The sequence below is a fragment of the Streptomyces sp. NBC_00846 genome, from assembly GCF_045207325.1.
Classification (GTDB): Bacteria; Actinomycetota; Actinomycetes; order Streptomycetales; family Streptomycetaceae; genus Streptomyces.
Window position 1 is genome coordinate 6375386 of sequence record NZ_CP108846.1, and the last position, 114554, is coordinate 6489939.

The 114554-nt window shown below is 68.9% G+C and carries 98 protein-coding genes and 12 pseudogenes (2 of these 110 running past the window's edge); 67 read left to right on the forward strand and 43 right to left on the reverse strand.

Annotated features, from left to right (window positions below; all coding sequences use genetic code 11):
* Positions 1–58, forward strand: a pseudogene (locus OG936_RS29340) (SDR family oxidoreductase) (its annotated part extends 260 nt beyond the left edge of the window); the annotation flags it as partial.
* 83 nt (positions 59–141) lie between these two features.
* On the opposite strand, the gene OG936_RS29345 reads toward OG936_RS29340, so the two are convergent.
* A complete protein-coding gene (locus tag OG936_RS29345; RefSeq protein ID WP_406498764.1) occupies positions 142–1389 on the reverse strand; it encodes an MFS transporter in 1248 nt (415 codons plus the stop codon).
* A gap of 397 nt (positions 1390–1786) precedes the next feature.
* Here OG936_RS29345 and OG936_RS29350 point away from each other — a divergent pair, with 397 nt between their 5' ends.
* The gene (locus OG936_RS29350) at positions 1787–2194 is read left to right on the forward strand and encodes a nuclear transport factor 2 family protein (protein WP_406498766.1); all 408 of its coding nucleotides are present in this window, start codon (positions 1787–1789) and stop codon (positions 2192–2194) included.
* A gap of 118 nt (positions 2195–2312) precedes the next feature.
* Here OG936_RS29350 and OG936_RS29355 read toward each other — a convergent pair whose 3' ends face one another.
* From OG936_RS29355 to OG936_RS29385, 7 genes are all read right to left on the reverse strand, one after another.
* Positions 2313–3452: a zinc-binding dehydrogenase gene (locus tag OG936_RS29355; RefSeq protein ID WP_406498767.1), complete on the reverse strand. Its 1140-nt coding sequence runs from the start codon at positions 3450–3452 to the stop codon at positions 2313–2315.
* Positions 3449–3751: a putative quinol monooxygenase gene (locus OG936_RS29360; protein WP_406498769.1), complete on the reverse strand. Its 303-nt coding sequence runs from the start codon at positions 3749–3751 to the stop codon at positions 3449–3451. Before OG936_RS29360 ends, OG936_RS29355 begins: the two co-directional genes overlap by 4 nt.
* 6 nt (positions 3752–3757) lie before the next feature.
* Entirely contained in the window at positions 3758–4417 is a 660-nt protein-coding gene (locus tag OG936_RS29365) for a glycerol-3-phosphate responsive antiterminator (protein ID WP_383754474.1), read from the reverse strand.
* Between the two features lie 43 nt (positions 4418–4460).
* Positions 4461–6014, reverse strand: coding sequence for an FAD-binding oxidoreductase (locus tag OG936_RS29370; RefSeq protein WP_406498771.1), 1554 nt, complete (start codon positions 6012–6014; stop codon positions 4461–4463).
* Complete coding sequence (locus OG936_RS29375) at positions 6011–7684, reverse strand: FAD-dependent oxidoreductase (RefSeq protein WP_406498773.1); 1674 nt, start codon at positions 7682–7684, stop codon at positions 6011–6013. The genes OG936_RS29370 and OG936_RS29375 overlap by 4 nt, the downstream gene beginning before the upstream one ends.
* A gap of 75 nt (positions 7685–7759) precedes the next feature.
* Positions 7760–9331 carry an FGGY family carbohydrate kinase gene (locus tag OG936_RS29380; RefSeq protein ID WP_406498775.1) on the reverse strand — a complete coding sequence of 524 codons (1572 nt, stop codon included), beginning with the start codon at positions 9329–9331 and terminating at the stop codon, positions 7760–7762.
* 91 nt (positions 9332–9422) lie between these two features.
* Complete coding sequence (locus OG936_RS29385; protein ID WP_406498777.1) at positions 9423–10874, reverse strand: MFS transporter; 1452 nt, start codon at positions 10872–10874, stop codon at positions 9423–9425.
* 696 nt (positions 10875–11570) lie between these two features.
* Between OG936_RS29385 and OG936_RS29390 the strand changes: the two genes are divergently transcribed.
* A complete protein-coding gene (locus tag OG936_RS29390) occupies positions 11571–12092 on the forward strand; it encodes an RICIN domain-containing protein (RefSeq protein WP_406498779.1) in 522 nt (173 codons plus the stop codon).
* 452 nt (positions 12093–12544) lie between these two features.
* Here OG936_RS29390 and OG936_RS29395 read toward each other — a convergent pair whose 3' ends face one another.
* Positions 12545–12979: a VOC family protein gene (locus OG936_RS29395; RefSeq protein WP_406498780.1), complete on the reverse strand. Its 435-nt coding sequence runs from the start codon at positions 12977–12979 to the stop codon at positions 12545–12547.
* Positions 12980–13255: 276 nt separating this feature from the next.
* Here OG936_RS29395 and OG936_RS29400 point away from each other — a divergent pair, with 276 nt between their 5' ends.
* The gene (locus OG936_RS29400) at positions 13256–13480 is read left to right on the forward strand and encodes an LPXTG cell wall anchor domain-containing protein (RefSeq protein ID WP_406498782.1); all 225 of its coding nucleotides are present in this window, start codon (positions 13256–13258) and stop codon (positions 13478–13480) included.
* A 124-nt stretch (positions 13481–13604) separates the two neighbouring features.
* Here OG936_RS29400 and OG936_RS29405 read toward each other — a convergent pair whose 3' ends face one another.
* Positions 13605–15158, reverse strand: a complete 1554-nt coding sequence (locus OG936_RS29405) for a peptidoglycan-binding protein (RefSeq protein WP_406498783.1) — start codon at positions 15156–15158, stop codon at positions 13605–13607.
* A gap of 327 nt (positions 15159–15485) precedes the next feature.
* Positions 15486–17903: an endonuclease/exonuclease/phosphatase family protein gene (locus OG936_RS29410; protein WP_406498785.1), complete on the reverse strand. Its 2418-nt coding sequence runs from the start codon at positions 17901–17903 to the stop codon at positions 15486–15488.
* A 212-nt stretch (positions 17904–18115) separates the two neighbouring features.
* Here OG936_RS29410 and OG936_RS29415 point away from each other — a divergent pair, with 212 nt between their 5' ends.
* On the forward strand, positions 18116–18937 hold the full coding sequence (locus OG936_RS29415; RefSeq protein WP_406500655.1) for an ArsR/SmtB family transcription factor: 822 nt from the start codon (positions 18116–18118) through the stop codon (positions 18935–18937).
* 84 nt (positions 18938–19021) lie between these two features.
* On the opposite strand, the gene OG936_RS29420 is transcribed toward OG936_RS29415, so the two are convergent.
* Both OG936_RS29420 and OG936_RS29425 read right to left on the reverse strand, forming a co-directional pair.
* The gene (locus OG936_RS29420) at positions 19022–19390 is read right to left on the reverse strand and encodes a nuclear transport factor 2 family protein (protein ID WP_406498787.1); all 369 of its coding nucleotides are present in this window, start codon (positions 19388–19390) and stop codon (positions 19022–19024) included.
* A gap of 262 nt (positions 19391–19652) precedes the next feature.
* Positions 19653–20105, reverse strand: a complete 453-nt coding sequence (locus tag OG936_RS29425) for a DUF5709 domain-containing protein (RefSeq protein ID WP_406498789.1) — start codon at positions 20103–20105, stop codon at positions 19653–19655.
* Between the two features lie 257 nt (positions 20106–20362).
* On the opposite strand from OG936_RS29425, the gene OG936_RS29430 reads away from it, so the two are divergent.
* Positions 20363–20593 (forward strand): DUF6296 family protein, encoded by a 231-nt coding sequence (locus OG936_RS29430; protein ID WP_266749599.1) that lies wholly within the window; start codon positions 20363–20365, stop codon positions 20591–20593.
* Between the two features lie 144 nt (positions 20594–20737).
* Here OG936_RS29430 and OG936_RS29435 read toward each other — a convergent pair whose 3' ends face one another.
* Together OG936_RS29435 and OG936_RS29440 are read right to left on the reverse strand one after the other, a co-directional pair.
* The gene (locus tag OG936_RS29435) at positions 20738–21163 is read right to left on the reverse strand and encodes a cold-shock protein (RefSeq protein ID WP_266749600.1); all 426 of its coding nucleotides are present in this window, start codon (positions 21161–21163) and stop codon (positions 20738–20740) included.
* 114 nt (positions 21164–21277) lie between these two features.
* A complete protein-coding gene (locus tag OG936_RS29440) occupies positions 21278–22153 on the reverse strand; it encodes a DMT family transporter (protein WP_406498792.1) in 876 nt (291 codons plus the stop codon).
* A 144-nt stretch (positions 22154–22297) separates the two neighbouring features.
* Between OG936_RS29440 and OG936_RS29445 the strand changes: the two genes are divergently transcribed.
* The gene (locus OG936_RS29445) at positions 22298–23473 is read left to right on the forward strand and encodes a winged helix DNA-binding domain-containing protein (RefSeq protein ID WP_406498794.1); all 1176 of its coding nucleotides are present in this window, start codon (positions 22298–22300) and stop codon (positions 23471–23473) included.
* A gap of 73 nt (positions 23474–23546) precedes the next feature.
* Here OG936_RS29445 and OG936_RS29450 read toward each other — a convergent pair whose 3' ends face one another.
* Positions 23547–24389 carry a response regulator transcription factor gene (locus tag OG936_RS29450; RefSeq protein ID WP_383754509.1) on the reverse strand — a complete coding sequence of 281 codons (843 nt, stop codon included), beginning with the start codon at positions 24387–24389 and terminating at the stop codon, positions 23547–23549.
* Between the two features lie 146 nt (positions 24390–24535).
* On the opposite strand from OG936_RS29450, the gene OG936_RS29455 reads away from it, so the two are divergent.
* Positions 24536–26212, forward strand: a complete 1677-nt coding sequence (locus tag OG936_RS29455; RefSeq protein WP_406498796.1) for an AMP-binding protein — start codon at positions 24536–24538, stop codon at positions 26210–26212.
* Positions 26209–27900, forward strand: a complete 1692-nt coding sequence (locus tag OG936_RS29460) for an AMP-binding protein (RefSeq protein WP_406498798.1) — start codon at positions 26209–26211, stop codon at positions 27898–27900. Before OG936_RS29455 ends, OG936_RS29460 begins: the two co-directional genes overlap by 4 nt.
* Positions 27901–27922: 22 nt before the next feature.
* Here the strand turns inward: OG936_RS29460 and OG936_RS29465 are convergent, their stop codons facing one another.
* The 3 genes from OG936_RS29465 to OG936_RS29475 all read right to left on the reverse strand — a co-directional run bounded on the left by OG936_RS29465 (position 27923) and on the right by OG936_RS29475 (position 29565).
* Positions 27923–28144, reverse strand: a complete 222-nt coding sequence (locus OG936_RS29465; protein WP_266749610.1) for a hypothetical protein — start codon at positions 28142–28144, stop codon at positions 27923–27925.
* Between the two features lie 75 nt (positions 28145–28219).
* Positions 28220–28774 (reverse strand): GNAT family N-acetyltransferase, encoded by a 555-nt coding sequence (locus tag OG936_RS29470; RefSeq protein ID WP_406498800.1) that lies wholly within the window; start codon positions 28772–28774, stop codon positions 28220–28222.
* A gap of 35 nt (positions 28775–28809) precedes the next feature.
* A complete protein-coding gene (locus OG936_RS29475; RefSeq protein ID WP_406500657.1) occupies positions 28810–29565 on the reverse strand; it encodes a hypothetical protein in 756 nt (251 codons plus the stop codon).
* Positions 29566–29918: 353 nt separating this feature from the next.
* On the opposite strand from OG936_RS29475, the gene gcl reads away from it, so the two are divergent.
* Positions 29919–31703 carry a glyoxylate carboligase gene (gene gcl / locus OG936_RS29480; protein ID WP_406498802.1) on the forward strand — a complete coding sequence of 595 codons (1785 nt, stop codon included), beginning with the start codon at positions 29919–29921 and terminating at the stop codon, positions 31701–31703.
* Positions 31704–32097: 394 nt separating this feature from the next.
* Here the strand turns inward: gcl and OG936_RS29485 are convergent, their stop codons facing one another.
* The 3 genes from OG936_RS29485 to OG936_RS29495 form a co-directional block, all read right to left on the reverse strand.
* The gene (locus OG936_RS29485; protein WP_406498804.1) at positions 32098–33555 is read right to left on the reverse strand and encodes a catalase; all 1458 of its coding nucleotides are present in this window, start codon (positions 33553–33555) and stop codon (positions 32098–32100) included.
* A gap of 214 nt (positions 33556–33769) precedes the next feature.
* Positions 33770–34669, reverse strand: coding sequence for a 2-hydroxy-3-oxopropionate reductase (locus OG936_RS29490; RefSeq protein ID WP_406498805.1), 900 nt, complete (start codon positions 34667–34669; stop codon positions 33770–33772).
* A 47-nt stretch (positions 34670–34716) separates the two neighbouring features.
* Positions 34717–35556, reverse strand: a complete 840-nt coding sequence (locus OG936_RS29495) for a TIM barrel protein (RefSeq protein ID WP_406498807.1) — start codon at positions 35554–35556, stop codon at positions 34717–34719.
* 316 nt (positions 35557–35872) lie between these two features.
* On the opposite strand from OG936_RS29495, the gene OG936_RS29500 reads away from it, so the two are divergent.
* From OG936_RS29500 to OG936_RS29530, 7 genes are all read left to right on the forward strand, one after another.
* Positions 35873–37075: a lactonase family protein gene (locus tag OG936_RS29500; protein WP_406498809.1), complete on the forward strand. Its 1203-nt coding sequence runs from the start codon at positions 35873–35875 to the stop codon at positions 37073–37075.
* A 98-nt stretch (positions 37076–37173) separates the two neighbouring features.
* Positions 37174–37425, forward strand: a complete 252-nt coding sequence (locus OG936_RS29505; RefSeq protein WP_406498811.1) for a hypothetical protein — start codon at positions 37174–37176, stop codon at positions 37423–37425.
* 53 nt (positions 37426–37478) lie between these two features.
* Positions 37479–37799, forward strand: coding sequence for a helix-turn-helix domain-containing protein (locus OG936_RS29510; protein ID WP_383754685.1), 321 nt, complete (start codon positions 37479–37481; stop codon positions 37797–37799).
* Between the two features lie 191 nt (positions 37800–37990).
* Positions 37991–38512, forward strand: a complete 522-nt coding sequence (gene uraD / locus OG936_RS29515) for a 2-oxo-4-hydroxy-4-carboxy-5-ureidoimidazoline decarboxylase (RefSeq protein ID WP_406498812.1) — start codon at positions 37991–37993, stop codon at positions 38510–38512.
* Between the two features lie 5 nt (positions 38513–38517).
* Positions 38518–38910, forward strand: a complete 393-nt coding sequence (gene uraH, locus OG936_RS29520) for a hydroxyisourate hydrolase (RefSeq protein ID WP_406498814.1) — start codon at positions 38518–38520, stop codon at positions 38908–38910.
* Positions 38911–38915: 5 nt separating this feature from the next.
* Positions 38916–39872 carry a factor-independent urate hydroxylase gene (pucL, locus tag OG936_RS29525; protein ID WP_406498816.1) on the forward strand — a complete coding sequence of 319 codons (957 nt, stop codon included), beginning with the start codon at positions 38916–38918 and terminating at the stop codon, positions 39870–39872.
* A gap of 211 nt (positions 39873–40083) precedes the next feature.
* Positions 40084–41481, forward strand: coding sequence for an 8-oxoguanine deaminase (locus OG936_RS29530; protein WP_406498818.1), 1398 nt, complete (start codon positions 40084–40086; stop codon positions 41479–41481).
* Positions 41482–41757: 276 nt separating this feature from the next.
* Here OG936_RS29530 and OG936_RS29535 read toward each other — a convergent pair whose 3' ends face one another.
* A complete protein-coding gene (locus OG936_RS29535) occupies positions 41758–42351 on the reverse strand; it encodes a TetR/AcrR family transcriptional regulator (protein ID WP_406498820.1) in 594 nt (197 codons plus the stop codon).
* 102 nt (positions 42352–42453) lie between these two features.
* Here OG936_RS29535 and OG936_RS29540 point away from each other — a divergent pair, with 102 nt between their 5' ends.
* Both OG936_RS29540 and OG936_RS29545 read left to right on the forward strand, forming a co-directional pair.
* Complete coding sequence (locus tag OG936_RS29540; protein ID WP_406498822.1) at positions 42454–43788, forward strand: amidohydrolase family protein; 1335 nt, start codon at positions 42454–42456, stop codon at positions 43786–43788.
* Positions 43785–45212, forward strand: a complete 1428-nt coding sequence (locus OG936_RS29545) for an APC family permease (RefSeq protein WP_406498824.1) — start codon at positions 43785–43787, stop codon at positions 45210–45212. The genes OG936_RS29540 and OG936_RS29545 overlap by 4 nt, the downstream gene beginning before the upstream one ends.
* A 332-nt stretch (positions 45213–45544) precedes the next feature.
* On the opposite strand, the gene OG936_RS29550 is transcribed toward OG936_RS29545, so the two are convergent.
* Positions 45545–46345, reverse strand: coding sequence for a chitosanase (locus tag OG936_RS29550; protein WP_406500659.1), 801 nt, complete (start codon positions 46343–46345; stop codon positions 45545–45547).
* 109 nt (positions 46346–46454) lie between these two features.
* On the opposite strand from OG936_RS29550, the gene OG936_RS29555 reads away from it, so the two are divergent.
* Positions 46455–47138 carry an alpha/beta fold hydrolase gene (locus OG936_RS29555; protein WP_406498826.1) on the forward strand — a complete coding sequence of 228 codons (684 nt, stop codon included), beginning with the start codon at positions 46455–46457 and terminating at the stop codon, positions 47136–47138.
* 59 nt (positions 47139–47197) lie between these two features.
* Here the strand turns inward: OG936_RS29555 and OG936_RS29560 are convergent, their stop codons facing one another.
* Together OG936_RS29560 and OG936_RS29565 are read right to left on the reverse strand one after the other, a co-directional pair.
* Positions 47198–47818: a TIGR03086 family metal-binding protein gene (locus OG936_RS29560; protein ID WP_406498828.1), complete on the reverse strand. Its 621-nt coding sequence runs from the start codon at positions 47816–47818 to the stop codon at positions 47198–47200.
* Between the two features lie 37 nt (positions 47819–47855).
* Entirely contained in the window at positions 47856–48917 is a 1062-nt protein-coding gene (locus OG936_RS29565) for an amidohydrolase family protein (protein WP_406498830.1), read from the reverse strand.
* Positions 48918–49068: 151 nt separating this feature from the next.
* Here OG936_RS29565 and OG936_RS29570 point away from each other — a divergent pair.
* Positions 49069–49656 (forward strand): annotated as a pseudogene (locus tag OG936_RS29570) (fibronectin type III domain-containing protein); the annotation flags it as partial.
* A gap of 64 nt (positions 49657–49720) precedes the next feature.
* Positions 49721–50161: a hypothetical protein gene (locus OG936_RS29575; protein ID WP_406500789.1), complete on the forward strand. Its 441-nt coding sequence runs from the start codon at positions 49721–49723 to the stop codon at positions 50159–50161.
* A 202-nt stretch (positions 50162–50363) separates the two neighbouring features.
* Here OG936_RS29575 and OG936_RS29580 read toward each other — a convergent pair whose 3' ends face one another.
* On the reverse strand, positions 50364–50567 hold the full coding sequence (locus tag OG936_RS29580) for a DUF397 domain-containing protein (protein WP_406498832.1): 204 nt from the start codon (positions 50565–50567) through the stop codon (positions 50364–50366).
* Positions 50564–51400, reverse strand: coding sequence for a helix-turn-helix domain-containing protein (locus OG936_RS29585; protein ID WP_406498833.1), 837 nt, complete (start codon positions 51398–51400; stop codon positions 50564–50566). The genes OG936_RS29580 and OG936_RS29585 overlap by 4 nt, the downstream gene beginning before the upstream one ends.
* Before the next feature lie 533 nt (positions 51401–51933).
* Between OG936_RS29585 and OG936_RS29590 the strand changes: the two genes are divergently transcribed.
* Positions 51934–55404: a DEAD/DEAH box helicase gene (locus OG936_RS29590; protein WP_406498834.1), complete on the forward strand. Its 3471-nt coding sequence runs from the start codon at positions 51934–51936 to the stop codon at positions 55402–55404.
* Positions 55405–55701: 297 nt separating this feature from the next.
* On the opposite strand, the gene aceB is transcribed toward OG936_RS29590, so the two are convergent.
* Together aceB and OG936_RS29600 are read right to left on the reverse strand one after the other, a co-directional pair.
* Entirely contained in the window at positions 55702–57321 is a 1620-nt protein-coding gene (gene aceB, locus OG936_RS29595) for a malate synthase A (RefSeq protein ID WP_406498836.1), read from the reverse strand.
* 235 nt (positions 57322–57556) lie between these two features.
* Positions 57557–58189, reverse strand: coding sequence for an NTP transferase domain-containing protein (locus tag OG936_RS29600; RefSeq protein WP_406498838.1), 633 nt, complete (start codon positions 58187–58189; stop codon positions 57557–57559).
* 266 nt (positions 58190–58455) lie between these two features.
* On the opposite strand from OG936_RS29600, the gene OG936_RS29605 reads away from it, so the two are divergent.
* Positions 58456–58770 (forward strand): DUF5955 family protein, encoded by a 315-nt coding sequence (locus OG936_RS29605; protein ID WP_406498840.1) that lies wholly within the window; start codon positions 58456–58458, stop codon positions 58768–58770.
* A gap of 90 nt (positions 58771–58860) precedes the next feature.
* On the opposite strand, the gene OG936_RS29610 is transcribed toward OG936_RS29605, so the two are convergent.
* On the reverse strand, positions 58861–59661 hold the full coding sequence (locus OG936_RS29610) for an IclR family transcriptional regulator (RefSeq protein ID WP_406498841.1): 801 nt from the start codon (positions 59659–59661) through the stop codon (positions 58861–58863).
* Between the two features lie 361 nt (positions 59662–60022).
* On the opposite strand from OG936_RS29610, the gene allB reads away from it, so the two are divergent.
* The 7 genes and pseudogenes from allB (at position 60023) to OG936_RS29645 (ending at position 64283) form a co-directional block, all read left to right on the forward strand.
* Positions 60023–61366 carry an allantoinase AllB gene (allB, locus tag OG936_RS29615; protein ID WP_406498843.1) on the forward strand — a complete coding sequence of 448 codons (1344 nt, stop codon included), beginning with the start codon at positions 60023–60025 and terminating at the stop codon, positions 61364–61366.
* Positions 61367–61429: 63 nt separating this feature from the next.
* Positions 61430–61546 (forward strand): annotated as a pseudogene (locus OG936_RS29620) (allantoicase); the annotation flags it as partial.
* 70 nt (positions 61547–61616) lie between these two features.
* On the forward strand, positions 61617–61949 hold the full coding sequence (locus OG936_RS29625) for a putative quinol monooxygenase (protein ID WP_406498844.1): 333 nt from the start codon (positions 61617–61619) through the stop codon (positions 61947–61949).
* A gap of 159 nt (positions 61950–62108) precedes the next feature.
* Positions 62109–62386, forward strand: a pseudogene (locus OG936_RS29630) (histidine kinase); the annotation flags it as partial.
* A 59-nt stretch (positions 62387–62445) separates the two neighbouring features.
* On the forward strand, positions 62446–62583 hold the full coding sequence (locus OG936_RS29635; protein WP_406498845.1) for a hypothetical protein: 138 nt from the start codon (positions 62446–62448) through the stop codon (positions 62581–62583).
* Positions 62584–62638: 55 nt separating this feature from the next.
* Positions 62639–63829: a cytochrome P450 gene (locus OG936_RS29640; RefSeq protein WP_406498847.1), complete on the forward strand. Its 1191-nt coding sequence runs from the start codon at positions 62639–62641 to the stop codon at positions 63827–63829.
* Between the two features lie 31 nt (positions 63830–63860).
* Positions 63861–64283, forward strand: coding sequence for a PaaI family thioesterase (locus tag OG936_RS29645; RefSeq protein WP_406498848.1), 423 nt, complete (start codon positions 63861–63863; stop codon positions 64281–64283).
* Positions 64284–64304: 21 nt separating this feature from the next.
* On the opposite strand, the gene OG936_RS29650 is transcribed toward OG936_RS29645, so the two are convergent.
* Complete coding sequence (locus tag OG936_RS29650; protein WP_406498850.1) at positions 64305–65357, reverse strand: Gfo/Idh/MocA family oxidoreductase; 1053 nt, start codon at positions 65355–65357, stop codon at positions 64305–64307.
* A gap of 137 nt (positions 65358–65494) precedes the next feature.
* Between OG936_RS29650 and OG936_RS29655 the strand changes: the two genes are divergently transcribed.
* The 7 genes and pseudogenes from OG936_RS29655 to OG936_RS29685 all read left to right on the forward strand — a co-directional run bounded on the left by OG936_RS29655 (position 65495) and on the right by OG936_RS29685 (position 71490).
* Positions 65495–66253: a GntR family transcriptional regulator gene (locus OG936_RS29655; protein WP_406498852.1), complete on the forward strand. Its 759-nt coding sequence runs from the start codon at positions 65495–65497 to the stop codon at positions 66251–66253.
* 153 nt (positions 66254–66406) lie between these two features.
* Positions 66407–66505 (forward strand): annotated as a pseudogene (locus OG936_RS29660) (sugar ABC transporter substrate-binding protein); the annotation flags it as partial.
* Between the two features lie 197 nt (positions 66506–66702).
* Complete coding sequence (locus tag OG936_RS29665; protein WP_406498854.1) at positions 66703–67686, forward strand: sugar ABC transporter substrate-binding protein; 984 nt, start codon at positions 66703–66705, stop codon at positions 67684–67686.
* Positions 67683–68735, forward strand: a complete 1053-nt coding sequence (locus OG936_RS29670) for an ABC transporter permease (protein ID WP_383754613.1) — start codon at positions 67683–67685, stop codon at positions 68733–68735. The genes OG936_RS29665 and OG936_RS29670 overlap by 4 nt, the downstream gene beginning before the upstream one ends.
* Positions 68732–69592: an ATP-binding cassette domain-containing protein gene (locus tag OG936_RS29675; RefSeq protein WP_406498856.1), complete on the forward strand. Its 861-nt coding sequence runs from the start codon at positions 68732–68734 to the stop codon at positions 69590–69592. Before OG936_RS29670 ends, OG936_RS29675 begins: the two co-directional genes overlap by 4 nt.
* Before the next feature lie 129 nt (positions 69593–69721).
* On the forward strand, positions 69722–70885 hold the full coding sequence (locus OG936_RS29680) for an ROK family glucokinase (protein ID WP_406498858.1): 1164 nt from the start codon (positions 69722–69724) through the stop codon (positions 70883–70885).
* Between the two features lie 14 nt (positions 70886–70899).
* Positions 70900–71490: a hypothetical protein gene (locus OG936_RS29685; RefSeq protein ID WP_383754619.1), complete on the forward strand. Its 591-nt coding sequence runs from the start codon at positions 70900–70902 to the stop codon at positions 71488–71490.
* A 560-nt stretch (positions 71491–72050) separates the two neighbouring features.
* Here the strand turns inward: OG936_RS29685 and OG936_RS29690 are convergent.
* Positions 72051–72611, reverse strand: a complete 561-nt coding sequence (locus tag OG936_RS29690) for a hypothetical protein (RefSeq protein ID WP_406498860.1) — start codon at positions 72609–72611, stop codon at positions 72051–72053.
* 9 nt (positions 72612–72620) lie between these two features.
* On the opposite strand from OG936_RS29690, the gene OG936_RS29695 reads away from it, so the two are divergent.
* The 5 genes and pseudogenes from OG936_RS29695 (at position 72621) to OG936_RS29715 (ending at position 79236) form a co-directional block, all read left to right on the forward strand.
* Positions 72621–73448 (forward strand): NADP-dependent oxidoreductase, encoded by an 828-nt coding sequence (locus tag OG936_RS29695; RefSeq protein WP_406498861.1) that lies wholly within the window; start codon positions 72621–72623, stop codon positions 73446–73448.
* On the forward strand, positions 73445–74224 hold the full coding sequence (locus OG936_RS29700; protein WP_406498863.1) for an MFS transporter: 780 nt from the start codon (positions 73445–73447) through the stop codon (positions 74222–74224). Before OG936_RS29695 ends, OG936_RS29700 begins: the two co-directional genes overlap by 4 nt.
* A gap of 217 nt (positions 74225–74441) precedes the next feature.
* Positions 74442–75929, forward strand: coding sequence for an FAD-binding oxidoreductase (locus OG936_RS29705; RefSeq protein ID WP_406498865.1), 1488 nt, complete (start codon positions 74442–74444; stop codon positions 75927–75929).
* 307 nt (positions 75930–76236) lie between these two features.
* Positions 76237–76914, forward strand: a pseudogene (locus OG936_RS29710) (ISL3 family transposase); the annotation flags it as partial.
* Positions 76915–77451: 537 nt separating this feature from the next.
* Complete coding sequence (locus OG936_RS29715) at positions 77452–79236, forward strand: reverse transcriptase domain-containing protein (protein WP_406498867.1); 1785 nt, start codon at positions 77452–77454, stop codon at positions 79234–79236.
* A gap of 196 nt (positions 79237–79432) precedes the next feature.
* Here OG936_RS29715 and OG936_RS29720 read toward each other — a convergent pair.
* Positions 79433–79786 (reverse strand): annotated as a pseudogene (locus OG936_RS29720) (IS1380 family transposase); the annotation flags it as partial.
* A gap of 522 nt (positions 79787–80308) precedes the next feature.
* On the opposite strand from OG936_RS29720, the pseudogene OG936_RS29725 reads away from it, so the two are divergent.
* Both OG936_RS29725 and OG936_RS29730 read left to right on the forward strand, forming a co-directional pair.
* Positions 80309–80719 (forward strand): annotated as a pseudogene (locus OG936_RS29725) (VOC family protein).
* A complete protein-coding gene (locus OG936_RS29730; RefSeq protein WP_406498868.1) occupies positions 80716–81693 on the forward strand; it encodes an iron-containing redox enzyme family protein in 978 nt (325 codons plus the stop codon). The pseudogene OG936_RS29725 and the gene OG936_RS29730 overlap by 4 nt, the downstream one beginning before the upstream one ends.
* Here the strand turns inward: OG936_RS29730 and OG936_RS29735 are convergent.
* Together OG936_RS29735 and OG936_RS29740 are read right to left on the reverse strand one after the other, a co-directional pair.
* Positions 81673–81876 (reverse strand): CDGSH iron-sulfur domain-containing protein, encoded by a 204-nt coding sequence (locus OG936_RS29735; protein WP_406498869.1) that lies wholly within the window; start codon positions 81874–81876, stop codon positions 81673–81675. The genes OG936_RS29730 and OG936_RS29735 overlap by 21 nt on opposite strands.
* 37 nt (positions 81877–81913) lie before the next feature.
* Positions 81914–82576 (reverse strand): HemK2/MTQ2 family protein methyltransferase, encoded by a 663-nt coding sequence (locus OG936_RS29740; protein ID WP_406498871.1) that lies wholly within the window; start codon positions 82574–82576, stop codon positions 81914–81916.
* A gap of 35 nt (positions 82577–82611) precedes the next feature.
* Here OG936_RS29740 and OG936_RS29745 point away from each other — a divergent pair.
* A pseudogene (locus OG936_RS29745) lies at positions 82612–82791 on the forward strand (LLM class F420-dependent oxidoreductase); the annotation flags it as partial.
* A gap of 3 nt (positions 82792–82794) precedes the next feature.
* Here the strand turns inward: OG936_RS29745 and OG936_RS29750 are convergent.
* The 3 genes and pseudogenes from OG936_RS29750 to OG936_RS29760 all read right to left on the reverse strand — a co-directional run.
* Positions 82795–82923: pseudogene (locus OG936_RS29750) on the reverse strand (LLM class F420-dependent oxidoreductase); the annotation flags it as partial.
* 263 nt (positions 82924–83186) lie between these two features.
* Positions 83187–83360, reverse strand: a complete 174-nt coding sequence (locus OG936_RS29755) for a CsbD family protein (RefSeq protein WP_383064781.1) — start codon at positions 83358–83360, stop codon at positions 83187–83189.
* 713 nt (positions 83361–84073) lie between these two features.
* Positions 84074–84457, reverse strand: a complete 384-nt coding sequence (locus tag OG936_RS29760) for a hypothetical protein (RefSeq protein WP_406498872.1) — start codon at positions 84455–84457, stop codon at positions 84074–84076.
* A 553-nt stretch (positions 84458–85010) separates the two neighbouring features.
* Between OG936_RS29760 and OG936_RS29765 the strand changes: the two genes are divergently transcribed.
* The 7 genes from OG936_RS29765 (at position 85011) to OG936_RS29795 (ending at position 88813) form a co-directional block, all read left to right on the forward strand.
* Positions 85011–85442 carry an Asp23/Gls24 family envelope stress response protein gene (locus OG936_RS29765; RefSeq protein ID WP_406498874.1) on the forward strand — a complete coding sequence of 144 codons (432 nt, stop codon included), beginning with the start codon at positions 85011–85013 and terminating at the stop codon, positions 85440–85442.
* A gap of 38 nt (positions 85443–85480) precedes the next feature.
* Positions 85481–85708 carry a hypothetical protein gene (locus OG936_RS29770; RefSeq protein WP_406498875.1) on the forward strand — a complete coding sequence of 76 codons (228 nt, stop codon included), beginning with the start codon at positions 85481–85483 and terminating at the stop codon, positions 85706–85708.
* Positions 85705–86151, forward strand: a complete 447-nt coding sequence (locus OG936_RS29775; protein ID WP_406498877.1) for an Asp23/Gls24 family envelope stress response protein — start codon at positions 85705–85707, stop codon at positions 86149–86151. Before OG936_RS29770 ends, OG936_RS29775 begins: the two co-directional genes overlap by 4 nt.
* Entirely contained in the window at positions 86148–86831 is a 684-nt protein-coding gene (locus OG936_RS29780; RefSeq protein WP_406498879.1) for a DUF6286 domain-containing protein, read from the forward strand. The genes OG936_RS29775 and OG936_RS29780 overlap by 4 nt, the downstream gene beginning before the upstream one ends.
* Positions 86832–86839: 8 nt before the next feature.
* On the forward strand, positions 86840–87436 hold the full coding sequence (gene amaP, locus OG936_RS29785) for an alkaline shock response membrane anchor protein AmaP (protein ID WP_406498881.1): 597 nt from the start codon (positions 86840–86842) through the stop codon (positions 87434–87436).
* 615 nt (positions 87437–88051) lie between these two features.
* Positions 88052–88207, forward strand: coding sequence for a DUF6131 family protein (locus tag OG936_RS29790; RefSeq protein WP_406498883.1), 156 nt, complete (start codon positions 88052–88054; stop codon positions 88205–88207).
* A gap of 6 nt (positions 88208–88213) precedes the next feature.
* Positions 88214–88813, forward strand: a complete 600-nt coding sequence (locus OG936_RS29795; RefSeq protein WP_406498885.1) for an SRPBCC family protein — start codon at positions 88214–88216, stop codon at positions 88811–88813.
* A gap of 32 nt (positions 88814–88845) precedes the next feature.
* On the opposite strand, the pseudogene OG936_RS29800 reads toward OG936_RS29795, so the two are convergent.
* Positions 88846–89039, reverse strand: a pseudogene (locus OG936_RS29800) (IS30 family transposase); the annotation flags it as partial.
* A gap of 487 nt (positions 89040–89526) precedes the next feature.
* Between OG936_RS29800 and OG936_RS29805 the strand changes: the two are divergent.
* The 7 genes and pseudogenes from OG936_RS29805 to OG936_RS29835 all read left to right on the forward strand — a co-directional run bounded on the left by OG936_RS29805 (position 89527) and on the right by OG936_RS29835 (position 99990).
* Positions 89527–89700 (forward strand): hypothetical protein, encoded by a 174-nt coding sequence (locus OG936_RS29805; RefSeq protein ID WP_406498886.1) that lies wholly within the window; start codon positions 89527–89529, stop codon positions 89698–89700.
* Positions 89679–90482: a histone protein gene (locus tag OG936_RS29810; RefSeq protein WP_406498888.1), complete on the forward strand. Its 804-nt coding sequence runs from the start codon at positions 89679–89681 to the stop codon at positions 90480–90482. Before OG936_RS29805 ends, OG936_RS29810 begins: the two co-directional genes overlap by 22 nt.
* 6 nt (positions 90483–90488) lie before the next feature.
* Positions 90489–91562, forward strand: a complete 1074-nt coding sequence (locus OG936_RS29815) for an SRPBCC family protein (RefSeq protein ID WP_406498890.1) — start codon at positions 90489–90491, stop codon at positions 91560–91562.
* A gap of 856 nt (positions 91563–92418) precedes the next feature.
* Positions 92419–92790, forward strand: a pseudogene (locus OG936_RS29820) (transposase); the annotation flags it as partial.
* A 285-nt stretch (positions 92791–93075) separates the two neighbouring features.
* Positions 93076–93693, forward strand: coding sequence for an ArsR/SmtB family transcription factor (locus OG936_RS29825; RefSeq protein WP_406498891.1), 618 nt, complete (start codon positions 93076–93078; stop codon positions 93691–93693).
* A complete protein-coding gene (locus OG936_RS29830) occupies positions 93693–95009 on the forward strand; it encodes an MFS transporter (RefSeq protein WP_406498893.1) in 1317 nt (438 codons plus the stop codon). The genes OG936_RS29825 and OG936_RS29830 overlap by 1 nt, the downstream gene beginning before the upstream one ends.
* Positions 95010–95454: 445 nt before the next feature.
* The gene (locus OG936_RS29835) at positions 95455–99990 is read left to right on the forward strand and encodes an amino acid adenylation domain-containing protein (RefSeq protein WP_406498894.1); all 4536 of its coding nucleotides are present in this window, start codon (positions 95455–95457) and stop codon (positions 99988–99990) included.
* Between the two features lie 194 nt (positions 99991–100184).
* On the opposite strand, the gene OG936_RS29840 is transcribed toward OG936_RS29835, so the two are convergent.
* Together OG936_RS29840 and OG936_RS29845 are read right to left on the reverse strand one after the other, a co-directional pair.
* Positions 100185–101177 carry a hypothetical protein gene (locus OG936_RS29840; RefSeq protein WP_406498895.1) on the reverse strand — a complete coding sequence of 331 codons (993 nt, stop codon included), beginning with the start codon at positions 101175–101177 and terminating at the stop codon, positions 100185–100187.
* A complete protein-coding gene (locus OG936_RS29845) occupies positions 101171–102109 on the reverse strand; it encodes a hypothetical protein (RefSeq protein ID WP_406498897.1) in 939 nt (312 codons plus the stop codon). The genes OG936_RS29840 and OG936_RS29845 overlap by 7 nt, the downstream gene beginning before the upstream one ends.
* Before the next feature lie 332 nt (positions 102110–102441).
* Here OG936_RS29845 and OG936_RS29850 point away from each other — a divergent pair, with 332 nt between their 5' ends.
* From OG936_RS29850 to OG936_RS29880, 7 genes are all read left to right on the forward strand, one after another.
* On the forward strand, positions 102442–102645 hold the full coding sequence (locus OG936_RS29850) for an MbtH family protein (protein ID WP_406498898.1): 204 nt from the start codon (positions 102442–102444) through the stop codon (positions 102643–102645).
* Positions 102645–102986 carry a phosphopantetheine-binding protein gene (locus OG936_RS29855; RefSeq protein WP_406498900.1) on the forward strand — a complete coding sequence of 114 codons (342 nt, stop codon included), beginning with the start codon at positions 102645–102647 and terminating at the stop codon, positions 102984–102986. The genes OG936_RS29850 and OG936_RS29855 overlap by 1 nt, the downstream gene beginning before the upstream one ends.
* Positions 102987–102993: 7 nt before the next feature.
* Positions 102994–110343 (forward strand): amino acid adenylation domain-containing protein, encoded by a 7350-nt coding sequence (locus OG936_RS29860; RefSeq protein ID WP_406498901.1) that lies wholly within the window; start codon positions 102994–102996, stop codon positions 110341–110343.
* A gap of 32 nt (positions 110344–110375) precedes the next feature.
* The gene (locus OG936_RS29865; RefSeq protein ID WP_406498903.1) at positions 110376–111356 is read left to right on the forward strand and encodes a TauD/TfdA family dioxygenase; all 981 of its coding nucleotides are present in this window, start codon (positions 110376–110378) and stop codon (positions 111354–111356) included.
* 104 nt (positions 111357–111460) lie between these two features.
* Complete coding sequence (locus OG936_RS29870) at positions 111461–112738, forward strand: Zn-dependent hydrolase (RefSeq protein WP_406498905.1); 1278 nt, start codon at positions 111461–111463, stop codon at positions 112736–112738.
* A gap of 81 nt (positions 112739–112819) precedes the next feature.
* Positions 112820–113494: a TIGR00730 family Rossman fold protein gene (locus OG936_RS29875; RefSeq protein ID WP_406498906.1), complete on the forward strand. Its 675-nt coding sequence runs from the start codon at positions 112820–112822 to the stop codon at positions 113492–113494.
* Positions 113427–114308, forward strand: coding sequence for a dimethylarginine dimethylaminohydrolase family protein (locus OG936_RS29880; protein WP_406500661.1), 882 nt, complete (start codon positions 113427–113429; stop codon positions 114306–114308). The genes OG936_RS29875 and OG936_RS29880 overlap by 68 nt, the downstream gene beginning before the upstream one ends.
* A 71-nt stretch (positions 114309–114379) precedes the next feature.
* Here the strand turns inward: OG936_RS29880 and OG936_RS29885 are convergent, their stop codons facing one another.
* Positions 114380–114554: the end of a LuxR C-terminal-related transcriptional regulator gene (locus tag OG936_RS29885; protein ID WP_406498908.1), read on the reverse strand. The gene runs 518 nt beyond the window's last position; the window shows 175 of its 693 coding nt (coding positions 519–693); its start codon lies beyond the right edge, outside the window — the gene reads right to left on this strand; it ends in the stop codon at positions 114380–114382.

Consider the following 114554-nt stretch of genomic DNA (forward strand, 5'->3'; position numbering starts at 1 on the left):
CGTCGCGTTCCTGACGAGCGACGACGCCCGGTACATCACCGGTCGGACGCTGATGGCCGACGGCGGGGCGAGCAAGCTCCGCCGACCCCGCCGCACGGCCTCGGGCCGGAAAGGATGTCCGGACGGGACATCCTTTCACGGTCAGGAGCGGCTGATCCGGGAGCGGCCCACCGCGCCGCGCGCCACCGCGGCAGCGCCCAGCAGCGCGGGGACCGCCGCGACCGCGAAGCACACGGCCGTCGGCAGGCGGTCCACCAGCAGACCCACCGCCGCGGTGCCCGCCGAGGACCCGGCATTGACCGCGGTGTTGACCCACGCACCCGCCTGCGTGCGACTCCCCGCGCTCACGGACTCGTCCGCGACGAGATACGCGGTCGTCAAGGCCGGTGCGACGAACATCCCGGCGGCCGCCACCACCGCGGCCAGCACGTACACATCGGTCGACAGCCCGGCCACGGCCATCGCCACCCCCAGGCCGGCGGCCGGCACCGACAGCCGTACCCGGTTCGGCGCACGCCAGGAGACGGCGCCGTAGCCGAGCCCGCCGACCGCGCTTCCCGCCGAGAGGGCGGCCAGCACCCACGCCACCGCGGCGCCCTGGTGGCGCTGTTCGGTGAACGCCACCACCAGCAGGTCCAGCCCACCCAGACAGAGTCCCACGGCCGCCGCCACGATCGCGGCGTGCCGCACCCCGACGATGCCGAGCAGCCGCCGCTCGCGCGGCGCGTCCTGGGGCGTGTCGGCCTCCTGGGCGGACGGTGTCGTGGCGATGCCGCGGACCGCGGGCGAGGACACCAGCGCCAGGGCGCCCACCAGCACGAGCACGCCACTGATCGCGACACCCGCCGCGGGGACGGTGAAGGTGACCACCACGCCCACCAGCAACGGTCCGGTGACGAACAGCAGTTCCTCGGCGACGCCGTCCAGGCTGTACGCGCGCCGCAACAGCTCCCGTTCCGGAACGAGGCTGCTCCACAGGGCCCGCATCACCGGTCCCAACGGCGGTGTGCAGGCCCCCGCCGCCACGGCGAGCACCCCCAGAAGGAACGAGGAGGCGCCGGGCCGCCACGTCGCGCACGCCAGTGCGGTGAGCAGGGTCGCGTAGACACCGGCCATCGGCGGCAGCGCCCGACGCGGCCCGTGCCGGTCGATCAGCGCGGCACGGGCGGGGGAGAGGAAGACACTTGCCGCCCCGAACAGGGCCATGACGGCGCCCGCGACGGAGTACGAGCCGGTGGCGTCCTTCACCGCCAGCATCAGGGAGAGGGAGACCATTCCGTACGACAGCCGCCCCAACAGAGCGGCACCGAAGGTGCGGGCGGCGTGACGGGTACGCAGGACGGTGGCGTACGAAGGGGCGCGCGAAGGCGCGGGTGAGGGCGAAGGCATGAGGACGTTCCTCGTGAGGGCAGCGCGCCAGAGGGCGCTGCGGGCATGCGGGGACACCGAGGACCGCACCCGGTGGGACGGGGCGCGGTCAGTACGGGGTCCTACGCACGGAAGGGGAACATGTGTGCCAACGTATCAGGGCGAGAAGCGCGTGCCCCGGCTTCCGGTGCCCTGTCCGAATTGCCGCCGTCGGGGAAGGACGGGTGTGAGACTGGGGCGTCGGCTGTTCCGGCGTTGCGCAGCCCTGTGGCGCGACGCCTTCGGCGGGAGAGGACCGCGCCGCGCCGCCGTGGTGCGACGGCTGCCCCACCGGGCCGTACGGGCGGTTCGCGCCGTATAAATGCCGCACCGTCCACAGGCGGCTGTACCGTCAGGAGATCCGACGAAAGGACCGGCGATGACACTCGCAGCGGAGGACCGTCTGGCCATCACCGAACTGATCGCCCTGCACGGGCATCTGGTGGACGACGGCGAACTCGACCGCCTCGACGAGCTGTTCACCGACGACATCGTCTACGACACCTCGAACCTCGAACATGGAGAGATGCACGGGCTGGCGGCCTTCCGGGACGCGGCGCTGGCGATGGCGGAGCGTGGGCCCGTCAGTCACCACGTCACCAACATCGTCCTCACCGAGGCCGGTGACGATCAGGTGCGCGCCCGCTCCAAGGGGATCGGTATCAAGGCGGACGGTACGTGCGGAAGCGTGACCTATGACGACGTGATCGTGCGCGGTGAGCAGGGCTGGCGAATCAGCCGTCGCAAGATCATCGTGCGGCAGATGCCTCCGGCCGCGAAGGAGTAGCCCGCATCGCATGTCGTATGCCACCTGTCCCCTGCCAGGTGTCGTACGTCGACGCCGATGGCGCCCCCGCAACCAGCAGGGGCGCCGCCGGCGGAACCGGGCCACGGGGAGGATCGCGTCAGGCGTCCAACATGCCCGACGTGTCGATGACCTGACGGATCGCCCGGCCCGAAGCCAGCTCCTCCATCGCCGCGTTGATGTCGGCCAGCGGCAGTGTGCCCGTATGCATCCTCTCCACCGGCATCAGGCCCGCCCGCCACAGGTCCAGGAACCTCGGGATGTCGCGGCGCGGCACCGCGTCCCCCATGTACGAGCCGAGCAGGGACTTGCCCTCGCCCGCGAACGCCAGGGCCGGCACCTCCAGCACCCGGTCGGGGGCGGGCAGGCCCACCGAGACGACCTTGCCGCCCCGCGCCACGGCCGTCAGGCACCCGGCCATGACCTTCGGACTGCCCACCGCCTCCACCGCCAGCTCGGCACCACCGGAGGTGAGTTCACGGATCTGCCGCAAGGCGTCATCGGGAGCGTACGCATGCGTCGCACCCAGCCGGAGGGCCAGCTCGCGCTTCTCCTGGACCGGGTCGACCGCGATGATCGGGTACGCCCCCGCCGCCCGGGCGCCCAGTACCGCCGAGAGCCCCACGCCGCCCAGGCCGTAGACCACCGTCGACTGGCCGGGACGCAGAGCCGCCGTGTTGATGACCGCGCCCGCGCCCGTCAGGACCGCGCAGCCGAACATCGACGCCACGGTGAACGGGATGTCCTTGGGGATCGGGACCACCGACTCCTGGGCCAGCACCGCGTGTTCGGAGAACGCGGAGACGCCCAGCTGGTGGTGGACCCGGTTGCCGGCGGCGTCGGTCAGCAGCGACGGGCCGTGCAGCAGCGCGCCCGATCCGTTCGCCGCCGCTGCCTGCGCGCACAGGGCGGGCCGGCCCGCCGCGCAGTCGGCGCAGAAGCCGCAGCTCGGCACGAAGACCAGCGCCACATGGTCACCGGGGGAGACCCGGCCGACACCCGGCCCGGTGTCCTGGACGACGCCCACAGCCTCGTGCCCCAGCGCCATCGGCAGCGGGCGGACCCGGTCGCCGTTGACCACCGAGAGGTCCGAATGACAGAGCGAGGCGGCCGCGATACGGACCAGCACCTCGCCCTCGCGCGGGGCGCCCAGCTCCAGCTCCTCCACCTCGACCGGGCGGGTCCCGGAGTAGGGACGGGCCGTCGATATCCCGCGCAGCACCACCGCACGGGTCTTCACGCCCGCACCTCCGGACGCGGGGCACAGCGCAGCACGTCGCGGCTCTCCAGCAGCGGGACGACCTTGCCGAGCACGATCTCCTGGAAGTGCGGGGTGGCGCAGTGCGCGGTGAAGTCGGCCTCGGAGACGTACTCCTCGTACAGCACGATCGCCCGCGGGTCCTCGATGCCCTGATGGACCCGGTAGGCGAGATTGCCCGGTTCCTGGCGGGAGGCGGTTGCCATGGTGTCGAGCAGGGGGAGGACGGTGTTCTCCTCGCCGGCCCTGGTGCGGTAGCGGGCGACGACTACATAGGTCATGGGGGTTTACTCCTGGGGTGCGGGGGGCCTCTTCAGGGCGGTGGGCGGGACCGGCGGCAGCTGGTCCCGGCGCAGGTGCCAGAGGCGGGGGTCGGACGTGGCAGCCGCGGCCGACCCGAGGGCCAGCGCGAGTGCCACGTCCGCGGGGGTCTCCACGAAACCCGCGGCGACCGACGGGGACATCGCGCGCTGTGCCTGCGGGCTCATCCGGCCGATGATCGGGGCGGGCATGATCTCGACCAGGTCCGGCGCCCCGCGCGAGATCGCGTCCGTGGAGCGGCGCAGATTGGACCGGTCGGTGACGAACACCTTCATCATCGTCAGCAGGCCGAGCGGGCGGCCCTTTTCTATGAGGGAGAGCCGGGTGCTGACCACACCGTGCGCGCCCATGTTCTTGATGAACTCCAGCGCGCCCCGGTCCTGGGCCAGACCGGGGCTGCTGTCCACGTTCACGAACACGGTCTTCCCCGCCCGGCCCAGCGCCGGTACGACCTGGGGCAGTTGCCCCACCGCGAACGAGGCGAGGATGCACACCTTGGCCGGTGCGGTCAGGAACTGCCGCAACGGCTGGGTGCCGACGACCGACGCGACGACCGGCACCTCGGCGAACGCCGCGGTGAGCCGGGGATCGATTGCGGCGCTGGACCGGGACGGGGAAGGGGTCATGGCAAGGGCCTGCCTGGAGAAGGAGGGTTCGAGGCTGCTGAGATCAGTTCAGCGGAGACGTACCGAATCGGCTGGGAAGGCCCAGTTTGCCAGGGTTGAGAATCCCGGCCGGGTCCAGGGCCTTCTTCACGGCGACGAACGTCGCGAAGCCCGCCCCGAGTGATTCCTCCAGGTAGGGACCGCGCAGCAGGCCGCAGCCGTGGTGGTGGCTGAGCGCCGCCGCGTGCTTGATGAGCACGGCGTTGGCCGCGTCCCACACCGAGCGGTACCAGTCGCGGCGCGACTCGGGTGCCACATCGCCGCGCAGCGAGAAGTAGACGCAGGCGCCGTCGGTGTACGCGTGGGACTGGTGGGCCGATGCGGCCAGGGTGCCGTCCACCGACTGGATCGCGGCGACCACCTCGTCGTAGATCACCGGGAGGTCCGTCCAGGACGCGGCCATCTCCAGGGTGTCGGCGACGAAGCCCGGCCCCGGCTTGAAGCCGTCGGCGGACTTGCCGACCAGCATCCGCTCGTCCAGCCAGCGCTCGAAGACCGCCTTGCTGTCCAGCTCGGGGCCGTACGCCTCGCAGACCTCGGTCGCCACCTTGATGGAGGCGTCGACGATGGCCGGGTCGCCCTCGTCGGCGATGAGGAGGAGGTTGGTCTCCGGGTGGCCGAAGTGGGTGCCCGACTCCAGCGTGTCGTACAGGCGCAGGACGGCCGGGGTCGCACCGCGCTGCATGATCTCGCGGCAGGCGTCCAGACCCTCCGCGAAGGTCGTGAAGCCGAAGGCCACGGCGTTCGCGTACTCCGGCAGCGGGTGCACCCGCAGCCGCGCCGAGACGATGACGCCGAGGGTGCCCTCGGAGCCGACGAACAGCTGGCGCAGGTCCGGACCGACCGCGGCACGGGCGTAGTCGCCGTACGTGGCCCGCGTACCGTCCGCGTGCACGACGTCGATGCCGACGACCATGTCCTCGATCTTGCCGTACCGGGTGGAGAGCTGACCGGCGCCCCGGCAGGCGATCCAGCCGCCGACCGTGGACACGGCGAACGCGGACGGCCAGTGGCCGGTGGTGACGCCGTACTCCTCCTGGAGCTGCTTCTCGAAGAGGTCGCCGAACATGCCGGCCTCGACGTCCACCACGTTCGACTCGGCGTCGAAGCCGGTGATCCGGTTCAGCCCGCAGACGTCCAGGACGACGCCGCCGAAGACGGGGAGCGCCGCGCCCGTGACGTTGGAGCGGCCCGCGGACGGGGTGACCGGGATGCCGGCCTCGTGGCAGATCCGCAGCACGGCCGCGACCTGGTCGGCGTCGGCCGCCTCGACGATCACGGCGTTCGGCGTCGCCGGACGGCCCTCGGTCTCGCCGATCATCGAGCCGGCCCACCAGTCGCGGGTCCGGGTGACGACCTCGTCGCGGGAGGTGTGCACCGCGTGCGCCGCCTCGCGCAGCGCCTCGATCACGGTCTCGGGGACCTCGACCGGGTTCACCTGGAGGGCGGCCTCGCCGTCTCCGATCGGGGTGTTCTGCGCCCACTTCGCGAAGCTGGGGGCGCCGATCGTGTAGTTGCCCCGGTTGAACGGGTGGGTGATGGTCTGACGGCTGATCATGCTGCTGCCCCTTCGAGGAGTACGGACTTTTCGTGACGGACGGCTGCGAGGTATTCGGAGACCGAACGGTCCACCTCGGCCTCCGTGAGGTTCAGTTCCCGGCCGAGGATGGCGCCGACGGCCCCGGCGGCGTCGACGGAGGCGTCCCGCGCGAACAGCCGGGCACGCATCCGGCGGGAGAGCACGTCGTCGACCGAGCGGGCCAGTTCGGCGCGGGCCGCGTACACGACCTCGGCCTTGGTGTACGGGAGTCCGGCGACGATCGGCTCGGCCAGCGTCGGATCGTCCTGGATGAGGTCGCCGACGAAGCGGGCCTCGGTGCCGAAGCGCTCGCCCAGGTGCGCGGCGATGCCACCGGAGGCCGCGACGGCCTCGGCGTCGTAGCCGGCGCCGCCGAGCAGCGGGAGGTCGGTGGTGCGGCTCTTCCCCCTGCGGCCGAGGACCGTCATCACCTTGTCGATGACGAGTTCGCCCATGTGCCGGCTGGTGGTGAGCTTGCCGCCGGTCACCGTCACCATGCCGGTGCGGCCGACGGTGATGTGGTGGTCGCGGCGCATGTCGAGCGTGGCGCCCTCCTTGCCGCCGACCAGCGGACGCAGACCCCCGATGGAGCCCACCACGTCGTCCGGGGTGAGCTTCCCCTCGAAGGCGGTGTTGGCGCCCTCCAGCAGGAAGTCCATCTCCTCGCGAGTGCAGTGCACATCGTCGGGGGAGCCCTGGTAGTCCTCGTCCGTGGTGCCGAGCACGACACTGTTGCCCCAGCGGGTGCAGGTCGCGCGGCGGGCCCGGCCCGGGATCGGCACGGTGACCGTGCAGTTGATCCGCACCTTGTCCCAAGGCACCACGATGTGGACGCCCTTGGCGGGCCGTACCTGCGGCTTGTGACCGTCGTCCGCCTTCGCGTCGAGCTCGTCGGTCCACACCCCGGTGGCGTTGACGACGGCGCGGGAGCGGATGTCGATCGTGTCGCCGTCCGTCGAGACCCGGGCACCGGCCACCTTGCCCATCTGCATCAGCAGACCCTCGGCCCTGGCACCGTTGAGGATCGTCGCACCGAGCGCGGCGGCGGTCCGGACGATGGTCAGGACGAGCCGGGCGTCATCGGTGCGGGCGTCGAAGTACATCAGCCCGCCCTTGAGGTTTTCCGCGCGCAGCGTCGGCGCCTGTGCGAGGACCTCGGGAACGGTGAGCCGCTGGTGGAGCTTGCCGATCCGCCAGCCGCCGACCAGGTCGTACGTCCACAGCAGACCCTCGAAGCCCTTGGCGAGGCGGGCGTCGAAGATGCCCTCCTTCTCCAGGATCGGGAAGAGGAACGGCAGCCGGTGCACCAGATGCGGGGCGTTCTTGCGGAAGCGGTGGCGCTCCAGGAGCGAGTGGCGGACCAGGTTGACGTTGCCCTGCTCGATGTACCGCAGGCCGCCGTGCACCATCTTCGAGGACTTCGACGACGTACCGGAGGCGAAGTCGTCCTTCTCGACCAGCGCCGCACGCAGCCCGCGCGAGGCCGCGTCGAGCACGGCGTACGCCCCGGTGATGCCGCCGCCGATGACGAGGACGTCGTACGTGTCGTCGGCCAGCCGGCGCTTGAGGGCTGCCCGGTCGAGCAGCAGGGGCGTTCGGCGGGTCGCCGCGGCGCTGCGCCGCGGTTTCCGGGCGGGCATGGTGATCACAACATCAACTCCTGGTGTTTCGGTGCGGCGGCCGCTTGGTCGGGTACGGGCCGCCAGTGCGACGGTCGGGGGCCGTCAGTGGGGGGTTCGGGGTTCGGGGCTGGTCAGGGGAAGCAGCGCGGGGTCGTTCAGGTGGGCGATCAGCAGGTCGCGCCAGGCGGCCCGCTGCTCGGCGCGCTCGGCCGCCGTGATCGACGGCTCGAAGACCTGGCCGTGCGGCTGGGCCTCGACGACCTCTTCGAGCGAGGACCACAGGCCCTGGGCGACACCGGCCAGGTAGGCGGTGCCGCGCAGGCTGGCGGTGGCGGAGTCGAAGACCCGCTCCAGCGGGAGGCCGGTCAGGTCGGCCTGGATCCGCATGAGCGGATCGCTGCCGGAGACCCCGCCGCCGACCCGGAGCCGGGTGAACGGTGTGCCCATGGTGTCGGCGACCCCGTCGATCAGGTCGCACACCGAGTGCGCGATCCCGTCGAGCACGGCGCGGGCGAGGTCGGCACGGGTGGTGGCGAGGGTGAGCCCGGTGAGGGAGGCGGTGGCCTCCGGGTGCCAGACCGGCGTACGGACCCCGGCGAGCGCCGGGACGAAACGCGGGGTGCGGCCCGGCCGGGTGGGGACCCGGCCCGCCTCCTCACCGAGTTCCTTCGGCGATGCGAACAGCCCCAGGTCGTCGCAGAGCCAGCGCAGCGCCGAACCCGCCGTGGAGGTGTACGCCTCCAGGCTGTAGTGGCTGGTGTCGCCCTGCCGCCGGCCGGGCTGGGCGAGCACCCCGGAGATGTCCGGCCGGGGCAGGGCGGGCGTGGTGCCGGTCGCCGCGTCGACGAAGGCGCCGGTCCCGTACACGCACATGCCCTGCCCGGCGGCGAGGCCGCCGAGCGCGATCAGTGCGGCGTGCTGGTCGCCCATGGAGGCGGCCAGCGGGACGGCGATCCCGAGGGCGGCCGGGTCGGTCGTACCGAATCCGGCGTCGTCGGAGCGGAGTTCCGGCAGCAGGTCGAGGGGGAAGCCGAGGTGGCTGATCCACTCCTCGTCCCAGGCATGCCGCTCCAGCAGATAGCCACCGCTGGACGCGGCGTTGGTCGGGGTGGTGGCGTGTACGGCACCACCGGTGAGGCGCCAGATCAGCCAGGTGTCGACGGTGCCGAAGAGCAGCCGGCCCTCGCGGTGCGCGGCGGCCACCTCCGGGTGCGCGGCGATCTGCCGCGCGGCCCAGAGGAACGGGGCGCGGGCGCCGACCGGCCGGCCCTGGCGGGCCAGCAGGGTGGCGTCCCACTCTGCCTCGTACGCGGTGAGTTCGTGCGCGTAACGCCGGTCCTGCCACACCACCGCGGGCAGCAGCGGCCGCCCGGTGACCCGGTCCCACAGCATCGCGGTGGCCCGCTGGGTGGAGAGCGCCACCGCGGTGATCTCGATGCCCTCCTCGCGGGCCCGGCCGACGGCCTGGCGCGCCACCTCGACGGTGGCGCTCCAGATCTCCATCGGGTCCTGCTCGACCGAGAGGTCGTCCGGATGGCTGACCTTGATCGACCGGTAGAACACCTCGTGGGCCGCGCCGGAGTCGAGGACGACTCCGGCCCTGGTGCCCGTGGTGCCCTCGTCGATGGACAGCACACCGCGCCGTGCGGCGGCGCCGGGGAACGTCTGCGTCATTGCAGCCCTTTCATCGCGAGCATCGCGAGCTGTGCGGAGGGATACGAGAGGGGAGGGGACCATCGTGTGGTGCGGCAGGTCCGGGGCCGGGTCAGCGCGCGGTCGACCGCGCGTCTTCCGGTGAGCCGGCCGGGGCGCCGTCGGCGGCCCGGCCCTGGCCGGCGGCCTCGTCGGGGGACGCGGCCTTCATCGGGTCCCACTTGATCGCCAGGCAGGTGATCAGGCCGAGCAGCGGCACGACGGAGAGCACCAGGAAGGTGTCGGCGAGCCCCAGTGAGTCCTTGATCTGCGGGAAGACGTACAGCCCGGCGACACTGCCGAAGCTGCCGACCATCCCGGTGACACCGGTGCCGAGCGCGCGGACATCACTGCTGTACGAGAGTGCGGCGATGGACTTGCCGTTGGCGCCGGGACCCGCGGAGTGGCAGAGGATGAACAGCACCGGCAGCAGGAACGCCACTGCGGTGGGGACCTTCTCGAAGGTCAGGCCCATCGCGAGCAGTGCGACGAAGACCCCGGCGAAACCGGCCGCGGAGCTGAGCCGCAGCCCGAGCCGCCGGCCGAAGTACGCCGAGAGGAGGCCGCCCGCGATACCGAAGGCGTTGAAGACCATCGAGCCCATGGTGGCCTTCTCGAAGCTTTCGCCGAAGATGGTCAGGCTGATCAGCGGGAGGTACCAGCCGACGGCGAAGTACTGCATCGACTGCCCGAGCGAGATGACCGAGGAGAGGATCGTTCGGGGCAGGTACTCGCCCTTGAAGAGCAGTCCGGCCTGACGGAACCCGATGGCGGGCGCCTCGGTGGCCGCGCGGGTCGCCTCGTCGGGCTTACCGGCGACGGCCTTGATTTGGTAGATCTTGTCCAGGTTGACGACGGCCTCGTCCAGCCGGCCCTTGCTCGCCAGCCAGGTGGGGCTCTCCTGGAGCATCAGCCACTGGCCCAGCAGCAGGGCGACTGCGACGACCGCGGCCGAGCCGACCGACCAGCGCCAGATGTCCGCGCCGACGTCGAGGTTGAAGAAGAGCAGGGCGAGCGCGAGGTTGCTGGTGGTGGCGACGTACCAGACCGCCTGCCACAGGTTCAGCCGGCCGCCCAGCTTCGCGGGCGTGTATTCGGCGAGCAGCGCCATGGCGACGGCGAAGTCGATGCCGTACGCGACACCCACCAGGACCCGGCCGAACCAGACGACGGTGAAGTCCCCGGCGAACGCGGCCAGCAGGGCGCCCGCGATGGCGAACACCTTGGCGATGAGCAGCGGGGGAACGCGGCCGATCCGGGTGGCGAGCCAGCCGCCGACCGGGTTGAAGATGATCGCCAGGGCCGGAGCGGTGGCCGTGAGGATCGAGACCTGGGTGCTGGTGAGCTCCATCTGGGACGTCATCGGTCCCAGACCGGCGCTCAGCGCGGCGTTCGAATAGGCGTCGAGAAACAGCCCGCCGAACACGAAAAACCAGATGACTTGCGCCCGGCCGGTGATCTTTCCCAGCCCATCGATGAGCGCAACGACGTCGGCGACGCCTTTGACGCTCGGACGTTGTGCCATGAATCCGCCTTCGAGGAAGACCCATCGGCGGCACGGGGAGCACAAAAAAACAGGCATGACGAAACCACCGACAGGTGGTCTATGTCTGTGCCTGTCAAAACACTGCGGAAAGCGCCGCAGCACGTGAACTGCAAGGAATGCGAACTATGCAATGAGGTTAAGAACGAGTCAGGAGACACGTCAAGGGTTTCCGGCAGGTTACTCAAACGTGACGTGGGACTTGATGCTACGTGCACTGTCCCGGTGGCGTCCGACGGCCCCCTGGGCGGTGCAGGCACCCCGTCAGGCCGCGGAAGGCGCCCGCTTCGCGGCCGTCGCGGCCGCTGTCGTCGCCGCCGTGGCCGGATCCAGGGCGGACAGGCGGTGGCTCTCCCGGGGCGGCATCCCGCCGATCCGGCCCCTCCGCGGACCGCGCCGCCGCAGGCCCGCCAAGCCGCATGCAGACCAGGCGTACGACAACCGTCGCCTGCGCCAATGGCTCCGTGGCCGAGGCATCACGCCCCGCACAGCTCTGCGGGAGGCGTCACCGTGATGTGCCTATGGCTCCTGCGGATGGGTGATCTTGCTTCGCTCTAACGGGGGGTGCCTGCAGATATCCGCTACCGGCGACCGACAGCGGCATCCAGGATGCGGGGGCACCGACTGCTGGTCTCGTGCGGTGCTCTCGGTTCCCCTTCAACGATTGGGATTGTGTTCATGGCTTCGCTTCTTTCTCCTCGCTGCCTTGGCTCCCTCACTGGCGCGGCGCTCATGCTCGCCCTCGGCGCGGGGGCGCCGTCCTCTGTGGCGGCTCCTGCGTCCCGGGCTGCAAATGAGATGTGCCTGGACGCCGGCAACACCCGCAACAACGGTGATCACGTACGTATCTGGCGGTGCGTCAACCACACAAACCAGCGGTTCGTGATCACCAATGGGCAGATCAAGGTTGAAGACACGATCGGCGCCGGCAAGAAGATGTGCCTGGACGCCGGCAACACCCGCAACAACGGTGACCGCGTACGCATCTGGCAGTGCGTCAACCACACAAACCAGAAGTGGATCGTCCGCAACGCGCAGATTGTGCTCGCCGACACGATGGGCAAGCGTCAGGAGATGTGCCTGGACGCCGGCAACACCCGCAACAACGGTGACCGCATGCGCATCTGGCAGTGCGTCAATCACACAAACCAGAAGTGGGTCATCCAGCGGGGTTACATCAAGGTCGCGGACACGATTTGATCGGCTCCTCAGCCGCCTCGGTCCTGGCCTCCCGGGGCCGAGACGCGGTGGGCGGTTCGGTGCTCCATGGCTCCGCCCCGGGGGCGGAAGGTGACCCGGCGTCGTGATGCGGGCGGTGCACACCGCCGTAGGAGCAGCCCGTCTCCTCCCCGACCTGCCCGGGGGCCTGCGTCCGCTGCGTGATCCGGACGACACCGACGAGGAGTGAGGCCCGGCGACGGGTCGTCAGCGACGCAGGACGCTGACGACCCGCTCCCTGCCCAGGATGGGAGCGTCCTCGCACCGGCGGGCGCGTACGAACCACTGGTGGCGGTAGACGCGGAACGGCGCCCACCCCGCACCGGTCCCTGCTCGTGGACACCGAAGGGTTGGTTCTGGACCAGGACCGTTGGCGAGCCGCGTGAGGGCGACCTGCACCAGTCGACTCGCGAAGGTGCCGCGTTCGCGCTCACTCAGTCGAGACAGAACTCGTTGCCCTCGATGTCCTGCATCACGAGGCACGACTCGTTGTAGCCATCGGCAAGCAGCAGTCGCTCGCGTACCGCGCCGAGCGCGATCAGTCGTGCGCATTCGGCCTCAAGTGCGGCCAGGCGCTCTTCACCCACGAGCCCGGTGCCGACCCGCACGTCAAGATGCAGTCGATTCTTGACGGCCTTGCCTTCGGGAACGCGCTGGAAGAACAGTCGCGGGCCCACACCTGAGGGATCAATACAGGCGAATGCCGAACCCTGACGCTCAGGCGGCAGCGAGCGATCGAAATCGTCCCAAGTGGCAAACCCCTCCGGTGGCGGCGGTACGACGTACCCCAACACCTCGCACCAGAAACGAGCGACGCGCTCAGGATTTGCGCAGTCGAAGGTGACTTGGATCTGCTTGATAGACGTCATCGGTCCATCGTAGAGGCGGGGCCTTTCGTCGTCTCCACGGGTCCGCCCCTGGCCAGGTTGTGGCGCATGCGGCCAACTCCTGGCGATGGGTGGGAGCTTGAGCCGTGGGATGACGATCCTGACAGTGCCCCCACCGGAGGAGGTCCTGGCGGACTTCGGGAACGTCGCGTGCGTGCCGGTGATCTGGGGCGGCAACACAGCCGACCGTCCGCCACGCCGATGCCGAGTGGCACGCCCGGGACCACACCGCCGGTGGACAGCACACCGTCCGCGTAAGTGACGCCGTCCTCGGAGAGCGGCACGCCGTCCGGTGACGCGTCCCAGCCCGTCGCGCCGCCCACGTCGAGCCCGTCAAAGAGCGCGACGCCCGGGACCGGCGGTGGGGACCCGGCCTCGACGGGCAGCAGCGGCACGGTCCCGCTGGTCATCGGCGGCGCCGCGGTGCTCGCCGCAGGTGCGGGCCTCGTCGTGGCGGCCCGCCGCAGGGCCAAGCGGGCCTGACACCCGGTGGTCCAACGGGCCCCGGTGGTTCAACGGGCCCCGGTGCGCGCACCGGGGCCCGGGGCACCCGGCGCCGTCCACCTCACGCCGGACGGCGCCACGGTCTCTCTTTCCGTAGGGCTCGTCAGCGCCCTGCCTGGAGCGCTGCCCAGGTTCCCGGTCCCACGATGCCGTCGGCCGTCAGCCCCCGGCTCGTCTGGTAGCTGCGCACCGCTGTCGCCGTCGCCGGGCCGAAGCTCCCGTCGACGCCCACCGTCGAACTGAGCGCCGCGGTCAGCGAGCGCTGGAGCCGCTTCACCCCGTCGCCCGAGTCGCCCTGCTTGAGCATCGCCGTCGCGCCGGCCGACAGCAGCGCTGTCCAGGTCCTGGCTCCCACGACGCCGTCCGCGTGCAGCCCACGAGCCGCTTGGAACGCCGTCACCGCGCCCTGCGTGGCGGGGCCGAAGCTGCCGTCCACCGCGCCCGCCGGATAGCCCTGCTCGCCGAGCAGCTGCTGAACGGCCGTCACCTGGGCGCCCGTCGAGCCGCTCCGCTGGGTCGCGTACGCGGTGAAGCTCAGCCCGTCGCCGGTGTTGCCGCCGCCGGTGTTCCCGCCGAGCAACTGCATGTAGCGCGTCCAGTCCCAGTACGGCCCGGGGTCGGTGTGGTCGTTGCCGGGCGCCTCGCTGTGCCCGATGATGTGTGCCCGGTCCTTCGGAATCCCGTACCGGTCGCACAGGTACTTGGTCAGGGCCGCCGACGACCGGTACATCGCGTCCGTGAACCACGACGGGTCGTCGATGAACCCCTCGTGCTCGATGCCGAGCGCCGAGGCGTTGGCGCTCCGGGCGTGGTACGCGGTGTCGCTGTCACGCACCATCTGGGTGATCTGGCCGTCGGAGGAGCGCACCACGTAATGCGCGCTCACCTCCGCCGTCGGGTTCTGGAACCAGCTGATCGAGCCCGCGTAGGAGCCCTGCGTGACATGCACGATCACCTTGTCGATCTTCGCCGAGCGGCCGACGGTGAAATTGTTCGCGGCGGCCGGAACCCACAGCGCGTACGGGTAGTCGGGACTCTGGGTGCGCACGTCGGTCGCGGTGAGCGAGCCCTTGTCGGGCGAGACCGGACGTCCCGTCACCGAGATCCGCTCACCGCCGGGGGTGACGGCGTCGAGGCCGTCGGCCAGGAAGGTGTAGACGGTGTCGGCGTAGAAGGCGGCCGTCGGCCCGTCCGTGCCGCTGTACCGTGCGACGGCCGGGTACCAGGCGTCGATGTCGTCGCGGTCCCGGGCATCGAGGCCCAGTTTGTCAGCGTAGCTGCGCAGCACCGCCGCGCCGCCCAGGATGTTGGCCGCGGTGTCGCTGCGGAGGTCGGCCACGGGCTTGCCGGTGAGGGCGGCCGCCTGCTCCAGTGTCCGGTTCACGGGGTTGCTCACCAGATGCATCACGCCATAGCCGTTCGCCTGGCTGGGGCGCCCGGAGTGGCCGTCGAGCCGGGTCTCGCCGTACCCGACGACGGCGAGCAGATCACGCGGTACGTCGAACCTCTCGGCCGCCCGTGCGAACGCCCGGTTCATCGGGTGTCCGTCGTCCGGGGCGGCGAGGGCCGGGGTGCCGGTCGCGGCCAGGACGGTGGCGGTGAGGGCCGCGAGAACGGATGCGCGGGCCTTGCTGTGGAGGGCGGCGCGTCTGGGCATACCTGCTCCTGCTCGGTGGGGGAGAAAGAACGGCCCCCGGGCCCGAGTGGGGTGGGCCGAGGGCCGCGAAGCCCGCTCAGAGTATCGATCTGTCTCGGCCATGACAATTATGAGCCGGTGTGTCGAACTCCCTTTCACTCCAACGCGGTTGAGGCGCAGGTCAGGGCCCTGCCCGGCGACCGTGAAGGCGGTCGCAGGGCAGGGCCCTGGCGCGAGCCCGGTGCCGGGGGCGTGAGGGGCGGCTCGGGCCGTGGGCCGGAGCCCCGGTGTGGGTGCGGTCCGGCCCCACCCACACCGAACGGCCCGCGGCCTTCGCGGGCCCGGCGGTCAGTGCCCGCCGTTGCCCTGCGCGTTGACGTCCACGCGCACGACCTGCGGGTCGTGGTCGCTCGCCTGGTCGGCGAACTCCGCGTTGATGTGTACCACGTCGTAGTCGAAGCGGCGGATGCCGGGACTGGTCAGGATGTGGTCCAGCGTCTGCGAGTTGCCCTCGTACACATAGCTGTACTGCTCGCTCGCGGGCAGGGTGGTGATCAGTGGCTTGAGCACCTCGCCGTTGGTCAGTGCGTCCATCGTCGGTGAGAACGCGAAATCGTTGAGGTCGCCGAGCGTGATGACCCGGGCCGAATCATCCGCGGCCAGCAGTGACTTGACGAAGGTGTTGACCTCCGCCGCCTGCTTCACCCGCTTGGTCTCCGAGCTGCGCTTCGGCTCCTGGTAGCGGCCGTGCAGGGGCTGGTCGCCGCCCTTGGACGTGAAGTGGTTGCCGATGACGAAGACCGGCTTCCCGTGGAAGCTGAACTCGCCGACGAGCGGCTTGCGGCTGTCGGCCCACGCCGCGTCGGTCGGGGTGATCCGGCCGGGCGACGCCGAGAGCGTCACCCCCTTCTTCGTCTTCACCGCGGTCACGGCGGTCGTCGCGTCGCCGCCCGCGCGGTCCACGAAGTCGACCCTCTTCGGATTGAAGAGGAAGACGTTACGGATGTTGCCGCCGGGTTCGCCGCCGTCCTTGTTGTTCTCGGGGGCGATGTACCGCCACGCGTATCGCGGACCGCCCGCGGCCACGATGGCGTCGGTGAACCGCTTCAGCGTCGCCTCGGAGCCGACCGTGCCGTCGTTCACCGCACCGTTGTCGTCCTGGATCTCCTCCAGCGACACGATGTCCGGGGAGGAGAGGTTGACCGCGACGCCCTTGGCGAGGGTGTCGAACTTGGCCTGCTCGTCCAGCGGGTCCAGGTTCTCCACGTTGTACGTGGCGACCGCGAGCTCTTTGCCCTTCTGCTTCCGGGTGACCTCGCGCCGCAGGTGGTTGTCGGTGAGCGTGCCGAGTTCGGTGGCCTGGAGGTTGTAGCCGCCGAACGACGCGTAGTCCATGACACCGGTGGTCGTGCCGGACAGCACGTCGCCGACGTCGGCGACGGGGACCGGCTCGGCCGGGTCGAGCGACATCACCTTGATACGGCCGGTGTTCTGGTCGCTGTACGAGGAGTACAGCGTGCCGCCCCGCCCGGTCCGGTTCTCGTCCGGCTTGACGGTCACCCAGATCTCGTCGTACGCGGTCGTCGCACCCGTCACCCGGGTGTCGGAGATCCGGACCCGGGTGCCTTCGAGCGATTCGTAGAGGTCGAGGGCGTACGCCGACGGGTCGAGGGCCAGCGAGTCGATCGAACCGCCGTCCGCCGACGGAGCGTACGCGTCCGGCACCGAGGCCGCGTCGAGCACGACCGGGGCCGGCAGCGCGTTGCCCGAGGACAGGACCGTCGTCTTCGGGGCGCTGATCTCGGTGATCGACTGGGTGGTCGTCGACGGGTAGTACTCGTCCACCTTGCCGCTGACCAGCACCGAGTCGCCCACGGCGACCTCCGGGGCGGTGGAGCCGGTGAAGACGAACACGCCCTCGCTGGTCCGGGCGTCCGCGTCCGGCTCGGTGTCCTGGATCCAGAAGCCGCGCGAACCGGTGGTCCGTACGCCGGTGACGATGCCGGGGACTCCGGTCACCTGCCGGCCGTTCAGCGGTGACACCCGGGTGGTGCCCTGGATGTCGTGGATCCGGACGGTGCCGGGCTCGGTCGGGCCGCCGGGGTCGCCCGGGTCGGAACCACCGGGGGTCTCACCGGCCGAGTTGACCGGTGTCGGGGCGCCCGCGGTGAAGTCGGCGGCGTTGTCGTCGGTGTCGGCGAGGGACGTGCCGCGCGCCACCGAGGAGGTGTTCGACGCTCCCGTGGCGGGGCCGCTGCCCTCCCGTACGACCGCGGTGCCGTAGCCGACGAGGTCCACGATCCGTGAGTCGGCCGCACAGTCGGCGGCCGTCTTGCAGGTCAGCGGGGTCGTGCCGGAGACGAGCGCGACGGTTCCGCCGCCGGCCGCCATCGCGACCGTGCCGGTGGTGTCCGGCGTCGGCAGGGCTACCGTGCCGCCGGTGCCCGCGGCCTCGGCGACGAGATAACGGCCGCCGGGGGCGACGGACCCGGTCAGGGCGGAGACCTGCCACAGCGAGCCGGCCGACGGGGCGGCCGGCAGGTACTGCACGCTGAAACCGGACAGGTCGTACGCGGCGGTGCCGGCGTTGGCCAGCTCGATGAAGTCGCGGGTGAGCGTCGCACCCGAATTGCCCCCGCCGCCGTACACCTCGGAGATGACGGCGGTCGAGGACGGAGTCGCGAAGGCGGCAGGCAGAGCGGTGGCCGACAGTGTCACGGCGACGGCGCCGGACAGCAGAACGGAACGAGGTCTGGATATGCGCACGGTGGGCTGCTCCCGAAGTGTGGTGAGGGCAAAAGCTATGCGCGTAGACCCGGCCGTGACAAGACATCAGAAGTTAATTCCAGGAATCGCTCCGGCGCCCCGGAAGCGCTGGGCGGTGCGCCCGGCTCGACATGCAACCAGTGGGTTGCCTATGGTGAGGGTTCGGGACAGCAGATGACGGTGACGCGATGGCGACGATGGACACGATGACGATGGACGCGATATTCAAGGCGCTTGCCGATCCGAGCCGCCGTAAGCTCCTCGACCGGCTCGACGCGCGGGGTGGCCAGACTCTGCGGGAGTTGGGCGAGGGCCTGGGCATGAGCCGGCAGGCGGTGAGCAAACATCTCGCGGTACTCGAAGCGGCGCTGCTGGTCACCGCGGTGCGCCGGGGCCGGGAGAAGCTGCACTACCTCGACCCGGGGCCCGTCCAGGAGGTCGCCGATCGCTGGATCGGCCGGTATGAGCGCCACCGCCTGGGCGCACTGTCCCACTTCAGGCAGACGCTGGAAGGAACGGCCATGGACAAGCCCGAGTTCGTCTACGTCATCTACATCCGGACCACCGCCGAGAAGCTCTACCAGGCACTGACCGACCCCGAGTTCATCGAGGTCTACATGGGTGGTCACGGCCCCGATTCGACGTGGGAGGTCGGTGCACCGGTCCGCTGGAAGATGTCCCCGGACGGTGAGTTCGAGGAGGTCGGCCAGCGGGTCCTGGTGGCGGAGCCGGGCAAGCGGCTCTCGTACACCTGGCACACCCTGCAGCCCATGCACCGCGAGATGTTCGGCTTCGCCTCGGACGAGGCGTGGGAGAAGGCCGTCCGGGAACGGTCGAAGGTCACCTTCGACATCGAGCCCGCCGAGGTTGCGGAGATGGGCGTCAAGCTGACGATCACCCACGACGGGTTCGACAGCCCGGACAGCAAGATGCTGGAGGGTGTCAGCGGCGGCTGGATCATGATCCTCTCGTCGCTCAAGACCCTTCTGGAGGGCGGGAAGTTCTTCGACGGGCAGGACCGCGGAGCCGCGTGACGACGAGGCGGTCCGGGGGCCGGTTCGGCCACCCGGACGCCAGAGGGGTCGGGCTCGGCTCCGGGGCCGGATCAGGCTCCGGGGTCAGGCTCCGGGCACCCGGTCGAGGAAGCCGCTGACCGAAGCGATGCGCCCGTCGTCGGCGAGTTCGAGCACGTCCGACCCTGCGACGGGTGCCGAGCCGTCGGTGGTGGAGACCAGCTCCCAGCTGAAGCGCACGATGGCGTGGTGCCCGTCCGGGGTGCCGGTCAGTCGGAACTCGAACCCGGGGAACTGCTCATGGGCCCCGTTGATCGTGGCCGTGAGCTCCTCGTGGCCGCGCACATCGGCCAGCGGGTCGGTGTAGGTGGCGGTCTCGGTGAAGGCGGCCGCCACGGCCTTCTCCAGATCCTCGGGAGTGGCCGCGTTCCAGGCGACGAAGTAGCGCTGAACGGCGTCCTCGTGTGCGGTCATCGTGCTGTCCTCTCCTCGCGTCCCGGTCCCCGGACCGGGCTCCGTGTGCTGGTGAGGAACACGATGTCCGACGGTGCGGAAGGCGTCGATTACCTCCGAGGTCATGCGGCGGGGCAGAGGAACGGGCTGTCTGGCACCGTTGCATGAGGAATTCGGTGCAGGACGAGTTCGGTACAGGACGAAGTCGGTGCCACGGGAACTCGGCGCAGCGGAATGCCGGTGCAGCAGGGCAGCGGTGCAGGAGGAAGAAGCAGGCGCCTCCTCAGATCTGGCTGTCCCGGACGACATGCATGGCGGCCTCCTCGGCCGATGCCGCCGCTCCGTCGATCCCGACGTCCTCGGCCGTCAGTGTGTCCGGCTCGTTGATGTCCAGCTGCCGGGTGAGACGGCCGGCGCGTACCGTACCGACCTCCGCGTCCCAGGGCTCGCCGTCACCGTCGGACAGGTCCCCCACGTCGTCCCCCGCGGCCTCGGTGACCTCCGGAATTTCCCGGGCCAGACGGCTCTCCAGCGGCTCGCCACTGTGCTGTTCGGCGGCCGTGGTGCCCTGGTCCTCCACCGCCCACGGTCGCTCGGGCGGGGAGTAGCCCTCGTCGAGGAGGTCGGTCAGCCCCCGGTCGTCCAGGGTGTCCTCGATGTCGAGCTGCTCGGTGGGATCGGAGGCCTCCGGTTCCTGGGGCTGGTAGACATCGTCTCCCATGTCGCCATCCTTCATGGTCAGTCCCTTCCCGGTCTTGGGGATCCCGGTCGTGCATCGCGCACACGCGACTCGGGGGAAAGGGGGCGTACATGCGGTATGTGTGCGGTATGCGCCCTGATGCCGTCGAACCGCCCGTATGGGTTCAGGATAGGTTGCCTGGGCATGAGACCGCAGCCGTGGGCCGCCGGACCGGGCGCCGGGGGCCGGTCTGGGGGACGATGGAAGTGGCACGTGGCACCATGCCCTGCCCCATCTGTATCGGGAGAATCGCCATGGACTACCCGGAGAGCTACGAGCTGGTATTTCAGGCGTCGGCCGTGGAGGACGACACGGTGACCGTTCGGCGTACGGCGCAGTCGGGCGCGGGCGGGTACCCGATCTACGAGGACGAGACCGGAATCGTGCGTGCGGAGATCAGCGACCGCGGAGAGGTGCGCATGCTGGCCACCGGCGGACACCAGGTGCTCGGCACCCCACTGGTGGTGCGCGAAACGAGGGTCTGAACCGCCCGCGGGCCCGTTCCGGGACCGGCCACGGAACGGCCCCGGACCGGGCCCGTTCCGTGGCCGGTCCGGCGGATCGTGGCCGGGCCGGCCACCGGGGCGTTCACCGCATCGTCGGGAACGGGACGGCCGGGCGCGGGGCCGTCAGCCCTCGGTCCAGCCGTGGTTCTTGGCGAACTGCAGCAACCCGCTCCGGATCTGCAGGATCTGAGCCCCCGTCAGCGTCGGCGCCGACTCCAGCAGGAGGTCGGTCACCTCCTTGGTGTACTCGGACGCGCTGAGCACATCGCACAGGGTGTCGTCGTCCGCCGATCCGGAACCATGGACCGCGACGGGCCTCGGAGGCGTCAGCGGCTTCCCGTCGGGCCCCTCGGCGAGCCGGACGGACGACGCCTTCAGCCCCCGGTCACCGTCCTCGATCTCGAACTCGACCGCCGTACCCGTGTGTACGTAGGACTCCGGGATCAACATGTCGTTCACGTGGAGGAAAACATCCTCACCGCCGTGATCGGGCGCGATGAAACCGTATCCCCGTGCGCCGTCGAACCGCACCACGCGACCAGAAACCACACCGACCCCCAAGAATTGACCGGGCCCCTTGCCCGTCGCCACACATGGCTCGACCGGAGAATAGCCCTGTACGTCCGGGCGGCGCGACCCGGTCCGGGGAATCGCCGGACCAGGTCACCTGACCCTGCGGGCCGGCGGCGCGGTGCCGGACGCCAGGGGGGAGCGGGCCAGCTCGACGCAGCCCACGGTGATCAGGGCGAGCGCGATCAGCTCGGGCAGCACCCACCAGCCGGTGCGCAGATGCTCGCCGAACAATGTCACCCCGTACAGGACGCTGATCAGCGCGTCACCGAGGGTGAGCGGTGGCTGGACGGCGACCAGCGTGCCCGCCTGGAGCGCGTTCTGGAGGAGGAACAGCGCGCCCACTCCGGCCGCGGCGGTGGCGTACAGCTGCCAGGACGTCAGGAGCGCCACGGCTCCGCCGCCGTCCGCTTCGAGCTGCGCCATGGCGTCCTTCATGAGCGCGGCCGTGAGCGCGTATCCACATGCGGCGGCGAGGCCGAGCAGCGCGCCCCGGGGGTTGCCGCGGTTGCTCAGGGCCGCGCCGATCAGTGTGGCCTCGAAGACACCGGTCAGGATCAGCGTCGGCACCCAGGCCGCTCCGTGCACGGACGCGCTGCCGCCGCCCGGGGCCGCGGAGGCCATGCCCAGGGCCAGGCCCACGGTCACGGCCGCCACCGCGTACCAGGTCGACCGGGGCAGCCGGACCCGCATCACGAATCCGGCCATGAGCAGCGCGCCCGGCAGTTCGATCACAAAGATCGGCTGGACCACGGCGATCGGCCCGGTGGCCAGCGCCACGGCCTGGCAGACGGCTGCGACGATCACCAGGCCGATACCGGCGAGCCACAAGCGCTGGCGCAGCAGATGACTGATCAGCGACAGATGCATCGCCTCGGTGTCGGGGGCGGTGCGCGCGGCGCGGCGCTGGAGCACGGAGGCCGCGCCGTTGCTGAGCGCGGTCAGGATGGCGAACAGAACGCTGATCACCGACCCATGATGCGGGCGCAGGGCCCACGATCCCGGGTGCGGCGGCGTGGCGGCATGGCGAGGCGTACGGAGCAGGCGTATGGAGTGGAGCGAGGCAGCCGATGAGGACGGAACCTGTCCGCAAGCACGCGTAACGTGCCGTGCATGGCCCCGAAGAAGAGCACCGCCGTAAAGACGAACCCCACTCCGAGGAAGAACCCCGTCGCACCGGTCGTACTCTCTGCGCGCGCACTGGGCCGCGCCACGCTGGAGCGGCAGTTGCTGCTGCGGCGGACCGCGATGTCCGCGAAGGACGCCGTCGAGCATCTGGTCGGTCTCCAGGCGCAGAACACCAAGCCGCCGTACTACCAGCTCTTCGCCCGCCTCGACGGCTTCGCCCCCGCCGAGCTCGCGGAACTGATGGAGTCCCGTGAGGTGGTCCGTATCGTCACCATGCGCTCCACCATCCACCTGCACACCGCCGCCGACGCGCTCACCCTGCGCCCGCTCGTCCAGGCGGCCCGCGACCGGGAGCTGCGGATCTTCCGCAAGGGGCTCGTCGGGGTGGAGCCGGACCGGCTCGGGGCGCTCGCGAGGGAACTCGTCGAGGAGCGGCCGCGTACCCCCAAGGAGATCCGTGAGGCGCTGCTCGTGGAATGGCCCGACGCCGACCCGCAGTCGCTGGGCGTGGCCGCCCGCTGTCTGCTGCCGCTGGTCCAGGTCACCCCGCGCGGGGTATGGGGCAGGAGCGGCCAGGTCGCGCTGACCACCGCCGAACACTGGCTCGGCAGCCCGTCGGAGCCGGTTCCCGCACCCGATGCCACCGTGCTGCGCTACCTCGGGGCCTTCGGGCCCGCCTCCGTGCAGGACATGCAGGCATGGGCCGGGCTGACCCGGCTGCGGGAGGTGTTCGAACGGCTGCGGCCGCGGCTCATCACCTTCCAGGACGAGAACGGCACCGAGCTCTTCGACCTGCCCGACGCCCCGCGCCCCGATGAGGACACCCCCGCCCCGCCGCGATTCCTGCCCGAGTTCGACAATGTGCTGCTCGGCCACGCGGACCGTACGCGCGTCATCCCGTCGCAGCACCGGGGGCGCAACGGGAACGGCAACCAGGCATACGGAACGGTGCTCGTCGACGGATTCCTCGCGGCGATCTGGCGGCTCGGCACCGGAGCCGAGAAGGCGGTCCTCACCGTGCAGCCGCTCGGCAGGCTGAGCCCCGTGGATCGCGACGCCGTCACGGATGAGGCCGTACGGATGCTCTCCACCATGACGACAGCGGCCGACGACACGAAGGCGTACGACATCCGGTTCGCCACGTTCATCGACTTCGAGTGACGAGCGACTTCGCGTGACGACCTCACCCGCCCTCTTCGCGGGTGAGGTCGTCACGCGTCCGGCGGCGCCGGGATCACGGCAGCAACCCGGCACGCCGCGCCGCCACCACCGCCTCCAGCCGGGTGTGTGCCCCCAGCTTGCGCATCGCCGAACGCAGGTACCCCTTCACCGTCTCCGGCCGCAGCCCCAGCCGCTCTGCCGCCACCGCGTTCGTCGTCCCCGCCGCCACACAGGCCAGCACGTCCACCTCGCGCGGCGCCAGGTGCACCCCGAGGGGCTCCGGCGCGCGGGTCCCGGCCGCCGAGGCGAGCAGCCCGCACACCGCGAGCAGATCGTCGCGCAGCGCCGGGTCGACGACCTTCGGGACCAGGGCACGCAGTTCGCGATGGGCCTCGCGGACGTCCTCCCAGGCCTCCGGCGCCGCTCTCGGGTCCGTGACCTGTTCCCGGGTCACGGCCAGGAGCTGCTGCACCTCGTCCCGCACGACCAGGGCCTGCTCCACATCGCGGGCCGCGGCCATCGCCGCGTCGAACGTCCGGTCCCCGAGCGTGACGGGCTCACGCAGCGCCCCGTACAGCACACCACGGACCTTGCGCCGTACGACGACGGGCACCGCGACCACCGAGCGCAGGCCCTCCGCCGCGACCGCCAGGTCGTACTCGTGGCTGATGTGGCGCGAGGAGCGGTAGTCGGTCACCGCGCACGGCCGGGACAGGGCGATCGACTTGCCGCCGAGCCCGCTGCCCGCCGAGATGACGAGCCCGCGCAGCGCGGTGGTCTGCGCGCCGTTCAGCTCGGCTATCCGGGCGTGACGGGAATCCGAGAGCAGCCCCCCGAAGGCCACGGGCAGCCCACTGGTCCGGCGCAGCCGCAGCAGCGCCGCCTGCATTTCCACCGCGTCGACGGATTCCGGCACGCTGCCGCCTCTCTGCCCGGTCCTGCCCGACCCCGCCAGGCTCCAGGCCCCCGTGCGCCGCACCACCCCCGTTCGGGGGTGGTGAGACCTGGGTCACTGTTTACATGATGTTAAACGACCGGTCCGGTCCGCAATGAGGAGGGCACATGTCGGCAACCAGCGCGACGGAGACGTTCCGGGCCGCCCGGGACTTTCTGCTGCAGCACCGCGAGGACTACCACGCGGCCTACGAGGGCTTCCACTGGCCCCGGACCGAACATTTCAACTGGGCGCTCGACTGGTTCGACGCCATCGCGGAGAACAACGACCGCACCGCCCTGCACATCGTGGAGGAGGACGGCGGCCGCACCGAAGTGTCCTTCGCCCGGATGTCCGCCCGCTCCAACCAGGCCGCGAACTGGCTGCGCTCGCAGGGCGTACGGGCCGGGGACCGCATCCTCGTCATGCTCGGCAACCAGGTCGAGCTGTGGGAGACGGCCCTCGCCGCGATGAAGCTGCGCGCCGTCCTCATCCCCGCCACCCCGCTCCTCGGCCCGGTCGATCTGCGCGACCGGGTGGAGCGCGGCCGGGTCCGGCACGCCCTGGTGCGGGATTCCGACACCGCCAAGTTCGACGAGGTGCCCGGCGACTACACCCGGATCTCGGTCGGCGCGGACGTGCCCGGCTGGCTGTCGTACACCGGCGCCGACGAGCAGTCCGACACCTTCGAGGCGGACCGGGAGACCGACGCCGACGAACCGCTGATGCTCTACTTCACCTCGGGGACGACCGCCAGCCCCAAGCTCGTCGAGCACACCCATGTCTCCTACCCCGTGGGCCACTTGTCGACGATGTACTGGATCGGCCTCAAGCCGGGGGACGTCCACCTCAACATCTCCTCGCCCGGCTGGGCCAAGCACGCCTGGTCGAACCTCTTCGCACCCTGGAGCGCCGAGGCGACCGTCTTCATCTTCAACTACACCCGCTTCGACGCGGGCCGGCTGATGGCCGAGATGGACCGCTCGGGCGTCACCAGCTTCTGCGCGCCGCCCACCGTCTGGCGGATGCTGATCCAGGCCGACCTCTCGCAGCTGAAGACTCCGCCGCGCGAGGTGGTCGCGGCCGGTGAGCCGCTGAACCCGGAGGTCATCGAGACGGTGCGGCGCACCTGGGGCGTCACCATCCGGGACGGCTTCGGCCAGACGGAGACCGCCGTCCAGGTCGCCAACACTCCGGGGCAGCTGCTGAAGGCCGGTTCGATGGGACGGCCCTGCCCCGGTTTCAAGGTCGAGCTCCTCGACCCGGTCACCGGTGAGCCCGGCGCGGTCGAGGGAGAGATCTCCCTCGATCTGTCGTACCGCCCGGTGGGCCTGATGACCGGCTACCACGGCGATCCGGACCGGACCGCCGAGGCCATGGCCGGCGGCTACTACCGCACCGGTGACATCGGTTCCCGCGACGAGGACGGCTACATCACCTACGTCGGCCGCGCCGACGACGTCTTCAAGGCATCCGACTACAAGATCTCGCCGTTCGAGCTGGAGAGCGCGCTGCTGGAGCACGAGGCGGTCGCCGAGGCCGCCGTCGTCCCGGCCCCCGACCCGGTACGGCTCGCCGTGCCGAAGGCGTACGTCGTGCTCGCGGAGGGCTGGGAGCCCGGACCGGACACGGCGAAGGTCCTGTTCGAGCACTCCCGGGCGGTCCTCGCCCCGTACAAGCGGGTCCGCCGACTGGAGTTCGCCGAGCTGCCCAAGACGATCTCCGGCAAGATCCGCCGCATCGAGCTGCGCGAGCGCACGGCGCGGGGCACCGGCACCGAGTACGACGAGGGGGACCTGCGATGAGCGAGCTCTCCCACACGCAAGCGGCCGGAGTCGGGGCCGTCGGTGCCGGTGTTGTCGTCGGGGCGGGTGAGGACGCTCGGGCCCAGGAGCTGTCCTACGCGCACGGCACCGGCACCACGGCGCTGCTCGGCGACACCATCGGAGGCAATCTCGGCCGCGCGGTCGCGGCCTTCGGCGAACGCGAGGCGCTCGTCGACGTCGCGTCGGGACGACGCTGGACGTACGCCGAATTCGGCGCGTCGGTCGACGAGCTGGGCCGTGCGCTGATGGCATCGGGGGTGGCCAAGGGCGACCGGGTCGGCATCTGGGCGGTCAACTGCCCCGAGTGGGTCCTCGTGCAGTACGCCACCGCCCGCATCGGCGCCATCATGGTCAACATCAACCCGGCCTACCGGGCGCACGAGCTGGAGTTCGTACTGAAGCAGGCCGGGATCTCGCTCCTGGTCGCCTCGCTCGCGCACCGCACCAGCGACTACCGCGGCCTGGTCGACCAGGTCCGCGGCGACTGTCCCGCACTGCGCGCCGTGCACTACATCGGCGACCCGTCCTGGGACGAGCTGCTGGCCGCCGCGCCATCCGTGACGGAGAAGCAACTCACCGACCGCGCGACCGAGTTGTCCTGCGACGACCCGATCAACATCCAGTACACCTCCGGTACCACCGGCTTCCCCAAGGGTGCCACCCTCTCCCACCACAACATCCTCAACAACGGCTATTTCGTAGGGGAGCTGGTCGCCTACACCGAACAGGACCGGATCTGTCTGCCCGTCCCCTTCTACCACTGCTTCGGCATGGTCATGGGCAACCTCGGCGCCACCTCGCACGGCGCCTGCATCGTGATCCCGACGCCCTCCTTCGAGCCCGCCGCGGTGCTGGCCGCCGTGCAACAGGAGCGCTGCACCTCGCTCTACGGCGTTCCCACCATGTTCATCGCCGAGCTGAACCTCCCCGACTTCGCCTCGTACGACCTCTCCTCGCTGCGTACCGGCATCATGGCCGGATCGCCCTGCCCGGTCGAGGTGATGAAGCGGGTCGTCGCCGAGATGCACATGGACGAGGTGTCCATCTGCTACGGCATGACGGAGACCTCGCCGGTCTCCACCCAGACCCGCCGCGACGACGACCTGGAGCGCCGCACCGGCACGGTCGGCCGTGTCATGCCGCACATCGAGGTCAAGGTCGTCGACCCGGTGACCGGCGTGACCCTGGAGCGCGGCGCGGCGGGCGAACTCTGCACCCGGGGCTACAGCGTGATGCTCGGTTACTGGGACCAGCCCGAGCGCACCGCGGAGGCGATAGACGCGGGCCGCTGGATGCACACCGGGGACCTCGCGGTGATGCGCGAGGACGGCTACGTACAGATCGTCGGCCGGATCAAGGACGTGATCATCCGCGGCGGCGAGAACGTCTATCCGCGGGAGGTCGAGGAGTTCCTCCACGGCCACCCGAAGATCGCTGACGTGCAGGTGGTGGGCGTACCGGACGAGATGTACGGCGAGGAGATCCTGGCCTGCGTCATCCCGAGGGACCCGGCGGACCCGCCGACCCTGGACGAGGTTTCGGGCTACTGCCGCGACCAGTTGGCGCACTACAAGATGCCGCGGCGGCTGCAGATCCTGGAAGCCTTCCCGATGACGGTCAGCGGGAAGGTCCGCAAGATCGAACTGCGGGAGCGCTACAGCCGGTAGGAGCGGATTGCCCCGGGCGTGGTCAGGCGGCCTCGATGATGTCCCCGGCCATGCCCCGGGTCGCGGCCGCCCATTCGATCAGCAGCACCTCGTAGGCGGCGGATTCCACGGACGACCAGTCCTGGCCGGCTCGCGCGTCGACCAATGCCCGTATCGCCTCGTTCGCCTCGGCGGCGGACGGGTGCGTCGGTCGGGTCGTGCGCGGCGGGTCGGTGGGCGGGATCTGCCGTGGAGTTAAAAGCATGGCCCTACCTTAAGGCCCGCCACTGACAACGGTCCGAACATTTGTGGCCCCTGGCTCGAACGTGACCGATTGCACTCACTGTTGCCGGCCGGTTCCACTGCGGTGCGGGTCGTGCCCGGCGCGCGGGACATCGCGGCGCATGCAGACTCTCGGCCAGCGGTCCAGGCCGTGTTCCGCCTCTTCCGCCCTGATCTTCCGCAGCCCGTCGGTGAGTTCGGATTCCACGAGCGCACGGAAGCCGAGGCGGGTGTAGTACGGGGCGTTCCACGGGACGTGGGAGAAGGTCGTCAGCGTGAGCGCGTCCAGCCGGGCGTCGGCCGCCCACCCGGCGAGATGGTCGATGAGGGTGCTGCCCAGCCCGCGCCGCGCGACGGACGGATGGACGGAGACCTGCTCGATGTGGGCGGCGCCGTCGACCGGGTCGGCGATCAGATAGCCGGCCGGGCGGTCGTCGCCGTCGACGGCGACCCAGGCGCGGCCGGCCCGGCGGTAGCCGTCCAGCAGGTCGAGGGGTGGCGGATCGTCGTCCGCGACGGCGATCATGCCGAGCGTGCGGAACGGTTCGCCGGCGGCGCGCTCGATGTCCTGCAGCAGCGGAAGATCGGAGCGGCGGGCGGTGCGGATACGCATGCGGCCAGTATGGCGCCCGCGCAGGACGGCCGGTCTCAGGCGCCGGTGCCGATCAGTTCGTCCGCAGGGGCGTTGACCGGCTGCGGCGTTCCCGTGAGGTCCGTCGTGAAGAGCGGGATGCCGAGCCCGTCCGCGCGCTCCTCGGCGTCCTCGGCGTAGCCCGCGAGTGAGAAGAGCACGCTCCTGGCGGACGTGGTCAGTGCGTGCAGCCAGAGGCACTCGACGTCGCGCAGCGCGGTCGGGCGGGTGGTGGCGTCGACCCGGGCGATCAGTCCGGTGGCCCGCAGGTCGATCCGCGCGGGGGAGCGCTCCGTGGGCTGTACGACGTCGTGGTAGCCGAGCCACGTCAAGTACAGGGCGGCGACGGTGACCGCGTCGCGCGCGGTACGGATCGGCCGCGGCCGGAACGCCGGCCGGGGCGGCGGCGCGGTGCGCGGCAGCGGGATGTGGGACGGCCGGGCGGGCCGGGTGCCTTCGGTGGTGGTGCCGGTGGCGCCGGTGGCGCCGGTGGCGCCGGTGGCGCCGTGCGTTGTCACCGGACGGACCGGTATGCGCAGCACCGTCCCGCACGGGCAGCACAGCTCCGGCTGCGGCCACTGGTCGAGACGCCCGCAGCCACGGCAGCGCACCGTCACCCAGTCGTCGTTCCAGGTGCGGTGCGTGATCGGTACGACCGGGGCGCCGCGCAGCACGGGAGGGGTGGTCGGCGCACCGCACGGACACGGATAGACCGGCGTGCTGTACGCGTGGTCGCGGCGGCAGGCCGGACAGCGTACCGGCACCGACTCCACCATGCTCTCCCTCCGGCCCCGGGCGCGCGCCCCGGTGACGGGCGCCGCCTCGGCGCGCCCCGACGCGCCGGAGCCGTCCGATGCGGGCCGGCTCCGCTCCGTATCCCTCATGGTCCACCAGAAGCGAGGTCCCGGGGGGCGACTTGGCGTACTTCGCGGACCGGGCGCGCGCATCGGTCCGCCGCGTGCGGACTCTCTTGACGGCCGCCCGGCCGCGCTTTAGATTAACTTTCGCATAGCAGAATCATTGTTCCACAATGCGGAATTTGAATCTATGTGGAATCAATGCGGAATCGGTGCTCTCAGGTGGCGCGACGGAGCCCGAATCCACCAGGCCCGAGCAGGAGCACTCAATGCCACGAATGACCGCTGCCCGAGCGGCAGTTGAGATCCTCAAGCGCGAAGGCGTCAGCAACGCGTTCGGTGTGCCGGGCGCGGCGATCAACCCCTTCTACGCGGCCCTCAAGGCCTCCGGCGGGGTTCATCACACGCTCGCCCGCCATGTCGAGGGCGCCTCCCACATGGCGGAGGGGTACACCCGGGCGCGCCCGGGCAACATCGGTGTCTGCATCGGCACGTCGGGTCCGGCCGGCACCGACATGATCACCGGCCTCTACTCCGCGACCGCCGACTCGATCCCGATCCTCTGCATCACCGGCCAGGCGCCGACCGCCGTGCTCCACAAGGAGGACTTCCAGGCGGTCGACATCGCCTTGATCGCGGCACCCGTCACCAAAGCCGCCACGACCGTCCTCGAAGCCGCCCAGGTCCCGGGCGTCTTCCAGCAGGCCTTCCACCTGATGAGGACCGGCCGCCCCGGCCCGGTCCTCATCGACCTGCCCATCGACGTCCAGCTCACCGAGATCGAGTTCGACCCCGATCTGTACGAGCCGCTGCCGGTGCACAAGCCCGCCGCGACCCGCAAGCAGATCGAGCGCGCCCTGGAGCTGCTGAACGCCTCCGAGCGCCCGCTGCTCGTCGCGGGCGGCGGCGTCATCAACGCCGACGCGTCCGAACTGCTCGTCGCATTCGCCGAGTTGACCGGCGTTCCGGTCGTCCCCACCCTGATGGGCTGGGGCATCATCGCCGACGACCACGAGCTGAACGCGGGCATGGTCGGCCTGCAGACCTCGCACCGCTACGGCAACGCGAACTTCCTGGAGTCCGACTTCGTCCTCGGCATCGGCAACCGCTGGGCCAACCGCCACACCGGCAAGCTGGACGTCTACACCCGGGGCCGCACCTTCGTCCACGTGGACATCGAGCCCACCCAGCTCGGCAAGATCTTCGCCCCCGACCTCGGCATCGCCTCCGACGCCAAGGCGGCGCTGGAGCTGTTCGTCGAGGTGGCGCGCGAGCTGAAGGCCGCCGGGAAGCTCAAGGACCGCTCGGAGTGGGCCGCGTCCACCCAGGAGCGCCGGGCCACGCTGCAGCGCCGTACGCACTTCGACAACGTGCCGCTGAAGCCGCAGCGGGTGTACGAGGAGATGAACCGGGCCTTCGGCCCCGAGACCCGGTACGTCACCACGATCGGCCTCTCCCAGATCGCCGGTGCGCAGATGCTGCACGTCCACCGGCCGCGCCACTGGATCAACTGCGGCCAGGCGGGCCCGCTCGGCTGGACCATCCCGGCCGCGCTGGGCGTCGCCACCGCCGACCCGGACGGCTCCGTCGTCGCCCTCTCCGGCGACTACGACTTCCAGTTCATGCTGGAGGAGCTGGCGGTCGGCGCGCAGCACCGTATCCCGTACGTCCACGTCCTGGTGAACAACTCCTACCTGGGGCTGATCCGCCAGGCGCAGCGCAACTTCGACATCGACTTCCAGGTCAACCTGGAGTTCGAGAACCTCAACTCGCCGGAGCTCGGCGTCTACGGCGTCGACCATGTCAAGGTCGTCGAGGGCCTGGGCTGCAAGGCGATCCGCGTCATCGAGCCGGACCAGCTGCTGCCGGCCTTCGAGGAGGCGAAGAAGCTGGCCGCGGAGTTCCGGGTCCCGGTGGTCGTCGAGGCCATTGTGGAGCGCGTGACGAACATCGCGATGAGCGGTACGGACATCGCGTCCGTCAACGAGTTCGAGGACATCGCGACCGACCCGTCCCACGCCCCGACCGCGATCCGCCCGCTGACGGCATCCTGACGGCCTGCCGGTCCGGCCGTGGCCCCCGTTCCCCGAGTCCCGGGGGGGGGGGCCACGGTCGGGGGGCCGGCGCGTCCGGTGGCCGAGGGCGGAACCCTTGCGACGGGGCGGCCGGCACCGCTGGGAGCGGCCCGGCATGCGAGGAAGGGTGCGGAGTACGGGACCGTATCCGTACTCCGCGCCCTGGCACGGGGAAAGAAAGGGAACAGGGGGCGCGGCGGCGGCGATCGGGCCGGAAGTCCTCGTCCCCTTCAGGTCAGGAGACGAGCAGACCCACCTGCCCCCACCACCGCACTGGCATCGCACAACCGCCGCGACCTCGTCCTGCCCGCGCACCCTCCTGGGTGGGAGGCTCGGTCCGCGCACGGGCGGACGGCCTCCCACGCTGTGAGGCTCAGTCCTCGCGCAGGGTGCGGACGGCCTCCTCCACGCGCTTGCCGTAGTCGGCGTCGGCGGCGTGGAAGTGGGCGAGGTTCTTCTCGATCACGTCGTCGCGGGTCACCTGGGAGAGGCCCCCGGCGATGTTGGCGACCAGGCGGCCCTTCTCGTCCTCGGACATCAGCCGGTACAGCTCGCCCGCCTGGAAGAAGTCGTCGTCCCTGGTGTGGGCGGGCGCCGCGTGGGTGCCGGTCCAGCCGTGGATCGCGAGCGGGGCGGAGAGCGCCGCGTCGGTCTGGGCGGGGCCCGCGTACGAGTTGGGCTCGTAGTTCTTGTCGTGGCGCGCGCCGTTGCGCGTGGCGTGCAGCCCGTCACGGCCGTAGTTGTCGACGACCGCGGTGCGCGGCGCGTTCACCGGGAGCTGGGTGTGATTGACACCCAGCCGGTAGCGGTGCGCGTCCGCGTAGGCGAAGAGCCGGCCCTGGAGCATCTTGTCCGGGGACGGGCCGATGCCGGGCACGAAGTTGTTCGGGGAGAACGCGGCCTGCTCGACCTCGGCGAAGACGTTGTCCGGGTTGCGGTCCAGGACCAGCCGGCCCACCCGCCGCAGCGGGTAGTCCGCGTGCGGCCACACCTTGGTCAGGTCGAACGGGTTGAAGCGGTAGTCCGCGGCCTCGGCGGCCGGCATGACCTGTACGTACAGCGTCCAGGACGGGTTCACACCGCGCTCGATGGCCTGGAGCAGGTCCGTCTGGTGCGAGCTGCCGTCCTTGCCCGCGAGTTCGGCGGCCTGCTCGCTGGAGAGGGAGCGCACGCCCTGGTTCGTCTTGAAGTGGTACTTGACGAAGAAGGCCTCGCCCTCGGCGTTCGTCCACTGGTACGTGTGCGAGCCGTAGCCGTTCATGTGACGGTACGAGGCGGGGATGCCGCGGTCGCCCATCAGCCAGGTGACCTGATGGGTCGCCTCGGGCGCGTGGGCCCAGAAGTCCCATACGTTGTCGGGCTCCTGACGGCCTGTGAACGGGTCGCGCTTCTGCGAGTGGATGAAGTCGGGGAACTTGATCGGGTCCTTGATGAAGAACACCGGGGTGTTGTTGCCGACCAGGTCGTAATTGCCCTCGTCCGTATAGAACTTGAGGGCGAAGCCGCGCGGGTCGCGTACGGCGTCCGCGCCGCCCAGTGAGTCTGCGACGGTCGAGAAGCGGATGAACGTCCCGGTGCGATTGCCGACCTCGGAGAGGAAGTCCGCGCGGGTGAACGCCGTGATGTCATCGGTCACTTCGAAGTAGCCGTACGCGCCGGAGCCGCGGGCGTGGACCACGCGCTCCGGTATGCGCTCCCGGTTGAAGCGGGCCAGCTTCTCCAGCAGGTGCTGGTCCTGGAGGAGGATCGGGCCACCGACGCCGGCGGTGGCGGAATTCTGGTTGTCGGCGACCGGGGCGCCTGACTCGGTCGTAAGTACACGCTGCGTCATGGTGTCGGGGCGACCTTCCGTACGGGAGCTGCTGAACTGTGACGGCTCGGGGCTCCAGGAGCGTAAGTACGCCCCGAACTCGCCGTCAACAGTTTGTTGAAATTAGGAGTCTGGTGTCCCGGATGGCGCCGACGCCTGGGCGCGACAGGACAGGTGTCAGCGCCGACGCCATCCGGAAGCCTCTGGTTGCCGGGCCCGGCGGGGGCCCCGCGGGTCAGGCATGGACCGGCTGACCCGACAGCCGCTCGACCGAGCGCAGCAGTGCCGAGTGGTCCAGGCCGCCGTCGCCCTGGGCGCGCAGCGAGGCGACGAGCTGGGCGACCACGGCGCCGACGGGCAGCGCGGCACCGACATTGCGGGCGGCGTCCGCGACGATGCCCATGTCCTTGTGGTGCAGGTCGATCCGGAAGCCCGGCGCGAAGTCCCGCTTCAGGAAGTTGTCCTTCTTACGGGTCAGGACCGTCGAGCCGGCCAGTCCGCCGCCCAGGACGTCCAGTGCGGCGGCGAGGTCGACGCCGGACTTCTCCAGGAAGACGACCGCCTCGGCGCACGCCTGGATGTTGACCGCGACGATCAGCTGGTTCGCGGCCTTCACCGTCTGACCGGAGCCGTGTGGACCGCACAGCACGATGGTCCTGCCGAGTGCCTGGAGGATCGGCTTCGCGGCGTCGAAGTCGGCCTGCTCGCCGCCGACCATGATGGACAGCACCGCCTCGACCGCACCGGCCTCACCACCGGACACCGGGGCGTCCAATACCCGGATGCCCTTCTCCACGGCGTTCTTCGCGAGGTCCACGGAGGTCTGCGGGGTGATCGACGACATGTCGATCAGCAGCGCGCCGCGCTTCGCGTTCTCCAGGATGCCGTCGGGGCCGTACGCGATGGCCTCGACCTGCGGGGAGGCGGGCACCATCATGATGACGACATCGGCGTCCCGGACCGCCTCGGCGATCGAGCCCGCGCCCGTGCCGCCGGCCGCGACCAGCCGGTCGATCTTGTCCTGTTCCAGGGTGTGACCGGTGACGTCGTACCCGGCCTCGATCAGGTTCTCGGACATGGGGGAGCCCATGATGCCGAGACCGATCCACGCAACCTTGGGGAGGTTGTTGCTCATGAGGGTGCCTTCCGATAAGCGTGTGTACGAGGGGGAGTTGCCCGTCCTCAGCGGGCGGCCCGCGCGGTGGCCGGGAGCCACTCGAAGGCCTCGGCGCTCGGGCGGTCGCCCGGTTTGTACTCCAGGCCGACCCAGCCGTCGTAACCGGCCTTCGTCAGCTCGTCGAGGAGCTGCTCCAGGGGGAGCGAGCCGGTGCCGGGTGCGCCGCGCCCCGGGCTGTCGGCGATCTGGACGTGGCCGGTCTTCTCGGCGTACGCCGTGATGACCTGGCCGAGGTCCTCGCCGTTCATCGACAGGTGGTACAGGTCCAGCAGGAACTTCGCGTTCCCGAGCCCTGTCGCCGCGTTGACCTTGTCGACGATCTCGATGCCGGCCGGTGCGCTCACCAGGGGGTAGCGCGGCGATTCCGGCTGGTTGAGGGTCTCGATCAGCAGGACCGCCCCGATCCGGTCGGCAGCACGTGCGGCGACGACCAGGTTCTGAAGGGCCAGTTCGTCCTGCGCCGCCGGGTCCACGCCGTCGACGCGGTTGCCGTAGAGCGCGTTGAGCGCCTTGCAGCCGACCGAGGCGGCGAAGTCGGCCGCCACCTCGATATTGGCGCGGAAGCGGTCCGACTCCGCGCCGGGCACCGAGAGAGCGCCGCGGTCGGGGCCGGGCAGCTGTCCGGCGTAGAAGTTCAGCCCCACCAACTGCGTGCCCGCTTCGTCGAGCGCCTTCTTGAGGGCGTCGAGCTCGGCCCGCGGCGGAGTGGGGGTCCCGATCCAGGGCCACCACAGCTCGACCGCCGTGAAGCCGGCCGCGGCGGCCGCCGCGGGACGCTCCAGGAGCGGGAGTTCCGTGAAGAGGATCGAAAGGTTCACATCGAAGCGCTGGTCCGGGTAGCCCATGAGGGTTCGGCGCTCCTTCCGTAATGCGGAAGTTGATTTCTACGTAACGGAAGATTGCCCGGGGCTGGGAGGGCTGTCAAGGGGGTGCCGGGAATTCGTGCCGGGCGCCTTCGTGCCGGTTGCGCGGGGGGAAGCCGGGAATGCGCCGGTTGCCGAAGGGGCCCGGGCCGGGACAGGGTGGCTGGTGCACCCGGCGCAGCCGTCCCGAAGCTGCCGCCCGGCCCCGCATCCGAAGCCCGTACGCGACGCCCACGGCCGCCCGCCGGCACTCGCCGCCCGTACGCCCCCGCACTCGACCCCACACGAGGTGCCTCGCATGACCCACGCCACCAGCCGGCGCACCGTCCTCGGAGCCCTGTTCGCCGGTGCCGCCCTGTCCGTGGCCCCCGCGCCGCCCGGCTCGCTCCGGTCCCCGGAGGCCGCGCCGGACCCCGCGCCCGCGGTGGGTTCGCGCCCGCGCACCACCGGGCAACTGCTGATCGGCACGTACACCTCGGCCGAGGGCGGCGGCAAGGGCATCGGCATGGCCTCGTACACCCCCACCGGGGCGATCTCCGCCGGCCCCGTGATCACCGGCGTCGACAACCCCTCGTACCTGGCCATGCATCCCTCGGGCGCCACCGTCTACGCGGTCGACGAGCAGGAGCGGGGCGGGGTGACGGCCGTCGCGCTCCCACCGGACGGCGCCCCCCGGGTGCTCGGAACCCGCGGCACGGGCGGGGCGGGACCCACCCACCTCTCCGTCCATCCCACGGGAAGGTGGCTGCTCACCGCGAACTACACCTCCGGCAGCGTCGCGGTGCATCCCATCCGGGACGACGGCTCGCTGGGGGAGCGCACGGACCTGGTCACGCACACCGCGCCGCCGCCCGGCCCCGGCCAGGACGGGCCGCACGCCCACCAGGTCATCACCACCCCGGACGGCGGACACGTCCTCGCCGTGGACCTCGGCAACGACGCCGTGTACACGTACCGGCTCGACGAGGTACGCGGCACCCTCGCACAGGTCTCCTACGCGGCCCTGCGACCCGGAGCCGGACCGCGACACATCACATTTCACCCGGGTGGCCGCTTCGCCTACCTGGCCTGCGAGGTCGACAACACCGCCGTCGTCTGCGGCTACGACCCGGCCACCGGCACCCTCTCCCCGGGCGCCCCGCAGTCCACCGGGACCGGTGCCGGCACCAACTACCCCGCGCAGTTCCTGGTCACCGGCGACGGGCGCTTCGCCTACCTGGCCAACCGGGGGCACAACAACCTGACGCGCTACGCCGTCGAGGACGACGGGGCCGCGCTGCGGCTGCTCGACACCGTGCCGGTCGGCGGCGACTTCCCCCGCCAGATCGCCTTCTCGCCGGACGGGAAGCTGCTCTTCGCCGCCAACCAGAAGTCGAGCACGGTGACGGTCTTCCGGGTCGATGCGAAGAAAGGCGGACTCACCCGTACCGGCGACGCCTTCCCCGCCCCGGTGGCCGTCTGCGTGCTCCCGTACCGGGCGCCGGGGCCGTCCCGGCATTGAGGGTGAGCCGCCGCCCTACGGCCCCGGCGCCCGTCCGTTAGGGTCGGGCCCCGGGCCGCGGGCGCACAGGGACGCGGCGAACGCACCAGGGAGGCACAGTGCGCTTGAGGGTGGAGTTCACCACCGAACCCTTCGATCTCGACGAGGCGCCCGCCCACGCGGTCGTCGCCCGCGAGGTCATCCAGAACGCCGATCTGGACGCCGTGGACGTCGGCCCCTTCGGCAACACCGCGGAGGGCGGCACGGACGAGGTGCTCACCGCGGTGGACTCCTTGCTGCGCCGCGCCCTGGCATCCGGTGCCACGCGCGTATCGCTCCAGGTCAACGTGATCGGGGAGGGCCCGAAGTGACCGAAGCGGCGGATCACCCCCTCGTCACCGCGGTCAAGCCGCTCGTCGACGCCATGGGCGCCGAGCTGCTCGGACCCGAGCAGGCGCAACCCGACGACGTCGTGCTGGCCTGGGAGGGCGAAGACGTCATAGCGGTCCGGCTGCCCCAGCTCTCGGACTCGCTCGACCACATCCTGGCCGCCATGGAGCGCCGGCACGGCATGCCGCTCGCGGAGCTGGACCGCAGGACCAAGCAGTCGGTCGTACGGGCCCTGGAGGCACGTGGCGCCTTTTCCGTACGGCACGGCGTGGAGACGGTGGCGGGCGCGCTGGGGGTCAGTCGCTTCACCGTCTACAACTACCTCAACAGGGAAAGTGCCGCCAAAGGTGAGTAGTTGAGCCCGTAGGTGAGCGAAGGCCGTGGAAGGCCGCACCAGGCCGTCGTCCGGAGTGCCGGGCGTCGGCCTTTTGTATGTGCGTAATTTCAACAAAGTGTTGACGTGGTGTTGTGGAGGGCGTTAGCTATCCGCAGCCCGACCGACGCGACGCCGAGCGACGCACAGCGAAATCAGCCACGGAGGTTCCCGTGACTTCGAACTCCACGCCGGGCCTGGCCCGGTTCAACACCCTGGCGGACGGCGAGGCCACCACCGCGTTGCACGAGGTGTGCGCCAGTGCGGCCTGGGGAAGAGCGATCCTCTCCCGACGCCCGTACACCACCGCAAAAGCCCTTCTCTCCGCCAGTGATGCCGCCACGGCAGCGCTGACCACGGAGGATCTGGCCGACGCGATGGCCGGTCACCCGCCGATCGGCCGCCCGAAGCCCGGAGACCCGACCTCCTTCCGCGAACAGCGGGGCATGGCCGGCGCCTCCGGGGAACTCAAGGCCGAGATGCTCGAACTGAACCTGGCCTACCAGGAACGGTTCGGACACGTCTTCCTGATCTGCGCCACCGGAGCCACCGGTGAGCAGATGCGCGACGCGGTGAAGTCCCGGATCGGGAACTCGCCCGAGCAGGAGCGCGGGATCGTGCGCACCGAACTGGGCAAGATCAACCGAATCCGGCTCACCCGCCTCGTGCAGGACTTTTCGGAACAAGGAGCGTGACGGTCTTGAGCACCGACACCACCGCATCGGTTTCCACCCACATCCTGGACACCAGTACCGGCCGCCCCGCCGCAGCCGTCACCGTCTCCCTGGCCGCCCGCAGCGGCGGCGACGCGCAGTTCGTGACGCTCGGCGGATCCGCGACCGACGCGGACGGGCGCTGCAAGGACCTGCCGGCCCTGCCGGAAGGCACCACCCACGTGCGGCTCGTATTCGACACCGAGTCGTACTTCACCAGCCAGAAGCAAGCCGAGGCGCAGCAGGACGCCCCCCGCGTAAGGGACAGCGGTGCGTTCTTCCCGGAGGTGGCGATCACTTTCGCCGTCGAGCCGGGCGAGCACTATCACGTACCGCTGCTGCTCAACCCGTTCGGCTACTCCGTTTACCGAGGGAGCTAGCAGACATGACAGTCAATTCCCACCATCCCCGCCCTGTGGTCCTCGGCCAGAACCAGTACGGCAAAGCAGAGAACCGCGTCGTCAGGATCACGCGGGACGGCGACACCCATCACATCAAGGACCTGAACGTCTCGGTCGCCCTCTCCGGCGACATGGAGGACGTGCACTACTCCGGCTCCAACGCGAACGTCCTGCCCACGGACACCACCAAGAACACGGTGTTCGCCTTCGCCAAGGAGTACGGCATCGAGTCCGCCGAGCAGTTCGGCATCCACCTCGCGCGCCACTTCGTCACGTCGCAGGAGCCGATCAAGGTCGCGCGCATCCGGATCCAGGAGCACTCCTGGGAACGCATCGCGACCTCGGACAACAACTCCCGGTTCATCGGATCGGACGAGGTCAACCACTCCTTCGCCCGCAAGGGCCAGGAGTTGCGCACTGCGCAGATCACCTTCGACGGTGAGAAGTGGCAGATCATCTCCGGCCTCAAGGACCTCACGGTCATGAACTCCACCAGCTCGGAGTTCTGGGGCTACGCCAAGGACAAATACACGACACTCAAGGAAGCGTACGACCGCATCCTGTGCACCGACGTCTCCACCGCCTGGCGCTACAACTGGACCAGCGACGCCGACCGGATGCCCAACTGGGAGAAGTCGTACGCGCAGGCCAGGAAGCACATTCTGCAGGCCTTCGCCGAAACGTACTCCCTCTCGCTGCAGCAGACCCTGTACCAGATGGGTTCGCGGGTCATCAACAGCCGGAGCGAGATCGACGAGATCCGCTTCTCGCTCCCGAACAACCACCACTTCCTGGTGGACCTCGAACCGTTCGGGCTCAAGAACGATACCGAAGACGGCGCTGTCTACTTCGCGGCGGACCGCCCGTACGGCCTGATCGAGGCTACCGTGCTGCGGGACGGGACGGAGCCGCAGATCCCGGTCGACATGACCAACCTCTGACGTGGCGCCGAGCCGGTCCCCGTCCGCACACAGCAGCGCGGGGACCGGGCCGGGCCGGAGGGTGGGCTCCGGCATCGGCGCCGGAGCGCCTGTCGCGGTCCTGCTCCACCTGTTCTTCCACCATTTCGGCACCCACGGCCGCCCGGCCGCGGCACTCAAATCGTCCTGGGGTCCTGCCGTGCCCACACCACTGGAAAGAGAAGGAAGCACATTGGCAGCATCGGCAGCTCCTGAGCACGCGGAACGCATCGTCATCGAGAACTGTTCGATCGCGACCGTCGACGCCGACGACACCGAGTACGCCTCGGGCCATGTCGTCGTCGCGGGCAACCGCATCGAGTCCGTCGGCGCCGGCCGGGCACGCGAAGGCCTGGAGAACGTCGTGCGCCGCATCGACGGCACCGGACATCTGGTCACCCCGGGCCTGATCAACACGCATCACCACTTCTACCAGTGGATCACTCGCGGCCTCGCCACCGACCACAACCTGTTCGACTGGCTGGTCGCGCTGTACCCGACCTGGGCGCGCATCGACGAGCCGATGGTCCGCGCCGCCGCGCAGGGCTCGCTCGCCATGATGGCCCGCGGCGGTGTCACCACCGCCATGGACCACCACTACGTCTACCCGCAGGGCTCCGGGGATCTTTCCGGCGCCATCATCGGGGCCGCCCGTGACATGGGCGTACGGTTCACCCTCGCCCGGGGTTCCATGGACCGCAGCGTGAAGGACGGCGGACTGCCGCCGGACTTCGCCGTCGAGACGCTCGACGGTGCGCTCGCCGGCACCGAGGCGACCATCGACGCGCACCACGACGACTCCTTCGACTCGATGACCCAGGTCGCCGCCGCACCCTGCTCCCCGTTCTCCATCTCCACGGAACTGCTGCGACAGGGAGCCGAGTTGGCCCGCCGCAAGGGAGTGCGCATGCATACCCACGGTTCGGAGACGGTGGAGGAGGAGCAGTTCTGCCACGAGCTGTTCGGGATGGGCCCGACCGACTACTTCGAGTCGACCGGCTGGCTCGGCGACGACGTGTGGATGGCGCACTGCGTCCACATGAACGACTCGGACATCGCCGCCTTCGCCCGCACCGGAACGGGCGTCGCGCACTGCCCCTCGTCCAACGCCCGCCTCGCCGCCGGCATCGCCCGGGTGCCCGACATGCTCGCCGCGGGTGTTCCCGTCGGCCTCGGCGTCGACGGCACCGCGTCCAACGAGTCCGGCGAACTCCACACCGAGCTGCGCAACGCGCTCCTCATCAACCGTCTCGGCGCCCACCGCGAAAGGGCCCTGAACGCCCGTCAGGCCCTGCGCCTGGGAACGTACGGTGGCGCCCAGGTCCTCGGCCGCGCCGGCCAGATCGGCTCTCTGGAACCCGGCAAGCTCGCCGACCTGGTGCTCTGGAAGCTGGACACCCTCGCCCATGCCTCCATCGCCGACCCGGTGACCGCGCTCGTCTTCGGCGCCGCGGCCCCCGTCACCCTCTCCCTCGTCAACGGCAAGCCGGTCGTCGAGGGCAACCACCTGATCACCGCGGACGAGGACACCATCGCCCGCGCCACCCGCGACGAAGCCCGCCGCCTCGCACGGATCGCCGCCGGAGCCTGACACTCCGGGGCGCCCCCGATACCGGTCGGCCGAGGGGGACGGCCCTCGGCCGACCGCCGTGGACCCGAGCGGGGTCCACGGCAACGGTGCGGGGGCGCGTACGTCCGCGTACGTGCCCCCGCACCGGCGACCCGAGCTGCCGCACCAGCTGTACGTCCTGCCCCCTGCCTGCGCCAAAGTCCCACGTGCACCGCCTCCCTGACACCCACGTGCACCGCCTCCCTGACACCCACGTCGCCGCAGACGTGTACCCGACCGGAGGAACCGCCGGGGCAGCTACGCCCGCCCGGCCTCGCCCTCTCCTGCGAACAGCAGCTCCTGCGCCACTGCCGCTGCCGTGCGCGTCTGCTCCGGCCAGCCGATCCCCAGCATGGTTGCCGAGCCGTAGGCGAGAGACACAACGGTGAAGCCCAGCTCGGCGGCGGCCTGCGCATCGAGGTCCGGCCGTTCCGACAGCGTCGCCGACGCGATGGTGTCGGCGACGCTGCGGTACATCACCAGCAGGGACGACTCATTGGCGGGCTTCAGAGCCTCGTAGGCGATGAGCTGGTCGAGCACGATGTCATCGCGGTCGCGCTGCTGCCAGCGGGCCCCGAACAGGACGTCGATGACGACGCGGCGCCGCTGTCCGACCGGAGCCGCGGCGATGGCGTCGATGAGTTCGGTGGCGTACCGCGTCGACAGCACGCTGATCAGAGCCCGCAGTTGCTCGTCCTTGTTGCCCAGGTAGTGCCGCACGAGCCCGCGGGTCCAGCCTGCGCGCGCGGCGATCTTGTCGACGGTGACGCCCTGCACCCCGTACTCGGCGACGCAGTCGGCCAGGGCGTCGAGCATCTCGGCACTGCGCTGACTGGCGAGGCTCGGGCGCATGAAAAACCTCCTAGTGCGGATCCGTACCAAGTTTGTCATACTGCCAACCCCCAGTTGTTTGTCAGAAAGACAAACAACTGGGGCGTGACTAGGAGGCCAGCGATGCTCTACTCCATCCACCGACCGGAACGCACCGCTTTGATCGGGGTGAACGTGCTCGACGCCCGCGGCGGGGATCCGGTCAGGGATGCCGTGCTCGTCATCGAGGACGGGCGGATCGCCGAGATACTCGCCCGCACGCACTACACGACCAGGCCCGGTACCGAGGAGCTTCAGCTTCAGGGCATGTGGGTCACGCCTGGTCTGATCGACGCGCACGTCCACTTGGCGGGCGGTCGTGCCGGCATCGACGACCAGGAGCTCGGGGTCATCGCCGAGAACCGCACCGTGCGCGCCATCCGCGCCGTCTGCGAGGCGCAGACCCTGCTCAAGCACGGCTTCACCACGGTCCGCGATGTCTCGTGGAACGGCCTGTACCTCAAGCGCGTCTTCTTCGAGCAGAAGCTCCCCGGGCCGAAGGTGATCGCCTGCGGGCCGGGTCTCACTCGCACCGGCGGCCACGGCGACCTCTTCCAGTTCACGCCCGACTACGTGCGTGAAAACGGCGTCTTCGGCCTGGTGGCCGACGGTGAGCAGGAGATCGTCAAAGCCGTCCGCTACCTGCTGCGTGAGGGGGCCGACGCGATCAAGATCTTCTTGTCCGGCGGTGACAACTGGCCGCACGACCGCAATGGCGACATCCAGTACTCGGCTCGCGAACTCGCCGCCGCCGTAGAAGAGGCGCACCGGCAGACCGGCACGATCGTGATGTGCCATGCGGAGAGTCGCGAAGCCATCGCGATGGCGGTGGAGGCCGGGGTCGACACCATCGAGCACGGCGAGGATCTCGACGCCGACCTGGCGAAGACGATGGCCGACGCCGGCACGATCCTCGTCCCGACTCTGCAGCTCATCGCCAACTGGCACCGCGACTTCATGCCCCTGGACGGCGACCGACGGCCGCCGCTGCGGCCGGACGCCTTTCTGTACCGCGACCTGTACCAGGGGCGGGACGCCTCCTTCGCGGACGACTACTCCGGCTCCGCGGTCCGTAGCTTCCAGCTGGCGCTCGAGTCGGGAGTGAAGATCGCCCTCGGCTCCGACACCGTCTACGAGCCGCTCACCCCCTTCGGCGAGTACAGTGCGCTGGAGTTCCGGGCCCTTGTCGAGGCGGGCATGACCGTACGCCAGGCGATCACCGCCGCGACCGTCGTCAGCTCCGAGGCGGTCGGGATGTCCCATGTGATCGGCACTGTCGAGGTCGGCAAGCAGGCCGACCTCCTCGTTGTCCGAGCAGACCCCACCACCTCCGCCGACGTCCTCGCCGACGCGTCCAACATCCATCTGATCTTCTGCGACGGCAGGCTGACCGTGAAGGACGGGAAGTTCGAGTGGTGAGCACCGAAGGAAAGGAGACCGGGACGGCGGCGAAGACCGAAGGCGAGGAGTTCGGGACTGCGGCGAACACCGAAGGGAAAACCACGGCCGGCTTCCGTCGCGTCCTGACGCTCAGGCATCTGGTCGCCTTCGGGCTGGCCTACCTCGCGCCCACAGTCGTCTTCAACTACTACGGCATCATCACCGACCTCACCGACGGCATGATGGCGCTCGCCTACGTGGTGACGCTCGTCGCGATGTTCTTCACGGCCTACTCGTACGCTCAGATGGTGCGGGCCTTCCCCGTCTCCGGCTCGGCCTACAGCTATGTGCGCAAGGCGGTGAACCCCTGGCTCGGCTTCGGTACCGGCTGGGTCATGCTGCTCGACTACCTGTTGCTGCCGATGGTCTGCTACCTGCTCTTCGGCATCTACATGAACGAGTACGTGCCGTCGGTCCCGGTGGCGGCCTGGGTGATCGCGGGTGCGTTCCTCGGCGCGCTGGTCAACGTCCTGGGCGTGAAGGTGTCGGGGCGGCTCAACGTGGTCCTGGTCTCGGCCCAGATCCTCTTCTGCCTGAGCCTGATCGGCCTGATCACCGCCTACGTGCTCGGCGGCGACGGCAGCGGCAGCCTGCTCGTCCCGCAGGCCCTCGTGGACGTCGCACGGCTCGACCCGGGCAATATTCTGTGGGCCGCTTCGATCCTTTCGGTGTCGTTCCTCGGCTTCGACGCGGTGTCCACACTCGCGGAGGAGACGAAGGACGCGCGAAAGACCGTGCCGCGCGGCATCCTGATCGTCTGCGTCGGCGCCGGCGTGGGCTTCGCCGTCATCTCGTACTTCCTGCAGATCGCCTGGCCGAGTGCGCCATCGGCGATGAAGGATCCCGACGTCGGCGTTTTCGAGCTCCTTCCCCGCATCGGCGGCGAAGGCTTGTCGACAGCGTTCCTCGTCACCGACCAGACCGCGAGCATCTTGTGTGCCATGGCCGCGATCGCCGCGGTGTCACGTGTCCTGTACGGCATGGGGCGTGACCGTCTGCTCCCCGTCCGCTTCTTCGGGCACCTCTCCCCGCGCTTCGGGACGCCGGTGAACAACATCGTGTTCACCTCGGTCATCGCTCTCACGGCCGTGTTCTTCTCCGACAACCTGCTCGGTGCGGCCTCGCTGACGAGCTTCGGCGCGATCACTGGGTTCCTGCTCGTCAACTTCTCGGTCATCAACCACTACTACTTCCGCGAACGGCGCCGCACAGGGACGGATGCTGTGCGCTTCCTCGTCATGCCGGCGATCGGCATCGCGGTGAACGTCGTTCTGTGGGTCAGTATCGATACCTCCGCCAAGTTGCTCGGGCTCGGCTGGCTCGCGCTCGGCGGCATTTATCTCGGTGCCGTCACCAAGGGATTCCGGCTGCTGCCGAAGCCGATCCTCGACGAAGACGGATGATGCGTCCCTTCCTGGCTGCCCGGCCGCCGCCGCGGTCGAGGTGGTGGCAGTGGGCGCAGCCGGAGTCGGCGGGGACGGGAGTGGCTCCGCAGAGGTGGGCGAAGACTGATTCGGAGCGGGGCCGGTCGGGGGTGTCGCCGACGCCGGTCAGGAGCCGGCCGCGCAGGCGGGGTCGTCGAGTCCGCTGGTGGGGCGGGAGCGGGCCAGGGCGCCGATCAGTTTCCGTGTGATGAGGCCGTGCAGTCGTCCCGGACGGCCGAGGGGTGGTGTTGACGGTCTGGGGCGGGTTTTGACCGGGCTCTTGCGGACGACGCGAAGAGCCCGGATCGCCGTCAGCCGAAGTGGAAGCTGTCGCCGTACACCTTCCAGTCGAGCGGCGGGTCCAGGTTGAGGTTGCCCTTCTTCAGGAAGACCCGCTGGGCGGTGTCCACCCGGCTGGTGTCGGAGTGGGCCTCCTCCTGCTGCATCGCCCAGACCCGGGCGTCGAGGAAGGCGTTGAGGTACGAGACCTCGTTGCCGCCCTGGGACGGCGGCTTCGCCTTGGCGAGGGCCCGCTTGCGGATGGAGCCGAAACTGGTGCTGTCGTCGCCGCCGTCGCCGTGCATGACGATGGCGTCGTAGTACGCGAACTGGCCCAGCGCGCCGATGCCGTCGGCCTTGCCCTGGCCGACCGCCGGGTTGAAGTACACCCGGTCCCGCTCGTCGTTCTGTGCCTGCTTGAACGCCGAGTCGGACGCGGCGGTCGCCCAGTCCCTCTGGAAGTTCGGGTCGAGGCCGCTGTGCGAGTCGGTGCCGTCGACCTTTCGCAGCGCGGGGAGATACTGCGCGAGGACGTTGCCAGGCTTGCGCTGGGTGTACAGCTCGACGAGGTCGAGTATGTCGCCGGTGCCGGAACAGAAGCCGATGATGCCCGCCGTGTAGCCGCGGCCGTCGTCGATGTCCTCGATGTACTCGTACTGCGCCTTCCAGTCGAGCGAGGAGTTCTCCGCGCTGGAGACCAGTTGCATGGCGATCTCCTTCTTCGCCGGATCGTCGAGCCCGGATTCCGGTGCTTCCCCGACGGACCGGGGCGCCGATCCGGCACGCGGTCCCGACCCGGATCCCGAGCATCCGGAGAGCACGGAGACGGCCATGACGGCCGCCGCGACGGCGGTGGACAGGCGACGGGAAACGATCTTCACCCCTCCACCCTGTCACGTCGCGAGGAGTGGTCTTCGCCCATTCGGCTGTAGCGTCAGGGGTATGGAAGATCAGTCTGTTGTGGATGTCGGCGACGTACGGCTGGCGTACCGGACCTGGGGCGACCCCTTCGGCTCGCCGGTGGTCCTGCTGCACGGCCTCGGCGGTTCCGCCGCGAGCTGGGAGGCGGCGGGGAGCCTGCTCGGCGAGGAGTGGCGGGTGTACGCCCTCGATCTGCGCGGGCACGGCGAGAGCGACTGGCCCGACGAGTACTCCTTCGAGCTGATGCGGGACGACGTCCTCGGCTTCCTCGACGAGTGCGAGCTCGACCGGGTGGGCATGGTCGGCCACTCGATGGGCGGAGTCGTCGCGCAGCTGCTCGCCCAGGAGCACGCGGACCGGGTGGAGCGGCTGGTGCTGGTGGAGACCCCGCCGCCGTTCCCGAGCGAGCCGAAACCGGCCCCCGAGCCGGAGGGGCCGGTGGACTACGACTGGGCTGCGGTGGCTCCCATCCGGGCCCAGGTGTCCGACCCCGACCCCGAGTGGGCGGCCGGGCTCGGCGAGATCGTCGCGCCGACGCTCTTGATCGCCGGCGGCCCGGAGTCCACCATGCCCCAGGGGCGGCTGCAGGACATGGCCTCGCTGATCCCGGACTGCCGGCTGGTCACGATCGGGGGCGGCCACCGGGTGCATGAGGTCCACCCCGACCAGGTCGCCCAGCAGATCACGGAGTTCTGCACCAGCTGAAGGACCGACGGTACGGCCTTCGGCCCGCGCCCGGACCCGCACGGCAACCGCTCGCGCTTTTACGGAAGCGCGGCCGACGTGCCCGGCTGCCAGTCCGGGCGGCGGCCGCTCATGGCGACGGCCGGGTCGACGAGGGGCGCGTCGGCCGGGACCGGAACGGGCGGGCCGAAGATGGTCTCGGACCGGGGGACGGCGTCGTTCGGCGTCAGCATGGCCAGCGGGACACGCAGGCTCGCCTCGTCCGCCTCGTACTTCTGGCCGGTCGAACGGGCCAGGTCCCAGCCGTGGATCACCAGCTCGTCCAGTATGACCACCGCGGCCACCTCGCCCGGCATGTCGACACCGCCCGCCCTGGTCATGCCCTGCCGGGCGGCGGGGTCGCGCCAGGCCGTCACCAGCTCGTCCAGCAGCGGCGGCAGCGTCTCGCGCCAGTCGTCGGCGAGGACCGGAAGCGCGGCGTCCGGGGCGGTGTCGGTCGTCGGGCCGAAGTCCTTGTGCGCCGCGTCGCGGAAGGCCGTGCTCAGCCCGGCCACATGGGCGAGAAGCTCCCGGACCGTGTAGTCGGGACAGGGCGTCGGGCCCGCCAGCTGCTGTTCACCGATCCCGTCGAGCAGGGCGGTGATCTGCCGGGCCGCGGGCTCCAGATCGATCGTGGGTGTGGTCTCCGCGCGTGTATCCATAAAAATGTAGACCGCTCCGGCGCCCGGAACTCATTCCTCAGCGCACGACGCGTCCCCGGAGCACGATCCGGCTCGGATGATCCAGCGCGGCCGGGTCCAGGGTCGGGTCGGTGTCGTACGCGACGAGGTCGGCGGGCGCGCCGTCCACCAGACCGGGCAGCCCCAGCCAGGACCGCGCCGTCCAGGACGCCGCGCCGAGCGCCGCCTCGGCCGACAGTCCGGCCCGCTGCAGCCAGGTCAGCTCGCCCGCGACGGTTCCGCACGGGAAGGAATCCGTCCCCGCCAGCACCGTCACACCCGCCTCGTGGGCCGCGCGCACATTGCCGAGCATGGTGTCCCAGCCGGCCAGCCACAGATCACGGCGCACGCCCGGCTCCCGGGCCCGCATCTCGTCCACGTTCGCGCCGAAGGCGCTCAGCGTCGGGACGAACGCCGTGCCCTGCGCCGCCATCCGGTCCAGCAGCGCCGGGTCCAGATGCATACCGTGCTCCAGGCTGTCGGCGCCCGCGAGTACGGCATTGCGGGTGCCCTCGGCGGTCTGGCAGTGCACCGCCACCTTGCCCCCGGCCGCGTGTACCGCCTCCACCACCGAGGTCAGCAGCGCGAGCGGTACGGCGGGTTCGTCGGCGGCCCAGTCGCCGATGACCTTGCACCACCCGGACGAAGCGGCCGCCTCCTCCACGGCCGCCTGCACCAAATCGGCCTCGCTCACATCCCGTCCGGCGCCGGGGAAGAACCGCCCGGGCGTGGCCAGCCAGCGCCCTGCCGAGGTCACGCGCGGGAGTTCGGGGTCCTTCTCCACCCAGGCGGGCATCCGCTGCGCGGTGCCCGGGGTGCGCACCGCGAGCACTCCGGCGTCCCGGTGCTCGCCCAACTGTCTGCGCAGCAGTTCCTCGTCGAAGGGCACGCCCGGCTCCAGCGCCCCGGGGTGGGTATGCACGTCGACGAGTCCGGGCAGCAACCAGCCGCCATCGACGATCGTCTCCGCGTCCCGGCCCGCGAGCCCGCCCGGGGGATCGCCCGCGCGAAGCACCTCGCCGTCGATCCAGAACACCCGCTCCTCGCGCTCCGGCAGCACGACCCCACGTATGCACAACATCGGCCGACCGTATGTCACATCCCGCACCGCTGCCAACGGATCACCGACCCACGACCATCTGCGTACACCGGCACATTGCGGAACGTTCCGCACCACCCCTTTGTCGGCGACCCTCGCGCCATGCGGTCCAGGTCTGGACCATTGCTGCCGGATGGAAGGCACGACCGTGCAACGCCCCCACGCAACCGCCGCGTTGGCCTGCTCCACTGCCGCCCTGCTCCTCGCCTCGCTCACCGCCTGCGATTCCGCCCCCGAGGCCGACACCCGAAAGCCCACGACCCCGGGACACGTGACGGCGCGGGCCAGCAGCGCCACGTCCGCGCACGTCATGTGGGAGCGGGCCGCCGACAACGAGGCGGTCACCGGCTACGAGGTCTACCGCCAGGGCGAGAAGGTCAAAACCGTCCCGGCGACCAGGGTGATGACCGACGTCGACGGGCTGACCGCCTCGACCGCGTACACCTTCACCGTCCGGGCCCGTGACGCCGCCGGGAACCTCTCCGCGCCGAGCGCCGCCGCAACCGTCACCACACCCGCCCCGCCCCCCGCCGACCACGAGCCGCCGACCCGCCCGGTGAGACTGCGCGGCACGGCGGACGACAGCCGGGCGGCGAACCTCTCCTGGGGCGGCTCGGCGGACGATGTCGGCGTCACCTCGCACGACATCTACCAGGAGGATTCCCGGATCCACAGCGTGCCCGGCACACAGACCACGGCGCATCTGCCCCGGCCTCGACCAGCGCTGTCACGAGCTGTGCCGAACCGCCGTTGCCGACCGCCACACAGAGCGGGGTGCGGTCCAGGTGGTCCCGGGCCTCCAGGTCGAGATCCGCTGCCAGGAGCCGGGGCAGCAGGAGCTCGTGGTCGAGGAGGTGCAGCACATGGAGCAGACTGCGCCGCCCGCCGTCCCGCACCCGGAGGTCGACGCCCGCGTCCAGGAGCTCAAGGACCCCGGGGTGTCGCCGTGCTGGGCGCGCAGGAAGAGATCCCGTCGCTGCGCCCGCAGGGCCTTGGGTAGCCGGCCGGTGCCAAAAGGCGCAGGCGTGCTCCACTGCGAAGCAGCCGGTGACCGCGCCGCCGAAGGCCCGCAGCGCGGCTGCTGCGGGAGGTGGCGCGCTTCTTCAGGGTGGGCGCGACTCGGCTCGGACATCAGGGACGCGCTCACGGACGACATCGACGACCTCGTCGCGCAGGGAGCGCTGCAGGAGACGGACGGGGGGCTGCTGCCCGTCGATGGTGACTGACGTGCGAGCGAAGGGGCGGGCTGTCGGCCGGGTCAGGTCTCGTTCAACTCCAGATCGATCAGCATGCCGAGGAGTACCAGGCATACGTAAGAAGAAGGCCCGCGGGCGGGCGAAGAAGGCCGACTGAACCTCGCGTACGGCTCGTACAAGAGGGCGCCCCACTACCGGAGTTCGGTGGCGGGGCGCCGTCGTTCGTCCGGGGTCAGCTCTGCGCGGCGAACTCCACGAAGGCCGCCCAGCCGCCAGCAGCGACAGACAGGATGGGCCCGGTCTTGTCCTTCGAGTCGCGAACGTGGACGGTGCTCGTGCGGGTCGCTACCTCGACGCACTCGCCGCCGGCTCCGCTGCTGTAGCTGCTCTTGAACCACGCGGACTCAGGCGTCCCCACAAGCGCTTCGGCGTTCATGTCTCTCCCAGAGATTTCTCGATGAGGGCCAGCGATTCGCGCGGAGTGAGTGCCTGGGCCCGGAGGACGCCATACTGCTCCTCGAACTCCCGGACCGGCCTTCGCTCCGTGTAGAGACGGCTGTCCTTGTGCGCCTCAACGTACGCGATCCTCCGCTCTTCCTTGGTCTCGATCAAGGTGAAGGCGCCAGCCATTCCAGCGTGATCCTCGCACCGGGTCGGCATCACCTGGATCTCGACGTTGCGGTATTGGCCGATCAAGAGAATCTGCTCCAACTGACCACGCAGCACTCCGTCCCCGCCCAGGGGGCGGTGCAGCATGCACTCCTCGATCACGAAGCTGATGATCGGCCTGGGGCGACCGGAATAGATCTCATGCCTGGCCAGGCGTGCTGCCACCCGTTGATCCACGATCTCCTCTTCCAGCACCGGCCGCCACATCTCGAACACCGCCCGCGCGTACTCTTCCGTTTGCAGCAACCCAGGCACGCCGTGGTTGGCGTACACGTGCAGCTCAACCGCCTCCGCCTCCAACCGAGCAGCATCCCGGAAGAACGCCGGATACTGCGCCCGAGCGACCTCCTCCTTGCTGGCCTTCAGCACCCCGCCCGCGTCCAGCAGTTCATCCGCCTGGTCGATGAACCTCGGTTGCGGGATGCGGCGCCCCTGCTCGAACGAGGCGATGCTCGACGCCGAGTACCCCGTCATCGCCCCGAACTCCCCCCGCTCCAGCCCGGCCCGTACCCGGAACAGCTTCAAGTGCTGACCGAACACGTGCAGGATGCCCGACCCGGCTTCGTACTCGTGCTGCGGCTGCTGTCGCTGATCGTCCATGCCCCACGCCTCCGGTACCGTCCCGCGTAGCCCTGCTTGCCCCGAACCGTCTCCACCCATGAATCGGCCAACGCAACCCACCGGGGCCGGTTACGCCCGGTGCCGCGTACAGCTCGCGTGCTGACGCCTACAACGTGAAGCCGTCGGCGTATCCTCCCGGTCACGGTAGCCGCGGGCCAGAGTGTTTTTCCGGATGATTCAGCGGTTCCCCCGCACGTGCGAGCCCGTAAGCGTCGGGGAGGTGCACGCGGGGGCAGGGCAGTACCTCACTCGTCCCCGGCAACTCCACCGCCGACGATGACGCAATCCAAGCCATGCAGGCGGCGTTGTCCTCTCACGGACCCGCCCCGGGCAGCCGGAAAGACTGCCTGACCCGGCTCACGTCCTGACCGACGAACGGCTCCCCCATCCGTCGCCCTAGACCGGCCGGACACTGACCCCGGGGCGTATATGCGCCAAGGCCGCCTGCGTACCGTCGAAGGCGCTGGCTAGGGTGATCGTTCCTGGCGGACCGGAACGAGGGGGCGGGCCGTATGGCGGCGAGCAGTGAGCGAAGGCGCAGGGCGGACATCGTGCGTTACTGGCGCGCGGTGGAGATGTTCAGTCCGCAGAAGGTGGAGAAGACCTCGCCACCGAAAGGCATGTACCCCGTGGAATCCGGGCGTCCGATGCCGTGGGAAGAGGGGCATCCCGTACGGCGACGGAATCCGGGCCGGAACATGGTCAGGCAGCACACCGTCTACTGCGGCGTGTACCCGGTCGCGTCCGTCCGCGATGTCCTGCTTGATGTCTTCGGCGGCAGCGAGGAGGACCACGACGGCCGCGTGGACGGTGACAGTGCCCTGCTGGCCTTCGAGGTCACGGATGAAGGGCTGTTGGTACAGGACTCCATCACCTTCTCCGCGTGCGCCTGGGCGGTGGGGCGCAGCCGTAAGCCCGGCCCGGGGGCCCAGGGCTGGCTCGACGGATTCGAGGCGGAATCCGACGCGTGCGAAGGCGTTGTGCTGGGCGTCGGCGACGGCAAGGTGACGATCGCGGACACGGTGCCGGGGCAGCGGCAGCGGCCTTTCGCGGGGTTGCTGTGCGAGATCACGGTCGGCGCGGTCGGCGGTGCCTTGAACGCCGTACTCGGACCGGTGCTCGGTGACCTGGCGGTCGGTGCCCTCTCCGGCGCCGTCGACGCGGTGGCCGACAGCGGTGCAAGGCGCTCGGCCAGGCGCGAGGACGACGGGTCGCTGGACGAGAGCCCGTTGGACGAAGGCAACGCAGCTGATACGGCGGACGGCGACGATGCTCCGCCGCGGCTCGGCGAGAAGCCGCTGACCGTACGGGATCTTTCGGCCGTCACCCGGTGGGTCGCAGAACAGTTCGGTGTCACCGACGACCTGCGGCCGGAGACGATTCGGGTGCAGTGCAGATCTGTGTCCCGGCGGAAGGCCGGCCGGTCGGGCGGGTCGGACTTCCTCAACAGCTTCATCGCGGCGGACCTCGGCCTTGTCGCGGGCAGCCTCAGCAAGGACGAGCCGGGGTCCGCGATACGGGACTACCTGACCGCCTCGACCGCGCTGCGAGGCCGTACGCGCATCGACCTCAAGCACGAACCCGGAGCGGTACTCGACGGCGTTCAGCCGTCCCATTTCCCGCTCGGGCGATGGCCGGCGAAGACGGAGCATCCGCTGGTGCTGAGCCAGCAGTTCGCAGTCAACCGGATCGTGGAGCAGCTCGCCGACACCGATGGCTTGTACGCGGTGAACGGCCCGCCCGGTACGGGTAAGACCACGCAGCTGCGGGACCTCATCGCCGCCGTCCTGGTCATGAGGGCGGAGCGACTGTCCGAACTACGGCGACCCGAAGACGCGTTCACCGGCCAGGCGCACCGCTGGAGCACCGGCACCTACCAGCGGTCCGTCGCGGCGCTCAAACCAGAGCTGACGGGTTACGAGATGGTGATCGCGTCGGCCAACAACGGCGCCGTCGAGAACGTCTCCAACGAGATTCCCGCGCTCGAATCCGTCGCTGCGGAGTGGCGGGAGGAAGCGTCCTTCTTCCCGGAACAGGGACGACTTGTCCTCGACGGCGTACCGGCGTGGGGAACCCTCGCCGCGAAGCTCGGCAACAAGGGGAACCGTTCGGATTTCCGCAACAAGTACTGGTTCGGCCCTCCGCGCGAGGAGCGGGCCGAGCGTGGCGAAGGCATGCGGGACCTCCTGAAGGCAGCTGCTTCGCGCGGCAGCGACCTGATGTCGTGGCGGGAGTTCGTAGCTCGCTTCCGGGACGCACGGCTGACGGTGCAGACCCTGCAGGACGAGCGACAGCGAGCGTACGAGGCACTCCTGGACTTCAACGGTTCGCATGCGGCCGTCACCACCGCCCAGGAGGCGGTTCTCAGCGCCGAGCAAGACCTGGAAGCACTTCGGCAACCGGCCGCGGAGGCCCGTGCGGCTCGTGGCAGGGCGCAGAGGGACCTTACAGGCCCTGCGGGCCGGAGGGCGGAGCACCGTCGGCACCGTCCCGGCCTGACCTCGGGCATCTTCACACTCGGCGCGGCGCAGCGCGACTGGCAGACGGAGGACCAGCTGCTGGCCGTAGCGGAGCGGACAGCTCGGGCCGCGTACGAGGAACACACACAGGCGGCCGCCGCGTACGACCGGGCCGAAGCGGCTGGCAGAGGTGCCCTGGATGAAGCCGGGCGCGCGCTCGATGCAGCGGAAGGACGCCACGCCCAACTCCTGGCAACCCTGGGGGCAGCCCTTGACCGCTGGGGCACCTGCATTCCGGGCCAAGAAGAGCGCGGCGAGAGAACAGAGGAGGATGCGAGGGAGCTCTCCTCGCCCTGGTCCGACCCGGAGTACACCCGGGCCCGCACCCGGCTCTTTCTCGCCGCGATGGATCTGCACCGTGCGTTCATCGAAGGCGCGGCCGACCGGATGCGCAAGAATCTCGACGCCGCGATGGACGTCCTCTGCGGCGACGCTCCCAAGACCCTGAAGCCGGAAGTGGTTCTGGCGGCCTGGCAGAGCCTCTTCCTCGCTCTGCCGGTCGTCTCCACTACCTTCGCCTCGCTGGATCGGATGTTCACGGGGCTGGGGCCCCGGTCGCTGGGCTGGATGTTGATCGACGAGGCCGGCCAGGCGACCGCGCAGATGCCGGTGGGTGCGCTGTGGCGGGCGCGCAGAGGCGTCATCGTGGGTGACCCGCTGCAGCTGGAGCCGGTGGTCACGCTGCCGCACACGGGGCAGCAGGCACTTCGCCGTACGTTCGGTGTGGCTGAGGAGTGGGAACCGTCCCGCACCTCGGCGCAGCGCGTCGCGGACCGGCTGAACAGCTACGGCACATGGCTCCCGGCACCCCAGGGTTCCGAGGACGACCGGGTCTGGGTGGGGTCGCCTCTGCGCGTGCACCGGCGCTGCGACGACCCGATGTTCACGATCAGCAACGAGATCGCCTACGACGGGCTCATGGTGCACGGGGTGCACCGGGACGACGATTATGCGGTGGCCCGGCGCGGCGTGTGGTGGCCGGTGAGTGGCGGGCGCGCATCGCAGGGCAAGTGGTCGCCGGACGAGGGGGATTGCGCGAACGTCATCGTGCACCGGCTGGTCGACCAGGGCTTGGATCCTGAGCGTGAGCTCTTCGTCATCAGCCCGTTCAGGGATGTCGTGGCCGGACTCCGTCGCAGCCTGTGCCACGTTGTCCCGCGCGACAGGGTGGGCACCGTGCATACGACCCAGGGGAAGGAAGCCGACGTAGTGCTGCTGGTCCTCGGCGCGGGCGGGGACAAAGCAGGCCCGCGAGCCTGGGCGGCTTCTGCCCCGAACCTGCTGAACGTCGCGGTGAGTCGCGCGCGGCGGCGGCTGTTCGTCGTGGGTGACTACGACGCATGGCGCGGACACCAGCACTTCGACGTACTCGCACGTCAACTGCCGTGCATCTCGGAGGCCGAGCAGGCTGCCATACGGGAACTCGCCCCGACGGCGCTGGCCGAAGGGTGCCGATGCAGGTAGGCGAGGCCGCAGTCCCACGCCTACGTGCTCGCGCGCAGCTTTGGAACGCTCCGGATCCATACCGCCCCCGGGGAGGCCGACGCGCCCCTCTTTGAACCTGGCCGGTCACGCTCTGTGGCGTGTACAGCCCCGCACGAGGTTCGCCCGCCTTGTGGATGCACGGGCCGTCCTGAAAGAGACGGTCGGATTTGTCTTCCTGCCCCCTTCCTGACGTCCTGACGTCGCGCTCGTCCGGCCATGGAACCGCCCCCGGCGCCGTGCGGCACCGAGGGCGGTCAGAATTGCATGCGAGCGGTGTCAGCCCAGCTGCTCGTACGCCGGCAGGGTCAGGAAGTCCGTGTAGTCCTGGTCCAGGGAGACCTGGAGCAGGAGGTCGTGGGCCTGCTGCCACTTGCCGGACGCGAAGGCCTCGTCGCCGGTCTCGGCGCGGATCGCGGCGAGTTCCTCGGCTGCGACCTTGCGGGCCAGGTCCGCGGTGGCGTGTTCGCCGTTCTCGAAGACGACGTCCGCGTTGATCCACTGCCAGATCTGCGAGCGCGAGATCTCCGCGGTGGCCGCGTCCTCCATCAGGTTGAAGATGGCGACCGCGCCCATGCCGCGCAGCCAGGCCTCGATGTAGCGGATGCCGACCGCGACGGCGTTGCGCAGGCCCTCGTACGTGGGCTTGGCGTCCAGGGTGTCGATGGCGATCAGGTCGCCCGCAGCCACCGAGACGTCCTCGCGCAGGCGTTCCTTCTGGTTCGGCTTCTCGCCGAGGACCGCGTCGAAGGAGGCCATGGCGATCGGAACCAGGTCGGGGTGGGCGACCCAGGAACCGTCGAATCCGTCGTGGGCCTCGCGGTCCTTGTCGGCCTTGACCTTCTCGAAGGCGACCTTGTTGACCTCGGCGTCGCGGCGGGACGGGATGAAGGCCGCCATGCCGCCGATGGCGTGCGCGCCGCGCTTGTGGCAGGTGCGGACGAGGAGTTCCGTGTACGCGCGCATGAACGGGGCGGTCATCGTCACCGCGTTGCGGTCCGGGAGGACGAACTTGGCGCCGCCGTCACGGAAGTTCTTGACGATGGAGAAGAGGTAGTCCCAACGGCCCGCGTTCAGCCCGGAGGCGTGGTCGCGGAGCTCGTACAGGATCTCCTCCATCTCGTACGCGGCGGTGATCGTCTCGATGAGGACGGTCGCGCGGACCGTGCCCTGCGGGATGCCGAGGTAGTCCTGGGCGAAGACGAAGATGTCGTTCCAGAGGCGGGCCTCCAGATGCGACTCCGTCTTCGGGAGGTAGAAGTACGGGCCCTTGCCGAGGTCGATGAGGCGCTGGGCGTTGTGGAAGAAGTAGAGGCCGAAGTCGACCAGCGCACCTGGCACCGGGGTGCCGTCGAGCTGGAGGTGACGCTCGTCCAGGTGCCAGCCGCGGGGGCGGGTGACGACCGTGGCGAGCTCGTCGGCGGGCTTGAGGGAGTACGACTTGCCGGACCTGGGGTCCGTGAAGTCGATGTTACGGGTGTAGGCATCGATCAGATTGAGCTGGCCGAGGACGACGTTCTCCCACGTGGGGGCGGACGCGTCCTCGAAGTCGGCGAGCCAGACCCTGGCGCCCGAGTTCAGGGCGTTGATGGTCATCTTGCGGTCGGTCGGACCGGTGATCTCCACCCGGCGGTCGTTCAGCGCGGCCGGGGCCGGCGCGACCTTCCAGGAGTCGTCCGCGCGGATCGCTGCCGTCTCGGGCAGAAAGTCCAGCGTGGAGGTACGGGCGATCTCGGCGCGACGCTCACCCCGGCGGGTGAGCAGTTCGTCGCGGCGGGGTGTGAACCGCCGGTGCAGCTCGGCCACGAACGCGAGAGCCGCGTGGTCAAGGACCTCGTCCTGCCGGGGCAGGGGCTCGGCATCGACGATGGCCAGCGGGGACGGCGCTGGTGCGGACATGAGCTGTCACTCCTTCAGCGGGCGGTGCGGGCGGCGTCTCACGGCCGCCGGGTCGCCTGGAACGGGCACGGCGTGCCAAGGCTCCGAGGTACGGCCGTGGTCGCCGCCCGGGGTGCAGAGGGCTTCTGACCAGTGGATACTAGTTTCCTCATGGTGGAAGTTCAATGATTTGTTGATGTCGAGATTCTCCGGGGCGACACAAGTGGCGCGTTGCTGGCGCAGCGTGCCAGTCCACTCACTCAAGGTGTTTCAGGTCCTCCACCGTGTCGATGTCGTACGCCTGAGCCACATCGGAACACTCGACGAGCGTGATCGCATCGCGGTGGGCCCGCAGGTACTCCCGGGCGCCCTGATCGCCCACCGCTGCGGCCGTGACGTCCGCCCACCGGTCGGCCCCGAACAGCACCGGATGGCCACGCTCCCCGTCGTACGAGGCGGCCGCGAGGCTCCTTCGGGTGCGGTACGCCGATCGCACCCGCGCCACCGCTTCCGCGCCGATGTCCGGCTGGTCCACCAGGAGCACGAGCGCCGCGTCCGCCCCCGTACCGGCCAGCGCCCCGAGCCCCGCCCGCAGCGACGAGCCCATGCCCTCGGCCCACTCGGGGTTGACGGTCACGGGGCAGCCGGTGAGGTCGGCGCGTCGCCGCACCTCGTCGGCCGCGGCGCCCAGGACCACCTGGACGCGGTCGCAGCCGCCCTCCCGCAGGACGCGTACCGCGTGCTCCACCAGCGGCCGGCCGCGGTGGTCGAGCAGTGCCTTGGGCCGCCCGCCGAGCCGCCGCCCGCCGCCCGCGGCGAGCAGTAGCCCGGCGACCACCGGGGTCCGGGGCCGTCCGGTGACGGCCGGGTCCTGTGTTGTTCGAGTCATGGGGACTGGCATACCCCGCAGATGCCCCGCCCGCGCAACCGGGAAGCGGCGGGAGCGGTGAGGAGCGTAGGGAGCGGGCTCGGCGGCGTACGCCGAGCCGTCCGTGGAGCGACGTGTGTATCACCCATATGGGAGCCCCTGAATTCCGTCCGCGGAGTGGCGCCCGACACCTGCCATGGCGTTAACTTGCGGGCATCTCCGGACACTTGACCACGGTCCGGAGTCCGGTCGAAAAACTGGCACAAGGATGTGCGAGGGGGAGTGCTTTGTTGCGAAGCGTGGGGCAGACGCCGGTGACCAGCAGTGATGAGGATCCGAGGGTGGCGGAGCTGCGTACGGCGGTCTCCCGGCTCCGCCGCGGGCTGGCGGGGCATCCCGCGGAGTTCCCGGACCGTGGGATCGCCGAGGACGAGCTGGCCGCGTTGGACGCGATGGCGATCAGCGGCGCACCGGAGATTCCCCGCCTGCGCCGTTCGCTGCTGCTGATCGCGGGGGCGATCGGCTCGGTCAGCGCACTGGCCGCCGCGCTCAGGGACGTACGCGTCGCCGTCGACCTCTTCGGTGAGCCGCCGCGCTCCTGACGGCCGCCGCGCCCCCGCCCGCCGTCGTACTTCTTGCGGCCGCCGCGCTCCTGGCACACGACGGCCGGGAACCGGTCGCGGCGGTGTGACTCAGCCGGTGGAACCGTTACTGGCGAGCGCGTCGGACAGCTCCTTCGCGGCCTGCTGCAGGATCGGCACGATCCGCTCCGTCGCGGCCTCCGTCACCCGGCCCGCCGGGCCCGAGATCGAAATCGCGGCCGACGTGGGGGAGTTGGGTACGGAAACCGCCAGGCAGCGCACCCCGATCTCCTGCTCGTTGTCGTCGACCGCGTAGCCGACCCTGCGGACCTGCTCCAGCGCGTCGAGGAAATCGTCCGGGGTGGTGATCGTCTTCTCGGTGGCGGCCGGCATTCCGGTGCGGGCGAGCAGGGCCCGTACCTCCTCCGGGGGCGTGTGCGCCAGCAGCGCCTTGCCGACGCCCGTGGAGTGGGGGAGCACCCGGCGGCCCACCTCGGTGAACATGCGCATCGAGTGCTTGGACGGCACCTGCGCCACGTACACGATCTCGTCGCCGTCGAGCAGCGCCATGTTCGAGGTCTCGCCGGTCTCCTCGACCAGGCGCGCGAGGTACGGGCGGGCCCAGGTGCCGAGCAGCCGGGAGGCGGACTCGCCGAGCCGGATCAGACGCGGGCCGAGCGCATAGCGCCGGTTCGGCTGCTGGCGCACGTATCCGCACACCACCAGCGTGCGCATCAGGCGGTGGATGGTCGGCAGCGGAAGCCCGCTGCTCGCGGAGAGTTCGCTCAGCCCGACCTCGCCCCCGGCATCCGCCATCCGCTCCAGCAGATCGAAGGCGCGCTCAAGGGACTGCACGCCGCCGCTGGAAGCGGCGGGCTTGGAGTCGGATGTGCTGGCGTGGGACGACGGCACGTCAACGGTCCTTTCGAGGCGGAAGAGCGGGTGCCTCGCCGGGCGAGGCACCCAGCAGACTACCGGTCGGTTCCCGATCGGCGCACTGCTCCGGGTGCGGCGTCCTTGCCGGTCAGAGCCCGTTCGTCCCGGTGTCTGCAGTCAGCGGGGCCATTCTGCGGTGCCGCACTGGTCCCATGTTACGTTCCGCTCTCCGGAATTGCTCTTTTACTTTATGGAAACATCCAGTAGCGACTACGGGTGGCCCACCTGCCGCCGGACGAGGAAAGTGGGGTCTTGACGGGCCCGAATCCCGAGTGAAGACTCCTTCAACAGTTCGTTGAATTTGCCAGTGGTGGAAAGTCCGAAGTGAGGAGCACGGGTGTCCGGTGCGGACGTGAAACTGGTACTGCGCTCGACGCGTGTCGTCACTCCGGACGGGACGCGCCCCGCAGTGGTCGCCGTCGCCGCGGGGAGAATCGACGCCGTCCTGCCGTACGACACCGAGGTGCCGGCCGGTGCCCGGCTGGAGGACTTCGGCGACGATGCCCTGCTGCCCGGACTCGTCGACACCCATGTCCATGTGAACGACCCCGGCCGCACCGCCTGGGAGGGCTTCCACACCGCCACCCGCGCCGCGGCGGCGGGCGGCATCACGACCCTGCTCGACATGCCGCTCAACTCCCTCCCGCCGACCACCACCGTCCCGCATCTGCGCACCAAGCAGCGGGTGGCAGCCCCCAAGGCGCACATCGACACCGGATTCTGGGGCGGGGCGATCCCGTCCAACGTCAAGGACCTGCGTCCGCTGCACGAGGCCGGGGTCTTCGGTTTCAAGTGCTTCCTCTCGCCCTCCGGCGTCGACGAGTTCCCCGAGCTCGACCAGGAGCAGCTGGTCCGGTCCATGGCCGAGATCTCCGGCTTCGGCGGGCTGCTGATCGTGCACGCCGAGGACCCACGCCGGCTGGCCTCCGCCGCGCAGCGCAGCGGGCCCGCGTACGCCGACTTCCTCGCCTCCCGGCCCCGGGACGCCGAGAACACCGCGATCGAGGGACTCATCGCGCACGCCGGGCGGATGAACGCCCGGGTCCATGTGCTGCACCTGTCCTCCAGTGACGCGCTGCCGTTGATCGCCGCCGCCAAGCGCGAGGGCGTACGGGTCACCGTCGAGTCCTGCCCGCACTTCCTCACCCTCACTGCCGAGGAAGTCCCGGACGGCGCGACCGAGTTCAAGTGCTGCCCGCCGATCCGCGAGGCCGCCAACCAGGACGCGCTGTGGGAGGGGCTGGCCGCCGGGACGATCGACTGCATCGTCTCGGACCACTCGCCGTGCACCGCCGACCTCAAGACGCCGGACTTCGCCTCCGCGTGGGGCGGCATCTCCTCCCTCCAGCTGGGCCTTCCCGCCATCTGGACCGAGGCCCGCAAGCGCGGCCACTCGCTCGACGACGTCGTCCGCTGGATGTCCGCCGCCCCCGCCGAACTGGCCGGGCTGCCCCGCAAGGGCGCCATCGAGGCCGGCCGCGACGCCGACTTCGCGGTCCTCGCCACCGATGCGACCTTCACCGTCGACCCCGCCGAGCTCTTCCACCGCAACCAGGTCACCGCCTACGCCGGCAAGACCCTGCACGGCGTCGTGAGGTCGACGTGGCTGCGCGGACGGCGGATCGCGGCGGACGGCACCGTCGGCGAACCCACCGGCCGCCTCCTCGAAAGGAATCAGTGACCACGACGGCGACAGCCCGCTTCACCGGTGACGGCGGACACGCGGCCGGTCGAGCAGTGCGTCACCCATCTGCGGGTCAATCAGCACCCCGACGGCGGCATTTCCCGGCTGCGGCTGTTCGGGTCACCGACCGAGGAGGGTGCCGCGCGACTGGCCGCGCGCCACCGGGAACTCGGCGGTTGGCGCCCGTCCCGCGCCTTCCGGGTGTGCCCTGTCTGTCCGTGTTCATGGCATATGGGACCCTGTCGTCATGATCTTCATCGCCGTCAAATTCACCGTCCACAGCGCCGAACGCGACAACTGGCTCCCGGCCGTCGAGGACTTCACCCTCGCTACCCGGAACGAGCCCGGCAATCTCTTCTTCGAGTGGTCGTACAGCGTCGAGAACCCTTACCAGTTCGTCCTGCTGGAGGCCTTCGCCTCGCCGGAGGCGGGCGAGGCCCATGTGAGGTCGGAGCACTTCGCGGCGGCGATGGACCGGATGGCGGATCTCGTCGCCGAGACTCCGGAGATCATCAACGTCGAGGTGCCGGGCGAGGGTTGGTCCCGGATGACGGAACTCGCCCCGCGCGGCCCGCGGTGACGGGTACAACGGCGCTGCGGTCCCCCGGAGCCCTCGCCGGTCCGGGACACCGTCCGGCGGCCCCGCCGGGTGGGCCGATGAATTCCGCGCGGAAGTGAGGTCACCAGAGGGAAGCGCCTGTTCCGGACCAGGAGAATGACCACGGCGAAGCTGCCCTGGTCGACGGTCATCGGGGTGCTGCTGCCCCTGCTGGTGCTCAGCTGGGGCATGGTCGTACGGTCCAGGCGCCAACTCGTCGTCACGCTCCGCGAGCGGGCCCGGCGGGCCGAGGCCGAGGCCGGACTCCGCGCCGAGCAGGCGCAGCGGCTGGCCCGCGAGGCCATCGCCCGGGAGGTGCACGATGTCCTCGCCCACCGGCTGACCCTCCTCAGCGTCCATGCCGGCGCCCTCGAATTCCGCCCCGACGCGCCCCGGCCGAAGTGGCACGGGCCGTCGGCGGCCGCCTCGACCACGGGCCCGAGCTGGACGGCGGCTTCGGCATCCGGGCCTGGCTGCCGTGGCAGCCCTGACCGCCGTGGTGCTCGGGCGGCTCGACGGGCCGCAACGGCTCGACGCCGACAGCCGTGGCCGGATAGCGCTGTCGGCGCATGACGCGGCCCGCTCGATGACGGCGGTGCGCAATCCGGCGGCATAGGCTGAACCGGTCGGTCCGAGACGATCGGGTCGTTCAGACCGGGAGGTGCGATCCCATGTCCGATGCCAGTGGCCGTGTCGATGTCGATCTGCGCGGGGCCGAGGACTTCACCGCGAATCCGTATCCGTACTACGCGAAGCTGCGCGCGGCGGGTCCCGTGCACACCGTCCGCACCGACGACATCGAGCGGTTCTGGCTCGTGGTGGGGTACGACGAGGCCCGCGCGGCCCTCGCCGATCAGCGGCTCGGCAAGCACTGGCGCGGGCTGCCCGGCGCACCCGACCAGAGCGCCCCGATCTTCGCCAACATGCTGGAGCTCGACGCACCCCACCACACCCGGCTGCGCAAACTCGTCGCCAGGGAGTTCACCGCCCGCCGGGTCGAGGCCCTGCGCCCGCGCGTCCAGCAGATCACCGACGAACTCCTCGACGCGATGGTGCCGTCGGGGCACGCCGATCTCGTCGACGCGCTCGCCTTCCCCCTGCCCATGACCGTCATCTGTGAACTGATCGGAGTGCCGGACCTGGACCGCGAGCTGTTCCGCCGGCTGTCGAACGGCGTCATCTATCCGGCCACACCGCAGGAGGCGGCCGAGACGGTGGCCGCCATGGGGGAGTATCTCGCCGAACTCATCGAGGACAAACGATGCTCACCCGGTGACGACCTGATGAGCGCGCTGGTCCGGACCCGCGACGAGGAGGGGGACGGGCTCTCCCCCGACGAGCTCGTGGGCATGGCGTTCCTGCTGCTCGTCGCCGGCCACGAGACCACGGTCAACCTGATCAGCAACGGGGTACGCGCACTGCTCGACCACCCGGACCAACTGGCCGCCCTCCGCGCCGACTCCGGCCTGATCGACGGCGCGGTCGAGGAGATGCTGCGCTACGAGGGCCCGGTGGAGACCGCCACGTTCCGCTACCCGCGCGAACAGATCGAGATCGGCGGCCGGGTCATTCCGGCGGGCGAGCCGGTCCTCGTCTCCCTGGCGGGTGCCGACCACGACCACGGCCGCTACGCGCGGGCGGACACCTTCGACATCCGCCGCGACGCCCAGGGGCACCTGGCCTTCGGGCACGGCAGCCACTTCTGCATGGGTGCCCCACTGGCCCGGATGGAGGGCCGGATCGCGATCCGCACACTGCTGGAACGGTGCCCCGGCCTCGTGCTGGACGCGGACGCGAGCGAGTTCGACTGGATCCCGGGGCTCCTGATCCGGGGGGTGCGCCGGTTGCCCGTCCGCTGGTGAGGCAGGTCCGACCGGCCTGATAGCCTTTGTCATGACCGGACTTGACTTGCAGATGGCGCAGAAGGTTCTCGACAGCCAGCCGTTCAGTGGGCTCGTCGGGGCGCGGATCACCGCCTTCGGGGACGGCGCGGCCACCCTCGAAGTGGACATCCGGCAGGAACTCCAGCAGCAGAACGGCTTTCTGCACGGCGGGGTCCTGGCCTACGCCGCCGACAACTCGATCACCTTCGCCGCCGGGACGACACTCGGCCCGGCCGTACTGACCGGCGGTTTCTCCATCCAGTACATCCGGCCCGCCACAGGCCGCACTCTCATCGCCTACGCCGACGTCGTGCACACCGGCCGCCGTCAGGCCGTGGTCCGCTGTGAGCTGTTCGCGGCGGGGGAGGACGAAGTGCGGACGCTCTGCGCGGTCGCGCAGGGCACCGTACTGTCCGCCACGTCGTCCTCCTGAACCGCCCGGTCCGCCGCCGGGTCACGAGGAGGGCCGGGCCGTCTCCGCCGGACGGGCGGCGGTGCCCCCGGCGATCTTCGCGATCTCCGCGATCTCCACGGGGCGCCGCTCGCGGCGGGACACTTCGCACGCCTCCGCGATCAGCAGCGCGTACCACGCCTCCCGGCCGTCGCACGGATTGGGCAGCGCGCCCCGCACCACCCGTACGAACGCGTCCAGTTCCGCCTCGTACGCCGCGCCGAACCGTTCCAGGAAGCCCGGCCAGGGGCTGTGCGGTGCGGCGGGGCCCCGCGGTTCGGCCGAGGTGACCGGCGTACGGTCGTCCAGGCCGACCGTGATCTGGCCGAGTTCGCCCGCCAGTTCCATCCGTACGTCGTAACCGGCGCCGTTGCAGCGGGTGGCCGTCGCCGTGACGAGGGTGCCGTCGTCGAGAGTGAGCAGGGCCGCCGCCGTGTCGACGTCGCCGGCCGCCCGGAACATCTCGGGCCCCGCGTCCGATCCGGTGGCGTACACCTCGGTCACCTCACGGCCCGTCACCCACCGCAGCATGTCGAAGTCATGGACCAGACAGTCCCGGTACAGCCCCCCGGAGAGCGGCAGATACGCGGCGGGCGGCGGCGCGGGGTCCATCGTCATCGCCCGCACGGTGTGCAGCCGGCCCAGGGATCCCGCCCGCACGGCGGCGCGCGCCGCCCTGTACCCGGCGTCGAACCTGCGCATGAAGCCCAGCTGGAGGACGCTTCCCGCCCGTTCGACCGCACGCAGCGCGTTCAACGTTCCCGGCAGGTCCAGGGCGATCGGCTTCTCGCAGAACGCGGGCAGCCCCGCCCGCGCGGCCTGCCCGATCAGCTCCGCGTGCGCCGACGTGGCCGAGGCGATCACCACGGCGTCCACACCCGCGCCGAACACCTCGGCGGCACTGTCCGCGGCCGTCGCGCCGACGCTGTCCGCGACCTTTGCCGCCCGCGCCCGGTCGGTGTCCGTCACCACCAGGGCGCCCACCTCGGGATGGCGGGCCAGCACGCCCGCGTGGAAGGAACCGATCCGTCCGGTGCCGATGAGTCCGATGCGCATGGACCCAACGTGACGCCCTCGGACTGCGCTGTCAACCATATGTCCTGACAACAGGCGGCTTGTTCGGTGTTCATGCTGTCCGGACAACAGAACGACCTGACTACCCGAGGCTCTGATGCGGGGGTTACCCTCCACGCGTGCCCGAACCCACCGCCGACCCTGCCGCGCTCGAACTCGGCGTGGACCGCACCAGCCCGGTTCCGCTGTACTACCAACTGGCCCAGCAGCTGGAAGCGGCCATCGCGCAGGGCCGGCTCGCCCCCGGCAGCCTCCTCGGCAACGAGATCGAGCTCGCGGCCCGGCTCGGCCTGTCCCGGCCCACCGTCCGCCAGGCCATCCAGTCACTGGTCGACAAGGGCCTGATGGTCCGCCGCCGCGGCGTCGGCACCCAGGTCGTGCACAGCAGGGTCCGCCGCCCGCTCGAACTGAGCAGTCTGTACGACGACCTGGAGGCGGCGGGCGGGCACCCCACGACCCGCGTCCTGCGCAACACCGTCGAACCCGCCGGAGCCGACATCGCCGACGCCCTCGGAATCGAGGCGGGGACCGACGTACACCTCGTCGAACGGCTGCGGTACGCGCACGACGAGCCGCTGGCACTCCTGCGCAACCACGTACCCCTCGGGATCGTCGACCTCGACACCGCACGGCTGGAGACCACCGGTCTCTACCGGATGATGCGGGGCGCCGGCATCACCCTGCACAGCGCCCGCCAGACCGTCGGCGCCCGGCTCGCCACCGCAGAGGAGGCGGCCGGACTCGCCGAGACGGAAGGGGCCGCCGTACTGACGATGGAGCGCACCACCTTCGACGACACCGGGCGCGCGGTCGAGTTCGGCTCCCACGTCTACCGGGCCTCGCGCTACTTTTTCGAATTCCAGCTGCTCGTACGGTGACGACGGCCTCACGGCCCCGTTGACGTCTCGTACCGCCGGCGCTAGAACTCATCCAGCCGCACTCGGGCGGCCGGGAGAGAAGGCGGACCCACCATGCGTACCTCTCGCAAGGCGGCAACCCTGATCGCCGCGGCCGCCACCCCGCGGATGAAGAACGTCATCGGCGGCGGAAGGCCGGTGCTCACCGGCCCGGCGATCGTCACCGCCGACGACGTACCGGAGCCGGACGAACACACCGCGCGCGGCACCCGATGCCCCTCCCGCGCACCGCCGCGCACACCCGGTGCCCGCGCACCCGCCCCGCCCCTGCCGGGCGGCGCCGTCGGCGGCTCGGGGATACTTGGCCAGCCGGGCAGGGCGTGAATCGTCCCCGGCCACACCAAAGAGCACAGCGAGCAGCACAAGAAGGGCATGGCGTCGTGGCAAGGGTTCGGACAGGGGTACGTGCGATGGGCGCCGTGCTTGCGGCGGTGCTGGCGGCTTCCCTCGTGGGATGCAGCAGCACCGGCGGCAAGCGGGCGGAGGAGCGCGCGGCCCGGGCTGCCGCCGAGGGCCGGTCCGCGGTGACCACGCCCCGCTGGACCTTCGCCATGGTCACCCACTCGGGCGACGGCGACACCTTCTGGGACATCGTTCAGAGCGGTGCGAAGCAGGCGGCCGTCAAGGACAACATCAAGTTCCTGTACTCGCACAACGACGAGGCGCAGCAGCAGGCCCAGCTCGTCCAGGCCGCCATCGACCAGAAGGTCGACGGGCTGATCGTCACGCTCGCCAAGCCCGACGCGATGAAGGACGTCGTCGCCAAGGCGACCAAGGCCGGCATCCCGGTGATCACGGTGAACTCGGGCTCCGCGGAGTCCAAGCAGTTCGGCGCGCTCACCCACATCGGCCAGGACGAGTCCATCGCGGGCGAGGCGGTCGGCGACGAGCTCAACGCACGGGGCCGCAAGAAGGCCCTGTGCATCCTGCACGAGCAGGGCAACGTCGGCCACGAGCAGCGCTGCGCCGGAGCGAAGAAGACGTTCGACGGGCAGATGCAGAACCTCTACGTCGAGGGCACCAACATGCCCGACGTCCAGGCGTCCATCGAGGCCAAGCTCCAGGCCGACAAGAACATCGACGCGGTCGTCACCCTCGGGGCGCCGTTCGCGGACGCCGCCGTCAAGGCGAAGAAGACCGCGGGCAGCAAGGCCGAGATCGACACCTTCGACCTGAACGCGAAGGTCGCCGCCGCCCTCCAGGACGAGACCCTCGGCTTCGCGGTCGACCAGCAGCCCTACCTCCAGGGGTACGAGGCCGTCGACCTGCTCTGGCTGTACCGCTTCAACGGCAATGTGCTCGGCGGCGGCCGCCCGGTCCTCACCGGACCGCAGATCATCACCTCGAAGGACGCCGCCGAGCTGGCGGAATACACGCGGCGGGGGACCCGATGAGCACCGTCACCGGCCCACCCGCCCCGGCCGCGGCCGACGAGCGGCTGCTGCGCACCTCACCGCTGCGCAGACTGCTCGGCCGCCCCGAGCTCGGCTCGGTGGTCGGCGCCGCGGCCGTCTTCATCTTCTTCTCGATCGTCGCCGACAGCTTCCTGCGCGCCTCCAGCCTCGGCACGGTGCTGTACGCGGCCTCCACCATCGGGATCATGGCCGCGCCGGTGGCGTTGCTGATGATCGGTGGCGAGTTCGACCTCTCCGCCGGTGTCCTGGTCACCAGTTCCGCGCTGATCTCGTCGATGTTCAGCTACCAGATGACGGCCAACGTCTGGGTCGGTGTCCTGGTGTCGCTGCTGGTCACGCTGGCCATCGGGGCGTTCAACGGATTCATGCTGACCCGTACCAAACTGCCGAGCTTCATCATCACGCTCGGTACGTTCCTGATGCTGACCGGCCTCAATCTGGGCTTCACCAAGCTGATCAGCGGGACGGTGTCGACGAAGTCCATCGGCGACATGGAGGGCTTCGAATCGGCCCGTCAGGTCTTCGCCTCGCAGTGGACCATCGGCGGCGTCGAGTTCAAGGTCACCATCCTGTGGTGGGCCGTGCTCGTCGCGATCGCCACCTGGATCCTGCTCCGCACCCGCTTCGGCAACTGGATCTTCGCGGTCGGCGGCGAGGCCGACGCGGCCCGCGCGGTCGGCGTCCCGGTGATCCGTACCAAGATCGGGCTCTACCTCGGGGTCGCCTTCGCCGCCTGGGTTTCCGGGCAGCATCTGCTGTTCTCGTACGACGTGGTGCAGTCCGGCGAGGGCGTCGGCAACGAGCTGATCTACATCATCGCGGCCGTCATCGGCGGCTGCCTGATCACCGGCGGCTACGGTTCCGCGATCGGCTCCGCGGTCGGTGCCTTCATCTTCGGCATGACCAGCAAGGGCATCGTGTACGCGGAGTGGAACGCGGACTGGTTCAAGTTCTTCCTCGGAGCCATGCTGCTCCTGGCCACCCTGCTCAACGCATGGGTACGCAAGCGCGCGGAGGCGACGACATGACGGCCCCCCAGGCACCGGCCGACGGGCAGACGCCCCACCGGGCGCTCGTCGAGCTGGACCACGTCAGCAAGTTCTACGGCAACATCAAGGCGCTCCAGGACGTCTCGCTGGAGGTCCACGCGGGGGAGATCTCCTGTGTCCTCGGCGACAACGGCGCAGGCAAGTCCACCCTGATCAAGATCATCGCGGGGCTGCACCGGCACGACGCGGGAACCTTCCTCATCGCCGGCGAGGAAACCACCCTCGCCAACCCGCGCGACGCGCTGGACCGCGGCATCGCCACGGTCTACCAGGACCTGGCAGTCGTTCCCCTGATGCCGGTCTGGCGGAACTTCTTCCTCGGCTCCGAGCCGACCACCGGCGCGGGCCCCTTCAAGCGTCTCGACGCACGGCTGATGCGCGAGACGACCCGCTCCGAGCTGCTGCGCATGGGCATCGACCTGCGCGATGTCGACCAGCCGATCGGCACGCTCTCCGGCGGCGAGCGCCAGTGCGTCGCCATCGCGCGGGCCGTGTATTTCGGCGCGAAGGTCCTCGTCCTGGACGAGCCGACCGCCGCGCTCGGCGTCAAGCAGTCCGGGGTCGTCCTCAAGTACGTCGCGGCCGCCCGCGACGCCGGTCTCGGCGTGGTCCTCATCACGCACAACCCCCACCATGCGTATCTCGTCGGTGACCGGTTCGTCCTGCTCAAGCGGGGCGCCATGGCCGGCAGCCACACCCGGTCGAGCATCACGCTGGACGAACTGACCCGCCAGATGGCGGGCGGCAGCGAGCTGGAGGAGCTCGGCCACGAGCTGGAGCGGGCCCCGGGACCGACCCATCTCGGCGGCCACCCGGTCACCGACGACCCGCAGTAGCCCGGACCGGCACCGACCCGGCCGAAGGTTCCGCCGACCGCACGGCCCCCGGCAGTGGCAGAATCGAGCCCGACGGGCGCCGTCCGCCGCCGGGAGCTCCGCTCCGGCCCCCCAGACCCCGCAGGGACGATGAGCACGTACCGCGACCTCACACACCGCGGCTCCGCCCGCGCCACCGTCCTGCGGACCGTGGGCACCCGGGAGCGGCGCTCGCACCTCACGGCGCCGCGGGTACCCACCGTCGGCATCGACATCGGGGGTACGAAGGTGATGGCCGGCGTCGTCGACGCCGACGGCAACATCCTGGAGCAGTTGCGCACCGAGACGCCGGACAAGTCCAAGAGCCCCAAGGTCGTCGAGGACACCATCGTCGAGCTGGTCCTGGACCTGTCCGACCGGCACGACGTGCACGCCGTCGGCATCGGGGCGGCCGGCTGGGTCGACGCGGACCGCTCCAAGGTGCTGTTCGCCCCGCACCTCGCCTGGCGCGACGAACCGCTGCGCGACGCCCTCGCCTCCCGCCTCGTCGTTCCCGTCATGGTCGACAACGACGCCAACACCGCCGCCTGGGCGGAGTGGCGCTTCGGAGCGGGCCGCGGCGAGGACCACCTCGTCATGATCACGCTCGGTACCGGCATCGGCGGCGCGATCCTGGAGGACGGCCAGGTCAAGCGTGGCAAGTACGGAGTCGCCGGTGAGTTCGGCCACATGCAGGTGGTGCCCGGCGGGCACCGCTGCCCGTGCGGGAACCGCGGCTGCTGGGAGCAGTACAGCTCCGGCAACGCCCTCGTCCGCGAGGCCAAGGAGCTGGCCGCGGCCGACTCCCCGGTGGCGCACGGCATCATCGAGCGGGTCAACGGCAACATCCCCGACATCACCGGGCCGCTCATCACCGAACTGGCCCGCGAGGGCGACGCGATGTGCGTCGAGCTCCTCCAGGACATCGGGCAGTGGCTCGGCGTCGGCATCGCCAATCTGGCCGCCGCGCTCGACCCCTCCTGCTTCGTCATCGGAGGCGGCGTCAGCGCCGCCGACGACCTGCTGATCGGCCCCGCCAGGGACGCCTTCAAGCGTCACCTCACCGGCCGCGGCTACCGCCCCGAGGCCCGGATCGCGAAGGCGCAGCTCGGCCCGGAGGCGGGTATGGTCGGCGCCGCCGACCTGGCCCGGCTGGTGGCCCGCAGATTCCGCCGCACCAACCGTCGTCGCGTCGAGCGGTACGAGCGGTACGCGCAGATCTACGACCAGGCCGCGAGCACCATCCGTATCACGCGCAACACTCGCACCTCCTAGGGATCTCCACAGACATGACCACAGCCGAGCACCCCGTCCTGCCGCGCCCGTCCTCGCCGCCCGACGACACAAGGCCGCCGCAGGACCGGCGCCGGATGATCCGCCGCCGTCTCGTCACGGCGACCATCATCGTGCTGCTCATCGGCATCCCGGCCGGCTACCTGCTGATCTCCGCGGGCCAGAGCCGCCGCTCCGGCCAGAACAAGGAGGCCGAGGCCTCCGCGCAGGGGCTCCGGGAGGGCTGGCCGTCCCGGGTGCAGCGCCGGATCTTCGAGCTGCCGATGCCCGGCAACGCGCTGGACGTGCAGTACTACGAAACCAACAACTGGAAGACCAGCCGCCTGTACGTGGAGTTCCGTACCACGTCCGCCGGGCTCGACCGGTTCCTGAGCCGGATGGGCAGCGGCCGCGCCGAGCTGGCGACGGGCAAGGTCAGCATCGGCTCCCGCGACCAGGAGATCACGGGCTGGAGCTTCGCCCCGGACATCCAGTGGGCGGGAACCAAGCACACCAACAAGGACCCGCGGCCGGATCAGGACATCACCGTGAACATGACCGATCCGATGAACCCTGTCGTGTATGTCGTCTCCGCGGCGACCCCCTGACCCGGAGCCGACAGGCCGCTCACCAACCTGGAGCGAGTGAGCGACGCCAGTGACACGAATACCCCGCAGCCCGTGCACACCCCGCAACCCGCGCAGCCGGTCGCGGTTCCGGTCCCAGCGCCGCAGACCGCGCAGACCGTCCCGGTCCCGGAGCCCGCGCAGCCCGTGCAGCCCGTGCAGCAGAGCCGGCCCGCGCATGACGCCGCACCGCCGGCACACAACACGCGCTTGACGGGCTTGGGAATCCACGGTCGGGCACGGTGCTGGACCCAGTGGGCCGAAGCGGCCTTGGACCGGGACAGCAGCACCACCTTCCCGTCGGCTCCCGCCGTCGCGCGTCCCGCGTACGGCGGGGCTACGGGGTCGGCGCCGGGGGGATCGTGGGAGGGTCAGGCTCCGACGGAGAGCGACCCCCAACTCAGGCCGAGCGTTTCCCAGTCCGGCACGACCTTCCGAAGCCCCCGGAGAATGACAGACCAGAAGCTCCTACCCATCACGTGCCTCCGGTTCGTACCTTCGCTGGTTGCCGGCACAATGATCGACCGGCGGCGGCCGGCCTGTCAGTCGAGCAGGCCGGCCAGTTCGCGCCACTGGTGGTGCGGCAGCACATCAGGCCGGGTGCCGATCGCGGACAGCGAGACGTGGTCGGCACCCGCGTTCAGGTGCTCCCTGACCCGGGTGGCGATCTCGTCCCGGCCGCCCCGGACGACCAGAGAGCGGACCAGTCGCTCGGCGTCAGGGCCCGCGAGGTCGACCGAGTAGCCGAGTCCGCTCAGCATGTCCGCCCGGTTGGGCAGCGACTCCGCCACGTGGGACCAGGCCTTCTCCCGCGTCGTCCGGTCCTGGGGGCCGAGCAGCACGGCCTGGAACACCCCCAGGAACGCATCCGGGCCCATCCGGGCCCGGGCGCGCGCCGTGTGCTCGACCGGCATGCCGAAAGGCACGGCGCCGGAGGTACGTTCGGCCGCCAGCCCGAGCATCTTGGTGCCGACGGCACCGATCACCCGCGGGTGCTGCTTCGGCGCCCCGGGCGGGCCGAACGGGGTGGCGTCCATCCGGTCGAGGTAGTCGCGCATGGTGGGCACGCGCGGGCCGAACGACAGTCCGCGGATCTTCTCCACGAACCAAGGGTGGCTGATCCCGAGGCCGAGTACGAACCGGTCGCCGAAGGACTCGTGCAGCGTTCGCTGCGCCTGTGCATCGAGGCGGACCGGCCCGAGCCAGGCCCCGGCGAGGTGCTCGTCCGGGTGCGGGCGGCCTCGGTGAACTTCGGCGAGACCAAGCTCCGTACCGGAGTGGCGAAGGCCGCTCCGCTGCCGTTCACCCTGGGATCCGACTTGTCGGGAACCGTCGAGGCAGTCGGCCGGGGAGCCACTCGCTTCCAGCCCGGCGACGAGGTGTACGGCGTCCAGTTCATCGGCACCTACGCGGAGTACGTCGCCGTCCAGGAAGGCGGATTGGCTCCGAAACCCGACGAGCTCGACCACGTCCGGGCCGCCGCGCTGCCGGTGGCCGGCCTCACCGCTCTCGCTGCGGTCGAGGAGGCGGACTGCGGGCCCGGGCAGCGCATCCTGATCCATGCGGCGGCGGGTGGAGTCGGTCACATCGCCGTCCAACTGGCTAAAGAGAAAGGGGCGTTCGTGCTCGCTACAGCGCGCGCGGGCAAGCACGAGTTCTTGCATGAGCTCGGCGCCGACGAGATCATCGACTACACGACAACGGACTTCACGCAGGCCGCCCGCGCGGTGAACGTGGTGTTCGACTTGGTGGGCGGAGCCTACGGCCCCCGGTCGCTCGATTCGTTGCGGCCCGGCGGACTGCTGCTGAGCGCGGTGCTCGATCCCGGCCTGGACGAGAACGAGGCCGAGAAGCGTGGAATGCGCTACAAGTGGGTATCGCTCCGCCCCACGAGGGCCGAACTGGAGAAGATCAACACACGCTGGGCTTCGGTGCTGTGACCGTCGTGCTGCTGGCGGCCTTCGTGGCACGCCAAGCGAAGGCGAAGACGCCGATCCTGCCCCTGTCGATCCTCAAGACCCCGAACCTGGCGGGGGCGAACCTGGTGCTCGCCATGATGCTGGCGGGCATGTTCGGTTACCTGTTCCTCGGGTCGCTCTACCTCCAGTACGTCCTGAATTACAACCCGCTGAACATCGGTCTCGCCTTCCTCCCGGTGGCCGTCGCGATCGGGCTCTTCTCACTCATCGTCTCGCCGCGGCTCAACATGCGCTTCGGCATGAAGGCGGTACTAATCCCCAGCCTGGCCAGCATCGCGGTCGGTCTCGCTCTGCTCGGTCGCGCACCCGTCGGCGGCCACTACGTCTCCGACGTACTGCCGGCGCTGCTTCTGCTGGGTATTGGCGGCGGTCTGGCCTTCCCGGCCCTCGTCCAACTCGCGATGTCCGGCGCCCGGCCGGAGGACTCCGGGCTGGCCTCCGGCATCAACAACACGATGCAGCAGGTGGGCGGGGCCCTCGGACTGGCGGTGCTGGCGACCCTGGCGGCCTCCCGGACGCGTAGTGCGGCGGCTGACGGTCAGGACACCGCGGCCTCCCTGGTGTCGGGCTACCACCTGGCCTTCGCCGTGGCCTCGGGCATCGTCGTCGCGGGCCTGGTGGTGGCGGCCATCGTGCTGCGCAAGCCGGCCGCACCGGTACCGGCACCGGCCGCCGTGCCGGACGACGGGACGGCGGCCCTGCTCCAGCGCGACATCGCCGACAACCGCGCCGGCTGACCGTTCCGAGCGCGGTGGTACCGGTGGCCCCCGCCGCCGGTACCACCGCTCGCACGATCCGGTGAAGAGTCCCGGCGACGAGAGCCGGTGAACTCAGCCGCTCGCGACCCGCACCCCGCTGATCCTCTGGGGTGTACCAGGGTGTCGGCCCTCAGCGGTCCGGGCCTAACGTTCCTATGTTTCAGATGAGTTCAGCAGTACAGCCTGGAGGAGTGTTGTGAACCAAGAATCGCGTCTTCGCAATGGAGACCTCGCGACCACCGGACAGGGGGTCGGCGGGAAGGTCCGCTGGGACGAGCTGACCGGCCTGGTCAGGGGGACCGTCGTCCTGCCCTCCGACGAGGGATACGCCTTTGCCAAGCAGGGGATTCTCGAATACTTCGACTTCATATCCCCGCGGGCGATCGTCTACTGCGAGTCGGCCGCGGACGTGAGCGCCACCGTCCGCTTCGCGGGTCGGCACGGCATCCCCGTCCGGCCTCGCAGCGGCGGTCACAACCTGGCCGGCTGGTCCACCGGCGAGGGCATCGTCATCGATGTGTCCCGCCTGAACGGGATAAAGGTCGGCCACTCGACGATACGTATCGGACCGGGTGCGCAGTCGATCGACGCGTTGACCGAACTGGCCCGGCACGGCAAGCAGATCATTACCGGCACCTGTCCGACGGTGTGCGCGGGCGGCTACCTCTCCGGAGGTGGAATCGGCCTCCAGACAAGGAAGTTCGGAATCGGAAGCGACCGTGTGGTGGCGGCGCGGGTGGTGCTCGCCGACGGCCGGGAGATACGCGTCTCCGCCACCGAACACCCTGATCTTTACTGGGCGATACGGGGTGGAGGCGGCGGTGTCTTCGGCATAGTCGTCGAGTTCGAGGTGGCTCCGATCGACGCGCCCACCATGGTCTACTTCAACACCATGTGGCCTTGGGAGAAGGCCCTCGAAGTGGTGACCGAGTGGCAGGAATGGTGCTCGCGCGGTTCGGTCGACCTCGGGTCGGTCCTCAGCATCCTGGTCCTCGACGGGGCGGCCGACGACGAGCCGATGGTACAGATCAACGGCGGCTACCACGGCAGTGAGACCGAAATCGGGACGGCCCTGGACGAACTCGCCGCTGTCGTCGGTGTCGCTCCGCTGCTCCGGACCGTGGAGGAACTCCCCTACGACCAGGCGATGAAGCACGTGTACGGCTGCGAGACCATCACCGTCAAGGAGTGCCACCGGGAGGGCACCAGTCCCGAAGCGGTGCTTCCGCGCCAGCCGTTCATGCATGAGCGGACCAGGCTGCTGGGACACCCGACGGGCGCCGCCGCGGCCAAGGAACTCCTGGAGGCCTTCGGCGCCGACCTCCGGGAAGGGCAGGGCCGCAACCTCTATTTCATGGCACTCGGCGGTGTGGCCAACCAAGTGGGCCGCAGCGACACCGCGTATGTCCACCGGGACGCGGAATTCTTTGTGGCCTGTGCCTCTCTGCTGTTCACGCCGTCTCCCAGCCCCGAGGAGGTGCGGGCGGCGGAGGTATGGCCGGCCCGCGCCTACGAGGTGATCGACCCGCTCTCTACCGGGGGGACCTACCTCAACTTTCCCAACCCCGACGTGGACGACTGGCAGACGGCCTACCACGCCGAGAACTATGCCCGGCTGGCCGAGGTGAAACGCTCCTACGACCCGGGGAACTTCTTCGGGCACGCGCAGAGCGTCAGCGGCTGAGGACGCCGGCCGTCCCGGGCCGTCCGGAGCTCTCCGCGGGGACGGCGGAGAGGCCCACCGCCCGGCTCGGCACGGTCTGGGAACTCACCGGATGCCCCACGGCGGGAGCCGTGGGGCATCCACATGCGTCCGGGGGCGTAGGTCAGACCCTTCGTCCCCGTCCGGCCTCCTTCTCAGCACCCGATGATGGGGTCTGTACGGTCAACGGCTCTGTCCCGTAATCGGCTCTGTCCCGTAATCGGTGGTAACGAAGGGTGACGGCCGTCGTTGTTCTGGTGTGAGTGATGTCAACGAGCTTGTGAGTGTGGTGTTTTCGGGGCTGTCAGCCCTCGTTGTCGAGGGTGTACAGGACGATGGCGAGGTCATCCGGGTGTCTGCGCGGACCCGGGACGATCCGGTGCCGTGCCCGGCATGCGGGGCGCCGACGGCCAAGGTGCACGGCCTGCACGGCCGGACGCTCGTGGACGTGCCGGTGGACGGGCGGCGGGTCGTGGTGTCGGTGCGGGTTCGGCGTCTGGTCTGCCCGGTGCTGGGATGTCCGCGGCAGACCTTCCGCGAACAGGTGCCGGGCCTGGTGGAGCGCTACCAGCGCCGTACCCCACGCCTGGTCCGCCAACTCGGCTTCGTAGTCAAGGAGTTAGCTGGCCGGGCGGGTGCCCGCCTGTCCCGTGCCTGGGGCTGCGGCATCTCTCGTTCGACGGCTCTGCGCCTGCTCACGCGCCTGCGGACACCACCGCCACGTGTGCCGCGGGTGATCGGCGTCGACGACTTCGCCCTCAAGCGCCGGCACCGCTACGCCACCGTGATCATCGACGCCGAGACCGGCGAGCGGATCGACGTCCTGCCCGACCGCACCGCCCCGACCCTGGTCACCTGGCTGCGCGAGCATCCCGGGGTCGAGTACGTGTGCCGGGACGGCTCCGCCACCTACGCTGAGGCCATTCGCCAGGCTCTGCCCGAAGCGGTGCAGGTCAGCGACCGGTGGCAGTGCGCCATGAGGCGTCTTGTCTTATCCCCGATTCAGTCGGGATGAATTTGGAGGGAGATTCTTGGGTCCGATGGCTTACCTAATCCGGAAACGGTGATGGGACCGTAGCATGCCAGGAAATCGACGGCTGGGCTCAGGCATTAGGGACGGGGCGTCGAGGGACCCGCGTGGCAAGGTGAAAGCTGGATTGCCTGAACCCTAATCCCCAGAAGATTGAAGGTCGAATCCGTCGGAAAGATGCCTGACACCGACGCCGCACCCTGCGACGGCTTTATGCCATGGTCGACGCAACCTCCGGAGTGCGGAGCGATGCCCAGCGAGGGCATTCAAGGGGATGAGTGGGGCACCTAAACCACGCTAGAACGTACGACAAGGACGAACATGGGATCGCCTAATGGAAGAGATCTTCCTATGGCGACGGAGGCCCCGTAGTAGTCGCCGGAGTCACGACCGGCCAAGGAGGACGGGAAAGCCGTCCGCATCGGGCGAAGGGGGCCAGGTGATCGGGCACTCAAGACTCGGGAGGTATGCGTAATGCAGAGCGCCGAAACGGTGCTGAGTGTCCTCCGCGAACGCGGCAGGCGTGGCCTGCTGTGCGACGAACTATATCGACAGCTCTTCAATCCGCAGTTGTATCTGCTGGCCTACGGGCGTCTGTATTCCAACAAGGGATCAATGACACCTGGGGTCAACGGGGAGACCGTGGACGGCATGTCGCTGGGTAAGATCGAGCACGTCATCGACGCGCTGCGCCACGAGCGTTATCGATGGAGCCCAGCTCGCAGGGTCTACATCCCGAAGGGTCGGGGCAGCACGAAGCTGCGTCCGCTCGGCCTGCCTCCCTGGAGTGACAAGCTCGTCGGCGAGGTGATCCGTCTGTTGCTTGAGGCGTATTACGAGCCGACGTTCTCTAACTCCTCTCACGGTTTCCGTCCCCGCAGGGGCTGCCACACCGCATTACGTGATGTGGCCAACACCTGGACGGGGACAGTCTGGTTGATCGAGGGAGACGTCGCCCAGTGTTTCGACCGGCTTGACCATTCGGTCATGCTCCGGATTCTGGGCGAGAGAATCCACGACAACCGATTCATGCACCTGGTGCACAACATGCTCAAGGCCGGATACATGGAGGACTGGATCTGGAACGCGACGCACAGCGGAAGCCCGCAAGGCGGAGTTGTTTCACCGATCTTGTCAAATATCTACCTGCACAAGTTGGACGAGTTTGTCGAGAAGGTTCTGATCCCGAAATACACCCGGGGCAGGATCAGGAAGCCGAGCCGCGCCTTCTTCGAGGTGTGGAACGCTATGCGGCGCGCCCGCAAGCGCGGTGACCGCACCGAAGTGCGGGATCTACGCAAGCAACTCCGCAGTATTCCCAGCCAGGATACTCAGGATCCCGGCTACCGGAGGCTGCGATATGTGCGCTACGCCGACGATACCCTGCTCGGGTTCGCCGGACCGAAGGTAGAAGCCGAGGAAATCAAGGAGCGTCTGGCGCAATTCCTGCGTGACGAACTCAAGTTGGAATTGTCGCCGGAGAAGACGCTCATCACGCATGCCCGCACCGAGGCAGCGAGGTTCCTCGGCTACGACATCACCGTGCACCACAACGACCGCAAGATCACCGGCGGACGGCGCTCCGTCAATGGGGTCATCAGATTGCGCGTCCCTCGTTCGGTGGTATCTGCCAAGCAGGCCCAGTACATGGAGCGCGGTAAACCCGCGCGTCGGCCCGAACTGCTGAACCAAGACGACCACGTCATCCTCAGCACCTACGGGTCGGAGTACCGCGGCATCGTCCAGTACTACCTGATGGCCGGCGACGTCTTTCGACTCGCCCGGCTGCAATGGGTCATGGAGACCTCGATGCTGATGACGCTCGCCAACAAGCACCGCTCGTCGGTGTCGAAAATGGCCCGCAAGTACGCGGCGACCATCGAGACACCGCACGGGCTACGCAAGTGCTTCGAGGCACGCGTCGAACGCGTCGGCAGGAAGCCACTGGTTGGACGGTTCGGCGGGATCCCGCTGCGGCGGGAGAAGAAGACGGTCATCACCGACCGTCGGCTGGCCCCGGTCAACATCAAACGCAAGGAGCTGGTCACCCGGCTTCTCGCCGGGCGGTGCGAGTCATGCGGGCGCGTCGACGCGGTGGAAGTTCACCACGTCGCCAGGCTCGCGGACCTCGGAAGATCGGGAACCCGGCCGCCGTGGGCAGATCTCATGGCCGCGAGGCACCGCAAAGCCCTTGTGGTCTGCGGAAGTTGTCACGCGGGCATCCACGGCAAGAAGCCTGTCTCAGCACTCACGGAGTAATCACTGGAGAGCGACGTGCGGTGACAAGTCGCATGCGTCGTTCGGGCTGGGGGCCGTTGGAGAAGGGCCTGCACAGCAGGTACCTCGCCGACGGCCCACCAGTACCCTCTGGTCCAACCTGTGCGGCAAGGTCCTGGCCGAAGTCCGCTCCCACGCGGCCTGCTGGGCAACCGCCGTGAACCCCGCCCGGTCGGTCCACGGCATGGAGTTGCTTCACATGCCCGTGTGTGAAGGAGCGTAGAAACGATCCCAGCGTGGACGGGGCCCGGACCCCGGCAAACAGGCGGCCCATCGCGCCATGCCGCAGGCGGTCCATGTCATTGATGCTGTCGGCGCCCGCGGCCATGCCGCCCACCAGTGACATCAGTTTCGCCGCTGGGAAGGCGCCGGTGCCGTCCTTCGATGCGGGCAGCCTGATGAGCTCGTCGGCCAGAGTTGGCAGACCGCACCGCTCGGCCAGCCGCATCACCGGCTCCAGCCCGCCGTACGCGATCAGGTTCGGGTCATCGAACGCGGATGAGACAGCCGTCGCGGCATGGGAAGATTGCATCTCGGAAGTGCCTTGCCGATCGTGCCTGATGTGGCCCTAGAGAAACCCCATCATCGCAGGGCACAAGGCACTTCTTCGTTTCCGGAAGAACGATCCACAGGCGTCATGCCGGTGGATCCGGGTTCAGGCGGCCCAGCGCGTCGAGGGACCTCAGAAAGAGGTCCTCGGTGCGGACGGCCGCCACTTTCACCGTGCCGATGCTTGGAGCGAGAACCGCGAATTTCGTATACCCCGCTGAAAGCCGCATGATGAGCGGTTTGCCATGTGCGGCCGATTTCCAAACAGGCGTCGGCTCCGTTCCACTCTGGTGGCTGCGGGAGTCTCGGGCGGGATGTCATCATGCCTGTGGGGCCTACCGGTGCCTCCACTCACTCCTTTTCTTCGTCTCCTTTCTCCTCGTCGTCCTCTTCCCAGTGGACTACTGCTCGCTAAAGCCAGGTGGTTCTCGACGACGCGAGCCTGTCCCCGTAAGCACTGGCCGTCGCCAGTGTGTTCCGAGCCTCGGCGGGTACCCGAAAGAACATGTCCGTTACAAAGACAAGTGTCCTCGTTCTGGACTGCGCGGAGCCCGAAGCCCTGGCGGGGTTCTACGCGTCACTGCTCGATGCGGAAATCCAGGTGGTGAGCGATCCTGATTTTGTGGAACTTGTCGGCCACAAGGCGTGCACCTGGCAATCCGCCGGGACCACGGCTACGACCCTCCCGGCCGGCTGCGGCCGGATGACGCCCGGCAGGCGCATCTTCGGATACTCGTCGCACACGGTGATCCGGACGAGGCGGAACGAGAAGGGGTGAGTCTCGGGATGCCGATGGAGGCGAAGGCCGGCGGTGCGCTGCGAGGCGTTCGCTTGCGCCGACCCCGCCGGGCACTCCTTCTCCCTCGCGGTGCCCCCACGGAACGAGCCGACGGGCCGAGGAGAGGAAGGACCATGAAGCTGCCGGAGACCCGGGGTGAGGTGTCTGCCGCCCTGATCGAGGCGCTCGGCCGGGAACCGGGTCGGCGCAGGCTGCCGGACACGTCCCTGGTAGCGGGCGGCGACCCGTACGGCGATGACCTGCAGCTCGCCCTGTACCTCTGCTACGAGTTGCACTACCGCGGCTTCGACGGTGTGGACGGCGCCTGGGAGTGGGATCCGGAACTGCTCAGGGTGCGTGCCGAGCTGGAGCGTGGGTTCCTGGCGGCTCTGCGCGCTGATGTGCCGATGGCGGAGGATGTCGGCAGCGCGCTGGAGGAACTCGTTCTGGAGCCGGTGGACGCCGAGGGCCCGTCGTACTTTCTGCGGGACGAGGGCGAGCTGTGGCATCTGCGCGAGTACGCCGCACACCGCTCGCTTTACCACCTCAAGGAGGCCGATCCGCACGTGTGGGTGATTCCGCGCCTGACGGGCCGGGCCAAGGCAGGAATGGCCGCTGTGGAGTACGACGAATTCGGAGCGGGACGGGCGGAACAGGTCCACTCGAAGCTGTTCGCCGATCTGATGGCGGATCTCCACCTGGACACCTCGTACGGGCACTACCTCGACGCCGGATCGCGGCAGATGCTCGCGACCGTCAACCTCATGTCGCTCTTTGGACTCCACCGCTCACACCGTGGTGCGCTGGTCGGTCACTTCGCCTCGGTGGAGATCACGTCGCCACCAGCGTCGCGGCGCCTCGCTCAGGCGTTGGAGCGGGCCGGTGCCGGGCCTGCTGCGGTCCACTTCTACGCGGAGCATGTGGAGGCCGACGCCGTGCATGAGCAACTGGTACGGCATGAGGTCGTCGCCGGCCTGCTCCAGGAGGAGCCGGATCTGGCACCGGACGTCGCGTTTGGTATCGCGGCCACCGGATGGTTGGAAGGCCGGCTCGGGGAGCAGTTGCTCGGCGCGTGGCGAGGCGGCGAGTCCTCACTCCGTGTGCCGCTCTGAGGTCGGCGGTGGGGTTTTCGGCTTCTTCCGGCCTCGGTGGCTCGTGTCGCACCAAGGGAAGATGAGGCTTCGTCGGCAGGTACACAGTGCGACGACAGGACGGTCCGAGCGGACAAGGGTGCCGTCCTTCTGGACCACTTCGACGGGCCCCTCCACGAGCATGGGTCCGCCCGGCTCCTGCATGACGTGCCGTGCAGGTGCCCGAGGGGCCGATTCGGGTTCAGTGCGGCCGTTCTGCACGGATCACCACCAGTTCCTCTTTGTCCTGGCCGGGCTCGATCAGGCCCTGAGCCTCCAGCCAGCCGGCCCGTTCACGCAGGACAGGCCCGAACGGAACTGACCGGCGGTCGGTCACGATGGCGTCCAGTCCGGCTTCAGCCAGCCGCGCTGCGGTCATCGCCGGGCCGCTCAGCGCGGACTGGACCGCGAGCAGCACGCCCCCGGGGCGCAGTAGAGCGGGGACCTTGGCACAGAGCTGGTCGAGCACCGCCCGGCCGTCGATCCCCGCCTCCCAGGCTCGAGCAATACCGCGATGGGCCATGCGAGCGTTCGCGGACGGTACGTACGGCGGGTTCGCCAGCACCAGGTCGAATCTCAAGCCGGTCACAGGCTCCGTCAAGTCGCCGCGGCTGGTCCGGATCACCCGTGCATACCCGGACAGCAGTGCGTTAAGTCGTGTCGTGAACACCGCCGCGGCCGACGTGTCGATGGCGGTCACGCGGGCGGCGCCGTAGCGGGCGGCGGCGATCGCCACTGCGCCGGTACCGGTACCCACGTCGAGTACCTCCGCTCCGGGTGACAGATGTTCGCGCCGCAGAGCGGATACCAGCATGGCTGTGTCTTCCTGTGGCGCGTAGACACCCGGAGGCTGGAGGAACTTCAATGTCGCGACCGACTTTCAGAGATCACGCAGGGCGGGCAGCCTCCCAGTTCGTGCGGCCGGACGACATCGCGGATTCCATCCCGTGCGGTGACGACGTCGGCATCTTTGTCGAGGCGGTGCGTGCCTACGCCGAGGCGGGCTTCACGGAGATCGCCCTGATTCAGGTCGACGGTGACCATCAGCAGCCCTCCCTCGACTGGGCGGAGAAGTCCCTGCGTGCCCACCACGTGCTCGTTGAGGTTCTCGTCGGAGCCGAGGAGCCGGAACCGCCCCTGGCACAACTGCTGCATCGTCATGGCCTTCTGAGCGACCACCGCAAGGTGGTAACGCACGGTGGGGCGCGTCACGACACCACTCGGCTCAAGGAGGTAACCCCGAGTCGATACGGCGGCACTTTCCTCAATGGGAGGCAGGATGAAAACCAGGTGAGGCAATCAGCCTCGGCGACCCGGCGATGCAATCGCCCGAAACCGCCGAACGTCAGCGAACTTTCACCGAGCAGCGAAACCTGACGCCTGGTGCCGGCCCGCGAGGCCAGCACCAAGCCGCGCCCCGGCGGCCGTGAAACCCGGATGAGGTCGCCCCGGGTACGTGGCCCACAATGCAGGTCCTACCGTCCGGACTTCTTCAGCCGCTCAGCCGCCTTTGCCGCGGTCTCCTGGGCCTTGCCCGTCAATTGCTCGCCGCGGCCCTCTGCCTGCATGCCCTTGTTGTCCGTAGCACCGCCGACGGTTTCCTTCAGCTTGCCCTTGACCTGCTTGGCCTTCGCCTTTGCCTTACCCATGACGCTTGTGCCCTTCACTGGGGGATGACGTATCCACCTTGCGCCGATCACTCTGAGGCCGCAATCGGTGAGGTGTCGCGCTCACGCCGCGTCTGGCTGAGGTTCGCTGGGGCCTGGTACGGACGGCCGCTGCGGGTCGTGTGGCACCGGATCCGGCCCACTGGGGATTGGCCCGGACCCCCTCACGGGAAGGTTCTGTGTGGTCAGCACCCTCGCCCTTTCTCACGTCGCTGCTTCGCACCATCCCAGCGGACCAACCGCAAGTTGGGCGAGGTCGCCTCGGAAGTGGTCCGCGGCAAGGGGACAGGCTCCTGGCGCCGCAGCCCCGGTGCGCGTGGCTGTGTCCAATCAAGCGACGATGGTGAGAACGAGCTTGATATGGAACCGGTCACGTGGTATCCGAATACGGAGAAGCCGTCGGTGAGCTGGTGTGCGCTGCCGGCGTTAGTGAGAACGCCGGCCACGGCGACGACTACCGCGGCGATCAGGATGACGAGCCCCAAGATGACGATCATGGCGTGCTCCGAGAATTTGCCGCGCACAACCACGCTAAGTCCGCAGAAGCCAGGGAGCGTCAGACCTCGACGTCAGGCTCGGCGACAAGCAGGTTGCGCGCTCCGCACCACCGCGTCACTTTCGGATCTTGGTGGTGTCGCGAGATTGGCGTCGGCTCGGCGGCTCGCCAGGGACGGCGCCGTTCGGGGTCGGTGGGTTCAGTCGGAGTCGGAGCGCGGTTCCTGCGGGTCGACCCCTGTGGATGCGGAGGCGTCCCGGGTGCCGCTGGGGCGTTGGGACCGACCCCTGGGGCCGGTGTCGTGCATGCCGCTCTCGCCGGATTTCCCGGCGCGTTCCTGACCTGGGCGATGTGTGCTCTTGACTGTGTTGCCGGGGACCTCCTCGGTTTCCTCCTTGGAGACCTTCCTGCCAGGGCCGGGCTTCGGCGCGTACTCATCGGGATGGTAGGACCGGTGCGCGCTGTCGTTGGCCTCCTGATGGGTCTCGTCCACATCCGACGCCCAGCCATGCTGGTGGGCGCCCTTGTGGCGGCTCGGTCCCTCGCCGTGCGAGGGCTGGGACGACCTCTCGTTCTTCGGCATGACCGGGCTTCCTTTCGAGTCTCCGCGACCGCGCGGATGCGGCGCAGTAGCCGACTCCAAGCGTAACTAAATAGAAAAATTCGGGCATTTGTTGCGTGCGAGTATGCGCTTATCGGCCGAGATCGTAGGAGCTCTGGGCGAAACAGTAAGAAGCTGCGGACGGAGATCGGCCGGTAGATTTACTGCGCCCCACCGAGTAGTCGACTTGTGTCCCAGCGCAGCGGCTGGCCCATCCCTGCTTCCACTTGCCCCTCATGTGCGCCAGCTCGCCTGGCTGCGCCTTGCTGAGCAGTGGTTCACCCAACTCGTGTGCAAGTAAGAGGCCTGCGTGCATCCACGCCTCGGTTTTCGCCGACCTCTCGCCCTTTTCCATGGCTGCGGTTCTCTTCCTCCCGCACTGCGCCCCAACTCCGCAGGGGCTCTGGGCAGGGGCACTTCGTACCACTCGTTGGACCACCCCGTCTCATGGTTCGCGCTTCTGATAAATCCCACTAAAACGAATATAATCCGACCAAAGAGTGCTAGGTGATCTCCTTCAGGGAGGAATAGCCCGATGACTGAGAACACCGGCGTAAAGCACGGCGGTGCGCCCGGCTCTCGCGGTCGGACGACCATCGCCGACGTGGTGGTAGAGAAGATCGCTGGGATGGCGGCACGCGATGTGCCCGGCGTCCATGCCCTGGGCAGTGGATTCGCGCGCTCGATGGGATCCATGCGGGAGCGGATGCCCGGCGCCGGTAGTGGCAAATCCGTCACGCGCGGGGTCAGCGTCGAGGTGGGAGAGGTGCAGGCGGCCATCGATCTGGAGATCGTCGTCGACTACGGCGTCTCCATCACGGACGTGGCCAGTGACGTACGCGAGAACGTGATCTCCGCAGTGGAGCGGATGACGGGCCTGGAAGTCGTGGAAGTCGATATCGCGGTCAGCGATGTGAAGCTGCCCGACGAGGAGGACGAAGAGGAACAGCGGCAGCGGGTTCAGTAGCCAACGGGGAGCAGCCCGCTTGAGCGAAGGAGCGCGTGATGAGCAAGGCTGTGATCGGCTTGATTGCCGGAATGGCACTGGGCTTCGCCGGATACTTCGGTGGCTTCTGGGCCTTCCTGCTCGTGCTGGCACTGGGCGCCGTCGGACTTGTCGCCGGGCGCTTGATGGAAGGTGATCTCGAACCGGGTGACTTCATCCGCCGCCGTGACGACCACCAGCGGATGCGCGATGACCGGCGACAGGCCCAGGGAGACTGGCGGCAGTGACCAGCGACGTCGATCGTCGTCCGGGCCTTCCTCGCGGGGAGCGGGGTGCGACCACCGTCTCCGACCGAGTCGTTGCGAAGATCGCTTCCCACGCGGCCCGCGAGGCGCTGAGCCGGTTCACCGAGTCGGCCGGCCACGTACCGCCCGACCGCCGCACACCACACGTGACGACGTCTGTGCGGCGGACACCGGAGCGAAACGAGGCAGGACGGGGCCGCGTTCCTGCCTATAGCCGTCCGGCCGTGCTCGGCGAAGTACGGATGCGCATCGCCGTGGAGCTGGGCTATCCGTCCGACATCGGGGCTCAGTGTGCTGCGGTGCGCCGCGAGGTCATCGAACGGCTCAGGACGTGGGCCGGTATGGACGTGTCCGAACTCGCGGTGTCGGTCGAGAGGCTGTACTCGGTGCACTCGCGGCATACGGACCGGGAGAGAGTGAGATGAGCGCGAACACCTGGCGGCAGCCGACCGGCGATGGCGACATTCCCCCTGGTACGGGACAGGCGACTACGTCCGCGGGCAATCCCCAAGGCAAGGGCTCGACGGCAGCGGTCCATAGAGCGGGCCGGCTGGCGCGCCGTTTCTGGTCCGCACGGCGGATCCCGGCAGTCATTGTGGCGTTGCTGTCCGTCGCAGCCATTGGGCTGCTCTTGTACGACGTGGTCTCGGTGCGGGCAGACCGGCCCGGGATGAGCTGGCGACGGCGGCTCGCCGAGGAACTGGCCACACGACCACTGCATGACATCTGGATGACCGTCGGGGCGGCAGTGGCGATGGCCCTTGGCCTGTGGCTTTTCCTGCTGGCGGTGACGCCGGGACTGCGCAGACTGCTACCCATGCGGCAGCCCACCGGAATCCCCAGAACAGGGGAGGTCCGCGCCGGGCTCGACCGCCACGCAGCCGCCCTGATTCTGCGCGACCGAGCCGTACGGGTGTCCGGTGTGCAATCGGCACGGGTCGATGTCGGCCGCCGGAAGGTCAGAGCCCGGGCACAGGCACATTTCCGCGATCTCAACGAGGTTCACGCGGATCTGGACGCCGCGTTGGGCGAAGCCGTACCGAACTTGGGTCTCGCCCGGCAGCCCACGCTGGACGTGCGCGTCCGGCGTCCGAAGAAGGGGTGAGGTGTCCCATGCTCAAGGCGGTGAACCGGGTGCTGCTGGGGCTGCTCGGCCTTGGACTGTTCGCCCTGGGGGGTGGCGTGCTGCTGGGTGGGCTGGATCTGCAGCGCCACTGGGGGTTCGACGTGCCGGGCTGGTGGCCCTTCCGAGGTCCGAACGATGTCGTGCTGGGCACCGAGGGACGCACCCGGTGGCGGGAAGAGAACTGGTGGTGGCCGGCCGTCATCGCCGTGCTCGCCGTGCTTCTCGCGCTGCTGCTGTGGTGGCTTCTGGCGCAACTGCGCAGACACCGGCTGGGCCAGGTCCTCATCGAGAGCGAAGACGACTCAACGGCCCGACTCAACGGCCGCGCGCTGGAGGACGCAATCGAGGAAGAGGCGCAAGACCTGGACGGGATCTCGCGGGCTCATGTACGGCTGACGGGTCGGCGTGCTGCTCCGGCCGCACGAGTACGGCTGTTGCTAAAGCCTCACGCGGAACCGGCGCGAACTCTGGAGCAACTGAGCCGGGAAACGCTCGCACACGCACGGGACTCGGCAGGCCTGAACCGCCTCCCGTCGGAGGTCCGACTCCGGGAAGTCCGCCACCGCGCCCGCCGCGTCGCCTAGGTGATCTGTCCACGAAGGTCGGTGACAGGTATCGCCGGTGTGGTGATCCTGAACAGGTGAGGCCCTCATGCGGGTCTGCCAAACGACCGGTGTAGCTCACGTTGTTGAGGTTTCTGGCGGACTGCTGAGAGACGGCCGTCGAGGTGATGTCGAAGGCGTTCAGTGCGGTCCTCCAACACATGGTCCGGCGGGCTTGACTCTTGCCGGTGAAGTCAAGTCCCGGGGACGTGCTCTCCATGTTGACGCGCTTTAGTGCGGCCTTCGTTGGGGACGTGACCGCGGACCTTGCCCCCGGCAGAGGCTTCTGCCGCCGGCGTACGATCTTCGGCTCGAACGCGCGGAGGTGCCGCCATAGAGCCTCGTGCAGACGGGGCCATGCCCCTTAGATTTGAACCGCGCTTTTCAGGACGGTTGTCGGAAGCTGACGAGTTGGGTCACGGCGCCTCTGGTGCCGAGCGCACTGGCGATGACCCGGCCAGGCGGAAGCGCAGGATGTGCCTGCCCTCGCGGCATGGCCTTTTCCCTGGTCTGGTGGACGATCGCCTCGCGCGGTCTGCATCGCCGTGTGTATGTGTGAGGCGCATACTGAAAAGACCTGGGAGAACGGAGGACGCCATGATCATCCTCGGCGTCATTCTGCTGGTCGTCGGTCTGGTGGCCGGCATATCGATCCTGTGGACCATCGGTATCGTGCTCGTCGCGATCGGCATCGTTCTTTGGATCCTGGGTGCCGCCGGGCATGCGGTGGGCGGTCGACGGCACTACTGGTAGGGCCGCTTGTTCCGGTTCCGCGTGCACGCGGTCAATGTGATGTCCAGCGGCGGCCGTGATCTCGGCGTGCTCGGGTGCCGCATGCTCGATGCAGCTGTTGATGCCGGCCCGCAGATCGCTACCAGGGTCGGGTATTCAGCGTCCCGGATGGGAGCACACATGGCTGTACGTCATCAGCTCATCGCCCGGGAACCGTCCGTACTCTGGGCGGTTCTGGAGGACGAGAGCCGTTACATGGACTGGGTGGTGGGGACCTTCGACTCCGGCCCGGGCGAAGGGCGTTGGCCGGAAGTCGGATCGTCGATCAAATACACGGTGCGTGTGGGACCGAAGGAGTTCCATGGACGCACGACGGTCCGTCGCCTCGACGCGCCGCGCGCGCTGGAACTCGAAGCGCACGGAGGGCCGTTGGGTACGGCACGGATCGCCTTCGACATCCGGCCGTGGGGCGACAAGACCCTGGTCATTCTCGACGAGCATCCGCTGCGCGGACTGGGCGGCAGTCTCCACAACACAGTTCTCGACGCCTTTGCGCAGATCCGGCACCGCAGCATGCTGCGGCGACTTGCGGAAGTCGTCGAAGAAATGCCCCAGGACGCGGGGTGAGCGACAGGCCGAGAGAACCAGCCCCAACAGTTCGCGAGACGCTCGGCTGGGGTTTCCCAGTCGAGCATCTTTCGTGGTCGGCTGTTGAGTTCGGCGGCCACCACCTCCAACTGCTCAAAGGCGCGGGACAGAGGTCAATGCCCCTTGGGGAAGTACTGTCGCAGCAGGCCGCTGGTGTCCCTGTTCGAACTTCGCTGCCAGGGCTCGCCGGGTTGCAGAAGTAGAGGTTGGACGGTCGCGGTCAGAGCGTTGCGGGTGGCCAGGACGCTGTGGCCGCGCGGGATGGGCTCGTGCACCGTCGTCCGCTATACCGCCAAAACATCGATCACCAAGGGTCGCCCACCTCGGCTGGTGCGCCCGACAACCTCTCAAGGTGCGAGGCGCCCGATACCGATCAGACTTGGATGCATGGCAGAGGAACGTCGGCCGCGCGGCGGGAAAACTTCGACGGCAGCCGCGTGGAGAAGACGACGACTTCCGAAGCGGAGGAGCGATTCGGAAGCGCGCACCGCGAACACGTCGAGCTGCGTCTTGCGGGCCCGCTGCCCTGTTGCAACTTCGTCGCCGCTGTAGGCACTCACGTGCAGGCTGTCGGAGTCTGACAGGGACTGATCACGGGACTGCTCACGCTCCCCCCAACACACCGTTCCGCGGTCTGATCGGGGTGGCGGAAGCTCAGCGACGCTGCCGAGCGCGAGCTGCACGACCCAGGAGTGCTCCGTGCCCATCTGGCTGTACTGAACCGGGAGTTGGAAGACGGAGATATGAGCCCGGAGGAGTTCGAACCGGGAAGGGGAAAGGCTGCTCGACCGGCTGCATGCTGCACAGGTCGGCCCCGCATCGAACGATCGAAGGTGACGCACCCATGGATGACACAGCCAAGGTGACCCTTGCGGCCGCAGTAGTGGGCGGCTATGTGCTGGGCCGGACGAAGAAGGGCCGGCTGGCGCTGACAATTGCGACGTATCTGGCAGGGAGGCGATTCGGCCTTGAACCCCGCCAGCTTGCCACCGAAGGGATGCGCAGACTCGGAGAGATTCCCCAGTTCGCCGAGCTGCAGGAGCAGCTGAAAGGGGAAGTCTTCGACGCGGGCCGTAAGGCAGTGGCTGCCGCCGCCGACCGGGGCATGAGTTCGCTGGCCGACGCCATCAGCGACCGCACGGCGCGGCTCGGCGAGAAGCGGGATGAGGGGGAGGAAGAGGGGGAAGAGGAGGAGTACGAGCCGGAAGAGGGAGGCGCGGAGAACGAGGAAGAGGAGGAACCCGAAGAGGAAGAGCCGGAGGCCGAGTACGAAGAGGGCCAGGCTGAGGAAGAGGAGGAACAACCGGAAGAGGAATACGAGGAAGAGGAAGAGCCGGAAGAGAGGCAGCCGAAGCGGCGCCGCAGTCGCCAATCAGCCCAGCCCAGAGGGGGCGCGGCACGCAAGAAGGCCGCTCCCGCCCACGGAGAGAAGCCTCGGACGGCCAAGAAGTCTGCCGCCCGGAAGGCGGCCCCGCCAAAGAAGACGGCTGCGAAGAAAACAGCTCCCGCCAAGAAGTCCACCGCCCGGAAGACGGCCCCGCCAAAGAAGACGGCTGCGAAGAAGACTGCTCCGGCCAAGAAGTCCGTCGCCCGGAAGACGACGTCGTCGAAGCAAGCAGCGTCCAAGCGCGCCGATCGTCGGAGGTAGCCAGTCATGACCAGGACGGAAACAGACCAGCCCACGGCACAAAAGTCGGGCGCGGACCGGCTTCGCGAAGAAGCGTCCAACTTCCTCAGTGCACAGGTGGAGAGGCTCGCCGAGAAGGCAGGCGACAAACTGGCCGATGTCACTGGGCAGCTCACTGATGTGGCCGAGAGTGGATCACTTCCCGCGATCGGCTCCCGCATTCTCCAGGGCGACTCCCCACTGAAGGCATTCGTCGGGGAGAAAGCCAAGGGCTTCAAGGACAAAGTCGTGGGGAAGGCCAAGGAAGCGTTCGGCGGCGGAAAGGGGAAACGCAAGTCGAGCGGCGGCAAGGTCATGAACATCATCGAGGTTCTCGATGTGGGAGTGCCCCTGCGTGTCGCGTACGACCACTGGACGCTGTACGACCAGTTCAGCAGCTTCGCGAAGGGCGTTCGCGACGTTTCGAAGAGCGATGAGATGTCCAGCGACTGGAAGGTCAAAGTCGGCCCTTCCTCGCGCAGCTTCAAAGCGACTGTCCAGGAACAGGTTCCCGATGACCGCATCGTTTGGACATCCGAGGGAGCCAAGGGAACTACCCGTGGTGCGGTCAGCTTCCATGAGCTGGCGCCCAGCCTGACTCGAATCGTCCTGGTCGTGGAGTACTACCCGTCCGGGTTCTTCGAGAAGACGGGCAATCTGTGGCGCGCCCAAGGGCGCCGAATGCGACTCGACTTCAAGCACTTTCAGCGATACGTCACCCTCGCCCAGGAAGAGCCCGAGGGCTGGCGCGGTGAAATCCGGGACGGTGAAGTCGTCGTATCCCACGAAGACGCCATGGAAGAAGAAGAGGCCGCCGAGCAGGAGGACGCACAAGGCGACGAGTCCGAAGACGAGGACTACGAGGAAGAGGGCGAGGAGGAAGACGAGGACGAGGACGAGGGCGAGGGCGTGGAGGACGAGCACGAAGAAGAGGGCGAATACGAGGAAGACGAAGAGGAAGGAGACGAGGGAGAGGAAGAGGGAGAGGAAGAGGAAGAGGAAGAGGAAGAGGAAGAGGAAGAGGAAGAGGACGTAACCCCCTCCAGGAGTCAAAGAGGATAGAGGCGACGTCGTGACTGACGTCGATTCATGACCGGGCTTCCTTTCGAGTCTCCGCGACCGCGCCGATGCGGTGCAGTATCCAGCTGCAAGCATATTCGGATCGCACGAGGAGCTCTCGGAGAAATGCAAGTATCTGCGAACGGATACCGCCCGGCAAATTCGTTGCCCTCGCCGAGTAGGCGACTCCTGCCCCAGCACAGTGTGGTGATCAAACTGTTCTCGGGTTCACACGTCACTACGTCGACCCGGACGCCGCTGTGTTCGACGTGGGGTACGGCATCGTGCCGGCTCCGTACTGGGAGTGGATCCATCGGCAGCACTGGACCAGCGGCCAGGTGGGAGTTTCCCCTTGCCTTCGGGCCTGCGGCTGTGGCCGGCGACGTGATTGCACCACCATGGGCAGCACATATCCCCGAAGCGAGGCGTGGCTCCGCTCACGCTGGACTCTGCGCGAGGACAACCGACACATCTGCGGTGAGGCGCTGACAAGTGCGTTGCGCGACGAAGCGTCCCGCAGATGGTTCACTTCCTCGACGGAACCAATCTCCCGCGAGAGTGCCGCCACCCCACCATGCCGGTCGTGCGACTCGTGCGGCTGACCAGATGGGAGATCTTACTGCGCGTCGATGACACACCATGTCAAGAGATAGAAGTGCTGCTGGCACACGTGCAGCCAGCAGGTCTCGGGGACGATTTCGCTGCCTGGGTGCGTCGGAGATGGCAAGGCTGTGACCGCGTGGTGTCGGTCGCGTCGGGGTGCCGCGTGTCGTCCATTGAGTGCACAGTCGTGGCGGTGCCTGGCATCGACGACCGGAACGTGATCGGCTGGACACCCGAGTGAGAGCTCGGTTCGTGATCGGCTGCGATCTCGGGTGCAAACATGCACGACAGCCAGGGTCTTCAGCCGCTCGTGCGGGGCATACCGCCAATCCATTCCCGCAGGGGACCGCGGCGTCGCAAGCCCGGCAAGTTGCACGGCGACAAGGGCTACGACTACCGGCACCTGCGGCAATGGTTCCGCAGCCGGGGCATCACGCATCGCCTGGCCCGACGGGGCGTCGAGTCCTCCACCCACTTGGGCCGCCACCGCTGGGTAGTCGAGCGGTCCGTGGCCTGGCTTGCCGGATGCCGCCGACTCCACCGCCGGTACGAGCGTAAGGCCGCCCACTTCCCAGCCTTCACCGGCATCGCCTGCACCCTCATCTGTTACCGCGGACTCACCAAATGAGACCACTCCTTAGCCGCCGTGGCCAAGGACAGGGGCTTGCCCGTATGCCTTATCGGGGCGGGGGCCAGGACCTGATCGTGTGCTCGCCGTCGCGGCACCGTTCTACCAGGGTGATGACGGTCCCGGGCCGGGCGTACAGCCCGACCCACGGGACTTCTGGTCCGCTGTGGCGGCCTGAACGGCACATCGACAGCTCATGCTCCGGATCTCACCTTGCTCCAATCGCAAAGAGTTGTTCGCGGAGATCTCTTTGCGAAGAACCCTTTGCGGTTTAACGTGTGTCGCATGGCTGATGCAGTGGAGAGGCCGGATGGCCCGAACGTTGAAGAGGACTCGGTGGTTCTGGACGCCAAGGGGCTACGTGCCCTGGCGCATCCAGTGCGCGTGCAGCTGGTCGGGCTGCTACGGAAGCATGGCCCGTCGACCGCCACCCGCCTCGCGGAGCGGCTGGACGTGAATTCCGGTACGGCCAGCTACCACCTCCGGCAGCTCGCTGCGGCTGGCTTCGTGGTCGAGGACACGGAGAGGGGGAACGCGCGGGAACGGTGGTGGCGTTCGGTGCACCAGCTGACGCGCTTCAACCATGAGGATCTCGCAGAGCGGGAGCCGGAGGCGGCAATGGCGTATTTGCAGTCGGTACACAGCACTTACACCATGCGGACCCAGCAAGGACTCAACGGTCTACAGGCGCTGCCGCGGCCGTGGCGGGAGGCGTTCGATATGAGCGACGCCGCGCTTCGGATCACTCCCGCAGAGGCCCGCCGGCTGCGCGACGAGATCTGGTCCGTGATCGACCGGTACCGGCGAGCTTCGGGCGACGAGGAGCCCGAGGACACCGAGCGGGTGTGGGTGAACTTCCATGTGCTGCCGGAGGTCAACTTCCCTGCGCAGGAGGAGAACTGATGACGTACGCAAAGATAGATACAGTCGGCCGGGCGCGGTTACGGCCGCTCGCAGGAGTTCTGGCGGCATTGTTGGTCGCGCACAGCGGAACCAGGATCTCGGCCATCGCCATTCCGTGGTTCGTGCTCGTTACGACCGGCAGCGCCACGCAGACCGGTCTGGTCGCCTTCTGCGAGATGGGGCCCTATGTGGCGGTCAAAGCCTTCGCCGGGCCGCTGGTCGACCGGATCGGGCCCCGCCGGATCTCCTGGATCGCGGATGTCGTCAGTGCGGCTGCCGCCTTGCTGATTCCCCTGCTGCACGCCGAAGACATGCTGTCTTTCAAGGTCTTGCTGGGCCTGGTCGCGGTCATCGGCACGGTCCGCAGCCCTGGGGATCTCGCGAAGGACGTCATGATCCCGGAGGCGGCCGAACTCAGCCGGGTGCCGCTGGAACGGGCAACCGGGCTGCAGGGCGTGTTCGAGCGCCTGGCCGGGACCGTGGGGCCTGCCGCCGGGGGCACTCTGGTGGGGCTGGTGGGCCCGATGGTCGGGCTGGGAGTCAACGCCGTCTGCTTCGCCCTGGGTTCGCTGATCATTGCCGCAGCCTTGCCTCGCGGGATGGGGCGACCGCAGAAGCACCCTGCCGAGAAGGGAGAAGGCACACACGATGTGCAGGACGGATATTGGCACAGTTTCCGGCAGGGCTTCGCGTTCCTGCGCAGGCAGCCAGTACTGCTGACGCTCTACGCGATGCTCGGCATCACGAATCTGCTGGACGCCGCGTATGTGGCCGTACTCATTCCTGTCTGGGCCAAGGGATCCGGTTACGGTCCTGCCACGATCGGACTGGTGCTGGCCTCGTTCAGTATTACTGCGACGGTCGGCAGCCTCATCGCTGCGACGGTGGCCCACCGGCTGCGGCGCCGGCCGGTATTCTTCCTCGGCTGGCTCGTCGCAGGGGCGCCGCGGTTCCTCATCCTCACGACGGACGCACCGCTATGGTGCATGGCGGTGGTGATAGGCATTGGCGGTCTTGGGGGCGGCTTCATCAACCCGATCATTGGTGCCGTCACATACGAACGGATTCCCCCGGAAATGATGGGTAGGGTACAAGGTATCGGCGACGCCATCACTTGGGCCGGGATTCCGCTGGGCGGTCTACTCGCGGGCGCCGCTGTGGCGGGTATGGGTCTCGCACCCGCGCTGCTAACCGCCGGCGCCGTGTACTTCTTGACGACCAACCTTACAGGTCTGCGCCCGGAATGGCGTGAGATGGACCGTCACCGCGGCAAGGGACGAGCAGGGCGGAGCCAGCCTGCCTCATCAGCCTCCTAAGGACCGAGCTCGCACCGCCCGGCGGTGCGAGCTCGGTCCTTATCCCCCGCCTGGTGGAACCGACTTGGAACTTCCTCCGCGCGGAGGAGACAGAGGCACCGTGAGCAGCGGATACATCTCGCCCTCGACGAGGCCACAGTGATTCTTCGGGGACACTCCCGAGTGCTATGCCGACTCGTCGCCGCCTATATTCCTCGCGTCAGAGGCGACTTCCCTCCCCCCAACGGGGCACCGGAGGAGTTGTCGGATCCGGTCAGAACGATTGATCACACATCAATAGTTGGGCGCCTCCCGCCCTTGGTGCCGATGAAAATGTTGGCGCCAGGACGCAAACAAGGCCGGCGTGTGCGCTGCTGAAGAGATCGTTGCCTATCGAATTCCACGATCTGGGCTGCGCGAGCGACGGTTGAGTCAGATATCGGCCGATCAGAACCTTGGAGAAACGATGACGGAGTCCAGCGAATCGACATCTCTGGATCTATCGGCTGGGTCCGGCACAGCAGTCGCCACCCCGGCGGCAGCGGCTGGTGTTCACGTGGCCACGGCATCACACGGTATCCCCGCAGAGTGGGCTCCACGTCGGGCCATCCGGGCGAAGACGATCCATGGCGGGTTCGAAGCCCAGGCCTCCCGCACTCCGCGCAGCATCGCTTTACACGCCCGCAACGTGGCACTGACCTACGAGGATCTCAACACCCGGGCCAACGTCCTGGCGCGCCAGCTGCGCGCCCACGGCGTCAGGGCCGAGTCCCTGGTCGTTGTATGTCTGCCGCGGTCCGTGGAGATGCTCGTCAGCTTCCTCGCCGTGATGAAGGCCGGTGGCGCGTACGTGCCGCTGTCGCCCGGTGACCCGGTTCAGCGGCGGCGGCACATCGTGGAGGACGCGCAGCCCACCGTCGTCATCACCGACGCCGATCACCGCGGCGACGAGGCGTTCGCCAGCTCGACGGCCTTGTGCGTCGACGAGCTGCTGGAGTCGGTCGCGACCGCCGGCCCGGCTGAGCGGAGCGATCTGGACGAGGAAGTGCGGCCGGAGCAATTGGCCTACGTCATTTACACCTCCGGGTCGAGTGGCCGGCCCAAGGGCGTGCTGTGCCCACACCACGGTGTGGCGAACTACCTCGACTGGGCCGTCGAGACCTACACCACGCTCGGCACCGACGGTGCACCGCTCTTCTCCTCGGTCGGCTTCGACATGGTCGTGCCCAACATCTACGCGCCCCTTTGGTGCGGCCAGGCCGTGCGGCTCGTCCCCGACGACCAGGACCTGCCGGCGCAAATCTCCGAGGTGTTGTCCTCGGGCCCGTACGGCTTCATCAAGCTGACGCCCGGACAGCTCGACCTGATCACCTCGATGACCGATACCGACGGGGCGCGGAGCCTCGCGGGGCTGCTCGCTGTCGGGGCCGACTTCTTCCCGATGCAGTCGCTGCAGCGATGGCGCGCACTCGACTCTGCGACACCCGTGCTCAACGAGTACGGGCCGACCGAGGCCTCCGTTGCCAACGCCTTCTTCATGACTCCGGACGGCTTCTCGGGGGAGACCATCCCGATCGGCAGGCCTATCGAGAACACCTCCATGTACATCCTGGACGACGACTTTCAGCCGGTCCCTGCCGGTGTGGAGGGTGAGATCTTCATCGGCGGGGTGTGCTGTGCCCGCGGCTATCTGGGCCGACCGGACCTGAGCGGCGAGAAGTTCGTTCCTGACCCCTATGCCCCGGAGCCCGGGGCCAGGATGTACCGCACCGGCGACCGGGCGACCTGGGACGGGCAGGGCAACGCGGTATTCCTAGGCAGGTCGGACCGCCAGCTGAAGATTCGCGGCTACCGTGTGGAACCGGGCGAGGTCGAGTCGGCGCTCCGGCGGCACCCGGACATCCGTGACGCAGCCGTCGTAGGTCACCGCAGCGCCCCCGACGCACCGCTGGTGCTGAAGGCCTACCTCGTCGTTGACGAGGCTGTACCGGTGGGGTTGGTCGAGTGGATGTCGGAGCATGTCCCGGACTACGCCATCCCGCGGCAGTACGCCACGGTGGACTCGATCCCGCTCGACGCGAACGGGAAGGTCGACCGCTCCGCACTGGCGCGGCAGAATCCCGAGCCTGAACAGGCCGCCGATGACCCGGGTGCGGGAAGCGTGGAGGATGTGCTGCGCGAGGCGTGGAAGTCCGTCCTGGGGGTCACCGCGGTGGACCCCGATGCGAACTTCTTCGAGCTCGGCGGCGATTCGATCTCGACTGTTCGCCTCGCATCGAAGCTGCGCGAGCAGGGCTACGAGCTGAGCCTCACCGATGTGTTCCGCTGTCCGACGCTGCACGCCCTGGCGTCCTTGGTGGTGCGGTCGGACGTGGTGGCTGAGACCACGGTCGAGGTCAGCGGGCCGCTGTCCCTGACACCGATCCAGCAGTGGTTCATCGACCGCGAGCTGGTGGACCGGAACCACAACAACCAGTCCATCCTCCTGGAGTGGAAGGACGAGCCCGAGGTCTTCGCGCTGGAAACCGCTCTCGAGGCGCTGGTCAACGCCCACGACGCGCTCCGGCTGCGCTTCGCGCAGTGCGACGGCGGGTGGCAGCAGGAGGTTGGCGAGGCGCCACCCGGGTTCGAGCTGCTGTCCGAGGTCTATCTCGAGCAGGGCGCCGATCGCGAACATGAGCTCCAGGAAGCGGCCACCAGGCTGCAGCGCTCGCTCGACATCGGGAGCGGACAGGTGCTGCGCGCTGCGCTGATCTCCGGCGCCGAACGCCCGAGCCTTCTTCTGCTCGCCGTCCACCACCTCGCGGTCGACACCTTCTCCTGGCCGACCATCGTGCGCGATCTGGACGTCGCCTACACGAACCTCGTTGCTGGACGTGAACCCGGCCTGTCCGAGGACTCCTTCGCCTTCTCGAAGTGGGCGAGCGCGCTCGCTGCCGTACGTCCGCGGGAGGCTCCCGCGTCCGAAGGCACGGAGAGCACGGCACCTGAGCCGGTTTCTCTTCCCCGGGACACCGCGGACGGCGCCAACACCGTGGGTGGTGCCGCGTGCGTCGAAGTGCGGCTGTCGGCATCCACCACCAGACATCTACTGCGGGTGACGCCGAGCGACTACAGCAGCCCGGTCGAGACTGTGCTCCTGACCGCCCTCACCGACGCGCTGAGCGCGGCCCACGGACTGCCGTCGGTGACGTTCGATGTGGAACGGCATGGTCGGGACAGTCGCCTTCCCGGCCCTGATCGCTCTGCTGCGGTGGGCTGGTTCGCGGGGGTACACCGGGTGACGCTTGACTCGTTCACCTTGGAGGCGGAGAGCGACCCGGGGCTGCGCGACGCGGTGCACCGCATGAAACAGGCGATGGTCGCCGGGCCTCCGGACCGGTTGGAGTGCGATATCGAGGCCGCCCCGGCCAACCCGGGTACGATCATGTTCAACTACTCGGGCCATCTGGAGACCCAGTTCCAGGCGGAGAACTTCAGCGCGGCCATGGGTGCCGCTGGCGAGGAGCGCTCGGCCCGCCAGGAGCGCAGCCATGACATCGAGCTCGAAGTCGACGTCGCCAACGATCAGCTCACCTTCCGCTGGCTCTACGCCCCCACGCTGCACAGGCGGCAGACCATCGAGTCGGTCGCGCGGCGCTGCATGAGCACCATTGAGCTCCTGGTCCGACGTGGGCCAGGGGTACGCGCGGCGCGGGTGCCGTCGGACTTCCCCCTGGCGTCGGTCACGCGGGAGCAGCTGGACCGGGTCCTCAAGGAGACCGGTCGAGCGGACGACCTGTATGACCTCACGCCCCTGCAGAGCGGGATGCTGCTGCATAGCCTCATGGGCGGCGGCTACGGCGGATGCCACCTCATCGAGTGCGCTGCCGGCCTCGACGAGTCCGAGGTGGTCGACGTGTGGCGCGAGATGGTCCGACGGCATCCGGTGCTGCGCAGCAGCGTGCTCTGGCAGGGTCTGGACCGGCCGGTCCAGGTGGTGCATCCAGCGGAGTCGGTGGACATCGAGATCGCCGACTGGTCGGAGGCCCTCATAGATACGGCGGGCGACCAGAGCCGGGACTGGCGCCCCCGGGTGACGGTGGCGCGTACGGGTGATGACCGGCTGAAGGTGGTGCTCAACTGCCATCACCTGTGGATCGACGGCTGGAGTGTCGGTGTGCTGACCGACGAGGCGAGCCGACTGCACGCGGCGCTGACGGATGGCACAGGGAAGTTGCCGATGCCGGTACCGTACCGCCGCTACGTGGAGTGGCTGCGCGACCCGGAGCGGCAGCACGCGGCGCGGACGTACTGGACGGGTCGGCTTGCCGGTAGTCGTGCGTGCTACCTCGACCCGCCCAGCCGAGCTGGCGGAGGCGGGGAGCGCCTGCTCACCATCGACCTGTCGGCGGCTACCAGGACGCACTTTCAGAGTCTGGTGAGCCAGCATGGTGTGACGCCTGCCGTCGCCACTCTTGCGGCGTGGGCGGTCGCGGTGTCGACTGCCGTCGACCGGGACGACGTCATGGTGGGTTGCGTGGTCGATGGGCGGACCTGGGACCTTGCGAAGATCGACCGCATCGTGGGGCTGGTGATGAACACGGTGCCGATCATCTGGGATCCGGCCGGTTCGGCGACGGTGGCCACAGCGCTGGCCGACCTCAGGGACCAACTGAGCGACACCGTGCGCTACGGCTACCACTCCCTGGCCGACCTCCAGCGGAGGGTGCCGGGTGCCCAGGGCGAGCCCTTCGACAACATCTTTGTCGTCGAGGACGTTTCGGACGCAAGTTCCGACCAGACGTTCCAACGAGCGCTGGGGTACGAAGAGGTGCACTACCCGCTCTCGCTCACTCTTCTGGTGGAGAACGGTCAGCCGGTCGCACTCCGGTTCGCCTTCCACGACGGGGGGCTTGACCCCGAGCGGGTCCGGACGCTGGCCGACCGCGTGGTGACGGCACTCGGGCTCATGGCGTCGTACGCTTCTGGTCCGGCATCTGCGCTCCGGACGATGCTGTAAGGAAGTCCGGCGCTCAACGGGCGATCGGTTGTCCCGCCATCTGGCGGGACAACCGATCGCCACAGTCGCTGCTCCACTTGTGCTGGCCACAGCCGCCGCTCCACGACTTTGTAGTCGCCGAGCTGCCGTATCCACCAGAACGTGCCGATGTCGGCCGGGCATTCGCCCCGGCCGACATCGGCACGTTCTGCTTATTACGGAAGCAGATCGGCGAAGTAGGTGTCTTCGCCTGTGCACCCCCGGCGGAGTTTCGGGGAATCATGCCCGATGCCGAGCTCCAGACGGCGTGCCCCGCGATCGATGGCCGCCCGCAACGGTCCCAGCAAGCAGCCGAAGTGGTAGACCGCTCCGCGGTCGAGCTCGGGTATGTCGAGGATCCCGAGGGTGTGTGCGTCCATGGTGTCGTCAAACATCCGGCACAACATGTGCGCGATCACGTTGCCCTGCCACCGGGTCCGGACAAAGAAGTGCTTTCCCGGGCGCCGGTGGTAGTTGTTGATCCTCCACTTGACGATGTCGGGGGACTCGTTCATGCCGTTGCGTTGGGAAACGCTGGCGATACCCGCGGCGGCTTCCGCAACGACTTCATTCGAGAAGGGCACGACGTCGTGCTCCAGCCCGAGTTCCTCGGCTTCGCGGGTATCTCGATTCCAGTGCCGCCGACGCTTTGCGGGAAGGCGCTCGAGGAAGTCCTCGATGCCGGCAACCTCGCCGATCTCCAACGTGCACCAGACACCGTGTTCACGGACGATGGCCGACGGCACCGCGTCAAGGTACCCCGGCAGGTCGGTGGCGGTCAGGAAGGGGGACAAGACCGCATCGGCCGTTTGCGCTGCCCGGTCGACGGCCTCCGCGACCAGCGCGGCCAGCAGTTCGCGACGCTCCTCGTGCACAATGCCCGCAAAGGAGCTGCCGGACCGCAGGCGGGCCAGCCCACCACCGATGAAAGCTGCCGACCCCTCGTTCGAGGCCAGCCCGAGATACTGGCGATAGTCGTCGTTGAGGGACTCGACCTGCTTGACCATCACGACAGGCAGCCGCCCGCGCCCGCGGCCGGATCGCGACTGGACCTCGAAGTAGTCGAGCCGGACGTCCAGTGCGCAGAGGGCCCTGTCATCCATCATGGCGAGTGCGTTGCGAGCCATGACAGGCTGGGTGACAGCGTCGGGGAACGCATCGCTCACCATGCCATGCGCCCGCTCCACAGCAACTCGCGGACCTCGTCGGGCCATTCAGAGAGTCGCGGGCCGTGAGCGGCGACGAGTGCGAGTGCGAGACGTTCCAGGCCGAAGCCAACACAGGCACTGTGGGCCGGCTCCCCTTCCGTCGACTGGATATCGAAGATCCGGCCGAAATGGTCGCGGTGGTAGTTAATCGATGCAACCGCGACGGGGTGGTCGCCGATCGGGACGACGACCTCCGCCTTCATTCCCTCTTCCCGCTGATTATCGGCCATGACCTGCCCACTCGTCCCGAAGAACGGGTCCGACGCGGCCTCGACCTCAACCTTGAGGCGGAGCCGGCGAACGAAGGCGGACGCACGCTCGTGCCACCCGTTGAACCAGGTGGAGGCTTCGGCCGGACTTCCGATCTTTACGAATTCCCGCAGCCGGAACGACACCAGACGCCCCGGTTCGGTCGACGGTTCGTGGCGGAAGCAGAATCCGCTCGCGTCCACCGTCCGATCCCCGTCCAACACGGTCCCGCCGAACAGGGGATACACGGAGTAGCACACAGCCGGAGCCAGCACAAAGTTGGTCAATCGCGTATGCCCTCCCCAATCCTCCCCCTTGGTGACGGCCTGTTCCAGGCTCTCGTGCGCACACTCATCGCCTTGGAACGCGTGGATCGCACCGAAGAGTTGAGGAAATGATGTTACGTACTCGCTCTTCTCGAACACGGCGCGCGGAAGAATAGGAGGGAAATGGAGCTCGACGGGTTCCTTATCCGCGACCTCCGCGGAAAGCGCGTTCGACAGGCCAGAATAAACTGCTTCGAGTTCAGCACCCCATCCGTACAGCCCGGTGGCCGTGTTGACTAGGAGACCGTGGTTTCGCAGAACATTCGGAAGGCTGGCCGGAATTCTCCCCCCGAGCCCCTTCGCTATCTCGTCTGTCATCTTTGCTCCATCCTGAGAGGAGAGTTCGATCACCAGTTGACGTCAGTTCGCAGTCACACCTCGACCGGCGCCTGGACTATAGGCTCCGCCAGCTCTCCGACGCACTCAGGAGCGCCCTCCCAGGAGCGCCCAGCCGGCCACCCGGAGGAGTCTTATCCACAGGTCAGAGTGGATGCTCCTCCTCCGCGAAGATGAAGTTCCAAGTCAGTTCAACCCGGTGGTGGATGGTGACCCGACCCACTCGGAAGATAAGTTCTTATACGAATTGTTCGACTACCCGAAAACAATGCGGGGCTCTTTCTCGTGTCTCGCTCAGAGTTCATGGAGTGGCCATGCCCGTTGAGCACGAGTTCACTGTGGTGGTGAACCATGAAGAGCAGTACTCGATTTGGTGGTCCCGTCGACCTCTGCCCCCCGGATGGGAGGACGCCGGCTTCAGCGGAAGCCGGGAAGCTTGCCTTTCCCGCATCTCCGAGGTGTGGACCGACATGCGTCCGCTCAGCCTGCGCAAGCGTATGGACGGAGCGCCTGCGTGATGAACGAGAAGAGCATTTCGATCACGGAGGAGCAGGCACAACGGAGCGTGCCCGCCACCAACATCGAAAAGGTTATCGACGGCATCTTCCGGGATGTGCTCGCCGTGGATGATCCGCTAGATGTCACGCACAGCTTCTTCCGTATTGGCGGCACTTCCATCATGGGTGCCAAGGTCATCGCGCGCATTTCTGCCCGTTATCAGGTCCAACTGTCCCTGAGAACCATCTTCGAGTTTCCGACTGTCAGAGATCTGGCGCAGGTTGTCGAATCCGAGATTCGTAGCAACGTGTCCGGCCTCTCGGACGCCGAGGTCGTCGCACTGACGACGCGTAAGAAGTGAGGAAAGCATGGCCGAAGACATCCAGGCCCTCCGGGACCACATCCTGAGGAGCCGCCTCGAGGGAACCGGAACTTCGGCGGTCCACACGACCCCCACGGCCGACCGGGGCGCGTCCGTTCCGCTGTCGCCCAGTCAGCGGCGACTCTGGTTTCTCGATTCGATCAACCCGGACAGCGGCGAGTACCACGTCCCCATGGTGCTGCGCCTACGCGGGGCGGTCGACGTCCCGGCCCTGCAGCAAGCCTGGGCGCGAGTCCTGGAGCGCCACGAGGTACTGCGGACCCGCTACCGCATGGAGAGGGACGAGCCGGTACAGGAGGTGACCGACAGCCCGGAGAACGCAATGGTACACAGCGATCTCCGTGAGGCCGCTGCCGAGGACCGGGAGAGTCGCGCGCGGGAGCTGGTGCAGCGCCTGGCCCACTCCCCGATGTCCCTGGCCGAGGGCCGAGTGGCCCGTGCAGGCCTGGTCACGGTGGCCGAGGACGATCACTACCTCGTGGTGTCGATCCATCACATCGCCTTCGATGCCTGGTCCGAACCGATCCTCTGGCGCGATCTGGCCCTGGCCTACCAGGCCGAAAGGGGTGACGGCAGTGTGGAGTTCCCGCCGCTGCCGATGCAGTACGCCGACTACTCCGAGTGGCAGCGTACGCGGCTTCTCGACGGCACGCTGGCGGAGTCCCATGCGTTCTGGAAGCGGCAGCTCTCCGGCATCACGCCCCTGGAGCTGCCTACGGATCGCCCGCGCCAGGCGGTGCGGTCCTCGGCGGGTGCGTCACTCCCGATCACCGTCCCCCCGGCTGTCGCGAAGGCTGTCCGGGCAGCTGCGGCAGAGCACGATACCACTCCGTTCGTCGTGCTTCTGACTGCCTTCCAGATGCTCCTGAACCGCTATACCGGCCAGCAAGACATCGCTGTGGGTGTACCCGTGGCAGGCCGGGACGAGAGGGCGACGCAGGAGCTGATCGGGTGCTTCGTCAACACGATCGTCATCCGCACTGACTGGTCCGACGACCCCACCTTCTCCGATCTCGTACGACGCAACAAGTCGCGGTTCCTCGACGCGGTGGAGCACTCACAAGTCCCGTTCGACGTGCTCGTCAACGAGCTGGCGCCGGACCGGGACCTTTCCACGCCGCCCCTGGCCCAGGTGATGTTCAGCTACGGGGACGGAGATCCGGACGGGATCGCACTTCCGGGGGTCGAGGCCGCGCGCATTCCGACCCTCAGCGAGAACTCCAAGCTGGACCTGACCCTGCAGATCGACTCCGAGGCCGACGGCACCATGTCCGGTGCCCTCGAATACTCGACAACGCTGTTCGAGCCGGACACCGTACGACGGTTCGCCGACAACTTGTTCCAGCTCCTGGAGAGTGCGACGAGCAGCCCCGACAGGCCGCTGTCCGATCTTCAGTACATCACCGAGCAGGAGCTGGGCAAGTTGCTCGCCGCAGCGGACGGCGGTACCGCGGACCGGCCTGGGGGAGCCCTGCACGAGCTGATTGCCGAGCAAGCCCGGATCTCGCCGGACGCGCCGGCCGTCCTGGCTGGCGACACGAGCCTGACCTTCGGCGAGTTGGACGCTGAGGCGAACCGTCTCGCCCAGCACCTGCGGAGCCGCGGTGTCGAGCCTGGATCGGTCGTCGGCGTGCACCTGCCCAGGGACGCGCGTCTCGTCGTCGCGCTCCTTGCGGTCCTCAAGGCCGGCGCTGCCTACGCCCCGCTGGACCCTGGCGACTCCGCCACACGGCGCGGCTACATCCTGAGTGATGCCGGTGCCCAGGTCGTGGTAACCGATGGACCCGGTGCTGACGCCCTGGCCCACGGTCTGGACGGACACACCGTCGTTCTGGTCGACCGCGACGCCGAGGTCATTGGCGCGCAGACGACCGAAGATCCGGGCCTTCCCATCGCCCGCGATGCTCTCGCCTACCTCATCTACACCTCGGGGACGACGGGACTGCCCAAGGGAGTTATGGTCGCTCACGGCGGCCTGATGAACTACCTGTGGTGGACGGTCGACACCTATCTGCAGGCACCGGGCGGAACCGCGCTCTTCTCCTCCGCGGCCTTCGACTTGGGTGTCCCGAACCTCTACACCTCGCTCCTGAGCGGGCGCCCGGTCCACCTGGTGCCGGACGGCGAACCCGCGGAGCTGGGCACACGGCTCCTCGCGTGTGGGCCGCTGAGCTTTGTGAAGATGGCACCAGGGCACCTCGAACTGCTGGCCGAGCAGCTCGATCCGGACCAGCGACGATCACTCGCCGGCCTCGTCATCGCAGCGGGTGACCGCTTCACCAGCACGCTGGCCAACAGCTGGCTCGCCGACGCCGGCCCGGGAAGTGTTGCCGCCGAATACGGCCCCACCGAGATCACGGTCGGCAATTCCGGCTGCCGTGTCGACCGGCCGGTCGACACGGAACTCGTATCGATCGGTACGGCCATACCCAACACCACGATGTACGTCCTCGACGAGCGCATGCGCCCGGTGCCCTTCGGCGTCGTCGGCGAGGTCTATATCGGCGGGACCGGGGTCACCCGCGGCTATCTGAACAAGCCTCACCTGACGGCGGAGAAGTACCTCCCCGACCCGTTCTCCGCCGAGCAGGGCGCACGGCTGTACCGCACCGGCGACCTTGTGGCCCTCCGGTCCAACGGCGACGTGGACTTCGTGGGCCGAGTCGACAAGCAGGTCAAGATACGCGGTTACCGGGTGGAGCCGGCCGAGGTCGAGAGCACCATGGCCGCTCATCCCGCCGTACGGACCGCCCTCGTCGTCGCTCGGCAGACCGATGGCGGCCGGCCCGAGCTGGTCGGCTACGTGGTGCCCACGGCCGGGACGGCTGCCCCCGACCAGGCCACCCTCCGCGCGTTCGTCAGCGAGCGTCTGCCCGAGTACATGGTGCCGTCGGCAATCGTCGTCCTGGACTCGCTCCCGCTGACCGACGTCGGAAAGATCGACACCGATGCGCTGCCGGCTCCCGACCGGGCGTCCCGTGGTGTCAGCGCCGACCTGGTGTCTCCCCGATCCGACGCCGAGGCAGAGATCGCGGCGGTGTGGCGCACAGTTCTGGGCGCCTCCGACTTCGGAGTCCACGACAACTTCTTCGTAATCGGCGGAGACTCGGTACGTGCGGTAGCCGTGGTGGGTGCCCTGCGGAGGAAGGGCTACCCCGTCACCGTGCGGGACGTCTTCGAGCACCGCACCATCGAGGCCTTCGCCCGGATACTGGGACCCCGCTCCGCGCACAGTGTCGATGCACCCGTGGTACAGCCCTTCGCGATGCTCGACCCGGCCGACCGGGCACGGATACCCGATGGAGTAACCGACGCGTATCCGCTTTCCCGCATCCAGCTCGGAATGATCCTCGAGATGGAGTCCTCGGGCAACGAAGGCAACTACCACAACGTCACCTGCTATCTGGTCCGCGACGGCCGGCCCTACCGCCATGACCTCCTGCAGGCGGCTATCGACGCAACTGTCGCCCGGCACGAGGTCCTGCGCACGACGATGGACCTCACGACGTACAGCGAACCGCTCCAGCTCGTACACAGCGAAGCACACCTGCCCGTCGGGTTTGCGGATGTCCGCCAGATGACACCGGAGGCACAGCGGAACGAGGTGCACGACTACATGGCCGCAGAGCGCGGCCGCCGATTCGACATGAGCACGGCACCACTGTTCCGGTACTTCACCCACATGTGCGAGGACCAGTGGTGGGTCACCTTCACCGAGTTCCATCCCATCCTCGAAGGCTGGAGCTTCCACGTACTTCTCTCCGAGGTGTTCGACCGGTACCACGCCCTGCACGACGGTACGGAGTACGTGCCCAAACCCCTGCCCCAGATCCGGTACGCCGACTTCATCGCGCTTGAGCGGAAGGACTTGCAGGACCCGGCACACGCCGGCTACTGGCACGACGTCGTTGCGAACCACGCCAAGTTGGAGCTGCCTTCCGCGTGGGGCGGCGGCTCAGGGCCCGTGAAGCAGCTGGTCACGCCGTACGACGATCTGCTGGACGAACTGGCCAAGCTGGCCCGGGCAGCGGACGCGTCGCTGAAGAACGTCATGCTGGCGGCCCATCTGTCGGTAATGAGCATGATCACCACGGATCAGGCGTTCTCCACCGGCCTGGTGTGTGACACCCGGCCGGAGGCAGAAGGCGCGGACCGCGTTCCGGGCCTGTACGTCAACACGGTCCCCTTCCCCTTCCGCCGCGGCGCCCGTACCTGGCGGCAGCTGGTCCAGCAGGTGCGCGACACGGAGATCGAGATGTGGCCGCACCGCCGGTATCCGCTCGGCGAGATCCAGGAAGGCAGCCGCCATGCCCGCATGATCGACGTCGCCTTCGTCTACCTGGACTTCCATGTCCTCGACTGGGATCTCATCGACGACGATGCCGTCGTCGACGACAGTCCGAACGAGTTCCGGCTGATGGCCGTCGCGCAGACTGGCCGACTGACGGTCTACAGCCGACCAGGGGATGCGGGCCCGCACGCCCAGGCCCTGTTGGGCACCCTCTACCGCGCGGTCCTGGAGGCGATGGCAGCGGATGTGGACGGTGATACCCAGCAGGTGTTGACACCGCGGACGTACCGCTCCATCGCCTACGGGCCGGAGTCGACGGTGGCGCTCGGCGAGCGAGCGCCTGCGCCCATCACCATCCCCGACGAGGAGATGTCCGTCCACGGACTCGTGGAACGTCAAGTCGATCGTGCACCGGACGCGGTCGCAGTGGTTTGCGGCAAGGACGAACTGACCTACAAGGAGCTGAATGCCCGCGCCAACCGGCTCGCACGTCGTCTGGCGGCTGCCGGAATCGGGACCGAAGCGGTCGTCGCCGTGCACCTGGAGCGCTCCGTCGACCTTGTCGTCGCCTACCTGGCCGTGCTCAAGTCCGGTGGCGTCGTCCTCCCGGTCGATCCTGAGTATCCACGCGACTGGCGACGCACGTTGCTGGCTCAGGCGGAGCCTGATGCGCTGGTCACTGAGGAGGCATGGCTGTCCGATTTCGGTGACATCCGGATACCGGCCATCTGCCTGGACGCCGACCCCGGCCTACTGATTCAAGGGGCCGATGCCAATGTGCCAGGCACCTGGAGCGGAGGCGACCAGCTCGCCTACGTGATCTACACCTCTGGATCGACAGGACGGCCCAAGGGTGTGGAGAACACACACCGCGGGCTGCTCAATACGCTGAAGTGGGGACAGCAGCGCATCCCCTTGGGGCCCGACGACGCGGTACTGCAGATGGTCCCGATCAGCTTCGACGTATCGCTCTGGGAAATCTTCAGGCCGCTGACTGTGGGCAGCCGACTGGTACTCGCTCAACCCGGCGGTCACCGGGACATGCACTATCTCGCCGACCTGGTGGCGGACCAGCAGATCACGGTTATCCATCCAGTTCCCTCGATACTCGCGATCTTCCTGGACACGCCCGAGGTCGCGCGCCGGTGCAGCAGCCTGCGCCACATCGTGCCCGCCGGTGAGGCACTGCCGATCGAGCTGCAGCAGCGGGCGATGCGGGAGCTGCCGTGGATCCGGCTCCACAACCACTACGGTCCGGCCGAGACCGCGATCATCGCCACCGCTTGGGAGTGCCGGGCGGACGACGGATGTACCACGGTGCCCATCGGCCGGCCCATCGGGCGCAGTTGGGCTCTCATCTGCGACAGCGATCTCAATCCGGTGCCGACCGGAGCGGTGGGTGAGCTTTGTCTAGCCGGTGACCTGATGGGCCGCGGGTATCACGCCGCCCCGGCGCTGACCGCGGACCGGTTTGTTCCCGCGCCGATGGGCCTCCCGGGCGAGCGCATGTACCGGACGGGTGACCTGGCAAGGATGGCTCCGGACGGCGTCATCGAGTTCCTGGGTCGCATCGACCGGCAGGTGAAGCTGCACGGCGTACGCATCGAACCGGGCCAGATCGAGTCGGTCCTGGTCAAGCATGCCGCGATCCGTGATGCCGTCGTGGTCGTGGACGGTACCGGCGGGGGGAAGCGGCTGCTGGCGTACGTGGTGCCGGACGCCGTGGCCGCAACACCGGTACGTCGTCAGCTGCTGGATGCGTCGGCCGGTGCCGCTCCCGAGCCACAAGGCATGACGGCAGACGGCACCTGGTCGAATGCTGAGGCGCTCGTCGCGGACGTCCGCCGTTGGTGCCAGGAGCAGCTGCCCCCGGCGTTGGTGCCGAGTGCTGTGATCCTCATGGCCGCATTCCCCCTCTCGCACAACGGGAAGCTCGACCAGGCGGCGCTGCCTGCACCCTCCGCAGTGCCAGCCGGCCTGCAGTCGGCCCCCCGCAGTCGGACGGAGCTGGATCTACTGCACATCTGGGAGCGGATCCTGCAGACCCGAGGCATCGGTATCGAGGACGACTTCTTCGAAGTCGGTGGGAACTCCCTGCTCGGTGTGCGCCTCATCTCGACGATCAGAAAGGAACTGGGGATCGATCTGCCCATGGCCAGTCTGCTGAACGCCTCCACCGTGGCGGCCCAGGCCGCTTCCCTGGTCGCCCGCCGCCCCCGGCAGCTCCGGACACTCGTCCCGCTGCGGCTCGGCACCGGACGCCCCACGTTCTGTGTCGCGCCCGTCGGAGGCACCGCGTTCTGTTACCTCGACCTGGCACGGTCACTGCCCGGCGACGGCCCGGTTCACGGGCTTCAGTCGGTCGGCATCGAGCCAGGCGAGCACCCGCTCACCAGCGTCGCCGACATCGCCGCGGCTCATCTGGCCCTCGTTCGAGAGGCACAGCCCGAGGGGCCGTTGCGGCTGATCGGCTGGTCGTTCGGTGGCTTGGTGGCGTACGAAATGGCCCGACAGTGCGCCGAGAACGGCGAGGAGGTCGAGTTGCTCGCCATGATCGACCCGGCTTTGCCGCCCTCGCTCCTGCCGCACCCACCGGGCGCCGTCGACGCCAGCGAGGAGGAACCGGAGGTCATCGCGGCCTATCTGACATTCCTCGACCGGCTGCATGAGGTCGATATGGCCCTCGACGCGGAGAAACTGACGGCGATGCCATCGGTGGAACGGCGCCAGGAACTGGTGACGCGTATGCGCGACGCACAGCTCATCCCGACGGACGCCACAACGGGTGAAGAACTGCGACTCTTCGAGGTCTTCTCCGCCAACTGGCGCGCGCTCAGGGATTACCGGCCGCAGCCCTATCCGGGCCGCACCCTGATCTTCAGCGCCGGCGAGGCAGCCGAAGACGAACGGGCCGCAGCGGCCCGTCGGCAGTGGCTGAGTCTGTGCACGGGCGATACGACGGCGCTCTCCCTTGCCGGCGATCACTACGCGGCCGTGAAGGCTCCTAACACCGCCACTGTGGCCCGTTCTGTGGCGGTCTCCTGATATCACCCCCAGATCACACATTGGATAAGAAAATGACGGAAATCATTCCCATCACCACGAAACTAGAAAAAGAGTCGATTCACCTCGACCTGGATGTACGACGGGAGATCAAGCGGCTTGCCGAGCTCTTGGCGGAGACGGCACCGGGTCTGCTGGACGAGCCCCGCTGGCTGGCGGCGGCACGTGATGTGTCCTGCGACCTCCCGGCAACCTTGCGGGCGGCACTGCGGAACTTCTCCGCCGACTCCGGCCAGGCAGGCGTGTTACAGATCCACGGCCTGCCGGTCGGGTCTCTGCCCCCCACCCCTACCCGGCGGGAGTCCGTCGAACGATGGGCCACCGTGCCGGCGTCGGCTCTCGTGCTCTGCGCCATGGTGCTGGGTGAGGTTGTGGGCTTCAAAGGCGAAATGTGCGGTGCCCTGGTGCACAACGTAGTGCCGGTACCAGGCGAGGAGCGGAGCCAGAGCAACGCCGGGTCCGTCAACTTGGAGATGCACACCGAGAATGCGTTCCATCCCCATAGGCCCGACTTCGTCGCCCTGTCCTGCCTGCGCCAGGACCTCGACGGGGAAGCCGGGCTGCGCATTGCTTCGCTGCGGCGGGCAATCGGGCTCCTCTCCATTGAGCAGCGGGAGATCCTCGCCGAGCCCCGCTTCAGGACTGACCCACCGCCGTCCTTCAACGGATCCGGCGTCGCGGTGGCGCACGGGGCCATCTCCGGTGCGCCCGAGGACCCGGACGCCCAAGTGGACTTCCACGCCACGACACCCCTGGACGCAGGTGCGAAGCGGGCCATGACCGCTCTCCGCGAGGCCCTCGAAGCGGTCGTCGACACCGTCTACTTCGCCCCGGGCGACCTGGCGATCGTCGACAACCGGGTCGCTCTGCACGGCCGCACGCCGTTCTCCCCCCGGTACGACGGCCACGACCGCTGGCTGCACCGCGTATTCATCCACATCGACAGCCGCCGGTCTCGGGTCAGGCGCAACGGAGGCGGACATGTCGTCAGCTGATCGTGTGGCTGCCTCGCACAACCGAGTCCAGCGCGTGCCGACCGTTCTCCCCTCTTGGGTCGGCACACGCCCCCAGGGCCTGATCGCCTCGACAGGTGGTAACGATGCCTGACTCTCTGACTGTTGCAGACAAGTTTCGCTCCGACACCTCTCTTCGGATAGATGGCGCTCGACTGCTCAACCGTATCGATCGCTTGGCCGAGATCGGCGGAAGCGAAGACGGCGGCGTTACCCGTATGGGCTTCAGCGACGCCGATCAGGAAGGGCGGGCCTATGTGGCCCGACAAGCAGTGGAGGCCGGGCTGAGTGCCCTCGTCGACGCTGGCGGAAACTTGCTCATCCGGCGCCCCGACGACCACCAGCACTCCACTCGACCCCCGATCCTCGTCGGCTCACATCTCGACACAGTCGCCAATGGCGGCCGGCTGGACGGAGCCTACGGAGTCATCGCCGCGCTGGAAGTGCTGCAGACCCTGCACGAAGCCGGCGCCGAAACAGACCACGAGACCATCGCCGTCGGCTTCGCCAACGAGGAAGGCGCGCTCTTTCCCCAGCCGTTCTGGGGCTCCATGGTGCTCGCGGGACGACTGGACGCGCTGCCCAGCGAGCCGGAGGACTACGCCGGAAAGCCACTGCGAGACGCCCTGGCCCGGGCAGGCGGAGATCTGTCCCAGTTGAGAACGGCTACGTGGGCACCTGGCTCCCTCACCGCCTACTTGGAACTCCACGTGGAACAGGGGCCTGTGCTCGAGCGGCTGGGCAGGTCCATCGGTGTAGTCGAGTCCATCACCGGCCGGACCCATATGTCTGTACAGCTGCAAGGCAAGGCGGGCCACGCGGGCACCACACCTATGGAAGGGCGCCAGGACCCCCTCGTCGTAGCAGCGAGCCTGATCCAGGCAGTCCAGAGCCTGGCGACGAAGGAGAAGCTGTGCCGCGTGGCCACCGTCGGGCGGTTGGAGGTCCAGCCGAACTCCCCCAACACCATTCCGGATGCAGTACGGCTCGATATCGACCTCCGGGACAGCGAACCCGCCCGACTCGACGCAGCCGAGCACACCGTGCGAGGGACACTCGCAGCCCTGGCCCGCTTGGGGGGTGTCCGGGCCACGATCGAATCCACCGTGCGCAGCGCTCCCGTACACACGGACCCGAGAATCCGGGACGCCATCGCGGCGTCGGCGACCGAGCTCGGACATTCCCAGGATTCGCTGCCGAGCGGAGCGGGGCACGACGCTCAGGTCGTGGCTGATCTCGCCCCGGTCGGAATGATCTTCGTGCCGAGCATCGACGGCGTCAGTCACGTCCCCTCGGAACGCACCGCCCCAAAGGACCTGATCGCCGGTGCCGAGGTGCTGCTGCGCACGGTGCTGAAGCTCTGACCGGGCGCCGCCCCCCAACTGCATCGTGTGGACGCATCCACACGATGCAGTACCTCCTGCTCGCTGCGATCGGAGATTCGCATGCACAACAGTCGTCAACGTGCCGCAGTTATTGCCACGTTCTGCGGCGCACGTCCCGGCAAAGACCCCGCATACGCCGCTCTCGCCAAGGACTTCGGTGCGGCTCTGGGCCGCCGCGGTTGCGGGCTGGTCTACGGCGCTGGCGGCGTCGGCGTGATGGGGGCGGTGGCCGGAGCGGCCCTGGCTCACGGTGCCACCGTGACGGGGGTGGTCCCGCATGACCTCCACGAACGGGAGCGGTCCCAGCGGGCGCCGGGGCAGATCTTCGTCGTACAGAGCATGCATGAGCGCAAGGCGCTGATGTACCGGCTCTCCAGCGCCTTCGCGGTCCTGCCGGGTGGATTCGGAACCCTGGACGAACTCATGGAGGTGGCCACCTGGAACCAGCTCGGCATGCATCGCAAGCGGGTAGTCCTTCTCAACGCGAAGGGCTACTTCGACTCGCTCCTGAACTTTCTCGACGTCGTGGCGCAGGAGGGCTTCATGACCTATGAGGAACGCAACCTCGTGTACGCCACCGACGACGTGGACGAGGCCCTCGACCTGCTGACTTCAGAGCCGTTGGACGACACCATCGGGGCAGTTTCCCCGCACAGAGAGGGTGACCATGAGCGACAGCTCTTCTCTCACAACTTCACGGAATCCGCTGAAGAGGTTCCTGCTGTGCAGCCCTGATCACTTCGACGTCACGTTCGAGATCAACCCGTGGATGTCATCGCAGCGGCGCCCCGACAGGAAGAAGAGCTGGGGTGAATGGAATGCCCTGGTGGCCGGCCTACGGGCAGCTGGTGCTGAGGTACACCACTTCCCATCGCTGCCCGGGCTGTCGGACATGGTCTTTCCCACGGACGTGGGGGTGGTGGACGGCAACCGCTTCGTCCGTGCCCGCTTCAGGCATCCCGAGCGCCGGGGCGAGGCCGCGCATGGTGCGACGTGGCTGCTGGAACACGGGTTCACGGAGATCCCCTGGCCCGACGATCCCGATATATATCTGGAAGGTGGTGACGTGCTCCGGTTCGGCGACGTGTTGCTGTGCGGCACCGGACCACGCACGTCACCCGAAGCGGGGGAGTATCTGTCACGAGTGCTCGACATCCCTGTCGTGACGGTGCCCATCGTCGACCCGCGCTTCTACCACCTTGACATGTCCTTCTGCCCGCTCGACGCCGGCCGGGCCATCTACGCACCCGACGTATGGGATCAGGAGGGGCAGCGGGCCATCAGGGAGCTGGTGCCGGAGCCGCTGATCATCAACATGGACGAGGCGCTCACCTTCAGCGCCAACTCGGTAGTTGTCGGGCGCGTAATAATGATGTCTTTCTGCACACCCCGGATCAGGACGCAGCTCGAAGACTGGGGCTTCACCGTGTGCCTCTCACCGGTCGACGAGTTCCGTAAGGCTGGTGGCGGAATCCGCTGCATGTCACTCGATCTCGATCTGCTCGGCAGTTCGCAACACGTGAGCGCGATCCGGCAGAACCAGGGTTGATGGTTTTTCATCGACGACCGCATACGATGCGCCAGGCCGAAGACCTGGCGCATCGTATGCGGCACATTTGCTCAGGCAGCGGTCCTCGCCCGGGCCCTCTGCCTGAGCATGGTGGACCGCACCGGTGGGCGGACCTGCCGGTGGGCGAGCATCACTACTTCGAGTCGGCTGGCCAGGCCGAGCTTTTTGAGGATTCCCTGCACATGTGTCTTCACCGTCGATTTGGCCAGCGTGAGTGATGTGGCG

Excerpts from the sequence above, each read along its gene's own strand:
- OG936_RS29790 (WP_406498883.1), top strand. The coding sequence starts at position 88,052 with ATGATCATCCTCGGCGTCATTCTGCTGGTCGTCGGTCTGGTGGCCGGC.
- OG936_RS29665 (WP_406498854.1), top strand. The coding sequence starts at position 66,703 with ATGGGCGCCGTGCTTGCGGCGGTGCTGGCGGCTTCCCTCGTGGGATGC.
- OG936_RS29460 (WP_406498798.1), top strand. The coding sequence starts at position 26,209 with ATGAGCGAGCTCTCCCACACGCAAGCGGCCGGAGTCGGGGCCGTCGGT.
- OG936_RS29490 (WP_406498805.1), bottom strand. The coding sequence starts at position 34,669 with ATGAGCAACAACCTCCCCAAGGTTGCGTGGATCGGTCTCGGCATCATG.
- aceB (WP_406498836.1), bottom strand. The coding sequence starts at position 57,321 with ATGTCCGCACCAGCGCCGTCCCCGCTGGCCATCGTCGATGCCGAGCCC.
- OG936_RS29880 (WP_406500661.1), top strand. The coding sequence starts at position 113,427 with ATGAGCGACAGCTCTTCTCTCACAACTTCACGGAATCCGCTGAAGAGG.
- OG936_RS29845 (WP_406498897.1), bottom strand. The coding sequence starts at position 102,109 with ATGACAGACGAGATAGCGAAGGGGCTCGGGGGGAGAATTCCGGCCAGC.
- OG936_RS29780 (WP_406498879.1), top strand. The coding sequence starts at position 86,148 with ATGAGCGCGAACACCTGGCGGCAGCCGACCGGCGATGGCGACATTCCC.
- OG936_RS29670 (WP_383754613.1), top strand. The coding sequence starts at position 67,683 with ATGAGCACCGTCACCGGCCCACCCGCCCCGGCCGCGGCCGACGAGCGG.
- OG936_RS29415 (WP_406500655.1), top strand. The coding sequence starts at position 18,116 with ATGGACGCGATATTCAAGGCGCTTGCCGATCCGAGCCGCCGTAAGCTC.
- OG936_RS29430 (WP_266749599.1), top strand. The coding sequence starts at position 20,363 with ATGGACTACCCGGAGAGCTACGAGCTGGTATTTCAGGCGTCGGCCGTG.
- OG936_RS29875 (WP_406498906.1), top strand. The coding sequence starts at position 112,820 with ATGCACAACAGTCGTCAACGTGCCGCAGTTATTGCCACGTTCTGCGGC.
- pucL (WP_406498816.1), top strand. The coding sequence starts at position 38,916 with ATGACAGTCAATTCCCACCATCCCCGCCCTGTGGTCCTCGGCCAGAAC.
- OG936_RS29425 (WP_406498789.1), bottom strand. The coding sequence starts at position 20,105 with ATGAAGGATGGCGACATGGGAGACGATGTCTACCAGCCCCAGGAACCG.
- OG936_RS29815 (WP_406498890.1), top strand. The coding sequence starts at position 90,489 with ATGACCAGGACGGAAACAGACCAGCCCACGGCACAAAAGTCGGGCGCG.
- OG936_RS29680 (WP_406498858.1), top strand. The coding sequence starts at position 69,722 with ATGAGCACGTACCGCGACCTCACACACCGCGGCTCCGCCCGCGCCACC.
- OG936_RS29495 (WP_406498807.1), bottom strand. The coding sequence starts at position 35,556 with ATGGGCTACCCGGACCAGCGCTTCGATGTGAACCTTTCGATCCTCTTC.
- OG936_RS29380 (WP_406498775.1), bottom strand. The coding sequence starts at position 9,331 with ATGACGCAGACGTTCCCCGGCGCCGCCGCACGGCGCGGTGTGCTGTCC.
- OG936_RS29445 (WP_406498794.1), top strand. The coding sequence starts at position 22,298 with ATGGCCCCGAAGAAGAGCACCGCCGTAAAGACGAACCCCACTCCGAGG.
- OG936_RS29510 (WP_383754685.1), top strand. The coding sequence starts at position 37,479 with ATGGGCGCCGAGCTGCTCGGACCCGAGCAGGCGCAACCCGACGACGTC.
- OG936_RS29810 (WP_406498888.1), top strand. The coding sequence starts at position 89,679 with ATGGATGACACAGCCAAGGTGACCCTTGCGGCCGCAGTAGTGGGCGGC.
- gcl (WP_406498802.1), top strand. The coding sequence starts at position 29,919 with ATGCCACGAATGACCGCTGCCCGAGCGGCAGTTGAGATCCTCAAGCGC.
- OG936_RS29390 (WP_406498779.1), top strand. The coding sequence starts at position 11,571 with ATGGCTTCGCTTCTTTCTCCTCGCTGCCTTGGCTCCCTCACTGGCGCG.
- OG936_RS29365 (WP_383754474.1), bottom strand. The coding sequence starts at position 4,417 with ATGACCCCTTCCCCGTCCCGGTCCAGCGCCGCAATCGATCCCCGGCTC.
- OG936_RS29395 (WP_406498780.1), bottom strand. The coding sequence starts at position 12,979 with ATGACGTCTATCAAGCAGATCCAAGTCACCTTCGACTGCGCAAATCCT.
- OG936_RS29500 (WP_406498809.1), top strand. The coding sequence starts at position 35,873 with ATGACCCACGCCACCAGCCGGCGCACCGTCCTCGGAGCCCTGTTCGCC.
- OG936_RS29860 (WP_406498901.1), top strand. The coding sequence starts at position 102,994 with ATGGCCGAAGACATCCAGGCCCTCCGGGACCACATCCTGAGGAGCCGC.
- OG936_RS29485 (WP_406498804.1), bottom strand. The coding sequence starts at position 33,555 with ATGACGCAGCGTGTACTTACGACCGAGTCAGGCGCCCCGGTCGCCGAC.
- OG936_RS29600 (WP_406498838.1), bottom strand. The coding sequence starts at position 58,189 with ATGACTCGAACAACACAGGACCCGGCCGTCACCGGACGGCCCCGGACC.
- OG936_RS29555 (WP_406498826.1), top strand. The coding sequence starts at position 46,455 with ATGGAAGATCAGTCTGTTGTGGATGTCGGCGACGTACGGCTGGCGTAC.
- OG936_RS29715 (WP_406498867.1), top strand. The coding sequence starts at position 77,452 with ATGCAGAGCGCCGAAACGGTGCTGAGTGTCCTCCGCGAACGCGGCAGG.
- OG936_RS29405 (WP_406498783.1), bottom strand. The coding sequence starts at position 15,158 with ATGCCCAGACGCGCCGCCCTCCACAGCAAGGCCCGCGCATCCGTTCTC.
- OG936_RS29870 (WP_406498905.1), top strand. The coding sequence starts at position 111,461 with ATGCCTGACTCTCTGACTGTTGCAGACAAGTTTCGCTCCGACACCTCT.
- OG936_RS29360 (WP_406498769.1), bottom strand. The coding sequence starts at position 3,751 with ATGACCTATGTAGTCGTCGCCCGCTACCGCACCAGGGCCGGCGAGGAG.
- OG936_RS29770 (WP_406498875.1), top strand. The coding sequence starts at position 85,481 with ATGAGCAAGGCTGTGATCGGCTTGATTGCCGGAATGGCACTGGGCTTC.
- OG936_RS29420 (WP_406498787.1), bottom strand. The coding sequence starts at position 19,390 with ATGACCGCACACGAGGACGCCGTTCAGCGCTACTTCGTCGCCTGGAAC.
- OG936_RS29735 (WP_406498869.1), bottom strand. The coding sequence starts at position 81,876 with ATGCAGGAGCCGGGCGGACCCATGCTCGTGGAGGGGCCCGTCGAAGTG.
- OG936_RS29760 (WP_406498872.1), bottom strand. The coding sequence starts at position 84,457 with ATGCCGAAGAACGAGAGGTCGTCCCAGCCCTCGCACGGCGAGGGACCG.
- OG936_RS29650 (WP_406498850.1), bottom strand. The coding sequence starts at position 65,357 with ATGCGCATCGGACTCATCGGCACCGGACGGATCGGTTCCTTCCACGCG.
- OG936_RS29850 (WP_406498898.1), top strand. The coding sequence starts at position 102,442 with ATGCCCGTTGAGCACGAGTTCACTGTGGTGGTGAACCATGAAGAGCAG.
- OG936_RS29565 (WP_406498830.1), bottom strand. The coding sequence starts at position 48,917 with ATGTTGTGCATACGTGGGGTCGTGCTGCCGGAGCGCGAGGAGCGGGTG.
- OG936_RS29865 (WP_406498903.1), top strand. The coding sequence starts at position 110,376 with ATGACGGAAATCATTCCCATCACCACGAAACTAGAAAAAGAGTCGATT.
- OG936_RS29835 (WP_406498894.1), top strand. The coding sequence starts at position 95,455 with ATGACGGAGTCCAGCGAATCGACATCTCTGGATCTATCGGCTGGGTCC.
- OG936_RS29855 (WP_406498900.1), top strand. The coding sequence starts at position 102,645 with ATGAACGAGAAGAGCATTTCGATCACGGAGGAGCAGGCACAACGGAGC.
- OG936_RS29455 (WP_406498796.1), top strand. The coding sequence starts at position 24,536 with ATGTCGGCAACCAGCGCGACGGAGACGTTCCGGGCCGCCCGGGACTTT.
- OG936_RS29550 (WP_406500659.1), bottom strand. The coding sequence starts at position 46,345 with ATGGCCGTCTCCGTGCTCTCCGGATGCTCGGGATCCGGGTCGGGACCG.
- OG936_RS29640 (WP_406498847.1), top strand. The coding sequence starts at position 62,639 with ATGTCCGATGCCAGTGGCCGTGTCGATGTCGATCTGCGCGGGGCCGAG.
- OG936_RS29730 (WP_406498868.1), top strand. The coding sequence starts at position 80,716 with ATGAAGCTGCCGGAGACCCGGGGTGAGGTGTCTGCCGCCCTGATCGAG.
- amaP (WP_406498881.1), top strand. The coding sequence starts at position 86,840 with ATGCTCAAGGCGGTGAACCGGGTGCTGCTGGGGCTGCTCGGCCTTGGA.
- OG936_RS29645 (WP_406498848.1), top strand. The coding sequence starts at position 63,861 with ATGACCGGACTTGACTTGCAGATGGCGCAGAAGGTTCTCGACAGCCAG.
- OG936_RS29350 (WP_406498766.1), top strand. The coding sequence starts at position 1,787 with ATGACACTCGCAGCGGAGGACCGTCTGGCCATCACCGAACTGATCGCC.
- OG936_RS29830 (WP_406498893.1), top strand. The coding sequence starts at position 93,693 with ATGACGTACGCAAAGATAGATACAGTCGGCCGGGCGCGGTTACGGCCG.
- OG936_RS29585 (WP_406498833.1), bottom strand. The coding sequence starts at position 51,400 with ATGGACGATCAGCGACAGCAGCCGCAGCACGAGTACGAAGCCGGGTCG.
- OG936_RS29685 (WP_383754619.1), top strand. The coding sequence starts at position 70,900 with ATGACCACAGCCGAGCACCCCGTCCTGCCGCGCCCGTCCTCGCCGCCC.
- OG936_RS29465 (WP_266749610.1), bottom strand. The coding sequence starts at position 28,144 with ATGCTTTTAACTCCACGGCAGATCCCGCCCACCGACCCGCCGCGCACG.
- OG936_RS29385 (WP_406498777.1), bottom strand. The coding sequence starts at position 10,874 with ATGGCACAACGTCCGAGCGTCAAAGGCGTCGCCGACGTCGTTGCGCTC.
- OG936_RS29840 (WP_406498895.1), bottom strand. The coding sequence starts at position 101,177 with ATGGTGAGCGATGCGTTCCCCGACGCTGTCACCCAGCCTGTCATGGCT.
- OG936_RS29755 (WP_383064781.1), bottom strand. The coding sequence starts at position 83,360 with ATGGGTAAGGCAAAGGCGAAGGCCAAGCAGGTCAAGGGCAAGCTGAAG.
- OG936_RS29675 (WP_406498856.1), top strand. The coding sequence starts at position 68,732 with ATGACGGCCCCCCAGGCACCGGCCGACGGGCAGACGCCCCACCGGGCG.
- OG936_RS29540 (WP_406498822.1), top strand. The coding sequence starts at position 42,454 with ATGCTCTACTCCATCCACCGACCGGAACGCACCGCTTTGATCGGGGTG.
- OG936_RS29825 (WP_406498891.1), top strand. The coding sequence starts at position 93,076 with ATGGCTGATGCAGTGGAGAGGCCGGATGGCCCGAACGTTGAAGAGGAC.
- OG936_RS29345 (WP_406498764.1), bottom strand. The coding sequence starts at position 1,389 with ATGCCTTCGCCCTCACCCGCGCCTTCGCGCGCCCCTTCGTACGCCACC.
- OG936_RS29535 (WP_406498820.1), bottom strand. The coding sequence starts at position 42,351 with ATGCGCCCGAGCCTCGCCAGTCAGCGCAGTGCCGAGATGCTCGACGCC.
- OG936_RS29580 (WP_406498832.1), bottom strand. The coding sequence starts at position 50,567 with ATGAACGCCGAAGCGCTTGTGGGGACGCCTGAGTCCGCGTGGTTCAAG.
- OG936_RS29470 (WP_406498800.1), bottom strand. The coding sequence starts at position 28,774 with ATGCGTATCCGCACCGCCCGCCGCTCCGATCTTCCGCTGCTGCAGGAC.
- OG936_RS29625 (WP_406498844.1), top strand. The coding sequence starts at position 61,617 with ATGATCTTCATCGCCGTCAAATTCACCGTCCACAGCGCCGAACGCGAC.
- OG936_RS29765 (WP_406498874.1), top strand. The coding sequence starts at position 85,011 with ATGACTGAGAACACCGGCGTAAAGCACGGCGGTGCGCCCGGCTCTCGC.
- OG936_RS29560 (WP_406498828.1), bottom strand. The coding sequence starts at position 47,818 with ATGGATACACGCGCGGAGACCACACCCACGATCGATCTGGAGCCCGCG.
- OG936_RS29370 (WP_406498771.1), bottom strand. The coding sequence starts at position 6,014 with ATGATCAGCCGTCAGACCATCACCCACCCGTTCAACCGGGGCAACTAC.
- OG936_RS29590 (WP_406498834.1), top strand. The coding sequence starts at position 51,934 with ATGGCGGCGAGCAGTGAGCGAAGGCGCAGGGCGGACATCGTGCGTTAC.